Annotated in this window: 113 protein-coding genes, 1 tRNA gene and 3 pseudogenes (1 of these 117 cut by a window edge); 78 read left to right on the plus strand and 39 right to left on the minus strand. The window is 55.6% G+C overall.

Annotated elements, in window-relative coordinates; translation table 11 throughout:
* The 46 genes from ACR0DB_RS14585 to ACR0DB_RS14810 form a co-directional block, all read left to right on the plus strand.
* Window positions 1-207 (plus strand): hypothetical protein (locus tag ACR0DB_RS14585; RefSeq protein WP_480551843.1); only part of this gene is annotated, 207 nt, incomplete at its 5' end.
* A 101-nt stretch (window positions 208-308) separates the two neighbouring features.
* Window positions 309-488: a hypothetical protein gene (locus ACR0DB_RS14590; protein ID WP_480551845.1), complete on the plus strand. Its 180-nt coding sequence runs from the start codon at window positions 309-311 to the stop codon at window positions 486-488.
* A gap of 379 nt (window positions 489-867) precedes the next feature.
* Window positions 868-1,182: a 30S ribosomal protein S10 gene (gene rpsJ / locus ACR0DB_RS14595; protein WP_008756422.1), complete on the plus strand. Its 315-nt coding sequence runs from the start codon at window positions 868-870 to the stop codon at window positions 1,180-1,182.
* 18 nt (window positions 1,183-1,200) lie between these two features.
* The gene (gene rplC / locus ACR0DB_RS14600; protein ID WP_039538255.1) at window positions 1,201-1,926 is read left to right on the plus strand and encodes a 50S ribosomal protein L3; all 726 of its coding nucleotides are present in this window, start codon (window positions 1,201-1,203) and stop codon (window positions 1,924-1,926) included.
* Window positions 1,923-2,540, plus strand: coding sequence for a 50S ribosomal protein L4 (rplD, locus tag ACR0DB_RS14605; protein ID WP_068340788.1), 618 nt, complete (start codon window positions 1,923-1,925; stop codon window positions 2,538-2,540). Before rplC ends, rplD begins: the two co-directional genes overlap by 4 nt.
* Window positions 2,537-2,833, plus strand: a complete 297-nt coding sequence (locus tag ACR0DB_RS14610; RefSeq protein ID WP_008757532.1) for a 50S ribosomal protein L23 — start codon at window positions 2,537-2,539, stop codon at window positions 2,831-2,833. Before rplD ends, ACR0DB_RS14610 begins: the two co-directional genes overlap by 4 nt.
* Window positions 2,830-3,462, plus strand: a complete 633-nt coding sequence (locus ACR0DB_RS14615) for a hypothetical protein (protein ID WP_480551847.1) — start codon at window positions 2,830-2,832, stop codon at window positions 3,460-3,462. Before ACR0DB_RS14610 ends, ACR0DB_RS14615 begins: the two co-directional genes overlap by 4 nt.
* Window positions 3,463-3,705: 243 nt before the next feature.
* Complete coding sequence (locus ACR0DB_RS14620) at window positions 3,706-4,740, plus strand: fatty acid desaturase (RefSeq protein WP_480551849.1); 1,035 nt, start codon at window positions 3,706-3,708, stop codon at window positions 4,738-4,740.
* A 308-nt stretch (window positions 4,741-5,048) separates the two neighbouring features.
* Window positions 5,049-5,891 (plus strand): 50S ribosomal protein L2, encoded by an 843-nt coding sequence (gene rplB, locus ACR0DB_RS14625; protein WP_008757664.1) that lies wholly within the window; start codon window positions 5,049-5,051, stop codon window positions 5,889-5,891.
* 3 nt (window positions 5,892-5,894) lie between these two features.
* Window positions 5,895-6,173 carry a 30S ribosomal protein S19 gene (gene rpsS / locus ACR0DB_RS14630; RefSeq protein ID WP_005980699.1) on the plus strand — a complete coding sequence of 93 codons (279 nt, stop codon included), beginning with the start codon at window positions 5,895-5,897 and terminating at the stop codon, window positions 6,171-6,173.
* A gap of 3 nt (window positions 6,174-6,176) precedes the next feature.
* Window positions 6,177-6,557, plus strand: a complete 381-nt coding sequence (gene rplV, locus ACR0DB_RS14635; protein ID WP_039538267.1) for a 50S ribosomal protein L22 — start codon at window positions 6,177-6,179, stop codon at window positions 6,555-6,557.
* Window positions 6,557-7,267: a 30S ribosomal protein S3 gene (rpsC, locus tag ACR0DB_RS14640; protein WP_008758042.1), complete on the plus strand. Its 711-nt coding sequence runs from the start codon at window positions 6,557-6,559 to the stop codon at window positions 7,265-7,267. Before rplV ends, rpsC begins: the two co-directional genes overlap by 1 nt.
* 12 nt (window positions 7,268-7,279) lie before the next feature.
* The gene (gene rplP / locus ACR0DB_RS14645; protein WP_058283513.1) at window positions 7,280-7,693 is read left to right on the plus strand and encodes a 50S ribosomal protein L16; all 414 of its coding nucleotides are present in this window, start codon (window positions 7,280-7,282) and stop codon (window positions 7,691-7,693) included.
* A gap of 153 nt (window positions 7,694-7,846) precedes the next feature.
* A complete protein-coding gene (locus ACR0DB_RS14650) occupies window positions 7,847-8,395 on the plus strand; it encodes an amino acid synthesis family protein (RefSeq protein ID WP_480551851.1) in 549 nt (182 codons plus the stop codon).
* 40 nt (window positions 8,396-8,435) lie between these two features.
* Window positions 8,436-9,056 carry a 2OG-Fe(II) oxygenase family protein gene (locus ACR0DB_RS14655; protein WP_170773620.1) on the plus strand — a complete coding sequence of 207 codons (621 nt, stop codon included), beginning with the start codon at window positions 8,436-8,438 and terminating at the stop codon, window positions 9,054-9,056.
* A gap of 59 nt (window positions 9,057-9,115) precedes the next feature.
* Window positions 9,116-9,982, plus strand: coding sequence for a glycosyltransferase family 92 protein (locus tag ACR0DB_RS14660; protein ID WP_480551853.1), 867 nt, complete (start codon window positions 9,116-9,118; stop codon window positions 9,980-9,982).
* A 182-nt stretch (window positions 9,983-10,164) separates the two neighbouring features.
* Window positions 10,165-10,371, plus strand: a complete 207-nt coding sequence (gene rpmC, locus ACR0DB_RS14665) for a 50S ribosomal protein L29 (protein WP_010437082.1) — start codon at window positions 10,165-10,167, stop codon at window positions 10,369-10,371.
* A gap of 4 nt (window positions 10,372-10,375) precedes the next feature.
* Window positions 10,376-10,606, plus strand: a complete 231-nt coding sequence (gene rpsQ, locus ACR0DB_RS14670) for a 30S ribosomal protein S17 (RefSeq protein ID WP_152459158.1) — start codon at window positions 10,376-10,378, stop codon at window positions 10,604-10,606.
* Window positions 10,607-10,682: 76 nt separating this feature from the next.
* A complete protein-coding gene (rplN, locus tag ACR0DB_RS14675; protein WP_008757934.1) occupies window positions 10,683-11,051 on the plus strand; it encodes a 50S ribosomal protein L14 in 369 nt (122 codons plus the stop codon).
* 2 nt (window positions 11,052-11,053) lie between these two features.
* Entirely contained in the window at window positions 11,054-11,365 is a 312-nt protein-coding gene (gene rplX / locus ACR0DB_RS14680) for a 50S ribosomal protein L24 (RefSeq protein ID WP_209194631.1), read from the plus strand.
* Complete coding sequence (gene rplE / locus ACR0DB_RS14685) at window positions 11,358-11,918, plus strand: 50S ribosomal protein L5 (protein ID WP_170755578.1); 561 nt, start codon at window positions 11,358-11,360, stop codon at window positions 11,916-11,918. Before rplX ends, rplE begins: the two co-directional genes overlap by 8 nt.
* Window positions 11,919-11,937: 19 nt before the next feature.
* On the plus strand, window positions 11,938-12,243 hold the full coding sequence (gene rpsN / locus ACR0DB_RS14690; protein WP_068340744.1) for a 30S ribosomal protein S14: 306 nt from the start codon (window positions 11,938-11,940) through the stop codon (window positions 12,241-12,243).
* Window positions 12,244-12,256: 13 nt separating this feature from the next.
* Window positions 12,257-12,649 (plus strand): 30S ribosomal protein S8, encoded by a 393-nt coding sequence (rpsH, locus tag ACR0DB_RS14695; RefSeq protein WP_068340741.1) that lies wholly within the window; start codon window positions 12,257-12,259, stop codon window positions 12,647-12,649.
* A gap of 11 nt (window positions 12,650-12,660) precedes the next feature.
* Window positions 12,661-13,194 (plus strand): 50S ribosomal protein L6, encoded by a 534-nt coding sequence (gene rplF / locus ACR0DB_RS14700; RefSeq protein WP_170456135.1) that lies wholly within the window; start codon window positions 12,661-12,663, stop codon window positions 13,192-13,194.
* A gap of 11 nt (window positions 13,195-13,205) precedes the next feature.
* Window positions 13,206-13,565 carry a 50S ribosomal protein L18 gene (gene rplR / locus ACR0DB_RS14705; protein WP_170356678.1) on the plus strand — a complete coding sequence of 120 codons (360 nt, stop codon included), beginning with the start codon at window positions 13,206-13,208 and terminating at the stop codon, window positions 13,563-13,565.
* A gap of 116 nt (window positions 13,566-13,681) precedes the next feature.
* Complete coding sequence (rpsE, locus tag ACR0DB_RS14710; RefSeq protein ID WP_170356677.1) at window positions 13,682-14,245, plus strand: 30S ribosomal protein S5; 564 nt, start codon at window positions 13,682-13,684, stop codon at window positions 14,243-14,245.
* Between the two features lie 13 nt (window positions 14,246-14,258).
* Complete coding sequence (rpmD, locus tag ACR0DB_RS14715) at window positions 14,259-14,447, plus strand: 50S ribosomal protein L30 (protein ID WP_074736195.1); 189 nt, start codon at window positions 14,259-14,261, stop codon at window positions 14,445-14,447.
* 233 nt (window positions 14,448-14,680) lie between these two features.
* Window positions 14,681-15,202, plus strand: coding sequence for a dihydrofolate reductase family protein (locus tag ACR0DB_RS14720; protein ID WP_480551855.1), 522 nt, complete (start codon window positions 14,681-14,683; stop codon window positions 15,200-15,202).
* The gene (locus tag ACR0DB_RS14725; protein ID WP_480551857.1) at window positions 15,199-15,759 is read left to right on the plus strand and encodes a TetR/AcrR family transcriptional regulator; all 561 of its coding nucleotides are present in this window, start codon (window positions 15,199-15,201) and stop codon (window positions 15,757-15,759) included. The genes ACR0DB_RS14720 and ACR0DB_RS14725 overlap by 4 nt, the downstream gene beginning before the upstream one ends.
* Window positions 15,760-16,029: 270 nt before the next feature.
* On the plus strand, window positions 16,030-16,245 hold the full coding sequence (locus ACR0DB_RS14730; RefSeq protein ID WP_170773626.1) for a DUF1127 domain-containing protein: 216 nt from the start codon (window positions 16,030-16,032) through the stop codon (window positions 16,243-16,245).
* Window positions 16,246-16,446: 201 nt separating this feature from the next.
* Entirely contained in the window at window positions 16,447-16,920 is a 474-nt protein-coding gene (gene rplO, locus ACR0DB_RS14735) for a 50S ribosomal protein L15 (protein WP_480505985.1), read from the plus strand.
* Window positions 16,921-17,029: 109 nt separating this feature from the next.
* Window positions 17,030-18,394 (plus strand): preprotein translocase subunit SecY, encoded by a 1,365-nt coding sequence (secY, locus tag ACR0DB_RS14740; protein ID WP_170773630.1) that lies wholly within the window; start codon window positions 17,030-17,032, stop codon window positions 18,392-18,394.
* Window positions 18,391-19,038, plus strand: coding sequence for an adenylate kinase (locus ACR0DB_RS14745; RefSeq protein WP_480505983.1), 648 nt, complete (start codon window positions 18,391-18,393; stop codon window positions 19,036-19,038). Before secY ends, ACR0DB_RS14745 begins: the two co-directional genes overlap by 4 nt.
* A 210-nt stretch (window positions 19,039-19,248) precedes the next feature.
* Window positions 19,249-19,617, plus strand: coding sequence for a 30S ribosomal protein S13 (gene rpsM / locus ACR0DB_RS14750; RefSeq protein ID WP_170456119.1), 369 nt, complete (start codon window positions 19,249-19,251; stop codon window positions 19,615-19,617).
* Window positions 19,618-19,632: 15 nt separating this feature from the next.
* Complete coding sequence (rpsK, locus tag ACR0DB_RS14755) at window positions 19,633-20,022, plus strand: 30S ribosomal protein S11 (RefSeq protein ID WP_170462414.1); 390 nt, start codon at window positions 19,633-19,635, stop codon at window positions 20,020-20,022.
* A gap of 114 nt (window positions 20,023-20,136) precedes the next feature.
* Complete coding sequence (locus ACR0DB_RS14760) at window positions 20,137-21,153, plus strand: DNA-directed RNA polymerase subunit alpha (protein WP_170773634.1); 1,017 nt, start codon at window positions 20,137-20,139, stop codon at window positions 21,151-21,153.
* A gap of 118 nt (window positions 21,154-21,271) precedes the next feature.
* A complete protein-coding gene (gene rplQ, locus ACR0DB_RS14765; RefSeq protein ID WP_039538314.1) occupies window positions 21,272-21,694 on the plus strand; it encodes a 50S ribosomal protein L17 in 423 nt (140 codons plus the stop codon).
* A gap of 130 nt (window positions 21,695-21,824) precedes the next feature.
* Entirely contained in the window at window positions 21,825-23,210 is a 1,386-nt protein-coding gene (locus tag ACR0DB_RS14770) for a trypsin-like peptidase domain-containing protein (protein ID WP_480551859.1), read from the plus strand.
* Entirely contained in the window at window positions 23,207-24,517 is a 1,311-nt protein-coding gene (locus tag ACR0DB_RS14775; protein WP_480551861.1) for a replication-associated recombination protein A, read from the plus strand. The genes ACR0DB_RS14770 and ACR0DB_RS14775 overlap by 4 nt, the downstream gene beginning before the upstream one ends.
* A 95-nt stretch (window positions 24,518-24,612) precedes the next feature.
* The gene (locus ACR0DB_RS14780) at window positions 24,613-25,656 is read left to right on the plus strand and encodes an RluA family pseudouridine synthase (protein WP_480551863.1); all 1,044 of its coding nucleotides are present in this window, start codon (window positions 24,613-24,615) and stop codon (window positions 25,654-25,656) included.
* Complete coding sequence (locus ACR0DB_RS14785; protein ID WP_170773642.1) at window positions 25,653-26,324, plus strand: HAD-IA family hydrolase; 672 nt, start codon at window positions 25,653-25,655, stop codon at window positions 26,322-26,324. The genes ACR0DB_RS14780 and ACR0DB_RS14785 overlap by 4 nt, the downstream gene beginning before the upstream one ends.
* A gap of 4 nt (window positions 26,325-26,328) precedes the next feature.
* Complete coding sequence (locus ACR0DB_RS14790; protein WP_480551865.1) at window positions 26,329-27,036, plus strand: ATP12 family chaperone protein; 708 nt, start codon at window positions 26,329-26,331, stop codon at window positions 27,034-27,036.
* A gap of 207 nt (window positions 27,037-27,243) precedes the next feature.
* Entirely contained in the window at window positions 27,244-28,260 is a 1,017-nt protein-coding gene (locus tag ACR0DB_RS14795) for an amino acid ABC transporter substrate-binding protein (RefSeq protein WP_170773646.1), read from the plus strand.
* Between the two features lie 122 nt (window positions 28,261-28,382).
* Window positions 28,383-29,615, plus strand: a complete 1,233-nt coding sequence (locus ACR0DB_RS14800; RefSeq protein ID WP_170773647.1) for an amino acid ABC transporter permease — start codon at window positions 28,383-28,385, stop codon at window positions 29,613-29,615.
* A 3-nt stretch (window positions 29,616-29,618) separates the two neighbouring features.
* On the plus strand, window positions 29,619-30,917 hold the full coding sequence (locus ACR0DB_RS14805; RefSeq protein ID WP_170790532.1) for an amino acid ABC transporter permease: 1,299 nt from the start codon (window positions 29,619-29,621) through the stop codon (window positions 30,915-30,917).
* Between the two features lie 12 nt (window positions 30,918-30,929).
* Window positions 30,930-31,721, plus strand: coding sequence for an amino acid ABC transporter ATP-binding protein (locus ACR0DB_RS14810; protein WP_353394379.1), 792 nt, complete (start codon window positions 30,930-30,932; stop codon window positions 31,719-31,721).
* A 46-nt stretch (window positions 31,722-31,767) separates the two neighbouring features.
* Here ACR0DB_RS14810 and ACR0DB_RS14815 read toward each other — a convergent pair whose 3' ends face one another.
* From ACR0DB_RS14815 to rpmH, 12 genes are all read right to left on the minus strand, one after another.
* Entirely contained in the window at window positions 31,768-32,265 is a 498-nt protein-coding gene (locus ACR0DB_RS14815; protein ID WP_480551867.1) for a SixA phosphatase family protein, read from the minus strand.
* Window positions 32,262-32,948, minus strand: coding sequence for a ferredoxin (locus ACR0DB_RS14820; RefSeq protein ID WP_480551869.1), 687 nt, complete (start codon window positions 32,946-32,948; stop codon window positions 32,262-32,264). The genes ACR0DB_RS14815 and ACR0DB_RS14820 overlap by 4 nt, the downstream gene beginning before the upstream one ends.
* A 19-nt stretch (window positions 32,949-32,967) precedes the next feature.
* A complete protein-coding gene (gene argB / locus ACR0DB_RS14825) occupies window positions 32,968-33,831 on the minus strand; it encodes an acetylglutamate kinase (protein WP_170787571.1) in 864 nt (287 codons plus the stop codon).
* A 60-nt stretch (window positions 33,832-33,891) separates the two neighbouring features.
* Window positions 33,892-34,545, minus strand: a complete 654-nt coding sequence (gene yihA, locus ACR0DB_RS14830; RefSeq protein ID WP_480551871.1) for a ribosome biogenesis GTP-binding protein YihA/YsxC — start codon at window positions 34,543-34,545, stop codon at window positions 33,892-33,894.
* Window positions 34,542-35,279, minus strand: a complete 738-nt coding sequence (locus ACR0DB_RS14835; RefSeq protein ID WP_480551873.1) for an MOSC domain-containing protein — start codon at window positions 35,277-35,279, stop codon at window positions 34,542-34,544. Before ACR0DB_RS14835 ends, yihA begins: the two co-directional genes overlap by 4 nt.
* The gene (yidC, locus tag ACR0DB_RS14840) at window positions 35,276-37,105 is read right to left on the minus strand and encodes a membrane protein insertase YidC (RefSeq protein ID WP_170773655.1); all 1,830 of its coding nucleotides are present in this window, start codon (window positions 37,103-37,105) and stop codon (window positions 35,276-35,278) included. The genes ACR0DB_RS14835 and yidC overlap by 4 nt, the downstream gene beginning before the upstream one ends.
* A 123-nt stretch (window positions 37,106-37,228) precedes the next feature.
* Complete coding sequence (locus ACR0DB_RS14845; RefSeq protein WP_480551875.1) at window positions 37,229-38,761, minus strand: putative bifunctional diguanylate cyclase/phosphodiesterase; 1,533 nt, start codon at window positions 38,759-38,761, stop codon at window positions 37,229-37,231.
* A gap of 71 nt (window positions 38,762-38,832) precedes the next feature.
* Entirely contained in the window at window positions 38,833-39,726 is an 894-nt protein-coding gene (ttcA, locus tag ACR0DB_RS14850) for a tRNA 2-thiocytidine(32) synthetase TtcA (RefSeq protein WP_480551877.1), read from the minus strand.
* Between the two features lie 44 nt (window positions 39,727-39,770).
* Entirely contained in the window at window positions 39,771-41,387 is a 1,617-nt protein-coding gene (locus tag ACR0DB_RS14855; protein WP_480551879.1) for an acyl-CoA dehydrogenase family protein, read from the minus strand.
* 42 nt (window positions 41,388-41,429) lie between these two features.
* Window positions 41,430-41,666 carry a membrane protein insertion efficiency factor YidD gene (yidD, locus tag ACR0DB_RS14860; RefSeq protein WP_170773663.1) on the minus strand — a complete coding sequence of 79 codons (237 nt, stop codon included), beginning with the start codon at window positions 41,664-41,666 and terminating at the stop codon, window positions 41,430-41,432.
* Window positions 41,663-42,085 carry a ribonuclease P protein component gene (rnpA, locus tag ACR0DB_RS14865; protein ID WP_170773665.1) on the minus strand — a complete coding sequence of 141 codons (423 nt, stop codon included), beginning with the start codon at window positions 42,083-42,085 and terminating at the stop codon, window positions 41,663-41,665. Before rnpA ends, yidD begins: the two co-directional genes overlap by 4 nt.
* A 26-nt stretch (window positions 42,086-42,111) precedes the next feature.
* Entirely contained in the window at window positions 42,112-42,246 is a 135-nt protein-coding gene (gene rpmH / locus ACR0DB_RS14870; protein WP_005980833.1) for a 50S ribosomal protein L34, read from the minus strand.
* A gap of 296 nt (window positions 42,247-42,542) precedes the next feature.
* Here rpmH and ACR0DB_RS14875 point away from each other — a divergent pair, with 296 nt between their 5' ends.
* The 6 genes from ACR0DB_RS14875 to ACR0DB_RS14900 all read left to right on the plus strand — a co-directional run bounded on the left by ACR0DB_RS14875 (window position 42,543) and on the right by ACR0DB_RS14900 (window position 49,565).
* A complete protein-coding gene (locus tag ACR0DB_RS14875; RefSeq protein WP_480551881.1) occupies window positions 42,543-43,274 on the plus strand; it encodes a TVP38/TMEM64 family protein in 732 nt (243 codons plus the stop codon).
* Between the two features lie 4 nt (window positions 43,275-43,278).
* Window positions 43,279-44,697 carry a dihydrolipoyl dehydrogenase family protein gene (locus ACR0DB_RS14880; protein ID WP_480551883.1) on the plus strand — a complete coding sequence of 473 codons (1,419 nt, stop codon included), beginning with the start codon at window positions 43,279-43,281 and terminating at the stop codon, window positions 44,695-44,697.
* Between the two features lie 18 nt (window positions 44,698-44,715).
* Window positions 44,716-46,098: a sensor histidine kinase gene (locus tag ACR0DB_RS14885; protein ID WP_331252682.1), complete on the plus strand. Its 1,383-nt coding sequence runs from the start codon at window positions 44,716-44,718 to the stop codon at window positions 46,096-46,098.
* Between the two features lie 64 nt (window positions 46,099-46,162).
* Window positions 46,163-46,239 (plus strand) — tRNA-Arg (locus ACR0DB_RS14890).
* Window positions 46,240-46,967: 728 nt separating this feature from the next.
* Complete coding sequence (locus ACR0DB_RS14895) at window positions 46,968-48,089, plus strand: adenylate/guanylate cyclase domain-containing protein (protein ID WP_159090076.1); 1,122 nt, start codon at window positions 46,968-46,970, stop codon at window positions 48,087-48,089.
* A gap of 786 nt (window positions 48,090-48,875) precedes the next feature.
* The gene (locus ACR0DB_RS14900) at window positions 48,876-49,565 is read left to right on the plus strand and encodes a DUF6629 family protein (protein WP_171237006.1); all 690 of its coding nucleotides are present in this window, start codon (window positions 48,876-48,878) and stop codon (window positions 49,563-49,565) included.
* 359 nt (window positions 49,566-49,924) lie between these two features.
* Here the strand turns inward: ACR0DB_RS14900 and ACR0DB_RS14905 are convergent, their stop codons facing one another.
* Complete coding sequence (locus tag ACR0DB_RS14905) at window positions 49,925-50,908, minus strand: zinc-dependent alcohol dehydrogenase family protein (protein ID WP_480551885.1); 984 nt, start codon at window positions 50,906-50,908, stop codon at window positions 49,925-49,927.
* A gap of 107 nt (window positions 50,909-51,015) precedes the next feature.
* Window positions 51,016-51,543, minus strand: a complete 528-nt coding sequence (locus ACR0DB_RS14910; RefSeq protein ID WP_480551887.1) for a universal stress protein — start codon at window positions 51,541-51,543, stop codon at window positions 51,016-51,018.
* Window positions 51,544-51,889: 346 nt separating this feature from the next.
* On the opposite strand from ACR0DB_RS14910, the gene ftsH reads away from it, so the two are divergent.
* The 3 genes from ftsH (at window position 51,890) to ACR0DB_RS14925 (ending at window position 56,804) form a co-directional block, all read left to right on the plus strand.
* On the plus strand, window positions 51,890-53,803 hold the full coding sequence (gene ftsH / locus ACR0DB_RS14915; protein ID WP_480551889.1) for an ATP-dependent zinc metalloprotease FtsH: 1,914 nt from the start codon (window positions 51,890-51,892) through the stop codon (window positions 53,801-53,803).
* Window positions 53,804-54,211: 408 nt separating this feature from the next.
* Window positions 54,212-55,756, plus strand: coding sequence for a GH3 family acyl-acid amido synthetase (locus ACR0DB_RS14920; protein ID WP_480551891.1), 1,545 nt, complete (start codon window positions 54,212-54,214; stop codon window positions 55,754-55,756).
* On the plus strand, window positions 55,746-56,804 hold the full coding sequence (locus ACR0DB_RS14925; RefSeq protein ID WP_480551893.1) for a hypothetical protein: 1,059 nt from the start codon (window positions 55,746-55,748) through the stop codon (window positions 56,802-56,804). Before ACR0DB_RS14920 ends, ACR0DB_RS14925 begins: the two co-directional genes overlap by 11 nt.
* Before the next feature lie 4 nt (window positions 56,805-56,808).
* Here the strand turns inward: ACR0DB_RS14925 and ACR0DB_RS14930 are convergent, their stop codons facing one another.
* Together ACR0DB_RS14930 and ACR0DB_RS14935 are read right to left on the minus strand one after the other, a co-directional pair.
* Window positions 56,809-57,591, minus strand: a complete 783-nt coding sequence (locus tag ACR0DB_RS14930; protein ID WP_480551895.1) for an SDR family NAD(P)-dependent oxidoreductase — start codon at window positions 57,589-57,591, stop codon at window positions 56,809-56,811.
* 12 nt (window positions 57,592-57,603) lie between these two features.
* The gene (locus ACR0DB_RS14935; protein ID WP_480551897.1) at window positions 57,604-58,869 is read right to left on the minus strand and encodes an aminotransferase class I/II-fold pyridoxal phosphate-dependent enzyme; all 1,266 of its coding nucleotides are present in this window, start codon (window positions 58,867-58,869) and stop codon (window positions 57,604-57,606) included.
* 133 nt (window positions 58,870-59,002) lie between these two features.
* Between ACR0DB_RS14935 and ACR0DB_RS14940 the strand changes: the two genes are divergently transcribed.
* From ACR0DB_RS14940 to ACR0DB_RS14965, 6 genes and pseudogenes are all read left to right on the plus strand, one after another.
* Complete coding sequence (locus ACR0DB_RS14940) at window positions 59,003-60,787, plus strand: AMP-dependent synthetase/ligase (RefSeq protein WP_480551899.1); 1,785 nt, start codon at window positions 59,003-59,005, stop codon at window positions 60,785-60,787.
* Window positions 60,788-61,061: 274 nt separating this feature from the next.
* Entirely contained in the window at window positions 61,062-61,541 is a 480-nt protein-coding gene (locus ACR0DB_RS14945) for a c-type cytochrome (protein WP_480551901.1), read from the plus strand.
* 43 nt (window positions 61,542-61,584) lie between these two features.
* On the plus strand, window positions 61,585-63,102 hold the full coding sequence (locus tag ACR0DB_RS14950) for a bifunctional aminoglycoside phosphotransferase/ATP-binding protein (protein WP_480551903.1): 1,518 nt from the start codon (window positions 61,585-61,587) through the stop codon (window positions 63,100-63,102).
* 55 nt (window positions 63,103-63,157) lie between these two features.
* A pseudogene (locus ACR0DB_RS14955) lies at window positions 63,158-63,865 on the plus strand (IS6 family transposase).
* A gap of 142 nt (window positions 63,866-64,007) precedes the next feature.
* Window positions 64,008-64,421, plus strand: a complete 414-nt coding sequence (locus ACR0DB_RS14960) for a c-type cytochrome (RefSeq protein WP_480551905.1) — start codon at window positions 64,008-64,010, stop codon at window positions 64,419-64,421.
* A 63-nt stretch (window positions 64,422-64,484) separates the two neighbouring features.
* Window positions 64,485-64,940, plus strand: coding sequence for a thioredoxin domain-containing protein (locus tag ACR0DB_RS14965; RefSeq protein WP_170645024.1), 456 nt, complete (start codon window positions 64,485-64,487; stop codon window positions 64,938-64,940).
* 198 nt (window positions 64,941-65,138) lie between these two features.
* Here the strand turns inward: ACR0DB_RS14965 and ACR0DB_RS14970 are convergent, their stop codons facing one another.
* The 5 genes from ACR0DB_RS14970 to ACR0DB_RS14990 form a co-directional block, all read right to left on the minus strand.
* The gene (locus ACR0DB_RS14970; protein WP_170668788.1) at window positions 65,139-65,984 is read right to left on the minus strand and encodes a universal stress protein; all 846 of its coding nucleotides are present in this window, start codon (window positions 65,982-65,984) and stop codon (window positions 65,139-65,141) included.
* Window positions 65,985-66,234: 250 nt separating this feature from the next.
* Entirely contained in the window at window positions 66,235-66,651 is a 417-nt protein-coding gene (locus tag ACR0DB_RS14975; RefSeq protein ID WP_480551908.1) for an Hsp20/alpha crystallin family protein, read from the minus strand.
* Window positions 66,652-66,945: 294 nt separating this feature from the next.
* The gene (locus tag ACR0DB_RS14980; RefSeq protein WP_475225907.1) at window positions 66,946-68,208 is read right to left on the minus strand and encodes a DUF2254 domain-containing protein; all 1,263 of its coding nucleotides are present in this window, start codon (window positions 68,206-68,208) and stop codon (window positions 66,946-66,948) included.
* A 44-nt stretch (window positions 68,209-68,252) separates the two neighbouring features.
* Window positions 68,253-68,618: a sll1863 family stress response protein gene (locus ACR0DB_RS14985; protein WP_480552062.1), complete on the minus strand. Its 366-nt coding sequence runs from the start codon at window positions 68,616-68,618 to the stop codon at window positions 68,253-68,255.
* Window positions 68,588-69,088 carry a Dps family protein gene (locus ACR0DB_RS14990; RefSeq protein WP_480551910.1) on the minus strand — a complete coding sequence of 167 codons (501 nt, stop codon included), beginning with the start codon at window positions 69,086-69,088 and terminating at the stop codon, window positions 68,588-68,590. The genes ACR0DB_RS14985 and ACR0DB_RS14990 overlap by 31 nt, the downstream gene beginning before the upstream one ends.
* Window positions 69,089-69,298: 210 nt before the next feature.
* Between ACR0DB_RS14990 and ACR0DB_RS14995 the strand changes: the two genes are divergently transcribed.
* From ACR0DB_RS14995 to ACR0DB_RS15005, 3 genes are all read left to right on the plus strand, one after another.
* Window positions 69,299-69,517 carry a hypothetical protein gene (locus tag ACR0DB_RS14995; protein ID WP_152456637.1) on the plus strand — a complete coding sequence of 73 codons (219 nt, stop codon included), beginning with the start codon at window positions 69,299-69,301 and terminating at the stop codon, window positions 69,515-69,517.
* A 970-nt stretch (window positions 69,518-70,487) separates the two neighbouring features.
* Window positions 70,488-71,876: an SLC5/6 family protein gene (locus ACR0DB_RS15000; protein WP_480551913.1), complete on the plus strand. Its 1,389-nt coding sequence runs from the start codon at window positions 70,488-70,490 to the stop codon at window positions 71,874-71,876.
* 423 nt (window positions 71,877-72,299) lie between these two features.
* The gene (locus tag ACR0DB_RS15005; protein ID WP_480551915.1) at window positions 72,300-73,931 is read left to right on the plus strand and encodes a bifunctional aspartate transaminase/aspartate 4-decarboxylase; all 1,632 of its coding nucleotides are present in this window, start codon (window positions 72,300-72,302) and stop codon (window positions 73,929-73,931) included.
* A 99-nt stretch (window positions 73,932-74,030) separates the two neighbouring features.
* On the opposite strand, the gene aspT is transcribed toward ACR0DB_RS15005, so the two are convergent.
* Together aspT and ACR0DB_RS15015 are read right to left on the minus strand one after the other, a co-directional pair.
* Complete coding sequence (gene aspT / locus ACR0DB_RS15010) at window positions 74,031-75,731, minus strand: aspartate-alanine antiporter (protein WP_480551917.1); 1,701 nt, start codon at window positions 75,729-75,731, stop codon at window positions 74,031-74,033.
* A gap of 213 nt (window positions 75,732-75,944) precedes the next feature.
* Window positions 75,945-76,702 (minus strand): annotated as a pseudogene (locus ACR0DB_RS15015) (IS5 family transposase).
* A gap of 237 nt (window positions 76,703-76,939) precedes the next feature.
* On the opposite strand from ACR0DB_RS15015, the gene ACR0DB_RS15020 reads away from it, so the two are divergent.
* The 5 genes from ACR0DB_RS15020 to ACR0DB_RS15040 all read left to right on the plus strand — a co-directional run bounded on the left by ACR0DB_RS15020 (window position 76,940) and on the right by ACR0DB_RS15040 (window position 80,505).
* The gene (locus tag ACR0DB_RS15020; protein WP_480551919.1) at window positions 76,940-77,497 is read left to right on the plus strand and encodes a TetR/AcrR family transcriptional regulator; all 558 of its coding nucleotides are present in this window, start codon (window positions 76,940-76,942) and stop codon (window positions 77,495-77,497) included.
* Window positions 77,494-78,615 (plus strand): mandelate racemase/muconate lactonizing enzyme family protein, encoded by a 1,122-nt coding sequence (locus tag ACR0DB_RS15025; RefSeq protein ID WP_480551921.1) that lies wholly within the window; start codon window positions 77,494-77,496, stop codon window positions 78,613-78,615. The genes ACR0DB_RS15020 and ACR0DB_RS15025 overlap by 4 nt, the downstream gene beginning before the upstream one ends.
* 8 nt (window positions 78,616-78,623) lie before the next feature.
* A complete protein-coding gene (locus ACR0DB_RS15030) occupies window positions 78,624-79,358 on the plus strand; it encodes an SDR family NAD(P)-dependent oxidoreductase (RefSeq protein WP_480551923.1) in 735 nt (244 codons plus the stop codon).
* Window positions 79,355-80,089 carry an SDR family NAD(P)-dependent oxidoreductase gene (locus ACR0DB_RS15035; RefSeq protein ID WP_480551925.1) on the plus strand — a complete coding sequence of 245 codons (735 nt, stop codon included), beginning with the start codon at window positions 79,355-79,357 and terminating at the stop codon, window positions 80,087-80,089. The genes ACR0DB_RS15030 and ACR0DB_RS15035 overlap by 4 nt, the downstream gene beginning before the upstream one ends.
* An 86-nt stretch (window positions 80,090-80,175) precedes the next feature.
* Entirely contained in the window at window positions 80,176-80,505 is a 330-nt protein-coding gene (locus ACR0DB_RS15040; protein WP_480551927.1) for a hypothetical protein, read from the plus strand.
* A gap of 430 nt (window positions 80,506-80,935) precedes the next feature.
* On the opposite strand, the gene ACR0DB_RS15045 is transcribed toward ACR0DB_RS15040, so the two are convergent.
* Window positions 80,936-81,847: a LysR family transcriptional regulator gene (locus tag ACR0DB_RS15045; protein WP_480551929.1), complete on the minus strand. Its 912-nt coding sequence runs from the start codon at window positions 81,845-81,847 to the stop codon at window positions 80,936-80,938.
* Between the two features lie 211 nt (window positions 81,848-82,058).
* On the opposite strand from ACR0DB_RS15045, the gene ACR0DB_RS15050 reads away from it, so the two are divergent.
* Together ACR0DB_RS15050 and ACR0DB_RS15055 are read left to right on the plus strand one after the other, a co-directional pair.
* Window positions 82,059-83,726: a GMC family oxidoreductase gene (locus ACR0DB_RS15050; protein WP_480551931.1), complete on the plus strand. Its 1,668-nt coding sequence runs from the start codon at window positions 82,059-82,061 to the stop codon at window positions 83,724-83,726.
* Window positions 83,727-83,767: 41 nt separating this feature from the next.
* Window positions 83,768-86,278, plus strand: a complete 2,511-nt coding sequence (locus tag ACR0DB_RS15055) for a CoA transferase (protein WP_480551933.1) — start codon at window positions 83,768-83,770, stop codon at window positions 86,276-86,278.
* Window positions 86,279-86,449: 171 nt separating this feature from the next.
* On the opposite strand, the gene ACR0DB_RS15060 is transcribed toward ACR0DB_RS15055, so the two are convergent.
* Window positions 86,450-89,770: an ATP-binding protein gene (locus ACR0DB_RS15060; protein WP_480551935.1), complete on the minus strand. Its 3,321-nt coding sequence runs from the start codon at window positions 89,768-89,770 to the stop codon at window positions 86,450-86,452.
* A gap of 690 nt (window positions 89,771-90,460) precedes the next feature.
* Between ACR0DB_RS15060 and ACR0DB_RS15065 the strand changes: the two genes are divergently transcribed.
* The 3 genes from ACR0DB_RS15065 (at window position 90,461) to ACR0DB_RS15075 (ending at window position 94,358) form a co-directional block, all read left to right on the plus strand.
* Window positions 90,461-92,383 (plus strand): DUF3604 domain-containing protein, encoded by a 1,923-nt coding sequence (locus tag ACR0DB_RS15065; protein ID WP_480551937.1) that lies wholly within the window; start codon window positions 90,461-90,463, stop codon window positions 92,381-92,383.
* A gap of 158 nt (window positions 92,384-92,541) precedes the next feature.
* On the plus strand, window positions 92,542-93,372 hold the full coding sequence (locus ACR0DB_RS15070; RefSeq protein ID WP_480551939.1) for a peptidyl-prolyl cis-trans isomerase: 831 nt from the start codon (window positions 92,542-92,544) through the stop codon (window positions 93,370-93,372).
* A complete protein-coding gene (locus tag ACR0DB_RS15075) occupies window positions 93,369-94,358 on the plus strand; it encodes a HupE/UreJ family protein (RefSeq protein ID WP_480551941.1) in 990 nt (329 codons plus the stop codon). Before ACR0DB_RS15070 ends, ACR0DB_RS15075 begins: the two co-directional genes overlap by 4 nt.
* A gap of 127 nt (window positions 94,359-94,485) precedes the next feature.
* On the opposite strand, the gene ACR0DB_RS15080 is transcribed toward ACR0DB_RS15075, so the two are convergent.
* From ACR0DB_RS15080 to ACR0DB_RS15110, 7 genes are all read right to left on the minus strand, one after another.
* Window positions 94,486-95,997, minus strand: a complete 1,512-nt coding sequence (locus ACR0DB_RS15080; RefSeq protein WP_170773715.1) for a mannitol dehydrogenase family protein — start codon at window positions 95,995-95,997, stop codon at window positions 94,486-94,488.
* On the minus strand, window positions 95,997-96,770 hold the full coding sequence (locus ACR0DB_RS15085) for an L-iditol 2-dehydrogenase (protein ID WP_170773717.1): 774 nt from the start codon (window positions 96,768-96,770) through the stop codon (window positions 95,997-95,999). The genes ACR0DB_RS15080 and ACR0DB_RS15085 overlap by 1 nt, the downstream gene beginning before the upstream one ends.
* Window positions 96,767-97,771, minus strand: a complete 1,005-nt coding sequence (locus ACR0DB_RS15090) for an ABC transporter ATP-binding protein (RefSeq protein ID WP_170773719.1) — start codon at window positions 97,769-97,771, stop codon at window positions 96,767-96,769. The genes ACR0DB_RS15085 and ACR0DB_RS15090 overlap by 4 nt, the downstream gene beginning before the upstream one ends.
* Before the next feature lie 12 nt (window positions 97,772-97,783).
* Window positions 97,784-98,614, minus strand: a complete 831-nt coding sequence (locus ACR0DB_RS15095) for a carbohydrate ABC transporter permease (RefSeq protein WP_170448185.1) — start codon at window positions 98,612-98,614, stop codon at window positions 97,784-97,786.
* Window positions 98,615-98,626: 12 nt separating this feature from the next.
* The gene (locus ACR0DB_RS15100) at window positions 98,627-99,493 is read right to left on the minus strand and encodes a carbohydrate ABC transporter permease (protein ID WP_170787021.1); all 867 of its coding nucleotides are present in this window, start codon (window positions 99,491-99,493) and stop codon (window positions 98,627-98,629) included.
* A 106-nt stretch (window positions 99,494-99,599) separates the two neighbouring features.
* Window positions 99,600-100,901, minus strand: coding sequence for an ABC transporter substrate-binding protein (locus ACR0DB_RS15105; protein WP_480551945.1), 1,302 nt, complete (start codon window positions 100,899-100,901; stop codon window positions 99,600-99,602).
* A gap of 95 nt (window positions 100,902-100,996) precedes the next feature.
* Window positions 100,997-102,022 (minus strand): LacI family DNA-binding transcriptional regulator, encoded by a 1,026-nt coding sequence (locus ACR0DB_RS15110; RefSeq protein WP_170787019.1) that lies wholly within the window; start codon window positions 102,020-102,022, stop codon window positions 100,997-100,999.
* A 121-nt stretch (window positions 102,023-102,143) separates the two neighbouring features.
* Here ACR0DB_RS15110 and xylB point away from each other — a divergent pair, with 121 nt between their 5' ends.
* Entirely contained in the window at window positions 102,144-103,580 is a 1,437-nt protein-coding gene (gene xylB / locus ACR0DB_RS15115) for a xylulokinase (protein WP_480551947.1), read from the plus strand.
* A 140-nt stretch (window positions 103,581-103,720) separates the two neighbouring features.
* On the opposite strand, the pseudogene ACR0DB_RS15120 reads toward xylB, so the two are convergent.
* The 5 genes and pseudogenes from ACR0DB_RS15120 to ACR0DB_RS15140 all read right to left on the minus strand — a co-directional run bounded on the left by ACR0DB_RS15120 (window position 103,721) and on the right by ACR0DB_RS15140 (window position 108,043).
* A pseudogene (locus ACR0DB_RS15120) lies at window positions 103,721-104,227 on the minus strand (trimethylamine methyltransferase family protein).
* A gap of 93 nt (window positions 104,228-104,320) precedes the next feature.
* The gene (locus ACR0DB_RS15125) at window positions 104,321-105,124 is read right to left on the minus strand and encodes an SDR family NAD(P)-dependent oxidoreductase (RefSeq protein WP_480551949.1); all 804 of its coding nucleotides are present in this window, start codon (window positions 105,122-105,124) and stop codon (window positions 104,321-104,323) included.
* A gap of 3 nt (window positions 105,125-105,127) precedes the next feature.
* The gene (locus ACR0DB_RS15130) at window positions 105,128-105,907 is read right to left on the minus strand and encodes an SDR family NAD(P)-dependent oxidoreductase (RefSeq protein WP_480551951.1); all 780 of its coding nucleotides are present in this window, start codon (window positions 105,905-105,907) and stop codon (window positions 105,128-105,130) included.
* Window positions 105,904-106,965 (minus strand): LLM class flavin-dependent oxidoreductase, encoded by a 1,062-nt coding sequence (locus ACR0DB_RS15135; RefSeq protein WP_480551953.1) that lies wholly within the window; start codon window positions 106,963-106,965, stop codon window positions 105,904-105,906. The genes ACR0DB_RS15130 and ACR0DB_RS15135 overlap by 4 nt, the downstream gene beginning before the upstream one ends.
* 103 nt (window positions 106,966-107,068) lie before the next feature.
* The gene (locus tag ACR0DB_RS15140) at window positions 107,069-108,043 is read right to left on the minus strand and encodes a LysR substrate-binding domain-containing protein (RefSeq protein WP_170787007.1); all 975 of its coding nucleotides are present in this window, start codon (window positions 108,041-108,043) and stop codon (window positions 107,069-107,071) included.
* A gap of 101 nt (window positions 108,044-108,144) precedes the next feature.
* Between ACR0DB_RS15140 and ACR0DB_RS15145 the strand changes: the two genes are divergently transcribed.
* On the plus strand, window positions 108,145-108,636 hold the full coding sequence (locus ACR0DB_RS15145) for a flavin reductase family protein (protein WP_480551955.1): 492 nt from the start codon (window positions 108,145-108,147) through the stop codon (window positions 108,634-108,636).
* 362 nt (window positions 108,637-108,998) lie between these two features.
* Here the strand turns inward: ACR0DB_RS15145 and ACR0DB_RS15150 are convergent, their stop codons facing one another.
* Together ACR0DB_RS15150 and ACR0DB_RS15155 are read right to left on the minus strand one after the other, a co-directional pair.
* Window positions 108,999-109,841 (minus strand): SDR family NAD(P)-dependent oxidoreductase, encoded by an 843-nt coding sequence (locus ACR0DB_RS15150; RefSeq protein ID WP_480551957.1) that lies wholly within the window; start codon window positions 109,839-109,841, stop codon window positions 108,999-109,001.
* Window positions 109,842-109,879: 38 nt separating this feature from the next.
* On the minus strand, window positions 109,880-110,692 hold the full coding sequence (locus tag ACR0DB_RS15155) for an SDR family oxidoreductase (protein WP_480551960.1): 813 nt from the start codon (window positions 110,690-110,692) through the stop codon (window positions 109,880-109,882).
* Between the two features lie 231 nt (window positions 110,693-110,923).
* Here ACR0DB_RS15155 and ACR0DB_RS15160 point away from each other — a divergent pair, with 231 nt between their 5' ends.
* Together ACR0DB_RS15160 and ACR0DB_RS15165 are read left to right on the plus strand one after the other, a co-directional pair.
* Complete coding sequence (locus tag ACR0DB_RS15160) at window positions 110,924-111,745, plus strand: AraC family transcriptional regulator (protein ID WP_237218046.1); 822 nt, start codon at window positions 110,924-110,926, stop codon at window positions 111,743-111,745.
* 363 nt (window positions 111,746-112,108) lie between these two features.
* On the plus strand, window positions 112,109-113,791 hold the 5' portion of the coding sequence (locus ACR0DB_RS15165; RefSeq protein ID WP_480551962.1) for an adenylate/guanylate cyclase domain-containing protein. The gene runs 234 nt beyond the window's last position; the window shows 1,683 of its 1,917 coding nt (coding positions 1-1,683); the start codon lies at window positions 112,109-112,111; the stop codon falls past the right edge of the window.

The following is a 113,791-nucleotide window of genomic DNA, read 5'->3' on the forward strand; positions in this document are numbered from 1 at the left end:
GAAGGTGCTGAGATTATTCGTCGAATAATCTCGGTCCTAAATGTTGAATTAAAGAAGGCCGTTCCACAGGGGGCGGCCTTTTTCGTTGTGCCAGGCATTTCCGAGGTGAATCTGAATGTGTTCGAAGGGAGAAAACGCTTAGGAAGGGAGCAAACGCTTAGAATGCCCGCCGTCGCCCAAGAACTGAAACGGATTGAGGCTTCTTAATCCTACGTCCACCTCACGGAAAGACAGGAAACCCACATGTGAAATGAAACAAAAAGTGGGGCGCGTATCTAGCGAACCGCTGCAGTAAGCAGGAGGAAATCATGGTTGGTTTTGAATTCTTGAACTATGGAACGCAAATCCTTCACAGCAAGGATTTGGAGGACATGCGCGCCGCCATACTTGGAGGCGACGATCAGGAAATCGAACGTGATAACAGCGACTTTTGCCGCGAGCGTAAGCGGTTCAAAGTCACGCTTGCGGAGTTGCCTAACAGAGCCTGACGCGTAAACGCGCGGCTAAAATAACTACCGTCAAGCTTCGTGCTAGTCGTTGCGTGGGGTGAAATCTATCAAGTGTCATTTTGGTTTTCTTAGGCTCAATGATTGCCGCGCGCGGGCTGTTTAGCTCATTCGTAGTCCTGCTGCGCACTATCGTTGCGAAATTCAATCTAAAGACTGGTTTTAGCGCCGGCTCGTGTCGCCCTTTTAGGTCCAACAAGGCCAACAAACCCCTTGCCAAACCCCACCAACCCAACTAATACGCGCGAGTTCTCGATAAGAACGTCAAGGCGGGGTGATTCCCGCCTTTTGGGTTCGAAGAGGGTTGGCGATGCGCGTCTGTCCTCCTCTCAACCTCAACGCCTGATAAAAGGCTGTATCTATGCAAAGCCAAAACATCCGTATTCGGCTGAAGGCATTTGACTATCGCGTTCTGGATGCCAGCACGCAAGAGATCGTCAACACTGCCAAGCGGACCGGCGCGAACGTGCGCGGCCCGATCCCGCTGCCGAACAAGATTGAGAAGTTCACGGTTCTCCGTGGCCCTCACGTTGACAAGAAATCCCGCGACCAGTTCGAGATCCGCACGCACAAGCGTCTACTCGACATCGTTGATCCGACCCCCCAGACCGTTGACGCGCTGATGAAGCTCGACCTCGCTGCTGGTGTGGACGTCGAGATCAAGCTGCAGTCGTAAGATCGGAGGGTATAGAATATGCGCTCTGGTATTATCGCAAAAAAAGTTGGCATGACCCGCCTGTTCATGGAAGACGGCAAGCAGATCCCTGTGACCGTTCTTCACCTGGACAACCTGCAAGTCGTTGCACAGCGTACCGCTGACAAAGACGGCTACACCGCCGTTCAGCTGGGCGCCGGTGCTGCCAAGGCAAAACGCACCTCGAAAGCCATGCGCGGCCACTATGCCGCTGCAAAGGTCGAGCCCAAGCGTAAGCTGGCCGAGTTCCGCGTCTCCGAAGATGGCCTGATCGATGTGGGCGCCGAGATTTCGGCAGAACACTTCCTGGAAGGTCAGAAAGTTGACGTTTCGGGTACCTCGATCGGTAAAGGCTTTGCCGGTGCGATGAAGCGTTGGAACTTTGGTGGTCTGCGCGCGTCGCACGGTGTTTCGATCAGCCACCGTTCGCACGGTTCGACCGGTCAGTGTCAGGATCCGGGCAAGGTTTTCAAAGGTAAGAAGATGGCCGGTCACATGGGTGCTGCCCGTGTTACCACCCAGAACCTGGAGGTCGTCAAAACCGACGCCGACCGGAACCTGGTCTTCATCAAAGGCGCCGTTCCCGGACCGAAATCGGGCTGGGTCACCGTCAAGGACGCCGTCAAGAAGAAAGCACCCGAAGGTCTGCCTTTCCCGGCAGCCGTAAAAGGTGCCGCAACTGAAGCACCTGCGGAAGAAGCACCCGCGGAAGGTGGTGAAGCATGAAACTTGATGTAATCAAACTGGACGGCGGCAAAGCCGGCGACATCGAGCTGAACGCCGATCTGTTCGGTCTCGAGCCGCGCGCGGACATCCTGCACCGTGTGGTCCGTTGGCAGCGCAACAACGCGCAGGCCGGTACCCACAAGGTCAAGACCCGCTCGGAAACCAGCTACTCGACCAAGAAGATCTATCGCCAGAAGGGTACCGGTGGCGCACGCCATGGTGACCGTAACGCGCCGATCTTCCGCAAGGGTGGTATCTACAAGGGCCCGACCCCGCGTTCGCACGGCCACGACCTGCCCAAGAAGTTCCGTAAGCTTGGCCTGCGCCACGCTCTGTCGGCCAAAGCCAAAGCAGGTGAACTGGTTGTGATCGAAAACGCCGAAGCCGAAGGCAAGACCGCCGCTCTGGCCAAACAGGTTGCAAACCTGGGCTGGAAACGCGCTCTGGTCATCGACGGCGCGACCGTGAACGAAGGGTTCCTGAAAGCGTCCAAGAACATCGAAGGTCTGGATATCCTGCCGTCGATGGGCGCAAACGTCTATGACATCCTCAAGCGTGACACTCTGGTGCTCACCAAAGCGGCTGTCGAAGCACTGGAGGCTCGTCTGAAATGAGCGCGAAGGCAGAACACTACGACGTGATCCGCAAGCCGATCATCACTGAAAAGTCGACCATGGCGTCCGAAAATGGCGCGGTTGTCTTTGAAGTCGCGATCGACAGCAACAAGCCGCAGATCAAAGAGGCCGTTGAGGCGCTGTTTGGTGTGAAGGTCAAAGCGGTGAACACCACCGTGACCAAAGGCAAGGTCAAGCGGTTCCGCGGCCAGCTGGGCCGTCGGAAAGACGTCAAAAAAGCATATGTGACCCTGGAAGAGGGCAACACCATCGACGTGAGCACCGGTCTTTGATCCGACGCTTACTGCGACTATTTACGGCCTCGGCGGTTCAACCCGCCGGGGCCGATTTCGTTTCGGACCCTGAGACCGTACGTGAGCAGGTGCTGAATCAAATGCGGGCGTTCAGTGCTGAACCCTATTTTCAGATCGCCGATGAAAAGCTGGGGTTGCTGTCGGTGTTCGATGACCTGAAATATGACCGGGCGGATGTGGACATGATCTCTCCGGCGATGCGCAAGCATGTGGTCGGCAAGCTTGGTCCGCTAGGATTCCGCCAGACCTCCGGCACGGTATTGGAGCATGCCGAGGCTGATATGCGCGTGCACATCCCCAAGTTCCACGCCCTCGGCGCTTCGCCCTTCGACATCGCACGCTATACCGAGAAACGCCCGCAGGATTACTGCCTGCTGACGCCCACGCAGGTGGCCTGTCAGTACGTGGATTATTACGCGCTGGACGACGCTGTACAGCGGATCGAGGCGCTGATTGCGAAGCACCCAATCAATCTGCTGAAACTGGCGGATTATCTGGAAGGAAAACCCAAACACCGCGCCTTTCGCGAGGTGCTGGGCCATATCAAGCTCAAGCAGCGGATTGCGGTGGAGTCCGAGCCGCTCTGTAGAAGACGCTCGCTAGGTTGAGGGTTTTCCTGACCCCTCAGAAACACGTCAAAGCTGGAAGTGGATAACGCTCATCGACTTGTCCAGCGGCCCCTTATAGGATCATCTTTGGGGCGAGGAACGAGGCCGGCACACGTGAAGGTCGTTCTTAAGCAGCGACACCGAAATTTGAGCGTGAAATTCTCTAATTTTGAACAATTCACTTGCTATGTCGGGCGGGTAGTCTATCCGGCTTCAAACAAGCAAAAAAGACATGGCAGGCGTATGACCGAAACCTCTCTCTCAACCCGGGCAAACCCCACTACAACCGCTGCGCGGGATTGGGTGTCGACGCTTGCCAAATACCGTGAGCCAAATCAATGGCGCAGTTCCTTTGAACTGAGTGTCAGCATTATTCCATTCTTTGTGCTGTGGGCGCTGTCCTGGATGGCGCTTTCCGTCAGTTATTGGTTGGCGTTTGCGATTGCGGTCTTGAATGCCGCCTTCCTGCTGCGCCTGTTTGCGATCCAGCATGATTGCGGGCACGGGGCGTTCTTCAAGAACCGGACAGTCAGCGACTGGGTTGGACGGGCGATAGGGGTGCTGACCCTGACACCCTATGATGTCTGGCGCCGCACGCATTCTTACCATCACAACAGCTCGGGTAACTTGGACAAACGGGGAATGGGCGATATCCACACGCTGACAGTGGCGGAGTATCAATCCAAGACCCCCATTAACCGGTTCTGGTATCGTGTTTACCGAAATCCCGTCACACTTTTTATTCTTGGCCCCAGCTATCTGTTCTTGTTCCAAAACCGCTTGCCGTTGGGGTTGACTGATAGCGCTCGGTTCTGGGTCAGTGCGATGGGCACCAATGTCGCTATTCTGGCCGCGCTTCTGGCTGTCTACTACTTTGGCGGCCTAATGCCGGTCCTGCTGATCTTTTTGCCCTCAACCCTGATTGCGGCAACTGCCGGAGTGTGGTTGTTTTATGTGCAGCACCAATTCGAAGAAACGCATTGGGATGCGGACGAGGATTGGCAATTGCACGAGGCCGCTCTGCGCGGTAGCTCGCATTATGTCCTGCCGCCCGTGTTGCAGTGGTTCAGCGCCAATATTGGTATCCACCACGTGCACCATCTGTACAGTCGTATTCCTTTCTACCGCCTTACCGAGGTGCTGCGAGATCACGACGAATTGGCAAACAGCAACCAGATGACCATCCGTGAGAGCCTTGCAAACGCGCGGTTGCACCTTTGGGACGAGAAGCATCGCCGCCTGTTGTCCTTCGCTGAGGCGCGCATACTGTATCAGTGAAGTGGCTGACGACTTAGGTTCTAGGACTGTTTGCGCAAAGCAAACTGACCGAGCGACTTTAGGAAATGAAACCCAGGGCAAATGTTTCGGTAGCGTTTTCTTCGGTCTCCATCAGAATCTTTGGCAGCATACTATAGACACCCACCCCCAACACTGCTAAACGCTCCCAATCTTACGGCCTCGGATTCGTTCCGGGGCCTCTGATATTTGTAACCGGGGACCTTCGGGGCCCTATACCCTTGGCACCTACGGGGGCCTATCACATAGCGGGGAAACACCCTGCACTTGCTAAACGGAAGACAGAAAGCATGGCACTCAAGTCGTACAAGCCGACGACGCCGGGCCAGCGCGGGCTGGTGCTGATCGACCGTTCGGAGCTTTGGAAAGGACGTCCGGTCAAGTCTCTCACAGAGGGTTTGACCAAATCGGGCGGCCGGAACAACACCGGACGGATCACTTCACGCCGCCGCGGCGGTGGCGCAAAGCGTCTCTACCGGATCGTTGACTTCAAACGGAACAAATTTGATGTCGCGGCAACCGTCGAGCGGATCGAATATGACCCGAACCGGACCGCATTCATCGCACTGGTAAAATACGAAGACGGCGAGCAGGCGTATATCCTGGCTCCGCAGCGTCTGGCTGTTGGTGACAAAGTCGTGGCATCCGCCAAGGCCGACATCAAGCCGGGCAACGCAATGCCGTTCTCGGGCATGCCCATTGGTACCATCGTCCACAACATCGAGATGAAGCCTGGCAAAGGCGGTCAGATCGCACGTGCGGCTGGTACTTACGCTCAGTTCGTTGGTCGCGATGGCGGCTACGCTCAGATCCGTCTGAGCTCGGGCGAGCTGCGCATGGTCCGTCAGGAATGCATGGCCACCGTTGGTGCCGTGTCCAACCCCGACAACTCGAACCAGAACCTCGGTAAAGCCGGTCGTATGCGCCACAAGGGCGTTCGCCCGTCGGTTCGTGGTGTTGCAATGAACCCGATCGATCACCCGCACGGTGGTGGTGAAGGTCGTACCTCGGGTGGCCGTACGCCGGTTACACCGTGGGGTAAGGACACCAAGGGTAAGCGTACCCGCAACAAGAACAAAGCGTCCCAGAAGCTGATCATCCGCTCGCGGCACGCCAAGAAGAAGGGACGTTAATCCATGTCTCGCTCTGTTTGGAAGGGTCCTTTCGTCGATGCTTACGTGCTGAAAAAAGCCGAAGCAGCGCGCGAGTCGGGCCGCAACGAAGTCATCAAAATCTGGTCGCGTCGTTCCACCATTCTGCCCCAGTTCGTGGGTCTGACCTTTGGTGTGTACAACGGCCAGAAGCATATTCCCGTCAACGTCTCGGAAGACATGATCGGTCAGAAGTTCGGTGAATACTCGCCGACCCGTACCTATTATGGCCACGCCGCAGACAAAAAAGCGAAGCGGAAGTAAGTCATGGGCAAGGAAAAGAACCCCCGCCGCGTGGCTGAAAACGAAGCAATGGCGAAAACCCGCATGCTTCGCACCAGCCCGCAGAAACTGAACCTGGTTGCGCAAATGATCCGCGGCAAGAAAGTTGAGAAGGCTCTGACCGATCTGACTTTCAGCAACAAGCGTGTCGCGCAGGACGTCAAGAAGTGCCTGCAGTCCGCAATCGCCAACGCCGAGAACAACCACAACCTGGACGTTGACGAGCTGATCGTTGCCGAAGCCTGGGTTGGCAAGAACCTGGTCATGAAGCGCGGTCGTCCGCGTGCCCGTGGCCGTTTCGGCAAGATCATGAAGCCGTTCTCGGAGATCACCATCAAGGTGCGTCAAGTTGAGGAGCAAGCCTAATGGGTCATAAAGTAAATCCGATCGGCATGCGCCTGCAGGTCAACCGCACCTGGGACAGCCGCTGGTACGCCGACACCAAGGACTACGGTGATCTTCTGCTGGAAGACCTCAAGATCCGTGAGTTCATCAACAAAGAGTGCAAGCAGGCCGGTGTTGCCCGTGTGATCATCGAACGTCCGCACAAGAAGTGCCGCGTTACGATCCACACTGCACGTCCCGGTGTCATCATCGGCAAGAAAGGTGCAGACATCGAAGTTCTGCGCAAAAAGCTTGCTCGCATGACCGACAGCGAACTGCACCTGAACATCGTCGAAGTGCGCAAGCCCGAGCTTGACGCGCAGCTGGTTGCCGAGTCCATCGCTCAGCAGCTGGAACGCCGTGTTTCGTTCCGTCGCGCCATGAAGCGCTCGGTTCAGAACGCCATGCGCATGGGCGCCCTGGGTATCCGGGTGAACGTCGCGGGTCGTCTGGGCGGCGCCGAAATCGCACGGACCGAGTGGTACCGCGAAGGCCGCGTGCCTCTGCACACTCTGCGTGCCGACATCGATTACGCACATGCCGAAGCGATGACCCCCTACGGGATCATCGGGATCAAGGTCTGGATCTTCAAAGGTGAGATCATGGAGCACGATCCGCAGGCACGTGACCGTAAAGCACAGGAACTCCAGGACGGCCCTGCACCTCGTGGTGCTGGTGGCGGTCGTCGCTAAGGAGGGAAAGATATGCTTCAACCAAAGCGTACTAAATTCCGCAAGATGCACAAAGGCCGGATCAAGGGTCTCGCCAAGGGCGGCTCTGATCTGAACTTTGGCACCTACGGCCTGAAAGCTCTTGAGCCTGAGCGTGTAACTGCACGTCAGATCGAAGCTGCACGTCGTGCCATGACGCGTCACATGAAGCGTCAGGGTCGTGTTTGGATCCGCATCTTCCCCGACACTCCGGTCACGGCTAAGCCGATCGAAGTTCGTATGGGTAAAGGTAAAGGTTCGGTCGACCGCTGGGCATGCAAAGTCAAGCCTGGCCGCGTGATGTTCGAGATCGACGGCGTCAATGACGACATCGCCCGCGAGGCCCTGCGCCTGGCCGCGATGAAGCTGCCGATCAAGACCCGCGTCGTGGTTCGCGAAGACTGGTAAGCGATCCGGGGGCAACCCCGTTCGTGACAAGATTGACCCCCGTCGGGAAACCGACGGGGGTTTTCTGTTGCGCTTGTGAAGTTAAGGGTCGCAAAAACCGTCGATCTCTTCCCACTGCGCCCCTAGGCTAGCAGGTAGAAATGGGAGGGCCCTATGGTTCAGTTGCGCAAAAAAATGTTCGTCAAGGAAATCATAACAACCGATCAGTTGGGCCAGCCCTGCGATCCGATCAGCCGGGTTGCTGCGCTGGCGGTGTTCGCGAACCCTCTGGCTGGGCGGTTCTCGGACGACCTTTCAGAGTTGTTTGAGATTGGTGCGCTTCTTGGCCCGGACCTCGCATCCGAAGCGATATCCCAACTGGACGGTGCGCCGGTATCCTACGGTAAGGCAGCGATCATCGGCGTGAACGGCGATCTTGAACAGGGCGGGGCGGTGATCCACCCCAAACTCGGTGCTCCCATGCGCGCGGCGGCGGGCGGAGGCGAGGCGGTTATCCCCTCGAATGCCAAATTAGGCGCGCCGGGTTGCGCGATTGATCTGCCACTGGGGCACAAAGATAACCCGTGGTCGTTCGACCATTTCGACACTATGACGCTGAACATTCCAGACGCGCCGAAACCGGATGAGATCGTACTGTGCCTCGCCTATGCTGATTGCGGCCGCCCAATTCCCCGCTGTGGCAAAGGACCCGTCAAAAGCTAATCGACTGGCCTTGTAGAAAACACTGCGGTATGCCCGGCCCATGGCACAGATTGAATCACTCTTCGTAACCCGTCTCTACCGCGCGTCTCTTTCCGAGTTCGATCCCAAGATCGACGCTCAGGAATTGGAAAGCTCTTGCCTTGTTATCGCCGAGGATGATGAGGCGGGGCAGGAATGGTGCGAAGAGAACGGCTATCCCGGCTATACCAGTTATGCTTCGCTGACCGACCTGCCGTGGCGGTTCCCGATTTTCGCCGATCTGGTCGCTGCCTTGGATCAGCACGTCGCCGCTTTTGCCAAGGATTTGGAGTTCGATCTGGGTGAGGGCGCGTTGAAGCTGGAAGACCTGTGGATCAACATCCTGCCCGAGGGCGGAATGCATTCCAGCCACCTGCACCCGCACAGCGTAATCTCGGGCACGACCTATGTGGCGATGCCCGAGGGGGCGAGTGCGTTGAAGCTGGAGGATCCCCGCTCGGGTCGCATGATGGCTGCGCCGACGCGCGTTAAAGGCGGGCGGAGGGATTTGCAGCCGTTCATCTATATGAAGCCGCAGGTGGGGGACGTGCTGCTGTGGGAAAGCTGGCTGCGCCACGAGGTGCCGATGAACATGGCCGAGGATGAGCGGATCAGTGTCAGCTTTAACTACAAGTGGGAGTGATGACACTTATCTCAGGCGCGAGCATTTTTCAATAAACATCCAGATTGTACGTGATCAAGATGAGTTCGAGCACAAAACTTCACAAACTCAACAATCTGTATCTTTGGGCCAGGTTCTGGAATCATAGGAGAAAGGTTCGTAGGAATGAGCTTGCCAAGGCTAAAACTCAGAACTCCAACAAGAACCGCCTTTGCGTACTTGGAACAGCAAAAAACGAGGCCTTGAATTTGGCCGAGTGGGTCGAGCACTACGCACAGCAGGGTGCCGACAAAGTATTTCTTATCGATAACGGAAGTACAGACAACTCGATGGAAGTAATTTCGAGCTTCCTAAGTTCTGGTTTCGTAGAAGTTGTCAGTCTCCCCCAAAAACACAAGCAAGTGGCTCATTATTGGAAGGCATTCCAAAAATTTCAGGTTCCGCAGTCGTTTGAGTGGATGTTGGTTGCTGACGTTGATGAGTTTTGGTTCTGCAAAGATGGGGCCAAGCTGGTTGATGCGTTAGAGCAATTTGACGATGTGGACGTTGTTTATGCGAACTGGACGGTCTTTGGTACTTCAGGTCACAAAGAGCATCCCAACAGCTTGAGAAAAAATCTGGTCAAACGAAAACCCGGTTTGAGCCCACACAAATGGCGAAAGTACCTTGTGAGGACGTCAATCCCGAAAAAACTAGGGGATATCGGGGTACACTATGTACGTGGCGCGGATTCATGCCGTACGATCTCTGACAACGAGACCTTCCAGATTAACCATTATCAGTTTCAAAGCCTACATTACTGGAAAAACGTTAAGTTGACTCGGGGAGACGCTGATAAATTCCACCAAGATCACAGTCGAAAACTCCAACATCTCATCGACTTTGATAAACTGTGCACGGAGTTGGACACGCAACTTGCAGATAGACTCCGATCGCTCGAATCGTAAAAGGGCTGGAAGATTGGAGTCTTTCAAACTTCCTCTTGCCTCCCAACCCTCAAACCCTTATACGGCGGCATCTTGCGATCTCCCGGCGTTGTCGGGCGATTCGTATGTCTATCATTCATCCACCAGGTCAAAGGTGACCCGTGTACGGGGCCTTCTGGTGTTTTGAGCAAAGGAAAAAGGCGATGAACGCCCAAGAACTGCGTGACAAGACCCCGGACCAGCTCCGCGAGGAACTGGCCAACCTGAAGAAAGAAAGCTTTAACCTGCGCTTTCAACAGGCAACCGGTCAGCTGGAAAACACTGCTGGTATCAAAGCGGCCCGCCGCAACGCTGCCCGCGTCAAGACCATTCTGAACGAAAAGGCCGCTGCTGCGGCATCGGAGGAGTAATCCTATGCCCAAGCGTATCCTGTCCGGCGTGGTAACCAGCGACGCCAACGAGCAAACCGTAACCGTTTCGGTTGAGCGTCGTTTCAAGCACCCGCTGCTGCACAAAACCGTTCGTAAGTCCAAGAAATACCGGGCTCATGACGAAAAGAACGCCTTCAAGGTCGGTGACACAGTCCGCATCATCGAATGCGCGCCGAAATCGAAGACGAAACGTTGGGAAGTTCTGGAGGCGTAAGCCCCTAGGATTTTCCCATTTGTCGAAACCCTGGGGGATCTAATCAGACCAGCCCCCACAGGTCGGGAGAAACCACATGATCCAGATGCAGACCAATCTGGATGTCGCTGACAACTCCGGCGCACGCCGAGTTCAGTGCATCAAGGTCCTGGGTGGTTCCAAGCGTAAATACGCCTCCGTTGGCGACATCATTGTCGTCTCGGTGAAGGAAGCCATCCCGCGCGGCCGCGTAAAGAAAGGTGACGTCCGTAAGGCCGTCGTCGTACGCACTGCCAAGGAAGTCCGTCGCGAAGACGGCACCGCGATCCGTTTTGATCGCAACGCCGCCGTCATCCTGAACAACAACAACGAGCCAGTCGGTACCCGTATCTTTGGCCCCGTTGTTCGCGAACTGCGTGGCAAGAACTTCATGAAAATCATCTCGCTGGCTCCGGAGGTGCTGTAATCATGGCTGCTAAACTCCGCAAAGGCGACAAGGTCGTCGTGCTGGCCGGCAAGGACAAGGGCAAAGAGGGAACCATTTCCTCGGTTGACCCGAAAGCCGGTAAAGCTGTTGTCGAAGGCATCAACATTGCCATCCGTCACACCCGTCAGTCGCAAACTTCGCAAGGTGGTCGTCTGCCTCAGGCAAACCCGATCGAATTGTCGAACCTGGCGCTTCTGGATGCAAACGGCAAAGCAACCCGCGTTGGCTTCCGCATGGAAGGTGACAAGAAGGTGCGCTTCGCCAAGACCACAGGGGACGTGATCGATGCTTGATTCCGCAACCTACACCCCGCGTCTGAAAGCTCAGTACGTTGAAACCATCCGGGCCGCTCTGAAAGAAGAGTTCGGCTACAAGAACGACATGCAGCTGCCCAAGCTGGAGAAAATCGTTCTGAACATCGGTTGTGGTGCTGAGGCGGTCAAAGACTCGAAGAAAGCGAAAGCTGCTGTCGAAGATCTGACTGCGATTGCTGGTCAAAAGGCCGTTGCAACCAAGGCGAAGAAGTCGATCGCGGGTTTCCGCGTCCGTGAAGACATGCCGCTGGGCGCGAAAGTGACCCTGCGCGGTGACCGGATGTACGAATTCCTAGATCGCCTGATCACCATCGCGCTGCCGCGCGTTCGTGACTTCCGCGGTGTTAAGCCGTCTTTCGATGGTCAGGGCAACTTTGCCATGGGCATGAAAGAGCACATCGTGTTCCCGGAAATCGACTTCGACAAGGTCGACGAGGTCTGGGGCCTGGATATCGTAATTGCCACCACAGCGAAAACCGACGCTGAAGCAAAGAGCCTGTTGAAAGCTTTCAACATGCCCTTCAACGCTTAAGCGCCGCGAGGATTGAGACATGGCTAAAAAAGCAATGATCGAACGCGAAAAGAAGCGCGAACGCCTGGTGGCCAAATATGCCGCAAAGCGTGCCGAGCTGAAAGAAATCGCGAATGACGAGAGCCGCCCGATGGAAGAGCGTTTCAAAGCGCGTCTGAAACTGGCGAAACTGCCGCGCAACAGCTCGGCTACCCGTCTGCACAACCGTTGTCAGCTGACCGGTCGTCCCCACGCTTACTACCGTAAGCTGAAGGTCAGCCGTATCGCGCTGCGCGAGCTGGGTTCTGCTGGTCAGATCCCCGGCATGGTGAAATCGAGCTGGTAAGGGAGACATAAATATGAATGATCCTATCGGCGATATGCTCACCCGTATCCGCAACGCGCAAATGCGCGGCAAGTCCACCGTTTCCACCCCGGCTTCCAAGCTGCGTGGCTGGGTTCTGGACGTGCTGGCGGACGAAGGCTACATCCGTGGTTATGAAAAGACGACCGGTGAAAACGGTCATCCGGCCATCGAAATCAGCCTGAAATACTACGAAGGCACCCCTGTTATTCGCGAACTGAAGCGGGTTTCGAAACCCGGTCGTCGCGTCTACATGGGCGTCAATGACATCCCGCAGGTCCGTCAGGGTCTGGGCGTGTCGATTGTCAGCACTCCGAAAGGTGTGATGTCGGACGCAAACGCTCGCTCCAACAATGTTGGCGGCGAAGTGCTCTGCACCGTCTTCTAAGGAGGTCTGCAATGTCTCGTATTGGTAAAAAACCGGTCGAGCTGCCCAGCGGCGTTACCGCCTCTGTGTCTGGCCAGACCATCGAAGTGAAAGGTCCGAAAGGCACCCGCAGCTTCACCGCCACCGACGACGTTACACTGTCGGTTGAAGACAACGTGGTCAAGATCGACCCCCGTGGCATGTCCAAGCGTGCCCGCCAGCAGTGGGGCATGAGCCGCACCATGGTTGCCAACCTGGTAACTGGTGTGACGACTGGCTTCAAAAAAGAGTTGGAGATCCAGGGTGTTGGTTACCGGGCTCAGATGCAGGGCAACACCCTGAAGCTGAACCTGGGTTACAGCCACGATGTTGATTTCACTGCTCCGGAAGGTGTCACCATCACCGCGCCGAAGCAGACCGAAATCGTTGTGGAAGGTATCGACCAGCAGCAGGTGGGCGAAGTCGCGGCCAAAATCCGCGAATGGCGCCGTCCCGAGCCGTACAAAGGCAAGGGCATCCGCTACAAGGGCGAGTTCATCTTCCGCAAGGAAGGCAAGAAGAAGTAAGGACGCAGACAATGGCAAACAGCAAAAGAACCCTGTTTCTGAAGCGCCGCCTGCGCGTTCGGAACAAACTTCGCAAAGTCAACGCCGGCCGCGTACGCCTGTCGGTTCACCGTTCGAACAAGAACATCAGCGTTCAGCTGATCGACGACGTTCGTGGCGTGACCCTGGCCGCAGCCTCGACCCTGGAAAAAGATCTGGGTGTTGTTGGCAAGAACAATGTCGAAGCGGCCACCAAAGTGGGCGCGGCCATCGCCGAGCGTGCCAAGAAGGCGGGCGTCGAAGAGGCCTATTTCGATCGTGGTGGCTTCCTGTTCCACGGCAAGGTGAAGGCAGTTGCCGACGCCGCGCGTGAAGGTGGTCTGAAGATCTAAGACCTGCGGGCAGCTTGGCGGCTGCCCCGATGATCCGGGGGCCCTGACGTTAGTCGGGGCTCACTTGGATTGAAGAAAACGGCGCCGGATGCGCCACATGAGAAAAGGGATGCCAAATGGCAGAACGTGAAAACCGTCGGGGCCGTGGCCGCGACCGTGAAGAAGCACCGGAATTTGCAGATCGTCTGGTCGCAATCAACCGCGTGTCGAAAACCGTAAAAGGTGGTAAGCGCTTTGGCTTCGCCGCTCTGGTGGTTGTCGGCGATCAGAAAGGCCGCGTCGGCTTTGGCAAAGGTAAAGCGAAAGAAGTACCTGAGGCCATCCGCAAGGCGACTGAGCAAGCCAAGCGTCAGATGATCCGCGTGCAACTGCGCGAAGGTCGTACTCTGCACCACGACATCGAGGGCCGTCACGGCGCTGGTAAAGTGGTTATGCGCACCGCACCTGAAGGTACTGGTATCATCGCCGGTGGTCCGATGCGTGCCGTGTTCGAAATGCTGGGCGTTAAGGATGTTGTGTCCAAGTCGCTGGGCTCGCAGAACCCGTACAACATGATCCGCGCCACCATCAACGGCCTGCAGAAAGAGCAGAGCCCGCGTTCGGTTGCCGCACGTCGTGGCAAAAAAGTTGCTGACATCCTGCCCAAGCGGGACGAAGCACCGGCTGAAGCCGAAGCGTAAGGAGTAGCGTACCATGGCAAAAACCATCGTCGTCAAGCAGATCGGTTCCCCGATCCGCCGCCCCGCCGAACAGCGCGCAACCCTGATCGGTCTGGGCCTGAACAAGATGCACCGCACCCGTGAACTGGAGGATACGCCTTCGGTCCGCGGCATGGTCAACAAGATCCCGCATCTGGTGGAGATCATCGAAGAACGCGGCTAAGCGCTGCATCTGTTAAGAATTGAAAAAGCCCCCGTTGTTATCGGGGGCTTTTTTCGTGCTTCAAAGTTAGTTCGTCCGCTTTGAGCCCCTTTCGACCGATCCTGCCCATTTTACCAATGTCTGCTTTTCCCCACTCGTCGCACTACAAGCTTTACATTCCCAATAGTTTGCCTACATTTTATACAATGTATAATTATTTTCTGGATGAAAGCGCGATGCCCACAGGACACATCATGATGGCGATGACTCTCGACGGATTCGTCGCCAGACCGGACCATTCACTTGACTGGTTATTCAAGCAGTCAACCAATGCCGAAGATCATGGCTTTCAGGAATTTATGGACAGCATCGATGTTTTAGTCATGGGAAGCGGCTCACTCAAAACAGTGCTAGGTTTTGACGAATGGCCTTACGAGAAACCGGTTGTGGTTTTGAGTCGAACCATGACGGAAGAAGACATCCCTCAAAATCTGCATGACAATATCGAGTTCTCGACACTGACACCGGAAGCGCTTTGGGAGGATTTCGAGAAGCGCGGCCTTAAGCGAGTGTATGTTGATGGCGGAGCAATCATCCGCTCGTTTTTGAAAGCAGGATTTGTTCATACCATGAAAATTGGTTTGATCCCCATACTGATCGGAGACGGAATACGGATATTTGGCGATAACGGTCGAGACATCGATTTAGAGCTTGTGTCGTCCAAAGCCCATGCATCCGGCTCCGTAGAATTGAACTACGAAGTCAAAGCCGCATGACAACAAGTTCAGCGGCGGGACGTCCCAAAAAGGCGGAGCAGACCCTCTCTCAGCAGTTGGTCCTGACCACAGCGCTCCAGTTCATAAAGAGCAATGGAACAGAGGCTATGACGTTTCGGGTCTTGGCTGATCTGCTGGATGTAACGCCCATGGCCGTAAAATATCACACAGGCAGCAAGCATGAATTGCTCCTCGCCTTGGTTGAACACGCTTATAAGGGCACGCTGGATGTTTCCTGTGCGGCAACACCAAGAGAGCGCATCAGAAGCGTGCTCACAGAATATTGCTCGCGAGCTCTGACCTATCCGAGTTTGCTTCGGGCAGTTCTGGAAGACATTTCACTGGTGAAAGGCGAACTTGTACGGATCACTGATGAGCTCAGGATCAACACCCAGAAACTGGATAATGGGGATGAAGGAGACGTGTTGCTTCATCTCTTAATTGATTACACCCACGGCTTTGCCTTGTCCGCGTCTGCTGGAGAGGGAAACCCTTTAAGGACCGAAGATTTTCAGCAGGGGCTGGACTGGATTCTGGACCGTCTCCACGACGAATGAAAGATGAGCAATACAATTGGTCAATGGAATGACCGAAAGCATCCATTGGTTTTTGTGCAGCGAAAGTGCGCTTTGTCCCGCAATGTGGACACTCGTCCGATTCAGCGCAACGGGCACAAACTCCTGTATCGCCATTCCCTCAACGCATACCGGATAGACCGAAACATCCGTTGTTAGCGATACCCACCCTCCTTATCTGAGCCCTGTCCCAAACAGGAACGCAAACAGTCACTCGGGGAATTCGCCTCGGGCTTAGAAAGGAAACGAACCATGGCACATACAGCAACATTTACTCGCGAAGGCTTTGGCCTGACCGCCCGCATCACAGCGCTCGTTGCGCGCATCAAAGAGGGTTTTGCCCTGCGCACCGAGTACAATCGCACCTATGCAGAGCTGCAAAGCCTGTCTGATCGGGAACTGAACGACATCGGTGTGCGTCGCTGCGATATCAAAGACATCGCGCGTGAGCACACTTACTGCTCGTAAAACTACCACCACTCACTGATGAAGGGGCGCCAAATCGGCGCCTCTTTTGGTTTTTGGGGGTGTGATACAACAAACCTTGCATCCTGCGGGGCAAAGCTGTAGAGCGCTCCGGTGGATTTGTGTCCACGAGAATCAAAACCAAGAAATGCCGTGTTTGGCCCATCACGCTTCGGGGGTCACATCCGGCTAAGGAGAAGCGATATGAAACTGCACGAATTGCGCGACAATGCTGGCGCCGCCCCGAAACGCACCCGCGTTGGCCGTGGTCCGGGTTCCGGCAAAGGTAAAATGGGTGGCCGTGGTATCAAAGGCCAGAAATCCCGTTCGGGTGTGGCCATCAACGGCTACGAAGGCGGCCAGATGCCGCTGTACCAGCGCCTGCCCAAGCGTGGCTTCAATAAGCCGAACCGCAAGGAATTCGCCGTTATCAACCTGGGTCTGATCCAGAAATTCGTCGACGCCGGCAAGCTGGACGCCAAAGCAGCAATCACCGAGGATGCGCTGGTTGCATCCGGTCTGGTGCGTCGCAAGCTAGACGGTATCCGCGTTCTGGCCAAAGGCGAAATCAGCACCAAAGTGAACCTGGAAGTAACCGGTGCTTCGAAATCTGCCGTTGAGGCAGTTGAGAAAGCGGGCGGTTCACTGACGGTAACAAAAGCCGCTGCGGCAGAGTAAGCGCTTGTGAGCGGGCCAAGACCCGCTTACATAGACCTCAGAGTTTTCCAAGACGCCGCCCGAGCCGGAAAACGGTTCCGGGCGGTGTTTGCATAAGAGAGACCGATTTATGGTATCAGCAGCAGAACAAATGGCAGCCAACACAAGCTGGGCTGCTTTGGGCAAAGCCACCGATCTGCGCAACCGCATCCTGTTCACGCTTGCATTGCTGATCGTCTATCGTCTGGGCACCTTTATTCCGGTTCCGGGCATCGACGGCCAAGCACTGCGCGAGTTCATGGAGCAAGCGGGGCAGGGCATCGGCGGTATGGTTTCGATGTTTACTGGCGGGGCGCTGGGGCGGATGGGGATTTTTGCCCTTGGCATCATGCCCTACATTTCAGCCTCGATCATCGTGCAGCTGCTGACATCCATGGTTCCCGCGCTCGAACAGCTCAAGAAAGAGGGCGAGCAGGGGCGCAAGAAGATCAACCAATATACCCGCTTCGGCACCGTGGCCTTGGCCACCGTTCAGGCTTACGGTCTGGCGGTGTCGCTGGAATCGGGCGATCTGGCGACCGATCCGGGCCTGTTCTTCCGCTTGTCGACCATGATCACGCTGGTTGGTGGTACAATGTTCCTGATGTGGCTGGGTGAGCAGATCACCGCACGCGGCATCGGCAACGGTATCTCTCTGATCATCTTCGTGGGCATCATTGCCGAAGTTCCGGCCGCCTTGGCACAGTTCTTCGCTTCGGGCCGCTCGGGCGCGATCAGCCCTGCTGTGATCATCGGTGTGATCGTGATGGTGATTGCCGTGATTACATTCGTGGTCTTCATGGAACGCGCTTTGCGCAAGATCCATATTCAATACCCGCGTCGTCAGGCCGGTATGAAGATCTATGAGGGCGGCTCGAGCCACCTGCCGGTCAAAGTGAACCCAGCGGGCGTGATCCCGGCGATCTTTGCCAGCTCGCTGCTGCTGCTGCCGGTGACGATCTCGACCTTCTCTTCGGGGGCGACCAACGGGCCGGTCATGTCTTGGCTTCTGGCCAACTTTGGTCCCGGCCAGCCGCTGTATCTGCTGTTCTTCGCTTCGATGATCGTTTTCTTTGCCTATTTCTACACGTTCAACGTGTCGTTCAAACCGGACGATGTGGCGGACAACCTGAAAAAGCAGAACGGTTTTGTGCCGGGCATCCGTCCGGGCAAGAAAACCGCCGAGTATCTAGAATACGTGGTCAACCGCGTACTTGTTCTGGGTTCGGCCTATCTGGCGGCGGTCTGTCTGTTGCCTGAAATTCTTCGGGGCCAGTTTGCCATCCCGTTCTATTTCGGCGGCACCTCGGTTCTGATTATTGTCTCTGTGACCATGGACACGATCCAACAGGTCCAGAGCCACCTGCTGGCGCACCAATACGAAGGGCTGATCGAAAAGTCCCAACTGCGCGGCAAAGGTAAGAAACGTGGCAGGAAGGGACCCGCTCGTCGATGAACATCATTCTTCTCGGCCCCCCGGGGGCAGGCAAAGGAACGCAAGCCCGTCACTTGGTTGAAACCCGTGGCATGGTCCAGCTGAGCACTGGCGACATGCTGCGTGAAGCCAAAGACAGCGGCACTGAAATGGGCAACCGCGTAGCCGAGGTGATGGCTAAGGGCCAGCTTGTGACGGATGAGATCGTGATCGGCCTGATCCGCGAAAAGTTGGAACAAGGCGCTGAAGGCGGGTTCATCTTTGACGGTTTCCCGCGCACTCTGGCCCAAGCCGATGCGTTGGGTGAGCTGCTGGACAGCACCGGCGAGACCTTGGACGCGGTTATCGCGATGGAAGTGAACGACGACGCTCTGGTCGCGCGTATCACGGCTCGGTCAACCTGCGGCGGTTGCGGTGAAGTCTACAACGACATCACTAAACCGATCCCGGCGGACGGCAAATGCTCGAACTGCGGCAAAGAAGGTGACTTCAAACGCCGTGCGGACGACAATGAGGAAAGCCTCAAGACCCGTCTGATGGAGTACTACAAAAAGACCTCAATGCTGATCGGCTATTATCACGCCAAGGGCAACCTGTCCTGGGTTGATGGTCTCGGGGAGATTGACGAGGTTCAGGGCGCGATAGCTGGTGTGTTGGACGCCTGATCGATCCACATTTGAATATGGGCTTGACGGCACTGCCAAAAGCCCATATCGACCCCCATCCCTAAAGGGAATCAAGACTGCGTGAGGGATTCGTCCCAACCGCCCCGACCACCTCGAATAATGCTGGGCCCGCTGGCGACACTGCCAAGGTCAAGCGTTGTGAAAAAAGGTTCTGGAGTTACGGAACCGCAACGAAAAGGAAAGTGACACGTGGCACGTATTGCCGGCGTAAACATCCCGACTGCAAAGCGGGTACCTATCGCCCTCACATATATCACCGGTATCGGCAACACCTCGGCAAAAGCGATCTGCGAAGCCGTGGGCATTGAAGCGACCCGTCGCGTCAACGAACTGTCTGACGCCGAAGTTCTGAAAATCCGCGAGTACATCGACGAAAACTACACTGTCGAAGGTGACCTGCGTCGTGAAGTTCAGATGAACGTCAAACGCCTGATGGACCTGGGCTGCTACCGCGGTCTGCGTCACCGCCGCAACCTGCCGGTTCGCGGTCAGCGTACCCACACCAATGCTCGTACCCGCAAAGGCCCCGCGAAGGCCATTGCTGGTAAGAAGAAATAAGGGAGGGTCTGACCGATGGCACGCGATAAGACTCGCATCAAGCGCAAAGAGCGTAAGAACATCGCATCGGGCGTTGCCCATGTGAACTCGACCTTCAACAACACCAAGATCCTGATCTCGGACGTACAGGGCAACGCCATTTCGTGGTCGTCTGCCGGTACCATGGGCTTCAAAGGCTCGCGGAAATCGACACCTTACGCTGCTCAGATGGCTGCAGAAGATGCGGGCAAGAAGGCGCAGGAACATGGCGTCAAGACGCTGGAAGTCGAAGTTCAAGGCCCTGGTTCGGGTCGTGAATCGGCTCTGCGCGCTCTGGCTGCTGTGGGCTTCAACATCACGTCGATCCGCGACGTGACGCCGATTGCGCACAATGGTTGCCGCCCGCCGAAGCGTCGCCGCGTCTAAGCGATTTTGAATTGAGCTGGGGCTGTGTTTTTGCACGGCCCCAGCACGTCATTTTGAACCTCGGGCGTCTGCACCTTGTTGGTCATGGGGCGCGGACAGGAATGGAGGGATTACATGATCCATAAGAATTGGGCAGAATTGATCAAGCCGACTCAGCTGGACGGCAAGCCGGGCAACGACCCTGCGCGTCAGGCAACGCTGGTTGCTGAACCGCTGGAGCGTGGCTTTGGTCTGACTTTGGGTAACGCGCTGCGCCGCGTTCTAATGAGCTCGCTGCAAGGCGCGGCCATTACCAGCGTTCAGATCGACAACGTATTGCACGAGTTCTCGTCGGTTGCTGGTGTCCGTGAAGACGTCACCGACATCATCCTGAACCTCAAAGGCGTGTCGCTGCGTATGGAAGTCGAAGGTCCCAAGCGCCTGTCGATCAATGCCAAAGGCCCCGCCGTTGTCACCGCAGGCGACATCAGCGAAAGCGCCGGTATCGAGGTTCTGAACCGCGATCACGTCATCTGTCACCTGGATGATGGCGCCGACCTGTTCATGGAACTGACCGTCAACACCGGCAAGGGTTACGTCTCGGCTGAGAAGAACAAGCCCGAAGATGCACCCATCGGCCTGATCCCGATCGACGCGATCTATTCGCCGGTCAAGAAGGTTGCCTATGACGTTCAGCCGACCCGCGAAGGTCAGGTTCTGGACTATGACAAACTGACCCTGAAGATCGAAACCGATGGTTCGATCACTCCCGAAGACGCGTTGGCATTTGCCGCACGTATCCTTCAGGATCAGCTGTCGATCTTTGTCAACTTCGACGAGCCGGAATCGGCCAGCCGCCAAGACGAAGACGATGGTCTGGAGTTTAACCCGCTGCTGCTGAAGAAAGTGGACGAACTGGAACTGTCGGTCCGTTCGGCAAACTGCCTGAAGAACGACAACATCGTCTATATCGGCGACCTGATCCAGAAGACCGAAGCCGAGATGCTGCGCACCCCGAACTTCGGCCGCAAGTCGCTGAACGAGATCAAAGAAGTGCTGTCCGGCATGGGTCTGCACCTCGGCATGGATGTCGAGGATTGGCCGCCCGACAATATCGAAGATCTGGCGAAGAAATTCGAAGACGCGTTCTAAGCGCGTCTTCACAAATGCCCGGAATTCCGGGGACCATATGGGCACTTCCGCCTCAAGGAGAGCCGGTGACACGCATCGCCGGCCAGACAAAGCAAAACGCGAAAGAAGGAACTAGAAAATGCGTCACGCACGTGGTTACCGCCGCCTGAACCGTACTCATGAGCACCGTAAGGCTCTGTTTGCAAACATGGCTGGCTCGCTCATCGAACATGAGCAAATCAAGACAACACTGCCCAAGGCAAAAGAACTGCGCCCGATCATCGAAAAGCTGGTCACTCTGGGCAAGCGCGGCGACCTGCACGCCCGCCGTCAGGCCGCAGCACAGCTGAAAGAAGACAAAGACGTCGCCAAGCTGTTCGAAGTTCTGGGCCCCCGCTACGCCGAGCGTCAGGGCGGTTACGTCCGCATCCTGAAAGCAGGCTTCCGCTATGGCGACATGGCGCCGATGGCGATCATCGAATTCGTTGATCGTGACGTCGACGCCAAAGGCGCAGCCGACAAGGCCCGCGTTGCCGCCGAAGAAGCCGCTGACGAAGAATAAGATCGCGCCGTCTGGCTGATTAGAAACCTCCGCCCCACGTCGGGCGGAGGTTTTTCTTTTGCGGCATCGCTGACTTGCATTCGGCTGCGCAGGTCCGCATATCTGGGGCGATCCAAATCCCGGAGGTCTCATGATCCGCGTCTTTCTGACCCTGATGCTTTTGAGTCTTGCATCCCATAGCCACGCTGAAACCAAAGTGCCGACCTCTCAGGCCGAAATCAGTCTCGGCTTTGCGCCGGTGGTGAAGCAAGCGGCACCGGCGGTAGTGAATATCTATGCCAAGATCGTGCGGGAAGGGCGGGGGAACACTCTGTTTTCGGACCCGTTCTTTCAGGACTTTTTCGGCCGCGGTTTTGCCGAGCCGCGCCCAAGGGTTCAGAACTCGCTGGGGTCGGGGGTGATCCTGACTGCAGACGGGTATGTGGTGTCGAACTTCCACGTTGTCGGCAAGGCAACTGAGATCCGGGTGGTCACGACCGATCGTCGCGAGTATTCCGCGCAGGTGGTGCTGGGCGACAAGGAAAGCGATATCGCCATTCTGCGTTTGGATGAGGCCGAGGCGTTGCCTTATCTGCCTCTGCGCGATTCCGATCAGGTTGAGGTTGGTGAACTGGCGCTGGCAATTGGCAACCCGTTTGGCGTCGGACAAACGGTGTCGTCTGGGATTATCTCGGGGTTGGCGCGTACGGGCACGGCAACCGGTAATGCGCGGGGCTATTTCATCCAGACCGATGCAGCGATCAATCCGGGCAATTCCGGCGGGGCATTGATTGACGTGAACGGTGATCTGATCGGCATCAACACCGCGATCCTGACGCGTTCGGGCGGGTCGAACGGAATCGGCTTTGCGATACCGGCCAATTTGGTTGCGGAATTCCTGCGTCAGGCTCAGGCTGGAAATAACAGTTTCATAAGCCCATGGGCCGGGATGGCGGGCCAGCACATGAGTGCGGACATCGCCGAGTCTCTGGGTCTTGTAATTCCGCAGGGCGTCGTGGTGTCCGATCTGCATCCGCTCAGTCCTTTGGGCGAAGCCGGGTTGCGGGTTGGCGACGTGGTGACGCATGTGGATGGGGACGAGGTGAACTCACCCGCTGAAATGAAGTTTCGCATGTCTGTCGCGGGTGTGGGCGGCAGCTCGGTCCTGACGCTGTTGCGGGGCGAGGTTCGGGAAGAGGTCGAGATCGCCCTGATCAAAGCGCCCGAGGTTCCGCCCTCGGACGATGCAATACTGGACAACCAGACGGTTATGCCAGGGTTGAAAGTAGCGCGGATCAACCCGGCTGTCATTGCACGGATGGGGTTGATCTTGTCGCAGACCGGCGTGGTCGTCACCGATCCGGGGCGCTATGGCGGGCGCTCGGGTCTGCGTGTTGGTGACGTAGTCAACAGCATCAATGGGGTCTCAATTGACCACCCTGATGATGTGGTTCAGGCGCTGACCGATCCGGGGCGCAGATTGCAGCTGGATGTGTCGCGCGGGGGGCGTTCGGTTTCGGTAAGGTTCCGCTTGTGAGTGATCTGTTCGATACCGGCGCGGCGCAACCAGCCCCGTCAGCGCATCGTCCGTTGGCCGACCGTTTGCGCCCCCAAAGCTTGGCGGATGTGATCGGGCAGGAGCAGGTCCTGGGACCGGATGCTCCGTTGGGTGTCATGCTGGCCTCGGGCAGCCTGTCCAGCCTGATCTTTTGGGGGCCGCCGGGCGTGGGCAAAACGACCATTGCACGCCTCTTGGCGCAGGAAACCGACCTTCATTTCGTGCAGATCAGCGCGATTTTCTCTGGTGTTCCCGATTTGCGTAAGGTCTTCGAGGCCGCGAAAATCCGCCACCAGAACGGGCAGGGTACGCTGCTGTTCGTGGATGAGATCCATCGGTTCAACAAGGCCCAGCAGGACGGGTTTTTGCCGTATATGGAAGACGGCACGATCCTGCTGGTGGGGGCGACGACCGAGAACCCCTCGTTCGAGTTGAACGCCGCTGTGCTGAGCCGCGCGCAGGTGTTAGTGCTGGAACGCCTTGATCTGGCCGATCTGGAACGTCTGACCCAGCGTGCCGAAAAGGAACTGGGCACGGCGCTGCCCCTGACCGGCCCCGCACGCGAGGCACTACAGGAAATGGCCGATGGCGACGGGCGGGCGTTGTTGAATCTGATCGAACAAATCGCAGCGTGGAAAGTAGACGCGCCGCTGGACCCGGATGCGCTATCGACCCGTCTGATGCGGCGGGCGGCGAAATACGACAAGTCGGGGGATGAACACTACAACCTAATCTCGGCCCTGCATAAATCGGTGCGCGGGTCGGACCCAGATGCGGCGCTGTACTGGTTCGCGCGGATGCTGAACGGGGGTGAAGACCCGCGCTATTTGGCGCGACGCATCACGCGCATGGCGGTCGAGGATATCGGGCTGGCCGATCCGCAGGCACAGGCGATCTGTCTGCAATCGTGGCAGACCTATGAACGCCTTGGTAGTCCCGAGGGGGAATTGGCGCTGGCGCAGGCGCTGGTCTATCTGGCGCTCGCCCCCAAATCAAACGGGGCCTATGTGGGGTATAAGGCGGCGATGCGGCTGGCCAAGCAGTCGGGCAGTGAACCGCCGCCCAAGCATATCCTGAACGCGCCGACCTCGCTCATGAAGGATCAGGGCTATGGCGCGGGCTATGCCTATGACCATGATACCGAGGATGGGTTTTCCGGCCAGAACTATTTTCCCGACGGGATGGACAGGCCTGAGCTGTATCAACCGGTCGAACGCGGGTTCGAGCGCGAGTTGAAAAAACGGTTGGACTATTTCGCCAAGCTGCGGGCGCAACGCAACGGTTGACTCTGCCGGTAAGGCACGCCACAGACGCGCATGTTTTCAATGGCACTGAATGGCATGCAATCCGCGCGGACCCGCCGCGTGAAGGGGATATCGGTATGAGTGGCGTACAAATGATCACCGTGGCAGAAGGCGATGGCGACCAGCGGATTGACCGTTGGCTGCGCCGTCTATTTCCGCATGTCAGCCAGGGCCGCATCGAAAAGATGTGCCGTAAGGGTGAATTGCGCGTGGATGGCGGACGGGTGAAAGCCGCGACCCGGCTTGAGGCCGGGCAGGTCGTGCGCGTGCCACCTCTGCCCGACGCAGATCACAAACCGGCCGAGGTTAAGCGGCGGATTTCGGATGCCGATGCCAAGATGATCCAGTCCTGCGTGATTTACCGTGATGACCACGTGCTGGCGCTGAACAAACCGCATGGCCTGCCCGTGCAGGGCGGCAGTGGTCAGACGCGGCATGTGGACAGCCTGTCCGAGGCGCTACGCTTTGGCTATGACGAGAACCCGCGCCTTGTGCATCGGTTGGACAAGGACACATCCGGCGTTCTGCTGCTGGCTCGCACGCGCGAGGCCGCCAAGGGCCTGACCGCAGCCTTTCGCCACCGCGATACGCGCAAGATCTATTGGGCCCTGGTCGCCGGTGTGCCGACCCCCTATCTGGGCGAGATCAAGACCGGCCTGGTCAAGGCCGCCGGTCATGGCAAGCACGGCGAGGGCGAGAAAATGATCCCCGTCCATCTGAACGAGGTCAACGACACCCCCGGCGCGAAGCGGGCGCATACGCATTATGCCACGCTCTACCGTGTGGCCGGGCGCGCAGCTTGGGTCGCGATGGAGCCGATCACCGGCCGCACGCATCAGCTGAGGGCGCATATGGCGGCGATTGGTCATCCGATCATCGGTGACGGCAAATATGGCGGCTCGGGTCAGGAAAACCTTGGCGATGGCTGGGGTGCGCAGTTGGGCGGGATCATCAGCAAAAAGCTGCACCTGCATGCGCGGCAGGCCTCGTTCGAACACCCGGTGACGCGCAAGACGATCACCGTGAAGGCCCCCTTGCCGGATCACATGAAACACAGCTGGGACACCTTCGGCTGGACCGAGGATCTGGCCGCCGACGACCCGTTCAAGGAACTGCAATGAGCGCACCCCTGCGTTTGGTGCTGTTCGACGTGGACGGCACTCTGGTCGACAGTCAGGGCAGTATCGTTGCTGCTATGACCGCCAGTTTCAACGCGCTGTCCCTGCCGGTGCCGGAGCGCACGGCGATCCTGTCCATTGTTGGCCTGTCGCTGCCCAAGGCGCTGGCGCAGCTTGCGCCGCAGCATTCGGATGCGGATCAGGCGCGGCTGGTCGAGGAGTATAAACAGGCCTATCACGCGCATCGGCTGGAACAGGGCATGGCGGGATCGCCGCTCTATCCCGGTGCCCGCGAGGTGATTGAAGCGTTGCACGCCATCCCCGAGGTGCTGCTGGGTGTGGCGACCGGCAAATCTCAACGCGGATTGGATGCGCTGATCGAAGGACACGGGTTGCAAGGCTATTTCGTCACGCGGCAGGTGGCAGATCATCACCCTTCAAAACCGCACCCGTCGATGATTGACACCGCGCGAGCCGAGACAGGGGTTGAGGCAATCGATACCGTGATGATCGGCGACACCCGGTTTGACATGGATATGGCCGCTGCTGCCGGTGTGCGCAGCGTCGGCGTCACATGGGGTTACCACGCGCGTCCCGCGCTAGAGGCTGCGACCACCATCATTGAAACATTCGACCAGTTGCCTGGCGCACTGGAGCAAATCTGGACCTGACACGATGAGCGACTGGAAACCGAAACGATTCTGGACCCAAAGCGCAGTGGTTGAGACCGAAGGCGGCTTCACCGTCGAGCTGGATGGCCGCCGGGTCAAAACACCTGCCAAGGCGGGGCTGGTTGTGCCGACACAGGCCATGGCGCAGGAGATTGCCACCGAGTGGGACGCGCAGGAAAAAGAGGTCGACCCGACCACGATGCCCTTCACGCGCTCGGCCAATGCCGCAATCGACAAGGTCCGGCATCAGCACGCCGAGGTTGCAGACATGCTGGCCGACTACGGCGATTCGGACCTTCTGTGCTACCGCGCCACGCACCCGCAAGAGTTGCAGCAACGACAGGCGGATCAGTGGGACCCCGCCCTTGATTGGGCGGCCGAGACGCTCGCCGCGCGCCTGCTGCCGGTCGCCGGGGTTTTGCATCATCCCCAGGACCCGCAAGCCCTGCTGGGCCTGCGCCAACGTGTCCATGATTTCACGGACTTCCAATTGGCCGCCTTCCACGATCTGGTCAGCCTGTCTGGTTCACTGGTGCTTGGATTCGCTGCTACCGCAGATTGGCGCCCTGCCGAGGAGATCTGGCAAGCCTCTCGATTGGACGAGTTGTGGCAAATCGAACAATGGGGTCACGACGACGAGGCCCACGCCGCGTCCGAGGTCAAAAGGGCCGCTTTCCTACACGCCAAGCGGTTCTTTGACCTCTCGGTTTGAGCCCTTATGCCGGAATTTTTGCCGTTACTGCGGACATCTGGAAGATGATCCATCGTTTTCACTGATCCGACCCTTGACGTTTGTTTATGAATGCGACCAAACTCGGGCGCACTAAAGGGGAGACACCTTTGGGGAAACCTTTCTGGTGCCAAAGGTGCCGGACAGAGCCGTCTCTGGAAAGAGGCGGAAAATCAGGAAGAGGTAAAAATGAAAAAATCCGTAATCTTGGGCGTGGCAACCGTTGCCGGCCTGGCTGCAGGCGCAGCGGCAGCGGGGACTGTCGATGATGTCAAAGCGCGCGGTAAGCTGAACTGCGGTGTGACCACCGGTCTGGTTGGCTTTGCCGCACCCGACGCGAATGGCGAATGGCAAGGCTTTGACGTCTCGCTGTGCCGCGCGGTCGCTGCTGCTGTTCTGGGCGATGCGAGCGCCGTAGAATTCGTTCCGACCACTGGCAAGACCCGTTTCACCGCGCTGGCCTCGGGCGAGATCGACATGCTGGCCCGTAACACCACCTGGACCTTTAGCCGCGACGTCGACCTGAAGTTCGAATTCGTGGGCGTGAACTACTATGACGGTCAGGGCTTTATGGTTCCCAAGGCGCTGGGTGTTAGCTCGGCCAAAGAACTGGACGGCGCAACCGTCTGCATCCAGACCGGCACCACGACAGAGCTGAACCTGGCGGACTTCTTCCGCTCGAACAACATCAGCTACGAGCCGGTTCCGATCGAAACCAACGCCGAAGCGCAGCAGCAGTACCTGGCTGGCGCATGTGACGTCTACACCACCGACGCATCGGGCCTGGCCGCAACCCGCGCCACGTTCGAAGATCCGGCGGCGCATGTCCTTCTGCCCGAAATCATCTCGAAAGAGCCTCTGGGCCCGCTGGTCCGTCACGGCGATCACGAGTGGGGCGACGTTGTCCGCTGGACTCTGAACGCGCTGGTCTCGGCTGAAGAGCTGGGCGTGACCTCGGCAAACATCGACGAGATGGCCGCTGGCACCAACAACCCCGAAGTGAACCGTCTGCTCGGCAGCGAAGGCACTCTGGGTGAGATGCTGGGCCTCGACGCTCAGTGGGCGATGCGCGCGATCAAATCGGGCGGCAACTATGGTGAAGTCTTTGCCAAGAACATCGGCGAAGAAACTCCGATCGGTCTGGCACGCGGCCTGAACGCGCAGTGGACCGATGGCGGCCTGCTGTACTCGCCGCCGTTCCGCTAAATCCTAAGGAAAAGGGCGCGGGGGAACCTGCGCCCTTTTCTCATCAAATTGCTGCGGACAGCTCATGAGCGGGGAGAACCCTGCCGGAAAAGAAGAATCCGCAGACTACGGGGATCCAAAATATGTCGACTATGACCGACCCGCCGAAAGCTGACTTTCGGTTGTCTATGCTCATAAACGATACCCGCTATCGCTCGCTGACATTTCAAGTGATCGCGGCCATCGCTATTGCGCTTTCCATTTGGTATCTGGGCAATAACCTGATCCAGAACCTGCGGGCCGCAGGCCTGAACATTTCCTATACTTTTCTGGGCGATCCGTCCGGATACGACATCAACCAGCGTTTGATCGAATATGACAGCCAGTCCTCGCATGGACGTGCGGCTGTTGTGGGCATTCTGAACACTCTGCTGGTGGCGTTTCTTGCGTGTATCACCGCCACTGTCTTTGGAGTGATCGCTGGGGTCTTGCGTCTGTCGAATAACTGGCTCGTCTCAAAGCTAATGGCGGTCTACGTCGAGATCTTCCGGAATATTCCTGTGCTGATCTGGATCATCATCATCTTTACGATCATGACGGCTGTGCTGCCGGGTCCGCGCGCCTTCCGAGGTGACAACCCGACTTCAAGTATGCTGTTTGACTTGTTCGCCTTTACCAACCGCGGCGTTTATATCCCCGGGCCTCATTTCTCTAGCGGTTTTTTCAGTGCAGCTTTTCTGAATTGGTTGCTGGTGATTGCTGTATTGATTGGTTCGTGGTTCGCCTCGCGCGAGGTTGAGAAGCGTGCAACCCTGCAACAGGAACAGACCGGCCAACGACCCAAAACCGGCCTTGTCAAACTGGGTGTCTGGCTAGTGCCCGTCGCGTTGCTGATGGTGCTGATGGGGCTGACTTGGGATGTGCCTGAGCTGAAGGGTTTTAACTTCTCCGGTGGCATCAAGATCGGTGGACCTCTGATCGCACTTTGGTTCGCCTTGTCGATCTATACTGGCGCCTTCATCGCGGAAAACGTGCGCGCGGGTATTCAGGCGATCAGCAAAGGCCAGACTGAGGCTGCTGCTGCGTTGGGCCTGCGCCCCGGTCGGATCATGAATCTTGTGATCCTGCCTCAGGCATTGCGTGTGATTATCCCGCCGTTGATTTCACAGTACTTGAACATCACCAAGAACTCGTCACTGGCGATTGCCGTGGGGTATGCGGATATCACCGCCACTTTGGGGGGGATCACGCTGAACCAGACTGGCCGCGCGATTGAGTGTGTTCTGCTGCTTATGCTGTTCTATCTGACGGCTTCGCTGCTGATCTCGATGGCGATGAACGTCTACAACGCATCCGTCAAGTTGAAGGAGCGCTGAGCCATGGCTGATCAAACAACAAATCCGATCGCTTTTGTGGCTGAAGGCACCATTCCTCCTTCTCCTCCACCAGCGAACCAGACGGGGATCGTCAAATGGCTGCGCGAGAACCTGTTCTCGGGCGTGACCAACACGATCCTGACGCTTTTGTCTTTGATTCTGATCTATGTTCTGCTCAAAAACACGTTGCCGTGGATTCTGAACGGGGTATGGAATGCCAATTCTCTGGCGGAATGCCGTGAAATTCTGGCTGGTAAGACTGGGGCCTGTTTCGCGGTTCTTACAGAACGCTGGCCGCAACTGATCTACGGTTTCAAATACCCTGACGAGGCCTACTGGCGCCCGAATCTGGCATTCGTATTGATGTTGGTGGCTCTGGCACCGGTCCTGTTCTTTGACCTGCCGCGCAAGCTGCTGGTGTTCACGGCGCTCTACCCCTTTATCGCTTTCTGGCTGATCTGGGGCGGCACTATTCTGGTTCCACTCGTGGCATTGGTTGGCTTTATAGCGGCAGGAGCAGTGTTTCAGAAGCTTGGCCGCAACAGCTTCGCTGCAGGGTTCTTCGGCGCGATCGTGGTGGCTCTGATTGTCTGGAATATCGGCGGGGCTCTGATCCCGGAAGATGCCAACGAAGGGGCTATGCTCACGGCAGTTCCAAGTCGTGATCTGGGCGGCTTCATGCTGAACATGATGCTGGGCCTGACCTGCGTGTCACTGTCGGTTCCGCTTGGGATTGCACTTGCACTGGGTCGTCAATCTTCCATGCCGCTGATCAAGTGGGTCTGTGTCATCTTCATCGAATTCATCCGTGGCGTGCCTCTGATCACGCTGCTGTTCGTGGCTTCGGTGATGCTGGCCTATTTCTTCCCGCCTGACAGCACGGTCGACCTGTTCCTGCGCGTTGTGATCATGATCACCATGTTCTCGGCCGCTTATATCGCCGAGGTTATCCGTGGCGGTCTGGCAGCGCTTCCACGTGGACAGTACGAGGCAGCAGATAGTCTAGGCTTGGATTACCCTCAGGCGATGCGCCTGATCATCCTGCCGCAGGCACTGAAGATCTCGATCCCTGGTATCGTGAACGTGGCCGTTGGCCTGTTCAAAGACACCACACTGGTTTCGGTCATCTCGATGTTCGATCTGGTGGGCATGATCCGGGGGCCCATCCTGGCGTCAACCGAATGGAACGGCGTCTATTGGGAGCTTCTGGGCTTTGCCGCGCTTCTGTTTTTCGTCGTCTGTTACGGCATCTCTCAATATTCCCAGTGGCTCGAGCGTCGCCTTGCCACGGACCATCGTTAAGGAGTTCAACACATGTCTGAACTTGCAATTGAACGCGAAATCGACCGCTCGAAAATGCAGGTGAGCGACGAAGTCGCCATCGAAATCAACGGCATGAACAAGTGGTACGGGTCTTTCCACGTGCTGCGCGACATCAATCTGACCGTCAATCAGGGCGAGCGGATCGTGATCGCGGGGCCTTCTGGTTCCGGAAAATCCACCCTGATCCGCTGCCTGAACGCGCTGGAGGAACACCAGCAGGGCACGATCATCGTGGACGGGACCGAGCTGTCGAATGACCTGAAAAACATCGACAAGATCCGGTCCGAGGTTGGTATGGTGTTCCAGCACTTCAACCTGTTCCCGCACCTGACCATTCTGGAAAACTGCACGCTGGCCCCGATCTGGGTGCGCAAGACGCCCAAGAAAGAAGCCGAAGAGCGGGCAATGCATTTCCTGGAAAAGGTGAAAATTCCCGATCAGGCGCTGAAGTATCCCGGCCAATTGTCCGGTGGTCAGCAGCAGCGTGTGGCGATTGCGCGGTCCTTGTGCATGATGCCGCGGATTATGTTGTTCGATGAACCCACTTCGGCGCTGGACCCCGAGATGATCAAAGAGGTGCTCGACACCATGATCGAACTAGCCGAGGAAGGTATGACCATGCTGTGCGTCACGCACGAGATGGGCTTTGCCCGTCAGGTCGCCAACCGTGTGATCTTTATGGACGCAGGCCAGATCGTGGAACAGAACGAACCCGAAGAGTTCTTCAACAACCCGCAAAGCGAACGGACAAAGCTGTTCCTCAGCCAGATTCTGGGCCACTGATCCATTCGAAATTTGGGAAAGGGCGGGGCTTTGGCCTCGCCTTTTTCTATTCCAGCAGTTCGCGCGGAATGGCGAATTCTTGAACGTCCCCGCTGTGCCAGTCTATGTCGGCCCAATCGGTGATGCCAAAGCGGATGATCATTGTGGCGCCTGTGGGATAGTCGTGAAACCGCGCATGATCCGGCGCGCTTCGTACGATACGGCTGGCAAATTCGGCAATACCGGGATTGTGGCCCAGCATCAGCACCGTGGGCTCGGTCGCCCCGGACAATTCGATCAACATCTCTTCGGGCTCCGCCAGATAGAGCGTGCGATGAAAGCAGATTTTTTCCGCTTGCAACCCCATCCGGTCCCAGGTCTCGCGCGTGCGGGCTGAGGTCGAGCTGAGAACCTCGTCCGGGACAAGGTTGTGCTGCTGCAACCATGCACCAACCGCTTGGGCGGACTTCCGGCCTCGTTTGTTCAAAGGACGGTCATGATCGTCAAGCGTTGGGTTGTCCCAACTGGATTTTGCGTGCCGGGTCAGGATCAGCGTCAGGCTCATGACGGGTGAAAGGCCCGCATATGGTGCGCGGATTGTTCCGGGTCGCGGCCTGCACCGGCGCTCAGAGGGCAGGCCAGCCGCGCCTGACAACCGCCGGTCATGCAGGTCTGGCCTTCGATGGTGGACAGGTGGTCATGGCATGCGGCCACGTTGTAGAATTCGCGGCTGTTTAGGGCCTCCACCGGACAGGAAGTCACACAAGGGGCTGGGCAGTTCGTACAGGGAGAGAGATCAGAGACCTCGGGTATGTAAAATTCCTGCTCAAAATGCAGGGCACCCCGATATGAGATCATCATGCCCACGGTATCATGTACCAGCGCGCCGACCGGACTGCTGAACGTGCGGCCCGATTTCAGTGCCCAATCGATGAACGGTGCATAGGGTGGGCCACCAAACGGGAAATGTGCGGTAGCGCCCAAATCCCGCGCCATCTGGCCAATAACACGGGTCGACCATTGGTCCACCGGGTCAGGTTCCTGCCATTCCGGTGCGGCTTTCAGAACGGGCCAGAAGGCTGAGCCTGCGCCCAGTAGAACCAAAGTGCCCCCGTCCAGTCCTTTGGCCTCGCTGATCCGGGGATGCGTTGCGCCCATCACGATCAGGCCTGCCTGATGCGCCACGCGCCCCACCCAGCCATAGCTGATCGCTGTGCGATAGGCTGAGGCTGGTGGAAGTGCGGTCATCTCTTTTTGGCTCTTTGGGTCAGTCAGGGCGGATCAATGACCCGGCGCCATGCTCGGTGAACAGCTCCAGTAGTACCGCGTTTGGCGCGCGCCCGTCCAGAATGACCACCGCCCGCACGCCGCTGTGTAGCGCGTCCAGCGCGGTTTCGGTCTTGGGGATCATGCCGCCCGCAATCGTGCCTTCCAGGGTCATTTCGCGGATCTGGCCGGCTTTCAACTCGGTAACGACCTCTCCGGCGGCATTCTTTACACCCGAGACATCAGTCAGGAGCAGCAAGCGGTCCGCCTTCAGCGCCGAGGCGATTGCACCGGCGGCGGTGTCGCCATTGACGTTGAATGTCTCACCCTCGCGCCCAGCGCCCAACGGCGCGATCACTGGAATCACGTCATGGGCAAACAGATCATGTAGGATTTTCGGGTCCATCTGCGACGGAGAACCTACGAACCCCAATGAAGGGTCTGTCTGCTCGCAGATGATCAGGTTGGCATCCTTGCCTGACAGGCCCACGGCAGTGCCGCCCTGGCCGTTGATCGCCTGCACGATGCGCTTGTTCACGAGACCGGACAAGACCATCTCGACCACTTCCACGGTCGGTTTGTCAGTGACACGCTTGCCGCCGACAAATTCGGACTGGATGTCCAACTTATCCAGCATCGCGTTGATCATCGGACCACCGCCATGGACGATCACCGGGTTCACCCCGACCTGACGCATCAGCACCACGTCGCGGGCAAAGCTTTCCATCGCTTCATCACTGCCCATGGCGTGCCCGCCCAGCTTGATGACGACAATTGCCCCGTCATAGCGTTGCAGATACGGCAAGGCGCTGTTCAAAGTGGCAGCGGTGGCGATCCAGTCCCGGTTCATATCTCGTGTCTTCATGGCTTAGGTCCCTCTGACGTTCCGTGTTAGGGCCTTTGCACGGTGCTGCCAAGAGGCTAGCTATTCCAGATGAGCGATGATCGAACGCAAGGTTGGAATCCCGTCACCCTTTTCGGACGACGTCAGTACGATCTCGGGGAAGGCGGCAGGGTGTTTCGACAGCGCTCCGCGCACTTGTTCCAGCACCTTTTCGCGGTCCTTGGCCTTGACCTTGTCGGCCTTGGTCATCACGCATTGAAAGGTCACGGCGCTGGTGTCCAGCAGCTTCATGATCTCGGCATCGACCGGTTTCACCCCGTGACGCGAGTCGATCAGCACAAAGGCGCGGCGCAGGGTCTGACGCCCGCTCAGGTACTGTTTCAGCAGGCGCTGCCATTTCTCGACCACCTTGACCGGCGCGTTGGCATAGCCATAGCCGGGCAGGTCGACCAGATACAGCTCGGGGCCTTGGGTGAAAAAGTTGATCTCTTGCGTGCGGCCCGGCGTGTTCGAGGCACGCGCCAATCCTTTGGTGCCTGTCAAAGCGTTGATCAGGCTAGATTTGCCCACGTTCGAACGACCCGCGAAACACACCTCGAGCCGGTCGGGTGCGGGCAGGCCGTCCATGGCGACCACGCCTTTGACGAACTCGGATTCGCCCGCAAACAGTTTGCGGCCACGCTCTTGCGCGAACTCATCCGGTGCTTCGGCCAGTGGAAAGGGCAGGGTGGTCATAGCAGTTGAACCTTGTCGCCCGGCTTGACCTCGCCGCCCCGGATCACTTCGGCGTAGACGCCAAAATCCTGATGATCCCATGAGTTCAGGGCTGCCAGTGTGTCGGCGTCGCGCTGCCCGGTATCCGGGTTCGCGGTTGTCGCAAGGCATCGGGTGATCCGTTCACGCACATGCAGAACGGCCCGACCGATCTGAATGTCGCGGCCAAGCCAGTCAAATTCTTCCCACAGGGGCAAGCCGTCGAACCAGATATTGCCGCGCCAGCGAATGGGGGACAGCTCCTGCCCCAGCTTTTGCTCGACCGCGCGATGTGAGGCCATGTTGCACAGGCTGATCGAGGGGAAATCGCTGTCGGTCATGCCGCGCCCGGGCACTCGGACAATCCGGGTCGAGGCCGCGCGCTCTACAGGCATCAACGGTTTGACCCAATCCAGAAAGACATCCTGCTGCGTGTCCGGCTGAAAGCGCAGCTCGGGGCGATCGGGATGGGTGAGGGTGACGATGTCACCGTCGGTCCGGGCCGAGATTGCCATCAGTGACGGTGCCTTGGCCCCGCGACTGAAATTTGGGCACGGCACCCATTCGGACCCATCGGCCTTGGACGCCTCATGCGCGACCGCCCAAACGCGATCCCCGGGCATGGTCTGCCCGGGGTTCAGAGTGACGGTCTGGACGGCCTCGCGGCCATGGCTTTTGATCGGATGCCGCCAGAGGCTGGTTACTTCACCGGTCATTTGTCATCCGCTTTTGGCGTGCGCTTGAAGCCTGATTTGATGTTGCCGAACACATCCGGTGTATAGCCCTGGCTGCGCATGATCAGGTATTGCTGCGTGAAAGTGATCGTGTTGTTTGCAATCCAGTAGACGACCAGACCGCTGGCAAACCCACCCAGCATGAACATGAAGACCCAAGGCATCCAGGCGAAGATCATCGCCTGCGTCGCGTCAGTTGGGGCCGGGTTCAGTTTCTGTTGCAGCCACATCGAGATACCCAGAAGCAATGGCAGGATGCCGATGAAGATCAGCGCCATGAAGCTTTCAGGTTGCGGCGCCGCCCAGGGCAACAAGCCAAACAGGTTCATAATCGAGGTCGGGTCCGGCGCGCTCAGGTCTTGGAAAGGGCCGAACCATGGGGCCTGACGCAGTTCGATGGTGACGAAAATCACCTTATACAGCGAGAAGAAGATCGGGATCTGCAACAGGATTGGCAAACAGCCCGCGGCGGGGTTTACCTTTTCCTTCTTGTACAGCTCCATCATGCCTTGCTGCATCTTCTGGCGGTCGTCGCCTGCGGCCTCTTTCAGGGCCTCCATCTGCGGCTGCAGCTCCTTCATCTTCGCCATCGAGACGTAGGATTTGAACGCCAGCGGGAACAAGATGGCTTTAATGATCAACGTCAGGCCGATTATCGACCAGCCCATGTTGCCAATCAGCGCATTGATGTTGTGCAGCAGCCAGAAGATCGGCTTGGTCAGGAAATAGAACCAGCCCCAGTCGATGCTGTCGATGAACTTCTGAACGCCTTCAGCCTGATATTCGCGAATGGTTTCCCATTCCTTGGCGCCCGCGAACAGACGGGTCGTAACCTCTTCAGTCGCGCCGGGGGCTACAGACAATGTCGGAAGAACGGTTTCGGTTTGGTAAATCTTGCGGCGCGCATCGTATTTGGCGGCGGCTTTGAAGGCCGATCCTTCTTCGGGGATCAGGGTGGTCATCCAGTAGTGATCGGTGAAGCCAACCCAGCCGCCTTCCTTGACCTGAAACACCTCGGCCTGCGCACGTTCATTCGGGTCGATGTCAAAGTCGCGGACATCGCCATAGTCGATCTCGTCCAGCACGCCATCGGCCATGACCATGACGCCCTCGTGCAGGATGAAGAAGTTCTTGAGACCGGGCAGATCGCCATCTTCGCCGATCCCGTGACGGGCTAGGATGCCATAGGGGGCCATGCCCACTTCGGCCTGCGTGTTGTTTTCCACCGATTGGGTAACGTCGAACATATAGTTCTCGTCCACCGAGATGGTCCGGCGGAAGGTCAGGCCGTTGCCATTATCCCATTTCAGAGTGACCGGCGTGTCGACGCCCAACGTCTCACCGCTTTCCAGCGTCCACAGCGTATTGGGCCCCGGAACATCGGTGCCTGCAACACCTGCGCCAGGCGCCCAGCCGTACAACGCATAATAGGCCGATTCCGATCCCACCGGGGACAGTAACTCCACAATCGGTGCGCCTTCTTCGATCGAGACTTTGTAGTCCTTCAGGAATAGCTCATCGATGCGGCCACCTGACAGGGATAGGCTGCCTTCCAGGCGCGGTGTGTCGATCGCAATGCGCGGAGCTTCGGCATCAGGCAGTGTTTCTTCCGCAGCGGCTGTTGCCTCGCCAGTCGTGCCTGCATCCGACGCGCTGGGCGTCTGAACCTCGGTCGCGTCGGTGGCGCTGATCTCGGCCTGATCGGGCAGCGTCGTTTGTTCCGGCGGCGGGAACAGCACGAACCAAACGAGGATCACGAGAAAGCTGAGCGCGGTTGCGAGGATGAGATTCTTGTTCTGATCGTCCATCTGGGACAGCCACCTTAAGCAGTGAAACACACCCGGTGGGTTCAACAGAGTGCAGCCCCAAAGGTCAAGCGGATTCGCCCGTCAAACCGCCGCTGAGTGCGTATTTGTGGTGCAATTTTGCGTTTATGGGCCGGCTTTGCGACCAATCTTGGGCACACCGTTCAGCTTGTTCTGATGGGCCGTGATCCAGTCGAACGTGTTTTCGAAGGGCATTGGCTTGCCAATCCCGAAGCCCTGAACATGGTTGCAGCCCAGCTGAGCCATCAGTGCGTGTTCGCCCGGCGTTTCGACCCCTTCGGCCAGAGTTTCGACGTTCAGCCGCTCGGCCATGGTCAGGATGGCGCTGACCAGCTGCTGCTGGCTGGCATCCCGATCTGCCTTGGCCACAAAAGAGCGGTCGATCTTGATCCGAGAAACATCAAAGCGCTTGATCGACGCGATTGAGGCATGTCCCGTCCCGAAATCATCCAAATCAATGCAGCACCCCAGTTTCGACAGGCTAGTCACGTTGCGGGTAATCACGTCATCGGGTCGGCGCGAGAAGACGGTTTCCAGCACTTCAACGGCCAACCGGTCGGGGGTCAGGTCGTTTTGGTCCAGCTCCCATTTCAGCCGGTCGATCAGCGCTGGGTCGCGCAGCTCATCTGAGGAGAAATTCACGCCGATCCGGGGCACAACGATCCCGGCATTGTCCCATTGACGTATGGCGGCGAAGGCGTGGTGGCGCATGGTTTGGCCAAAACGCTCCATTAGACCCGCCTGTTCGGCAAAAGGCAGAAATACATGCGGGCTCAGCACGCCTTTTTGCGGATGCTCCCAACGTGCCAGCGCTTCGAACCCGGTGACGCGGCCGGTATCCGTCGAAATCTGAGGCTGAAACCAGGGTCGAATCTCGCCACTATCCAGTGCGGCATCAAACTCGCGCCGCAGGTTGGCCCGGATGCGTGAGCGGCGCCGCGTTTCGCTGGAATAGGCGCGGATGGTCGAGGGGCCATTTCTTTGCGCCTCATCCAAAGCGGCTGAGGCAGCATCAATCCACGCCTCAAACCCATCATTCCGGATGCTGGACAACAGGCTGAACCCGATCGAGCAAGACAGGTAAATGCCGGTGCCGTTCAGCACCACGGGTTCTTCAATAGTGGCTTGAATGCGCCCCGACATTTGGATGCAAGCTTCAAGATCAAGATGCTTGGACGGGTTCAGTCCGACGACGATTTTGTCCTCATCCAATCGGGCAGCGATATCATGAGCGCGGATCACCGACAGCACTCGACTGCGGAACTGATCAACCACATGTGCCGTTGCTGCGTTGCCGTGCAGATCCTCGAATTCAGTGTACCCGTCCAATGCCACAATTAGGCAGGCCGAGTCGTCACGCGTGGTGGCGGTGGACCTGAAAAATCCCTCCATCCCTGCGGCAAAGCTGTCGAGCGGGATCAACCCGCTGGGCACGGTTTGGTCGCCGGGTGTTGTGGCCAGCGCGGAAAATGCCGCCAGTAAAAGCGGCAGGGTCAAAGCCACAGTAACCAAAGCCCGCTCTCCCCCCATCCAGAACGCGGCCAGGCTGATCGCAGGGGCAAAGGCCAGCGCGGGCGGGCCGCTGAGGGCGGTGGTCAGAACATTGAGAGCTTTTTCAACCGGGATACGTTTCCACATTGGTGTTCCGGGCCTTTCCCTTGGGCATCGCACGCTTGGGAAAACCGTAGAAAACCATTCTGAGTCAGACGTTAACGCAGACGCGGAATTTCATCCGAATTTTCGTCATTTTTGCCGGGGCGCAACGCAAGGCCTTGAAAATCGAACAATTTCGGGTCCAGCAGATGCGAAGGCCGAGCGTTGGTCAGGGCGCGGAACATCACCTGTCGGCGACCGGGGCTGTTCTTTTCCCACTGATCCAGAATCTGTTTCACTTGCTGGCGCTGTAGCCCGTCCTGACTGCCGCAGAGATCGCAGGGGATAATGGGATAGTTCATCGCGTTGGCAAATTTCTCGCAATCGGCCTCGGCCACATGGGCCAGCGGGCGGTAGACGAACAAGTCGCCCTCTTCATTCACCAGTTTCGGCGGCATCGTGGCCAGACGCCCACCGTGGAAGAGGTTCATGAAAAATGTCTCGAGGATATCGTCGCGGTGATGTCCCAGCACCACGGCCGAGCATCCCTCTTCCCGTGCGATGCGGTACAAGTTGCCCCGGCGCAAGCGCGAGCACAGCGCGCAATAAGTCCGACCTTGCGGAACCTTGTCCATCACGACGGAATAGGTGTCTTGATATTCGATCCGGTGAGGTACGCCCATGCGGTTCAGAAACTCGGGCAGAACGGTGGCCGGAAAGCCGGGTTGACCCTGATCCAGATTGCAGGCCAGCAGATCGACGGGCAGCAAGCCGCGCCATTTCAGCTCATAAAGCACTGCCAGCAGGGTATAGCTGTCCTTGCCGCCTGACAGGCAGACCAACCAGCGTGGAGGCTTGCCATCTTTGTCATGGGTCGACGGGTCCACCATCCCGTATTGCTCGATGGCTTCGCGGGATTGGCGCACGATGCGCTTGCGCAGCTTCTTGAACTCGGTGGTCGAGGGCGCGCCGGCAAAGAGCGGGTGGATATCGTCAGCTTCGTCAAACATGCGCAGCCCCTACAATAGTTGGCGCAACCGGGCAAGGGTGACGCTTAGCCCAGCCGTGCGAGCAAGGCATCTGTGTCTAGCCCCCGGACCGATCCGGGCACCCGACCGCTGTCGCCGGTCAAGCGCGTCGCGATGAACCCATCGGCCACGGCAGGCGGGGCGTGGCGCAACAGCAGTGAGGCCGTCAGCAGCAGAGCGGTGCGTTCCGCAAACCAGCGGGCCTCAGCCTCGGGAGGGAGGTCAGGCCAGCGTCCGATATGATCCCGCAGGGCCGCATCATATCCTCGATCCACGCCTTTTGCGGCGTCTACTTCGGCGCGCAGCACTTCGGCGGCCAAAGGTTCACGCGCCAATGTCCGCAGAATATCAAGGCAGATCACATTGCCGGACCCTTCCCAGATGCCATTCAGGGGTGCTTCGCGGTAGAGCAGGGGCAGGGGCGTATCCTCGACGTACCCCATGCCGCCCAGTATCTCCATCGCTTCGACCACGACCACGGGGCAGCGTTTGTTGTTGAGGAACTTGGCCAGCGCCACGCCGATGCGGGCAAAGGCGCGGTCTTCCGGGGTTTGCCCGTCAAAGGCTTGGGCCACGCGCATCCCAAGGGTCACTGCGCCCTGCCAATCCAGCGCTAGATCGGCCAGCACCACGCGCATCAGGGGTTGGTCGATCAGGCGGCGTTGAAAGGCGCTTCGGTGGCTCACCCAATGATGCGCCTCGGACAGGGCCGCGCGCATCAACCCGGCAGGGGCCATCGCGGTGTCCAGCCGCGTGTGATGCACCATCTCAAGGATCGTGCGAATGCCCGCGCCCTCGTCCCCTAACTGATAGGCCAGAGCGTCGTGATACTCGATCTCGGCCGAGGCGTTGGCGCGGTTGCCCAACTTGTCTTTGAGGCGCATGAGGTGGATGGCGTTGCGTTCGCCCTCTAGCCAGCGTGGCACAAGGAAACAGGTCAGCCCGCCGGGGGCCTGCGCAAGGGTCAGGAAACCGTCAGACATCGGGGCCGAGCAGAACCATTTATGCCCGCGCAACCGCCAATGATCGCCGTCCCGCGTGGCGGTGGTGGTATTGGCGCGGATATCCGATCCACCTTGTTTTTCAGTCATCGCCATACCCAACGTGGCGCTGTGTTTCTGCGCTATGGGCCGGATTGTAGGATCGTAAGTATGCGCGGTCAGTTTCGGCACCCAGAGCTTGGCGATACTGGCGTCGGTGTTCAATGCAGGTACCGCAGCATAGGTCATCGTCAGGGGGCAGCAATGACTGGGCTCGACCTGACTGGCCATATATACCATAGCGGCATGGGTCGTGTGGCCGCCGGGTTCGTCATTCCACGGTAGTGCGGCGTATCCGGCGCTTTGGCTTAGTTGCATCAACTGGTGATAGGCGAGGTGAAAGCGAACCTCGTCCAGCCGTCGCCCACCGCTATCGAACAGGCGCAGGTGCGGCGGGTGCGCATTGGCCGCGCGCGCCGCCTCGTGGATCTCGGGCATTCCCAAAGTTTTGCCATATCGGGCAAGCGGCTCGGAACACCCTTTGGCACGGGTCACACACTCTTGCAGCACAGGGTCCGCAGCCCATAGGTTGATTGGATCGCGATCGGTTGGTTGGTTGGTCACTTCATGGGTTGGCAGGGTATCGCGGGCGGGTGTGGTCATGGGCTGAGTGTTCCGCCCGCAACCCGTCTGGTCAAGCCTGACTTAGCGATGGTCGGACTCATCTGGCACTGGGTCATATCCGGTACCGCCCCACGGATGACATCGGCCAATACGGCGCGCGGTCAGCCAGGCGCCTTTGATGGCCCCGTGCTTTTCTAGCGCTTCAAGCGCATAGGCCGAGCAGGTAGGTTGATAGCGGCAATTATGGCCAACCCAAGGGCTGAAGATCAGGCGATAGGCCTTGACCGGCAGGGCAAAGACGCGCGCCAGCGGGGTCATTTCCGGTCACTATGGATTTTGCGCAGCGCATAGCGCAGATCGCCTAACAGCGCGTCATAGGGGCGGTTCGCCGTCACCTCGGCGCGGCCAATCAGGACATAATCCCAACCGTCGTGGCCATGCACCGGCAGAACGGCGCGTGCGGCCTCGCGCAGACGGCGTTTGGCGCGGTTGCGAGCGACGGCATTGCCCACCTTCTTGGAGCAGGTAAAACCCACGCGAATCCCCGATCCTTCGTCCAGGGTGCGCTTGCGGGCCTGTACCATCATCGACGACGTCCCCTGCCGCCGCGCGCGGGCCGCCTTCAGGAAATCGGATCGCTTCTTGAGGATGATCACAGGTGCAGACACGCAAACGGACGCCGCCGGAGGCTTGCTGGGCTGGACTGAACCATCCTCAGGGGCCTCCGGCGGCGTCATGTTCATAACCTGAAAGGTCGAGCGGCTTACGCGCTCAGCGACTTGCGGCCGCGTGCGCGACGTGCGTTCAGGATTTTGCGGCCGGCCTTGGTGGCCATGCGCGCGCGGAAACCGTGGCGGCGTTTGCGAACCAGGTTCGAAGGCTGATAGGTGCGTTTCATCGCTCCGTCTCCAATCTATAGCGGTCGGGTGCGGCGCAGATTCGCCTTGCCCTAGTGTTCGAAGCCCGTCCTCTACTGGGTGGCGGGGGGTAAGTCAAACCCTTAGGTGGGGGTTTTGCCGCCTTTTGCAACAATTCTGGTATCCCACCGGGACAAACGTTTCAAAATGACAGTGTTGCCCTTTTATTCCGTCACATTCCCTGCGGTCAAGATCAACGCCGCGTGAGGGGCCTGTTGCGCAGGCACTGGACAGCGCATGTTGTGTGCAGATGAAACGCACAAAACCGGACACAGACATGAGCGATACAACACAGGCCCCGCGCAGCGGGCTTGCGCGCCATATTCCCTTGCTGGTGATCCTTGCCGTTGCGGTGGCGGGGTTCTTCACCTTGGGCGATTACCTGACCTTTGAGACCCTGCGCGATAACCGCGAATCCCTGCTGGCATGGCGAGATGCGAATTACTGGGCCATGGCAGGTGCATTCGTGGTGATCTATATCGTGATCGTTGCCTTTTCACTGCCGGGCGCCGCTGTAGCCTCGATGACCGGAGGGTTCCTGTTCGGCTTATTTGCAGGCACCGTGTTCAACGTGTTTGCGGCCACCATTGGCGCATCGGCGATCTTTTTGGCGGCGCGATGGGGGTTGGGCGAATCCCTGACCGCCAAGCTGGAGTCATCCGAAGGGACGGTCAAAAAGCTGAAGGACGGGCTGCGCGAGAATGAAATCTCGGTCCTGTTCCTGTTGCGCCTCGTACCGGTGGTGCCGTTCTTTGTGGCCAATCTGGTGCCAGCACTGGTGGGCGTCAAATTCCGAAATTTCCTGTTCACCACCGCGCTGGGCATCATTCCGGGCGGCATCGTCTACACTTGGATCGGCGTTGGCTTGGGTGGTGTGTTCGACCGGGGCGAAACACCGGATGTGTCCCTGCTGTGGGAGCCGTTTGTAATTGGGCCCATCATCGGTTTGTGTGTGCTGGCGGCATTGCCCATCGTGATCAAAGCTGTGCGCGGCAAAAAGGACACCTGATCTTATGCAAGAATTGAAGACGGATATCCTGGTGATCGGCGCCGGGTCGGGTGGCCTGTCGGTTGCGGCCGGGGCCAGCCAGATGGGCGCAGATGTGATCCTGCTGGAGGGCCACAAGATGGGCGGAGACTGCCTGAACTTTGGCTGCGTGCCCTCGAAGGCGCTGATCGCCAGCGGTAAGGCGGCCTATGGGCAGGCGCATTCATCCGCGCTGGGCGTGGCCGATGTGGCGCCGCAGGTGGACTATGCCGCTGCCAAGGATCACGTGCACGATGTGATCGCTCAGATCGAACCGATGGACAGTCAGGAGCGGTTCGAAGGCTTCGGCGTCAAGGTGATCCGGGAATATGGTCAGTTCGTCTCGCCCACGCAGGTGCAGGCGGGCGATTATCTGATCACCGCGCGGCGGGTGGTGATTGCGACCGGTTCTTCGCCGCTGGTGCCACCGATCCCCGGTCTGGATCAGGTGCCGTACTATACCAACGAGACGATCTTTGACCTGCGCGACAAACCCGAGCATCTGCTGATCATCGGCGGCGGCCCCATCGGGATTGAGATGGCGCAGGCACATATCCGGCTGGGCTGCAAAGTTACCGTGATCGAAGGAATGCAGGCGCTGGGCAAGGACGACACCGAGGCGGCCGAGATCGTGCTGGATTCGTTGCGCACTGAGGGTGTCGAGATTCACGAGCAGACCATGGTCGCACAGATTCGCGGCGCGGACGGCAAGGTCGAGGTTGTGACCGAGACCGGCCAGATTTACTCGGGCTCACACCTGCTGCTGGCCGCTGGGCGCAAAGCAAATACTGACCGGCTGAACCTTGAGGCAGCGGGGATTGAACCCACACGCACCGGTATCAAGGTGGATGACGCGCTGCGCACCACAAACAAAAAGGTCTACGCCATCGGAGACGTGGCGGGCGGCCTGCAATTCACTCATGTAGCGGGCTATCACGCGGGTATCATCATCCGGTCGGCCCTGTTTGGCCTGCCCTCCAAGGCGAAAACCGCGCATATTCCCTGGGCCACCTATACCGACCCCGAATTGGCGCAAGTCGGCCTGACCGAGGCGCAGGCCCGCGCGCAGCATGGCGACAAAGTGGAAATCGCGCGCTTTGACTACCACCACAACGACCGCGCCATATCCGAGCGCAAAACGAAAGGCTTCATTAAGGTCATGGTCGTAAAAGGCCGACCCGTGGGGGCCACAATCGTAGGGCATCAGGCGGGGGAATTGATCAACTTGTGGTCGCTGGCCTTGGCGAATAACCTGAAGATGGGACAGATCGCCGCGATGGTTTCGCCTTATCCGACGATCGGAGAGCTTAACAAACGCGTGGCGGGTGCCTATTTCTCGCCAAGGCTGTTTGAGAATCAGACAGTTAAACGAGTGGTCGGGTTCGTCCAGCGCTGGCTGCCCTGACTGGGAGGAGAGTACAAAGTGAACTCGCTGTCGGGCCGATTTCTGATCCTGACCACGGTCTTCGTCATGTTGGCCGAGATCCTGATCTTTGTCCCGTCGATCGCGCGGTTCCGCGAAGACTTTTTGTTGAACCGGCTAGAGCGCGCCCAGATCGCGTCGCTGGCGCTGTTGGCCGATGACATGCTGGCCGATGATCTCGAGGCCGAGTTGCTGGCCAATGCGGGCGTCTACAACGTTGTTTTGCGTCGCGATGAAGTGCGGCAGCTGATGCTGTCTTCCCCCATCCCTGAACAGATCACCAAAACTTATGACCTGCGCGACGCAACCCCTTGGATATTGATCCGCGATGCGGTCGCGCGTCTGTTCACTCCGGAAAACGAAGTAATCCGTGTGATTGGTGAGCCGGTCAAGGGCGCCGGTCTGTTGATCGAAGTGACCACCGACAGTATGCCTTTGCGCATGGCGATGACCGATTACGGGCTGCGCATTCTCGGGCTGTCTTTCGTGATCTCAATCATCACCGCCTTTTTCCTGTTCCTTGCCGTGCGCGTAGTTCTGGTGAAGCCGATCAAGGGCGTGGTTGGCTACATGCAGCGCTATGCCGGCGCGCCCGAGGACGCGCGCGGGATCATCTCGCCCAATTCCAAGGTGACCGAGCTGCGTGAGGCCGAGGAAGCGTTGCAACAGATGCAGACCGAACTGACCCACGCGCTGAAACAGCGCGAGCGTCTGGCGCAACTGGGCGGGGCGGTGGCCAAGGTCAGCCACGATTTGCGCAATATCCTGACCTCGGCCCAACTTTTCACAGACCGGATTGAATCCAGTGATGATCCTTTGGTCCGTCGCATGGCGCCTAAGCTGGTGAACTCGATCACCCGCGCGGTGTCATTGTGCGAAAGCACGCTGGCCTTTGGCCGGGCCGAGGAACCGGCCCCCACGCTGACGATGGTCCCCATGCGCGCCGTCGCAGACGATGTCGTTGCAAGCGAGCAGTTGGCCGTCGCAGGCGGGTGCGTCGAGATCGTCAACGAACTACCCGAGGATCTGATCGCTCGTGCAGATCCCGAACAGATTTTCCGGGTGATCATGAACCTTGTGCGCAATGCGCGTCAGGCGCTTGTGGCCGCTGGGAAGCCCGGTAGAATCACGATTGCCGGATGTGAATATGAAACGAACTGGTGCATCGAGATACGGGATAACGGACCGGGATTGCCGCCCAAGGCCCGCGAAAACCTGTTCACGCCCTTTCAGGGTGGCGTGCGCAAAGGCGGCTCGGGCCTGGGTCTGGCAATTTCGCAGGAATTGGTGCGCGGTCACGGCGGCGACCTCGTTCTGGCCGAGACGGGCCCGATGGGGTCTACCTTTGAAATCCGCCTGCCGCGGGGCGATGTGACTTTTTAAAATATTTTTGCAGAATCGGCTTGCACGTCCCGAACACGAGGTCTAAACAGCGCCTCACCAACGCGGACCGATAGCTCAGCTGGATAGAGTACTTGACTACGAATCAAGGGGTCGGGGGTTCGAATCCTCCTCGGTCCGCCACTGGTTTTCCTGTAAAAACAAAATCATGAGGCGCATCGACCTCTTGACTATTTTGGGGTGTTGCGCCCTAAGGCAACTCTGAGGCAACTGCGCTGGGTGAAATTCCCTATTTTTCACTACATCTCTCCGGTCCGCTGGGCTGCTGCCGAAGAACTCTCTTCGTACATTTTGATAAGTATCCGAAAACTCGGTTTCACTGTTAGGGAAAAAGCCCTTGAAGTTCTGGGCGTATATCAGGAGGACTTTTCGCGAGAGTGCGCGGTCTGTGCGCGCCCCAAAAACCATACTGTTAGCAGGTTAACTAAAACTGTACTACGGAAGTCGCTAACCGACTGCCTCAACCTGCGCAGCCCAGACCTGCTTCGCCAGAAGCGCGCGTTTCTGGCCTGTCAGGCGACCTTTGTTCCAAGGCGGGCGTTTCGGTGTGATGGCAGTAATTGACATCGATTGTTCTCCATCCTTCCCTCCCTCTCCAGGCAACGACACCATGTCGACTAACTGAGTCTACCAAGGAGCCAAATGGCAGGTTTCATCAGCATACCCGACGTTCGTGAACAGCGCAGTGTATGACCGCAAAGAGCCCAGAGCGGAATTTGAGAACACGGCGGGCAAGCCACCCGAGAGCAGATCGCATTCCTTCAATCTTCCCAAGCAACACTTTCGATTTGGGGTTTCGTGCTATGGTGATACTGCGAGCAGGAGACGTGGATGTGGATGCGGAGGCTCGAATGGCAGAAAATGCGTCGATCACACCAATTGAGAAGCTGGGTCCAGAGTACGAGGAAGCACTTGCGCTATCCGGACTCATTGACGATGTCGAAGACACCACGCCGCTCGAACCACGTAGATACAGGTACACCGAAGGTGAATCTATCTGCAGTGCCGGCGATCCGGCAGAGTGTCTCTGGATTATCGTTAATGGATCTGTCGCCATTAAATTAAATGGACAAACTCTTTTCGTTCGGCGGCGAAACGAAGTGATCGGAGAACAACACTTGGCCGGCAACGGGTATCAACGTGTATACGACCTTGTCGCAAACGAGAGTATTGTCGATGTTTTAGTTATTGATCGGACCAATATAGAGACACACCCAGAAGCGGGTATCATTTGGAGAAACATCGCAAAAATTATCTCGATCAAACTTCGAAGCGCGACTAGGAAGACTGCGTCTCTTAGCCGCCACTTGGCTGACGACACGCGCATTCTACACGCTTACACAAACCAGTACGCCTTAAGTCGCCGAATGCAGTCCGGGAGCGAACAACAAGCCGAATACCTCATCGAGCGGGCTATAATTTGGTTTTCCGACGTGGTCGGATTCAGCAAGTTCACATTGAATACGCCTCCGGAACGCGTCGCCGACATCGTTCAGCGATTTTTCAACGCACAAACGTCCCCCGTCCTAGATCGAGGCGGACACATCGATAAGTTCATCGGTGACGGGTTGATGGCGTTTTGGGTGATGAAGGGCAAAGTCGAAGACGCCTCGTCAATCTGTTCGGATGCTGTTCGTGCCGCTGAACAATCGGTAAAGAACGTCAAGGAGATTAGAATAGGGAACGAGCCTTTGACCCTCAGAATTGGCCTACATATCGGGCTGGTCGTGAGTGGAGATTTCGGTTCTGCAACACGACATCAGTTCACGATGATTGGGACAGAGGTTAACAAAGCAGCGCGGCTTGAACAGATCCATTCCGAAGACATACTGGACGGCCATAGTAAGCTTGGAAGCATCCGTGTCAGCCGAGAGTTCTGGAACGAACTCGACACAGTAAGCCGTAAGAAGTTCTCAAAAAAGTTGACGGCACGGGCGAAAAATATCGGAGTAATGGAACTTTTCACGAACTGATGCTGGCGCTGTAGCACACTAGACGGCCCGAAATAGCTCAAACGTGCGAAGCCCAATGACCGCATCGTCTGCAAGGCAGACGATTAACTAAATCTGTGAAATTACTAAACCGCACTCAAGGCGTGCCTTCCGAAACGAAAATCGCACAGCGTAGCGACTTATGTTAGAATTGGTGATGATATAGCCCGACAAAGTGTCAAAACAGGCCGCTAACCTATGTTCAGCACGCGCGGTATCCTACCAATTGGAGAACTCTATGGTTTGCAATCCCGCCCCGCCGAAAGCCGTCCATGTTCCCGATTTTCATGCGATTGCAACTTGTCCTTTTTGCCGCGAACAGCGGATCGTTTCCTACCACGACCTAAAGATTTCAAGTCGAGCGATTGATGGAACCGCTGAATGGATTTGTGAGCTTTGCAAAGGTATCAAGCGAAAAGCGACGCCCAGCCAACCGCATACTTAGTCGAATGCACTAACGCTACTCAATCAGCTTGAAATACGAGTACCGGCATTCCTTGATACGTCGGAAGAAAACAAAAAGACACTTAACTTTTAACCAACTTCTTCGCAGACCCGGTCGCTGAGATCGTCAACGCTGAACAACCAACATTCCGCTGGTTGGTCCGATTTGATTGGTCCGAATTTACCTGGCAGCACCGGTTCCTAAATGGTTGGCCAGACAACTCACAATGCGCCCTTTAGGCGGCACAACGCAGTACTTCGAAATGAAAAGTGTTCGTTGCTTCAACGACTTCAGCTATGTAAAATGGTGGAGGTGGTTTAAGCATGTGTTTCTCATCACAAGCCAGTTTTGTAGCCGGTGCAGCGATCATTGCCTGCAGTGGTCTTACGATACGTTTGGCGTTGCAAATGGGCGAACGATTTCTTCCGCTAGCCAGCTTTCCACTTTTCTTTGGGATTCAGCAATTGTCCGAAGGCTTCTTGTGGGTGTCCATTGACGACCCGTCGGCGAACCCTTCTTCGGCAGCTGCGTTGACGTTTCTCTTCTTTGCCTATTTATTTTGGCCGTTTTGGGTTCCGCTGTCCGCGGCTTCGATTGAAAGTGACCGGCGTCGCAGGCTCATATTCCAAGGGATTTGCGGAATTGGTTTTTGCCTTGGCTTGTTGCTTTACTTGCCAGTGTTGTTGTCACCAGCAAACCTAGATATTGGCCTAGCTCAACACTCCATTCAATATGAAAACATTGAAACGTTCCCGTCCGAGATAACGAGGAACTTTGCACGTGTTTTTTACGCTTTGGTGATCTGCGTTCCGCTTGTGGGATCGAGCGATAAAGGCTTACGAGGTTTCGGGTATCTAATTGTCGTTTCCGTTGCTTTGGGGTTCTTCTTTGCTTCTCATGCCTTCACGTCAATCTGGTGCTTCGTTGCGGCAGGTTTGTCTGCCTATATCTACTTCGTTCTAAAGTTTCACTACTGGGAGGTAGACGGCTTAGGCGGGCCCGCCAAAGGTTGAGGGACATTTTGAAAAATGCGTTTAAGTGCGGGCACGGGGCTTTCGCAGGTTTAGCGCATGAATAAGCGATTTCCTTTCAACGGCTTCAATATTATCCCCCAGATCACTTGTCTCACCGTGATGCCGTACGTTTGGTTCCCGATATCGCTTCTAAACGTCGAGGTCTTTCTTCAAGAGCTTGGCATCGAACTTTGCAGTGAAACTGTCCGCTTCCGGTAGAACCGTTGTGGAACGATGTTTGCGTTAGAAATCCGGAGAAAATGGGATCAGGAAATGAGCATTGCACGGCAGTTCTCGCTGACTGCTTCGCCTGTTCCGGAACTCAGGCTTTTCACGTCGCACAAATGCAGGCAGAACGTCTAAGGTACAAGCACCGCTGCTCCTTGCAGCTTGCCTTCCCGAAGGTGTTCAAGCGCGTCGTTTGCTTTCTCAAGAGGATAAGGAATTACTTCCGTCCGAACACTTGCAGCTTCAGCAAGAGTAAAAAATTCTCTGCCATCCTGACGCGTAAGGTTTGCGACGGAGGCTATTGATCGCTCTTCCCAAAGATCGGCGTACGGGAAACTTGGAATATCGCTCATGTGGATTCCCCCACAAATAACACGGCCTCCCTTGCGCACAGACTTTAACGAAGCAGGCACCAAAGCTCCGACCGGAGCGAAAACTATTGCGGCATCCAATGGTGATGGTGACGTCTCGGAAGAGCCTCCTGCCCAACTTGCGCCAAGGTTTCGCGCAAAATTTTGCGCGGCTATGTCGCTATCTCGAGTAAAGGCGAAAACTTCAATACCCTGATGTTTCGCAATCTGGCAAAGAATGTGTGCGGCGGCGCCGAAACCATAGATGCCCAGTGTGTGGACCTTGCCTGCGAGTTTTAAACTTCGGTAGCCGATTAAGCCCGCACATAAAAGAGGTGCCAGGGAAACGGGGTCAGCTTTTTCGGACAATGGGAAAACAAACTTGGCATCAGCGACACAGTACTCGGCGTATCCTCCATTGATCGTATAGCCAGTAAACCCGGGATGATCGCACAGATTTTCCCGTCCTTCGAGGCAATAAAAGCAATTCCCACACGTACGCCCGAGCCAGGGCACACCAACGCGCTGCCCTTCTTGGTACCCTTCGACATTGGTCCCCAATCTTTCGATGCAGCCAACGATCTCGTGCCCAGGGATAAGCGGCAGCTTTGGTTCAGAAAGATCGCCGTCAATAACGTGCAAGTCGGTTCGACACACGCCACATGCCAGAACTTTGATAAGCACCTGGTTGGCGGCGGGTTTCGGGGTCGGAACATTTCTGAGTTCCAGTTTTGAGACGGCATTGCCAAAAACCATTGCTCGCATAGTTTTTTTCCTCTGGATCTCGATTGTTGCCGACATTGACGCAGCGCATTGCAGAAATTCTGAATGCGTCGGTACCACAGAATTGTATCCGGTCCGTTTGCTTTATTTTAGCGTACGGTAATCACCGTGCAGTCTGCACGCTGATTGATTTTTTGCGAAACGCTGCCTTGAAAGTTCCGTTGAACCCGGCCCAAGCCGCGGTGGCGCATAACTATTGTGTCTGCACCGATTTCACTGGCCATTTTTAGGATGCCTTCATCGTAATCCCCATTGTGTACCCGTGTCGAAACGCTCTTCGCGCCTGCATCCTTCGCGCGTCGCGCCGCTCCATCAACGATTTTCTCGCCAATCACTGTGATGATACGCTCTCTGTCTGCGCGTGACAGGGGGCCCGAAAATACCGCGTCAATATTGGATGGAATGTCGCCCAAATGAAGCTTCACATCGCTTTTGACTTGCTGAACCAAGTGCTCGACTTCTGTCATGCGGCCTAATTCTTCAATGCGAGCGCCATGTTGAAGAACATGGCCGATAGTCATTGGCACATCCAGTCTGAGCGCTAGGTCTGTAGCGAATTCAACGGCACGATCAGCTGTTTCAGAGCCGTCAGTTGCGACCAAGATATTCGAAATCATGGCTTCCCCTCCGTTTTGAACGGTCAAGACTGACGGGTATCAGAGGAAGATGCATTGATGCAGGTCAATAGACTCAGTGAACTCGAAACTTGCGATTTCCGCCGTTGCCACCCTTTTGACCGAGGTTCGAGTGGTGTTGAAGCCTGGAGGTTTGCTGTGAAAAGCAGTTTGTTCAAACGCATGTAACTTCAGCTAAATCTGCAATTGGTTTTTGCTAAGATAATGCAAAGTCGACTATTATTTGATTGGGCCTTGATCAAGGATGCATAGTCTGTGTGGTTGGTTGAGGGTCTGAGGTTGTGCTGTCTGCGGACGCAAGTACCAGTCTGTTTGAAAGATTTCGCCTATGCCACAAGAGCCACCGAAAGATCCCGGCAATGGGCCAAAATGGCCAGAGTGGATTTATTATGTTGCGCTTGTTGCCACGATGGGAACTTTAATTGTCGCAAGTTTCTTTGCGCCGCCTACCGATCTGACCGCTACGACGATTTCATATAGCGGCGTGAAAGAGATCATTCGTGCGGGACGGGTTCGTTCGGCAGAATTAAGTGATCACAGCATAACGGTTCGCGCTACCTCTGCAGACGGGGACGGTGAGCAAGCTTTCCGGGCCGTTGTTCCAAGCCAGAGCGACCCGGATTTGTTGGCGCTGCTGGAAGATAACGGTGTTGATGTTACTGCGATTGAGCCATCTGGAACCTCGGTCTTCGTCTATCTTATTCCGTGGATATTTATCCTGGCCCTGTATTTCTGGTTTCAAAGACGAATGACGGGCGGGATAACCGGCGGTCCGGGAGGTATTTCTGGTGGTCTACTCAGCGGCCGTTTCTCAAAACCAAACGAAGCTAGAAGAAAGGTAACCTTCGAAGATGTCGCGGGGCAGGATCAAGCCAAGCGCGAAGTAATAGAGTTAGTAGAGTTTTTACGCGACCCAGAGCGTTTTGCCCGTGTCGGCGCTGAGGTCCCACATGGGGTTTTGCTTGTTGGCCCCCCGGGGACGGGCAAAACGCTTCTGGCCAAAGCCCTTGCCGGCGAGGCCGACGTACCATTCTTTTCGACATCTGGTTCAGAGTTTATTGAGATTTTCGTCGGCGTTGGCGCAGGAAGGGTACGTAAACTCTTTGAAGAGGCGCGTAAGGCTGCTCCCTCCATTATTTTTATCGATGAGTTGGACAGCGTCGGACGTACTCGTGGAACAGGGCTTGGCGGTGGTCATGATGAACGGGAGCAGACACTGAACCAGATACTTGCCGAGCTTGATGGATTTAGTGGCCGAGAATCTGTTGTTGTGCTGGCGGCGACCAATCGGCCAGATGTGCTGGACCCAGCCTTACTCCGGCCTGGCCGTTTCGACCGTCATGTAACACTGAACTTGCCTGAGAAAGATGCCCGGCGGGCTATTCTTGACATACATGCAAGAAAACTGCCGCTTGAAGATACTGGCGACCTGGGTTGGATCGCAGCAGGAACGCCGGGGTTCTCGGGAGCTGACCTGAAAAACTTGCTTAATGAGGCCGCAATCGGAGCAGCGCGGCGAAGAGCTGATCTGATTTCTCGCAACGACCTTGATGAAGCGCGTGACAAAGTGATGATGGGGACTGTCCGCACTCTTGCGATTCGACCCGAAGAAAGGCACCGTCTTGCCGTGCACGAGGCTGGCCACACCGCCGTTTGCTATTTCTCGCCAGAAGCTGACCCCTTGTACAAAGTGACGATTATTCCGCGAGGTCACGCACTTGGGGGGACACACTCATTGCCGGAAGCAGAGCGTCATACCCTTAGTGAAACGTTTCTCAGAGATCAGATTGTTGCGTTGCTTGCGGGGCGAGCGGCAGAGCAACTGTTCCTGGGAACGGTCAGTTCCGGCGCTGACGACGACATCCGAAGGGCTACCGAAACCGCCAGACGTATGGTGACAAGGTGGGGGATGACCGAAGAACTCGGCCCAATCGACCTGCGACAAAGCGACGACCACCCATTTCTGGGACGTACAATCGCGCAGCCGACGAACATAGCTGATACAACGGCAGCACAAGTAGACCGGGCGGTTATGAAAATTCTCATTGACGCCGAAGCCAGAGCAATTTCCACTCTCGAAGAGCACAAGCCCGAGGTCGAGACGTTGATTGCAGCGCTTGAAAAAAATGAAACTCTGGACTCCTCGGAAATTAAGGCCTGCCTGGATCCAGAACGTACAATTGAGCAGCCGCAGCAAACTCGGAGTTCGGTGACCAAAATACCGGCGGTTCCGCATAACTGATACCAAGTTTATCAACCACTGTGTTCGCTGGCCACGCGGCAAATGTTCAACTTCTTTGGTTCAGTGCAGACAGCAAAGTCAGGCCAACGGTGCTTGAGCCAAATCAATGTGGCGCGCCACTTGAACAGCTACGGTTCTCAAGTTGGGAGGCCAAAAAGATTTCGATAGAATATGCCGAAATCTGTCCGCGATAGCGCAGGCCGAGACCAACGTATTCGTGGAAAACGGACATTTTGCTGTACAAGGCACCGCGCTATGCGAATTTTACAACGGAGAGTCTAGCCGACAGTCAATGGCAAGTGTGAAACACTGGAGAAGTAATCGTTTTCGCAAATTAACCTTGTGAACTGGGCAGCCTAGGCGATGAACAAACCTCAACCGACACAAGCAATTAGCCGATCCAGTCGCATGATCGACTTCAGCCCATTGGCTCGTCGGTACGCGAAGGCTAGGGTTTGGAGTTTGAATCGACAGAACCCCTCTGTTGTTCAATCGACGCTGTTGACTAGGCTTGTTCGCCGCGCGTCTAAAACGAAGTTCGGACAAGCCCATGGCTTTGACCAAATCTCCAAACTCAGAGACTACCAGCAGCGAGTGCCTATCCGCCAATACGCCGAGTTCTGGCAGGAGTGGTGGCAGGCAAGATACCCCGATCTCATCGACCAAACTTGGCCGGGGCGAATTCCGCATTTTGCATTGACCTCCGGGACAACAACGGGTCGCTCAAAGTACATTCCATATTCGACCGAGATGCGGCGTTCTGCGGCGCGCGGATTTCTAGATCTTTTGTGTCACCACTTTGTTAATCGACCAGGCAGCAGGGTGCTGGGGGGCTCTGTGCTTGGTTTGACCGGCCCAACTGACTTGCAGCACGCCACTCCAGAGGTGGATGTGGGTTCCGTCAGTGCCATCACTGCAGGTGCAATGCCAAACTGGTTTGAGGGTCGAGTGTTGCCAACCCCCGATATTGCCGGGATCGCAGATTGGGAGGAAAAGATCCGCCGTCTGGCACCCCTATCTTTGCAGAGAGATGTGCGTTTTTTGGGTGGTTCACCAAACTGGTTGCTTATCTTTTTGGACGAACTCGCAAAAGATCGGGACACTTCGGGAGTAAAACTAGTCGATTGGTATCCAAACCTAGAGCTTATCGTTCACGGTGGCGTAAATTTCGCTCCGTACCGGCAGCGGTTTGTGGCACTGATGCAGGGAGGCCACGCAGAAACACGGGAGATGTACTCCGCCAGCGAGGGCGTATTTGCCTACGCCGACCGAGGCGACGGGGAGGGTATGCGCCTGCACCTGAATGGTCATGTGTTTTTTGAGTTTATTCCGGCGGAACAGCTCCATTCCAAAAATCCCGAACGGTACTGGGTTGGAAACATTGAAACCGGAGTTGATTACGCCTTGGCAATTTCAACAGCCGCCGGACTGTGGTCGTATATTGTAGGGGATATTGTGCGCTTCTTGGATCTCTCACCACCGCGCTTGTTGGTGGTCGGGCGAGTGGAAAACGGGCTGTCCGTCTTCGGTGAACATCTGATTGAAGCGGAAATCGCGGAGGCAGTAGCTGTGGCCGCATCGAACACAGGACTCTCCGTTGTCGACTATAGCGTGGGCGCAGTTTGCGAAGATCATCGCAATCGCCATCTCTATCTCGTCGAAGTAGAGGGAGAACCTCATCCGAATGCTGCGGAAACATTCGCTTCAAAAGTCGACAAAGTCTTGTGCAGCCGAAATGAAGATTATTACGAGTTACGTGCAAGAGGTCTCGCTCTTACAGCACCAGTGGTGAATTTCGTTTCCTCGGGAGGGTTCCTCAGATGGATGAAATCTCGTCGTGGCTTGGGCGGTCAATATAAGGTTCCCAGGATCGTGACAGATGCCAGTTTGTTCGATGACATGCGCAAGGCGATATTGAGCCAGTCAAACGAAGGTCAAACTCATGACGGTTGAGGTGATTTGGCAAGACCCCAGCTTACTCAGACTGATCACGCGATCGGATGAACCTTCGGCGGCAACTGTTGAATTGCTCGGACATACAGTCTGGGGGAGCCGATCCACGAAATACCGCATTATTGATGTCCCAAATAAGTTGGCTCGGTTGCGTGACCCAAGTTTTTTCGTTTTGTCTGATGCCGGGCAAGAGCTTTGCGTTTTCGTTCTGGATAAGTGTCTGAAATTGTTAGCGGGGAAAAGGTGCCATGGTTTCCACTTTGTAATGGCCTCGACTAGGCCTGATAGACAGCACGAGGGACTTGCAGGGCAGCTGATTGAGCATGTTCGGAATTATTGCACCTCGACCGTCGGTTCACCGGGGTTTGGATTTGCCTATGTCGAAGAAACGACTGAATACTCGCTCCACCTATCGGATCAGATTGGTCATACGGTTGAGGCCAACATGCCTCTGGCTCTTTTTTCGCGGTTTTTTCCGCGCAAGGATCCAAAAGTGGGCATGGTCCATCCCGAGGAAGCAGAACAGGTTTTGGCCGAGTTGGAGCAGGCTTATCAAGACCACGAATTGACCGACTTCCGCTCTTCATTCAAACCGGATGAGTGTTTTGCTGTAAGAGAAGGAGACGCGATAATAGCGCTTGCTCAGGCAGAACTGTTGAGGTGGTCGATCGTCTCGATGCCCGGAATCCAGGGGGCATTTTTTCTTAGGGTTCTCCCATATTTGCCTGGGCTAAATGGCGTTTTCTGTTTGCAGGATCTTAGGGTCGTCAGATTTGGAAATCTGGTCGTGAAAGAGGGACAGGAAGCGGTGTTCTTTAAGCTATTGGAAGCCTGCTTGCATCATTACCAAGCCAAGATTGGCCTGATAATGCTTGATGAACGAAGCGGCGTTTTACGTCGCATTCGAGAATGTGGAAAAATGGGCCTCTTATCTCATGCCATGTCAGGCTCAGCTAAATTGAGGATCGACGTAGTCGGAATGGGCGAGGATATGATCGCGAAGTTGCGAAACCGTCCTGTAATGGTGAGTGCTGGTGACGTCTTCTGATCGGTCACTCGCCAACTATCTTGCGTCCCAGCGAACCGGGTATGATCTTGAAGAACAATGCCACAGCCTTATTGAAAAAACCCGGGATACAGATTGGTTGGTTTTTTTCTACGGCGCGTATCGCCGTAGCCGCGACATCATTCGGCTCGCTCCACATCCACTTTGGGATCGTGACGGATTCTACTGTTCCACCTGCTGCGGCCTGAAATCCCGTGCGTGTGAAGCCGGGGCACACAGCGGTAACGTGCACGCCGCTTGGTTTCATTTCCGCTCGCAATGCGATTGAGAACTGAGCAAGGTACGATTTCAAAGGGTAGTACAGTGTTCCTCCTGCGTGAGGTGGAACAAATGCCGCCAGCGAGGATACGTTTATGATCCGCCCTGATCTTTTTTCCTGCATTGCGGGAGCAATAAGATAGCATAGTCGCACTGGAGCCGCGCCCATCACTTCGATGGTTTCTCGATGCCTGTCCCATTCCACCTCACACAGATTTCCAGGAACGCCGAACCCGGCATTGTTCACAAGGATGTCCACTTGGATGTTTTGCTCAATCAGATAATCGAACAAACTTTGAGGCGTCTGAGGGATAGCAAGGTCTCCAACCCAAACTTGGACGTCTATTCCGTATTTTGATCGCAGTTGTGACGCCAACAATTGTAAGGGATCATTCCGACGTGCGACGATGAGTAAATTGACGCCTTCGGATGCGTATTCTTCCGCAAATGCCCGCCCAATCCCCGAAGATGCTCCTGTAATGAGCGCCGTTCTGTTTTCTAGCGGTTCCAACGTCACGCGCTCCTAAAGGTTCAGGGTCTCACGCATTTCGGAAAGACAACCCAGCAGGAAGTCAATCTGCTCGCGTTCGTGTTGACAGGTCATTACAAACCTGATGCGAGCCTGGCCGAGCGCAACAGCGGGGTAACGAGCATGTGGTGCGACGATACCGCGATGACTAAGCAGGCGGGTAACCTCGGCCGCTTTTAGTTCGTCGCCAATCAAGGTTGGGACAATGTGTGCTTCGCTGCCAAGAGTTTCATACCCACGGGATTCCACTTCACGTCTGAAGTAAAATGCATTCTCAAGCGCTTTTTCGCGTCTCCAGGGCTCGCGTTCAGCAATGTCGATAGCTTCGGTTACCCCGGCTGCGATGGCTGGCGGTAATGGTGCGGAGAAGATGTATGTCCGTGCAGAAATACGCAAAAAGTCGATTACTTCCTGATCCCCGGAAACATATCCACCAACGCCTCCAAAAGCCTTTGTAAATGTACCCATTTGCAAGTCCACGTCGGTTGAAGAGACCCCGTGGTGTTCTAGGCTACCTCGACCATTAGCCCCGAGCATGCCGACCCCGTGTGCGTCATCGATCATCAGCATGGCGTTATGCTCGCGAGCCAAATCAGCCATCGCCGGGATTGGTGCTATGTCTCCATCCATGCTAAACACACCGTCGCTTACGATAAATTTGGATGGCATTTTCGACTCGCCAATTGCCTCAGCGAGGTGTTTCATATTCTTGTGTGGGAACCTGCTGATCTTCGCCTTTGCGAGGCGGACACCGTCTACGACGCTTGCGTGGTTTAGTTCTTCACTAAATACCTCCCAGCCAACGGCGTCATTTTCTCCAAGCTTGTCTTGGCCGGGATGGCCAAGATGGGTCTCGGCCAAAGACTGGAGAAAGTCTACTTTCATAAGCGCTGGGATCACCCCGACGTTAGCCATGTACCCTGCCGCAAAACAAATAGCGTCTGCTTGGCCAACGAATTCGGCTATACGCTGCTCAAGCGCTCTATGAACATCGATGTTCGCTGCCATCTGTCGTGATCCACCGGAACCCAGCCCATAGCGCTCCAGCGCTTTCTGGGCAGTTGCTTTGACATCTGGGTGGTTCGAAAGGCCAAGAAGGTTGTTGGAGCAAAACAGCAGATGATCTCGACCGTCGACCCATATCACAGGCTCGGTCGTCGCGCTGTTTACGATAGGGTTGTTTGGGTACAGCCCTGAGTTTTGCACGAGTTTCGTCAAAGACTTTATTCGTGCGGCTGGTGAAGAAGCAGTTCCTGCCATCAGTCGAACCTTTCTTTCCAAGCCTCGAATTGTCGAGCAACTCAAGACGCACTCCGACAGGTTAACCCGCCCAACGTTGATTGAAATTGATTTGAATCATGGAGGTTTTGAACGCGATCTCAGAAGATGGAACATGTTTGAGAAGTCGCCAACCAGCGGGGTGGATGTAGCGCTGTGCCAGACGATTCCCGAAGCATTCGAAGCAAGGGTCAACGATACGCCCGATAGCCCCGCCTATATTCAATTCGTGAACGGTGCCTGGCAGACACTGACTTGGCGCATGGTGAGTGAACGGGTTGTCAAACGCCGTGCAGCCTTCGCGCAAGCTGATTTGCGCGCCGGGGATCGGATCGGGATTTTCTTACCGAACTGTGTCGATTGGATAGTCACTGATCTGGCGGCCATGAGCGAGGGGTTGGTAACTGTTCCGGTCTACACGCGGGATAGTGTTGCCAATATTTGCCACGTTCTGCGCGACAGCGGTGCAGTTTTATGTGTGACCGACAGCATCGATAGATGGGAAGATTTGGGGTCTGAACGTAAGTCCTTGACCGTATTGAAACAAGTTTGGCTGGTCAGTGGGGAAGGACCGAATAAAGGTCGAGCGATGGTTTGCCCCGACAAAGAGATCGGAAGTTTCAAAGAAGATCGAGGTGAATTTGGTTCGCCAGATGATTTGGCGACACTTATTTACACCTCCGGCACTACGGGGCCTCCTAAGGGTGTGATGCTAACTTACAAAGCGCTCCTCTGGAACGCGGCGACTGTGGGCGAAATCAATCCAATTTCCGAAAAGGACTTATTCCTGTCCGTCCTTCCTTTGGCCCACGCATTCGAGAGAACCCTGGGCTATATCTGTCCCATGCTTGCGAACAGCCCGGTGGCTTTCGCGCGATCCATTCAAGACTTGGCTGAAGACATGCGGGCTCTGCATCCGACCGTCATGCTTGCGGTGCCGAGACTATTCGAGAGAGTCCATGACAAAATGATTTCGGAAGCAGAAGGTTCGGTAATAGCCAGTAGGCTGTTAGCTTGGACAGAGGCAATCGGCTGGCGCCGTCGGCAAGTTGTTGAAAATAAGCTGCCGCCTCCTTCTATTGTGGCTAACCTTTATTGGACCCTGATCGGTAGACGTGTCAGCAGGCGTGTGCACGAAGCTTTCGGGGGGCAAATTAGAATGCTGGTTTGCGGTGGTGCGCCTTTGTCCGCAGATACGTCTCGGTTTTTCGCAGCAATGGAAATCCCGCTGCTTCAGGGGTACGGACTCACAGAGGCTGGACCTGCAGTAACAGGGTCGACAATTGATGATCGTCGCTGTGACAGCGTCGGCTTCACGCTTCCGGGCAGCGAACTAAAAATAGGTGATCGGCAAGAACTGTTGATCCACTCACCGAGCGCTATGATCGGCTACTGGAATAACCCAGACGCGACAAACGATGCCTTCGATCAAGATCATTGGCTTTGTACAGGCGATGCGGCCGAGATAATCGATGAGCGTGTTTATATAAGGGGAAGAATAAAGGACATCCTCGTGCTATCGACCGGGGAAAACGTCAATCCAACGCCTATAGAAGCAGCTCTGGTTGCCGATCCTCTAATTGAACAGGTCTGTGTGTTGGGTGATAGCAAGCCATGGTGCTCGGCGGTTGTCGTTGTAAATGCACCGAAATTCCAAGCTTGGTGCGAAAAGACGGATGTTTCCTTAGCTAACCCAATGTCCGAAGAAGTTCGACGGAATCTGGTTGAATATCTAACAAATAGATTGGAAGATATCCCGCCCTTTGCCCGCATCCGCGACATTGTCATCGAGACTGAACCCTGGGGTCTAGAAAACGGTCTAATCACGCCGACACTAAAGCCCAAGCGAGCTAGAGTTCTAGCAAGGTATGAGAAAGCACTCTCAGATCTTTACCGCTGAATACATATTTCTTGTTGCGCCTAACCACCATTGGCGCATGCGCAATGCAGGGTCTTTTTGTATGCCAGCGGGTGACAAATACGAAAACGGTGTGAACTTTCAAACGAATCCAATACTTGGTCATCTGACCCACATCAAGGAGTTGGACGGGTTTCGAATGCTAAGATTGGATTGTTAAGTGCTTAAGCTGTTTTTCGCTTTTTGCTGCCCGCTCCAATAGCCGTTTCCGAAGTCAACGAAAACAAGTGGAGTTGGCACCCCTAAGGACGCTGACTTGCTTCAAATCTTGAAGGGCAAAAAACTCAATTTTAGTGGGCTTGAGACTATGAAAAAACTGACGGCAGTAATCCTGGTTGGCTCCGTGTTTTATCCGTTTCAGAGTTTGACGGAAACAGTTCCGACACAAGGCGAAAATCTATTCATGGCACACTGCGCCAAATGCCATGGCGTTGATGCACAGGGAAATGGGCCTGCGGCGACAGCCGTGAAAACACAACCTCCGGATTTGACCAAGATTGCCGACCGAAGAAGCGGGGTTTGGCCAATGCTAGAAGTGATGTCGATCTTGGATGGCTATCTAAAAACAACGAACCCACGTGAGGACATGCCCGTTATCGCCGAACTAAGCGAAGGCTCCACGGTCGAATTTGATACGGGAAATGGCTTGGTAGCAGAAGTTCCTGCCAAACTCATCGCGTTGACCGAGTATCTGGAGAGCATTCAATCTCCCAAGCCGCTTAGTTACGTGCCGTGAACACCGAGCCGAAAAAGACTTTTCTTGGTCACCGGAGGCAAAGATGATTGTTGAAGACCAAAGCGAAGTAGTGGCTTTCCTGTCGGACCCAGCCACGTACGGCATCAATAATAAAATCGATGTTATCGAAACACATATTTCAATCGTTTTTCTTGCGGGAAGTCGAGCATACAAGCTGAAGAAGGCGGTCTATTTGCCTTATGCAGACTTCTCAACTTCTGAAATTCGGTCAGAGGCATGCGCAAAGGAGTTGCAACTTAACAAAATCACTTCGCCCGAGATCTATCTCGGCGTGCGGCACATTACTCGAAGTGGCTCAGGGTTGAATTTGGACGGGCAGGGCGAGTTTGTTGACGCAGTTGTTGAGATGGTACGCTTCGATCAAGATGCAATTCTGGACCAAATGGCTGTGCGTGGAGAGCTGACTGCGGACGTGATGAGTGTCCTGGCCAAGACGATCGCCAAAGCTCATCAGTTGGCAAAAAAGGTCCAAGCCAATGGGCGTGAAAATATCGAAGCCGTTCTGGATATTAATCACGCGGGGTTTCAGCAAAGTTCGGTGTTTTCCAAGGCTGAAGTTGACCTAATTGACAGGGCTTTTCACGCGGACTTGAAGCAGAGGGCACCTATCCTCGACAAACGTGCCGCGCGTGGTTGCGTTAGACTGTGCCATGGCGACCTTCATCTTCGAAACATTTGCCTTTTCGACGGTCGCCCAACACTCTTCGACTGTATCGATTTCAATGACCAACTGGCGACTGTTGACGTTCTTTATGATCTCGCCTTCCTAGCTATGGATCTTTGGCACAGGGATTTACGAAAGTTCGCGAACCTCGTCGTAAATCACTATCTAGATATTACAGAGGAAGAAGACGGTTACCCTTGTTTGCCGTTTTTTATTGCTCTTCGAGCAGCGGTCCGAGCGCATGTCCTTGCGACCCAATCCGAAGACCCACACATCGAAGACGCAAACGTCAAGCGGCAAGAAGCCCGCAGTTACTACGAGCTGGCAATATCTCTCTTGTGTGCCTCGAAGCCGCGCCTGGTCGCGATCGGCGGGTTTAGTGGGAGCGGAAAGTCGACTATGTCGAGTGCAATTGCTCCTGCCATCGGATCTGCACCGGGCGCAAGAGTGATAGAAAGTGATAGGACCCGCAAAGCAATGTTCGGGTGCGATCCACACACCAAGTTACCGGATCACGCCTATATGCCTGAGGTTTCGGATAGAGTTTATGGTTCAATGGCGCAGAGAGCCGGCTCACTTTTGAGCGGTGGGAGCGCGGTGGTGGTCGACGCCGTTTACGATCGCCCTGGCCGAAGGGAGGAAGTCGAACAGATCGCGCGGGAAGCTTGTGTTCGCTTCGACGGCATCTGGTTAACCGTGGCGCCGGGAGAACTCAAACGACGCATTCAAACACGGCCTCAATCAGCTTCTGATGCGACTACGCGAGTGCTTGAAAGGCAGTTGCAAAAGCACTTGGGTCCAATTGATTGGAACCATATTAAGACCTCTTGTACGATAGAAGAAACGCGGTTGAAGATTTTGAAAACGCTGGCCTGAAACTGTCAGAAGAGCTTGGGTTGAGGCAGGCAGGGCAGTTGCGTAGCTTTTGCCCATGACCAGACTTGGCTCTTTTAAGTACTATAAAACCAGCCCCGAGATCATCCGCCTTGTGGTGATGTTATACATCCGCTTCCCGCGCTCGCTTCGGAATGTCGAAGATCTGCTGCATGAGCGAGGCATCAACGTTAGCCATGAAACTGTCCGGTACTGGCGGAACAGGATTAGTCCAGTTTTCGCCGCAGAGATCCGCAGAAAACGCGTCCAGCAACTGCGCGCATTCTCAAAATGGAAGTTGCACGTGGACGAGGTTTTCGTGAAGGTGAACGGCAAGCTGCATTATCTTTGGCTGGCCTTCGATAACGAAGGTGAAGTGCTGGAAGCCGTTGTCACCAAACGCCGAAACAAAACTGCAGCTTCAAATTTTCTGAAGAAATTGATGAAGCGACGCGGTTGTGCAGAGGAAATAGTCACAAACCTCTTCGCATCCTACAAGGCGGCGCTCAGAGATTTGGGTGCTCTCGAAAAATAACTAAAGGGCCGTAGGCTCAACAACCGGGTAGAGAATTCGCATCTTCCTCTCCGGCGACGAGAACGCGCCATGCAATGCTTCAGGCGCATGCGAAGTTTGCAGAAATTCGCATCCGTCAACCCCTCTATCCGAAACCACTTCAACTAAGAAAGATCGCCCGCCAGCCGAGACACTTTCAAGCTGACACGTAACGCTGCTCTCGCCGAGTGGCGCGAACTTGGTGCAACTTAAAGGGCAGCTATATTGGCCTAGCTGAGACTGGTTTGAATTTTTCTGACAGCACCTAAGCCGTGATTAGTCAATTGACCGGGATCAAAGTACTGGTTGAAAAGAAACGTTAACTTTGATGCACCGTTTCGGAAAGATCACTCGTATGAAATATTGGTTGCTTATGGTTCCTCTTCTTTTGATGGGAACCACTATAGAAAAAACAACTACCGGAAAAACGCTGTACTTGCAAAACTGCGTGTCTTGTCATGGTGTTGATGGAAAGGGCGATGGGCCTGTGGCTGCGCGTTTGAGCACACAGCCGCCAGACTTGACGAGAATTGCAGCGCGGCGCAACGGGGTGTGGCCCGCTCTTGAGATCATGGAGATACTGAGCGGGTATTCCCGCAACATTCTCCCGCGAGAGGATATGCCGGTTATCGTCGACCTTTTGGACAATGAAATGAGTGAATTCGATAGAGGCAATGGTGAGCCAATCCTAATGCCCACTAAGCTGATCGCGATCGCAAATTACCTTGAGGCACTGCAGGATCCCACTCCAAAGTCTTATCTTCCCTGAAGAAATTTGGAGCTGAGCGAAGGGCTAATTATTGATGAACAGAAGGATAAGGGGGATTAGCATATGAGTTTGAAGCTTGCTTGTCTCGCCTGTGGTCAGGGAAATAGGGTTCCGGAAGGCCGTCTGCGCGCTTCTCCTAAGTGTGGAAAATGTGGTGCCCTGCTCGTGCCCCGGGCTCCCATCGATGTCTCTCTCGACGTTTTACAGAAGGCGGAACGTATCGACGACGTTCCATTGATTGTGGACTTTTGGGCCGCATGGTGTGGTCCTTGCCGCATGATGGCGCCAGAGTTCGCCAACGCCGCTCAGGCGCTCAAAGGTCGCGCGCGCCTCGCCAAGCTCGATACTGAGGCATTTCCGACGGCGGGAGCCCGGTATGGCATCCGCGGCATTCCACTTCTGATTGCCTTCCAAGGTGGCAAAGAAATTGGACGGCGGACTGGCGTGATATCCGCAAGCGACATAGCAGACTGGGTCGGCACAAGCACCGGCACGACACTAGATGGACATGCGCAATGAGCGATGATCCTTGCTAGGTTTTGTCAGAAGCACTTGGCTTGATGCGGAGCAGGGGGCTTTCGTAGCCTCAGCTTATGAATAAAAAGATCGCCATTAAAGTACTACAAAACCAACCACGAAATCATTCGTCTGGCCGTTAACCAGCAGGTTTTCCCGCAGAGTGCTCGTTCAAAAAAAGCGGATCCCGCTGGGGGTTTCTCAGTGGGCGAGGAAGACCGGTAACTTGGTCTGTTCGACCATCGACCGGGTCGTTCCGCCCAAAACAGTCTGGATCATCCGGGCCTGACCGTATGCTCCCATCACGATCAGATCTGAGCCGGCTTCCGCCGCGCGGTCCTGAATAACATCGGCGACGGAGCGTCCACCGCTGGGATACTGTGACAAGGTTACCAAGCATCCATGATGGCTGAGCCATGCGGCTACATCGGTTCCGGGATCCTGCCCGTCACGGTTAACCGTGGTCACAGGGTCGATACATCCTATAATCACCTCGCGCGCGTCCAGCAGATGCGGTAGGGCGGCGTGAACTGCTGCAGACGCCGCCTCGCTGCTGTCCCAGGCGACAAATATGCATTCGGAATTTCGTGCTAGGTTGGCATTGATCCGAAATCCGATCGGTGAGTGGAACAAAACGCCGGATGCCGCTTCGGTCATCAGATCGCGGGTCTCCCGCAGACTTTGAGAAAAGATCGCCTCATCGCTGACACGGGCAAAACGCGCAACGACATGTTTGGTATCCATGCTTGCAGTAAGGACAGCCTCAACCTCCCCCGACGCATTTCTCTGTGCGAGCAGCTGTTCAATTATATCACACCTGAATTTGAGATTAGCTTGCGTGGAGGCTAGGGTCTCCTTCCAATCGTCCGGAATATTCAGCCCGCCATATGGCGGAACCGAGTAGGAATATGCAGGCAAGGCCGGGGCCATATCAAGCATAAGACAAAGCAAATGATGGTCCTCTCTTGCGGCCATTTCCGCAACCTTGCCGATCTCGTGGTCCTCGGTTTTAACATTCATAACAAAAAGTATGGTTCGGCGTTCCATAGGGGTCTCCGTTGAAGTTTGGCGCCAGTCGGAGGCCTTCAACTGTATCATGAATTGTATTTCGGCCACACGCCTTTCGCCGTCGTATAGAATTCTAGCCTGTCAATTCTCCCATGCACTTTGGGAGAGAGGCGCTGAAACGGAAAGCGGCAACATTGCCCGCGTTGTGGTCAAGGCCATATTTTCTTCCAGCGTCTGCTAGCTCACGAAGCAGTCGTCCCACTGAGTGTAACGTTCAAGTTGTATCGCCCTAGGATCTGCGGATCTGCACCTTGGTATCTTCCGACTTTTTCGGTGCGACCTTTAGAATAGTGATGGTCAGCACTCCATCCTTTAAGTGTGCGTCGACACTGCCGGCATCCGCGTCCGGCGGCAGCCGAAAAGACCGACTGAATGAGCCATACTGCCTCTCAGAGAAGAACCATGTCTCACCTTTCTCTTCGCGCTCGGTCTGCTTTTCGCCCTTCAGCGTTACAACACCGTCATGAACACTCAAGTCGATGTCTCCTTCAGCCACCCCTGGCAGTTCGACGCTTATACGGTAAGTGTCTTCCGATCCTAAGGCCTCTGATGCGGGGGCCAACCATTCGGATACACGCGTCCCCGCCTGCCGAAGAGGTTCATAAAGCGAAGGCCAGAAGCCACTGGTGTGAGATTTCTCTACCATTTCCGGGTTCTCCTCTTTGATAGGTTGGAGAGATATTGAGCTGGTCGCCGTTCCACGTCCTTGATGCGGATCAAAAGGGCTTGGCTGCAATGTCCGCAAAGCAGACAATGGAGCCCGATGCAGTGAAGGTCAGCTATGCGGGCAAAGTAGCCGTTTGGTTTCGCCACTCACTGACTACCTTTCGTTGAAATGTAACTAAGACCTTTCGAAGAGCACTTTTCCATAAGTTGGGGGATGGCCCACTCACAAACCACCCCCCAGCCGCACTGGACTGCAATTGTCCAGGACGGTTGACTAAAACCCTTCAATTGCGGTTTCGACCTGGCCACAAAACTTATCAATATCGCGCTCAAGCATATCGCTTTCTCGGGTCTCATCTCTGACCGCAGATAGTTCATCTACAACAGCCAGCAAATCTTCTTCTGGAGCTGCCTCTGCGATGCGCACCAAAGCGCGAATAAGGGCGGCCGTTACGAGGCCATTACCCCGGGCAGCGCGTCTTAGAGCTGGCATAGAGTCGTGAAACAGTGCCTCAGCCGTGATGGACGGGTAAACCACCCGTACGTTTCCGTCATCATCCCGATACACACCCGTGCAGAGCTTTGACGACCACGCTCGAGCCAGAGACGCCGACAGTCGGTCGATGCAGACTATTGCGGTAAACGTGTCGTTGACACCCGGTGACAACGCCCGAAGTGCGATTTCAACGAGAAGATGGACAGAAAAGCGGATATCGCCATTAGGATCTCGCGCGGAGATTAACGGAGCTGCCGCTTGCACCAGATCATTAAGACTTTCGTCACTATCACCATAAACCTTGGCCAAAGTGTCCGATGGAACCATAAAGTCTCCTGGCTGCACATCAAAAACGACGACTGCTCCGGCTTCCTTGGCCGCACTCACTAGACCTTCGGTATTGATCGAATTCACATATCCAGTGCCCGAAGCCAAGACTTGGCGCTTGTCTCCCTCCTCAGGGACTGCCTCTGAAGATGGAGTATCTGCGCTGTTTTCGATTGCGGTGCTGACTTGGCGATCCAAGGCCTCTGAAATCCGCGCCGCCTCCTGATCAATGGTTACGCGCGTCGATACTGTATGAACGAAGAGCAACAGCAAAAGAACTGAGATGATCGAATAGACTATTCCAATCGCAACGGCCAAATTTACGGATGTGTCATCGCGTATCAGCCACAAGATCAACAAGCTGTATAAAAACGTCGCTCCAAGTGAGCCAACTGCAATCTGATTTACCCTGTCTTCGCCAAAACGCTGCAAGAGCCTGGGCCCAATTGATCCGGCTGCTAAGGTGTAGACCAGCAAAACAATGGAATAGACCATGACCAACGCGGACATGGATGCTGCCGAGATTGCGCTTAGTACATCGCTCGCAGTACGATTAGAAACGCTCAGCCAATCGGAAGCGGACCAACCCCAACTCGCGAGCGCTTGCTCCGTCTTGAAGACAATCCCAGCCACCAAAAGCCCTGAAAGACTAATGGCGGCAGGGATAGTTAGGAACCCACGAAAGTACCTCACTAATTCTCTAGGTGTTTGCATTCCTGTCTCCATTTACGACACGAGCTTTGTTCACAAACACAGCTCTACGAGAACCGGTCGGCCGCTTTTTTCAAAGCACTCTGCATATCGCCCCATGCAGCCTCGTAGCCCTTTTTGACATCTTCCCAGGCCTCGTCGCTAGTCGACTTCAAATCATTCAGTTGAGCCTCTGCGTCAGATCTTGCCTTGTAGAGCTTGCTGAGCTGCTCCTCGAGCTCGAGTTTGGCGTCCGCTTCGGCCACCTTCAGCTTGGCTTCGAGAACATCAATCTGGGCATTCCAACTATCCAGTTGCAGCTGTGCCTTTTTCTCGTACCCAACACGTGTCGTCGTTTTTCCTTTCTTCGCAAACCTTGGTTCAAATCGAGGGGAGCCGCCAATTAGGCCGCAACAATTGCCTTGAGCATCCAGACAGCTTCCTCATGCTTCGCCATCCTGGCGTTCATCAGATCCTCTGTAGCTCCATCGCCATAATGGGCTGCGGTCGCGGCAGTCTCACGCAGGTTCCGAGCAATCGCTTCGTTGTCTGCGACCAATTGTTTGATCATGCCCTCTGCATCTTTAACCGTCTCTTCTTCGGTCAGCTTGGCTTGGCTAACCATGTCCGTGAACGAGATCGGTGCCACCTGACCCAACGCACGCACACGCTCGGCCAATTCATCCGCAGCTTCGAACAGGTCGCGATACTGACGCTCTGTTAGTTCATGGATCGGCAGGAATAGCGGGCCCACGACGTTCCAATGTGTGCCTTGTGTTTTCACCATCAGGACCATGGTATCGGCCAGTACTTCCGTCACCGCGTTGGCGATCCAGGCGTTCTTGTCGATGCCTGTGTCGTTGGTTTCTTCCTGAACTTCAGACTTTAAGACTTGCTGTATCATTTTCACTCCGTTTCGTTGCTTGCGGAGTAAACCTAAGAGCGATTCATAAAATTTCAAATAAAATCATATACTTAATTTAGGTATTCGACACATCATGGGGCGCTTCATGATCCTGGGTATCCGGCACAACATGCCAAGATTGATGTAGACACAAAGGCCCATTGCCATACATGCTTGGAGTAACTGACGTAAGCTACTGAGGTCATGCCAGTGTCTGATCAAAATCGACCGCCAAAGCGCACGGAAAAACTGCAACTGATGCTCGACCTCGAAGAGCTTAAAGCCATTGATGATTGGCGGTTCGAGAACAGACTGCCATCCAGAGCGGCCGCCATTAGAGAACTCATCCGCCGCGGTCTGATTTCCAATGAGTTTGAGGAACCACCTACTGATGCGCCTTCCGGTGAGTTTCGTGTTGTGGACGAGTGAAAAGACTATTCGCAGAACATCCCAGCGAAGTCCCAGTAAGGTTCGCTGTATCGCGCGCTCGGTTTTTTTGGATACCGCATAATGCTCGATCTTCTTTCAAAGAAACTGTGTCCGCTTCGGGCTCGAAGAAGACGTTCGCTGCACTTTGTATGAGTGTCTGCTATTCATGTGTTTTACCAGTCGTTCCGTCATGCTCGAACCTGAGGCATTGAAGCGTTGGCTCCAATGTTAAGTGAGGTATATTGGGTGGTATGCACTTTAGATGACAAAATTTTGTATATGTTTAATAGCAATTTACAAAAAATATATGGTTGCTCCTTTCTCCGCAATTGCCTTCCTGTTGAACGTCACATGAACCTGACCCAACCGTCGTAGTTAGACCAGAAAAGCGGTGAGTATTCGGCATCTGAGGGCAACCCAAGTCATATTTTCTTTTGTGAACGAAGTGAGATCCAGGGCTGCAGATCAGTCGCTGTATCTTGTAATTTGTTCGATCATTTGTGTAGTTTGCGATCTGCCAAATTGGGCCCATTCCTGCCATTGGTTATAGCACGCCGACGCTGCGCTGCGGCCCATCAAACCTTCCGTTCGCTAAAGGATCGAAATTCTTAGGCGGCCGAACTCACAGTCCACGGAAAGAGCCCTCATTCGCCGCCGTCGTGCGAATATCAGGTTCCGGGCTAATCATCAGAGCCCGAGCGCCCGTGTAGTCGCTGAACTGCCTGGCGGATATGGCGAAGCGTATCGGGCATCCCAGACTATCTGTAGCAGCATGCAACTTAGTGTTCATGCTGCCTTTGGTTTGCCCGATCATCTGACGCCGCCCGGTTAATATCATGTTGCCAATTCCACAAACACCGCCCTCCAAGAAGTTTGCGACACAACGCCCACAATCAGCTTCACGTTCAATTGAATGGTCGTTGGCGCACTTGCCTGTTAGCTGCGCCACAGATCAACAGCAGGAGAATCCATGCAGGTTTCGGCGATTATTGTTCTATTCGGTGCCGTCATTCTGGCAAGTCTCTGGGCATCGCCTCGGCGTGCTTCGGTTTCGGGCTTCTTTGGTGGGACAACCAACGAAGGAGCCGCGCCAGGCCTTTGGACGTTGGTGCTGAGCCAAGTCACAACTTGGATTTTTGCTCGCTCGCTAATGAATTCTGCCATTCTGGGCTATTTCTACGGCATCGCAGGGGTTTTGGCCTATGCCGCGTATTACGGCTCCTTCCTGACTGGTGGTTTTGTAGTGCAACGGTTGCGCGCGCGGGGTGCACGGTCGGTTCAGGATTGGCTCCGCGACAGTTTCGGAACCATGGGAACAGGGTGCTATAACCTCGTGATTGCTCTCAGACTCTTGTCTGAGGTCTTTGCCAACCTGATCGTGGTCGGTCTGATCTTTAGCGCACTAGCACCTGACAGCGCCAATATCGGCACGTATTCGATCCTTTTGGTCGGGCTATTGGCGCTGGCCTATTCGGCCTGGGGCGGGCTCAGCGCAGCGCTTCGGACGGATGTTCTGCAGATGGCGGTCTTTCTTGTGGTCTTCGCCTTGGCCTTTGTCGCGCTGGTTCTCAGCCCCAACTTTGATCTGGGCGCGGTTTTGACCGCCGAAGGCACTTCGGGCCCGCACAATGGCTGGGTTTTGCTGGTCGTGGCTTTTCTGCAGGTGTTCTCCTATCCCGTGCATGATCCGGTCATGATGGATCGTGGGTTTATTGCGGACAGCGATACAACCCGGAAGAGCTTCTTGCACGCGTTCTGGATTTCCTCGCTTTGCATCGTGGCATTTGGGTTCTTTGGCATTCAGGCGGCACTGGATGGGGCGGCATATCAGGGCGAGCTGATCAGCACCTGGGCGCAATCCCTGCCGGGCTGGGTTTTTATGGCGCTTTTGGTTTCACTCCTGGTGTCGGCGCTCTCGACGCTGGATTCCGCGCTGTCTTCGGCCGCGCGACTGGTGGTTGAGGAACTGCGCCTAGCCCCTCGCACCCTAACCGGTGGGCGCATTGCCATGGCCCTGTTCGCAGTCGTGGGTGCGGCGCTGACGCTCTGGGGTAACCAGACCCTGTTTGATGCCGTCGCGGTCTCGGGTACCGCTTCGATGTTTTTGACGCCGATCCTGCTGGCTGGGCTTATTGGCGGTCGACAGGTGGCGCTCTGGGCGTATCTTGTCAGCTTTACCGCCGCCATGCTTGGTGCGATGGCTTACCTATTCCGCGGGAAGGCTTTTGTGGCGCAGGTCCTAATTGATGGGCACAAATACGAGCAGCTTTTGCAGATTTGTATCTGTGTGTTGGTCGTGGGATGCATCGCTGTCTGGATTGGGTCGCAGCGCGCAGCGGGCAGGGTTGCGGGCGAATAGCTGACCCGCGCGACAGCTTGAACGGCCTATAAGAAACACTCGTCACGCAGCTCTGACGCCGCGGTCGCGCTGCATTGCCGTCGTTCGTGGCATTCGCGCAATCTGGAAATGATCGTACTCGCAGATTGCGGACAAACCTGCGGTTCGCTGAAATCACCTCAACGGTCCCGACCAATGGCTTTCTCGCTTAATCTAGCGAATTGTCCAATTTCATTTGGAATGTCAGTTCCAAGCGCAGAGCTTCAGCACAATTTCTATCATTCTGACTACCTTGTAGAATGTTTACAGCTAAGGCTTCCAATGAAGACAAACAATCCTCCGCTTCTCACCGGCCTCTTCAATTGGTGTTGTTTTAATTGACACATTGCCCTGCATGCGATCCGCTGAACCAGGTCATCTATTTTAACGCAAGGATTTGATGTCATGCCAGAATCGCTCAACCTGCATAAATTTGAAAACCTAAGTCCTTTCCAAATCAAAGACGAACTTATCAAGTTGGCGCAAAAAGAGGCGCGTCAGATGGCTCTGCCATACCTAAATGCCGGTCGAGGTAACCCCAACTGGATCGCTACCAAAGCGCGGGAAGCATTTTTCCTTTTGGGACAGTTCGCCTTGACAGAAGCTCAGCGCCATCGGAATGAGCCGGAGGTTGGTCTGGCTGGGATGCCGCAAGGGCCAGGATGCTATGACAGGCTAAAGACGTATTGCGCCAAATCGGTCGAAGGAAACGGCCCTCCTGGTGCGGATACTTTGGTGGCCACAGTTGATTTTGCGATTGAGAAATTTGGATTTACGCCTGACGATTTTGTGCTCGAGTTGACCGACGGTATTGTCGGCGACCATTACCCGATGCCCGACCGTTGCATGGAACACAACGAAATTATTGTCCACGAATACATTATGTGGGCGATGTGCGCGGGGCACCGACCGGATGCGAAGTTCGATATCTACGCGGTTGAGGGCGGAACCGCAGCGATGTGTTACATCTTCAAAGCGCTCAAGAACCAGCGATTGCTGAATGCCGGTGACACCATTGCGTTGGGTACACCGATTTTCACGCCCTATCTGGAAATGCCCGTCCTTGAAGACTATGGGCTAAATACAGTGGATGTCTCTTCGAAACAAGAGGACCACTTTCAACTGAACGACGAAGACTTCGAAATTCTGTCCGACCCGAAGGTCAAAGCACTCTTTCTGGTCAACCCGGGCAATCCGTCTTCCGTCGCTATCAGCCCAGAGGTCTCGGCGCGGCTCGTCGAGTTCGTAAAGACCCGCCGCCCGGACCTGATCATTTTGACTGACGATGTTTACGGGACCTTCGTTCCAAACTTTCAGTCGATCTTGGGGCATCTGCCCGAGAACACCATCGGGGTTTATTCCTACTCCAAGTATTTTGGGTGCACCGGGTGGCGTCTGGGCGCGATTTTGGTGGCCGAGAACAACATCTTCGACAAGATGATTGCGGATGCTCCGGATGAAACCAAGGCCATCGTCAACGCACGCTACGAAACGTTGACGCCTGATCCATCCTCGTTCAAGTTCATCGACAGGATCGTCGCCGACAGCCGCGATGTTGCGCTGAACCACACTGCAGGTCTATCGCTGCCGCAACAGGTGATGATGACCTTGTTTTCACTCGTCGAGCTTATGGACGAAGAGAAGGCCTATCAGAAATTCTGCTGGGGTATTCTGAAACATCGCTTTGACGAGCTGGTCGAAGGGATGGGCATTGAAGTTCCCGATAACCCGCTGTTCGACAAATACTACGGTATTATCGACTTCGAATTCTGGCTTCGCAAATACGTCGGTGAAGAGGTCGTCGAGTGGATCAAGGAGAATGTGCACCCGTTGGATATATCCTTCAAACTGGCTCAGGACCACGGGATCGTGTTGCTGAATGGATCGGGCTTTGACGCGCCTAACTGGTCGGCGCGGGTATCGTTTGCCAATTTGGATGATAGTGCCTACCGCCAGATCGGAAGAGCGGTGCGCGCAGTGGCCACTGGCTACGTGCAGGCCTACCGTGCCTCGAAAGGACTGCCTTTGCATGGTTGAGGTCTAGCTGCAGCGCAGAGCAACGGTTCAGCATGATGACTGGTAATCATGCTGATCTCACCCTTCCAAGCCAGGACTCTGATTGTTGTGCGGTCTGACTTACGGAACAAAAGCCACAACCAAAGGCCCCCAGAGTGTCAGGAAAATATTGGCCACGGCATAGGTCATGGTGAAGGCTGGCGTTGGTGTCGAGTTCCCGGCTTTTTCCAAGAGTGTCGCAAAACCGGGATTACCCGAGCGTGATCCGGTCACAACCGCACAGGCCTCAACCGGGTTCTTGATACGCAAGGCAAAATAGTTGATCGGGAACTGCACGATCATGGGCATCAATGTAACCACAACGCCTAAAAGCAGAAGCGTGATCCCATATTCCTGAATCGCCTCCAGTGCGGGTTTGCCTGCATTTAGGCCAACCACACCAACAAACACGGCCAAACCGAAACTCTGAAGGAAATTCGCGGCCCCACGGTTAACACCGCCGATCTTGGGTTGCCGGATGCGCAAATAGCCGATGATCAATCCTGTAACCAGGCAACCGAGGCCGGACCCCAAAGCCACCTTCGTTCCTGCGATGACAAAGCTGATCTCTCCGATAAGATAGCCGATAGCCACACCGATCCCCAATGCAATGAAATTGGTGACCGAGGCCGATGGCGGCACATAGCCCGCAACTTTGGCAACTCGGTTCAGGTCGTCCTTGTGACCAACAATACTGATCTCGTCACCTGCGTGGATCTCCGTGTTGTGCAGGACGGGGACATCATGGCCCATGCGAGTGATCTTTGAGATATGAACACCGCGCCTTTGATCTGCCGTCAGAGCCTCGCGCAGCTCCACCAAGGTTTTGCTGGTCAGTTTACGGTTGGTGACCACGACGTTGCGACGTTCCTCCACAACGGTCAGTTCAGGGGGATACTCTCCGATTTCACCACTGGCGCTCCCCTCGAACTGGGTCAAAGTCGTGACGAGGCCGGAGACGACCACAACGTCTCCGGCGTTGATTATCGTTTCAGGAGTCGGATCCACAGGAGCGCCATCGTGGAGCAACCGTTCGACGATCAGATCACCATCATAGCCATTTTCGATGTCCTTGACGGATTTTCCGGCAATGCTTGCATCGGCATCTACCTGATAGGCGCGGGCGTCGAACCGATTCATGGGAAGGAACTCACCTTCCTCTAGTTTGGGACCACCGCCGCCAAGTTTCTGAGCCAGCTTAATCGCTTCTTGCCGCAGATCGACACGCATGATGATGGGAATGATGCTAACTGCCAATATCGGGCCGATTGAGCCGAAGATGTAAGTAACCGAGTATCCTACAGCGATGTTGGTTTTCAGCTTTTCCGCCTCATCAGCGGCGAGCCCAAGCAGATCGATGGCGTTTCCAGCGGTGCCAATGATTGCAGATTGTGTCAGACCGCCAGCAGCCAGTCCTGCGGCCAGCCCTTTGTCCAAGCCCGCCAACCGAGCAACAACGATAACAAAAAACAACCCCCAGACGGTCATCATAAACGCGGCCAATAGCTTGGTCAGCGCAGTTCGGTTCAAGGCCGCAAAAAATTGAGGCCCCCCATTGTAACCGACCATAAATATGAAGAGGGAAAAGAATACATTCTGAACATCGGTACTAAGATTGATGCCGCCGATCTGGCCTATAAAGACCGCCACCAACAACGTGCCAGCAATGCCTCCTAATTCGAACTTGCCGACCCGAAACTTTCCAACGCCATATCCCAGGCCCAGACAAAGAAACAGAGCCATGATCGGGAAGGCGCGAAGTTGTTCTGTAATCAATTCCATTTTGAAATCTCCAGAGTCCAAACGCTGGTCGTTTCCCCTAAAGATACAGAGCCTTACTGTATTGAAAACAAAAAATTTAAACACCCGAGGTCGTGCGGTCGTTTCGAAACTACTTGGAACAAACTCTTTTAAAGGGCAGGTGAACGTGGAACCCAATAGCCGTTTTTGGAATGCAGGTCACACCATACACTCTTCGTCTTTTAGGGTCAGGACTCATAGCCAGTATATGGCGAGCGCTGCGAGTGCGACGGCGGACAAGAAGATCTTGGGGCACCTGTCGTAGCGGGTTGCCACACGCCGCCAATCCTTCAACATTCCGAACATGATCTCGATCCGGTTGCGCCGTTTGTATCGACGCCTGTCGTACTTTACCGGTTTCTTCCGCTGCTTCCGGCCAGGGATACAGGCTCGTTTCCCTTTGTCTTTCAACGCTTCCCGGAACCAATCGGCGTCATAGCCGCGATCCCCGAGCAGCCAATCGACATCCGGCAAGCTGCACAGCAATGCCCGTGCTCCGATGTAATCGCTGATTTGCCCAGCTGTGACGAACAGGTTGAGCGGACGTCCCCGGCTATCGCAGATGGCGTGCAGCTTGGTGTTCATGCCGCCTTTGGTGCGGCCAATCAGACGTCCACGCCCCCCTTTTTGACGCCCAAGCTGGTCGCTGTGCGGTTGGCCTACAGGTAGGTGGCGTCGATCATCACTGTCTTCTCTTCGCCGTGTTCGGCAGCCAGACCGACCATCATCCAGGCGAAGATGCCCTTGTCGCTCCACCGCTTCCAACGGTTATAGAAGGTCTTGTGTGGGCCATAGGCCGAAGGTGCGTCACGCCACCTCAACCAATTGCGATTGATGAAGATAATGCCGCTCAACACACGTCGATCGTCAACACGTGGCTTGCCGTGGGACTTAGGGAAGAGGGGCTCAAGACGCGCCATCTGCGCATCTGTGAGCCAGAAAAGATCAGACATGGTCACCGCTCGTTTTTCGAACCGTGACTCATGCACCAACGCGGAAATCAATGGGTCCTGACCCTAAGACGCACCAGGTAGAACGGTCTCTCTGCGATGAAATGGGAACGTGCTGTAGATGCGTCTCAGAAAATGTCGATTTTTAGACCAGAGCAACCAAGCTGCCAAATAAAACGTCGCGAACCGGCGCGCGCATGACGTTTTTTTAGGCGGATGGTAGAGCGAACGTTCTACACTATGTTTATGATTGGAACCAAACAAAAGATAGCTCGTGCCCTTCACCAACAATTCTCGGAGTTGGGTTTCGCGGGCCTAGGGGTCGAGGCATTGCGTGCAGGTGCAGATGTTTCGATCCGCACGCTCTATAAGCATTTCCCGAGCCGTGAAGAGATGATTGTTGGCGCGTTGGAGCATCGCGACGCTGCATATTTCGAGTGGCTTGCGGGTGGTCCGAAACAGGGCATTGACCATGTATTGTACCCGCTTGTGCGACTGGGTGACTGGTTGAGTGATGTATCAAACACTGGGTGTCTATTTTTGAATGCACTGGCGGAGCACCCCAACAGCGCGCCGATCTCCGATCTGGTTAAGGCGCACAAGCTCAAATTGGCGAATGAGTTTGAGCTCCGCTTAGAACGTTTTGCTCCAGACCAGAACACGCGCCACGCAGCCGAAACCTTGTTTCTTTTGCACGAAGGTTTGACTGACGTGGCCCGCTTAAGGGGTCCTGCTGCGGCCACCCAATCTGCGCTTCTTGCAGCCCGCAAAGTGCTGGAAACCGAAGGCATCACATGAGTCACGGTCCTAAAATCGAAGAGATCCATATCTATCAGCACAATCTGCCGGTAAAGAATGGACCCTATACGATGGCCAATGCCGAAGTTTGGGCGCTGGACACAACACTGGTGAAGATTGTAGCGACCGATGGGACAGAAGGGTGGGGAGAGACCTGCCCGGTAGGCCCCACCTATGCCGAAGCGCATGCGCTTGGCGCACGCGCGGCTTTGATACATATGGCACAAGATTTGATCGGTATGCCGCTCTGGCCATTGGTGTTGCAACGAAAGATGCACAGCCTGCTCAATGGCCATAACTATGCAAAAGCGGCAATTGACATCGCAGCGCACGACCTGTTGGGCAAGTTGCTTGGGATAAGAGTGGCAGACTTCCTCGGGGGTGCTGTGACGGAACGCGTACCCTCTTACTATGCGACAGGTGTGGGTGCTCCGGATGAGATCGCCCGGCTCGCTGCGGATAAACGCGATGAGGGCTATCCGCGCCTTCAGGTGAAGGTTGGTGGGCGTCCGGTCGAGCTGGATATCGAAACGATCCGGAAAGTGTGGGAGCAGATCAAGAACTCAGGAATGCGTCTTGCGGTTGACGGCAATCGAGGTTGGACAACGCGCGATGCACTGCGCGTGAGCCGCGAATGCCCTGACATTCCGTTCATTATGGAACAGCCCTGCAACACGGTTGAAGACTTGCAAAAGATCCGCCGGCAAGTCACCCACGCCATCTACATGGATGAAAGCAGCGTTGACTTGAATACCGTGATCAGCGCAGCGGGGGCCGGCCTAGTAGACGGGTTCGGAATGAAGGTCACGCGCATCGGAGGACTGACCAACATGCGCAGCTTCCGAGATATCTGCGAAGCCCGCAACCTGCCGCATACCTGCGACGATGCCTGGGGCGGCGACATTATCGCGGCGGCTTGTGTCCATGTTGCAGCAACTGTGCACCCCGACCTTTGCGAAGGAGCATGGGTGGCCGCACCTTACATCGACGGACACTATGACCCCGAAAACGGTATTCGCATCGAAAGCGGGTTTATATCGCTACCCGAAGGTCCGGGTCTCGGCGTTACCCCAAGTCCCGAGATATTTGGTGATCCTGTTGCCAGCTTCCAAGCGTGAGGATGGATATGAGATTTGAAGGCAAAAAAGCACTGGTCACAGGCGCAGCTGGTGGGATCGGGGCGTCTATCGTTTCCAACTTGCGGGCCGAAGGGGCGTTGGTGGCCGCGGCGGATCGAAATGTTGATGGCATTGATGCTGACGCTCACCTGCCGGGTGATCTGTCGCAGGCTGACTATGCAGATACCCTCCCTCAGGCTGCTAATCTTGCGCTCGGCGGCCTGGACATCGTAGTCAACAACGCAGGCGTTATTACACGCGGTGCCGTGACAGAGACGACAGACGCAGATTGGGATCTCTCGATCACGGTTAACGTCGAAGCTCCCTTTCGCATTTGTCGGGCAGCAATCCCGATTATGGCCAATGATGGCGGTGGGGCGATCGTAAACACAGCTTCGTGTTGGGGTGGAAAAGCTCCAGGCCCGAACCACGCGCTATATTGTATGACCAAGGCGGCAATCGCATCTTTGACCCAATGCATGGGAATGGACCACGCGCATCAGGGCATTCGGATCAACGCGGTGTGCCCAAATGAAGTGAACACGCCTATGCTGCGTAGCGGCTTTGAAAAGCGCGGTTATGACCCCAGCACTGCCGTGGCTGAACTAGGGACAACTGTACCTATCGGCCGGATAGCTGAACCCCAGGACATTGCGGATGTCGTTTTGTTTTTGGCTTCTGACGCAGCGCGTTACATGTGCGGCGCACTTGTTGAGGTGAATGGTGGAAAGCCAGTCTCATGAGGCGATTTGAAGGGAAAGTCGCACTGGTCACCGGTGGTCGATCTGGCATCGGCCTCGCCATTGCAGAACGGCTGCGGCAGGAAGGCGCGCGTGTATTCACGGCGCAACGTCAAACCGATGAGGTCTTTGAAGGCATTGTCGCGGACCTGAGCGATCCGCAGCTGCCCACCGAGGTCGTCAAGACAGTGGTTGGGCGTGCCGGTCAACTGGACGTGCTCGTTAACAATGCCGGTATGATGCAGGAGGCCAAAATCGAAGACACGAGCATTGAGGATTGGCAACGTAGCCTGGCATTGAATCTAACGGCTCCGTTCTTGATGATCCGGGCCGCGCTCCCCCATTTGCGCAAGACACGCGGGAGCATTGTCAACACTGGGTCGATTGAAGGTTTGGGATCCAATCCTAGTCACGCGGCCTATTGTGCCGCAAAAGCGGGCCTGCACGGCCTGACTAGGTCTGTCGCTGTGGATCACGGAGAGGAAGGGGTCCGATGCAACGCTGTAGCACCCGGATGGATCGACACGGAACTCAACGAAGACTTCGTGAATTCGATGCCAGAGCCTGATGCGTTCCGACGTAAGATCGGCGGCATACATCCGGTTAACCGAACCGGGCGACCCGACGAAGTGGCCGCACTGGTAGCATTTCTGGCGTCAAGTGAAGCCAGTTTTGTAACAGGGCAGGTCTACACGATCGACGGTGGTAGAATGAGTAAACTCAGCCTGCCTTAAGGCTTGCTGAGCCCGATTATGTCGCACCATTTGGGCTGAATGATGAGCAAACCCGCGAAGACTTTGTCGGATCAGGCGTCAATCCGATGGCCGGAGAATCCTATGACTACTACGGGCGTGATGGTGTCAAAGGCCCGGTCGCGGTTCCGACCTACACCAACATGCATATCGGAGATCAGGGCATGCAGTCGCTGATCTCCATCGGCGAAGCCTATGCCGACAAAATCGTGCAGCCGTCACTGACCATCTACAGCAAAACGGCTTTCACCGCGCCTTGTTCAACCCAGTTTGTTAAGAAGCTGACAAATGAACACGAGGAACTGGCCTTTGATGAATTCAGCCACGTGGACTTCTACTACAAACCTGAAGCTGTAAAGGCGTCGACTGACGCGGTCGCTGAGTTCTTCGGCAGATAAACTGTAAAGGCAGAGGCCCTTTCGCGACCGCTGCCTTTTCGATTGATGAGTTGCGGGATCGCTTGAACGGTCCCGCAGAAATCTCATCGTCATCCCATGCGGTTGCAAAAAACCTCGATCATCGTTTCGGGATTTTCCGCGAAGAAGTTGCAACCATTGAAGTGACGCGTGTTGCTGTTTTCAATCCCGCGTAACCTCAAGTTATAAAATAGAATATTTTGGTTTTCACGTCGACCGATGGCGCCAAGCGACAGCTTTGAAATGATATCTATGGACGCAGTTTTCGCGCAAACAAAGCCGTTCGCTTGGTCTTCGCCGTAGCTCGACCAGCTTGGGATTAATCATTTGCCCGGTTCCAGCCCGCACCATGTTCACAAGGAATGTGAAAGTGGCGTCCATTGACACATCAGGCTCCGTCCGCTTGGTGCGATCACCAGGACCGATTTAGTAGGTCGAATGTTGCGGCGATCATCGGGTTATCTTTGCGCCGTTCTAGCGTCACAAAGCACAGGCACGCAGGAACTGAAACAGAATTACAGACGGCAAGTCCAAAGGATTGTTTTTGATGGAGCGCGATGGAATCGCGGCAGAGGCTCAGGCCAATCCCGGATCTCACCATTTCAAGCATCGAAGCTTCTTGATCCACCAATGCGACCACGTTCGGGCGGCTGGCCTGATCTTCGAAAATCTTGGCCAGCAGGCGATGGTGGACAGAGGCTTCGGGAGTGCCAATCCAAGGCAAGGCTGCAAGCGAAGGCCAGTCGGACTCTTCCACCTGCTTCTGCCAGCCAGCTGGCCCGATCACGCGATACATAAAATCGGCCAGCTTTATGGCGTGCACAGGATCACCGCCGTCCGACCCAATACTGGAAAGGTCATCGGGTCCACACAGGTAGAACCCGGCATCGACGCGACCCCGTCTGAGCCATGTCAGGATGTCCCCGCTGACCCCGTGTACCAGCTCGGTTTCGACATCAGGATGCTCTGATCGCAGATGCGCCAACATACGGCCCAAGCGAATGAACTCCGGATCGACGATCGTGCCGATCGTCAGTTTTCCACTCAAACGACCAATACGCTGGCGGGCACTGCGTTGGAAATCACTGACTGCATCGAGGACTTGTTGCGCCTTTGCCAAAACCGCAGCGCCGTCATGGGTGATCTGCAACCCAGTTGCGGTTCGGTTGAACAGCGTCAGTCCAGTCTCTTCGCTAAGACGCTTGATCTGATGGCTGATGGCCGGCTGGGTAAGGTTCAACACTTCGGCTGCGCGGGAAACGCTGCCTTCACGGGCCACCGTTACAAAGGCCAGAATGGTGTTAGTATTCGAAATCCGGTCCATATAAAATTTACTAATATGGCATTGTGCGAATTGTCATTAGATTTTTGTGTACCTCTCGCGCAGAGATCAGTGAAGCCAATGATGCGGGGCCAGGTGAACAGCCTCCCGAATTTCGGAGGTAAATGAAAGGGTCGCGTACAAGAAAATCGGAATCCATTTCCTTTCCGGTGCGCATAAGGCGAAGCAACGACTGAATAGGTGGACGACACGGATGTCTGACGGCGCAAACAGGTTCGACTATATCGTGATTGGTGGCGGATCGGCGGGGTGCCTGATGGCCAACAGGCTGAGCGCCGACACCAAGAACCGAGTTTTGCTGCTTGAGGCGGGTAAGGCCGATACCTATCCTTGGATACACATCCCTGTTGGCTATCTCTACTGCATCGGCAACCCGCGCGCGGACTGGATGTACAAAACCGAACCAGCCAAGGGGCTGAACGGTCGCAGCCTGCTGTATCCGCGCGGAAAGACGCTGGGTGGATGCTCTTCGATCAACGGGATGATCTATATGCGGGGTCAGGCCCGCGACTATGACAATTGGGCCAAGCTCACCGGTGAAGAGGCCTGGAGTTGGGACAACTCGCTGGACGACTTTAAGGCTCATGAGAACCACTACAAGTTAGACGATGGCGCCGACCCGAGCACTGGTGACAACAGCCGGTTTTCCGACCTGCACGGGCATGGTGGCGAATGGCGGGTCGAAAAACAGCGGCTGCGCTGGGATGTTCTGGACAGTTTTGCTGATGCCGCCGTTGAGAACGGCATTCCCAAGACGGATGATTTCAACACGGGCGACAATGCCGGGGTGGGCTATTTCGACGTCAACCAGCGCTCGGGCTGGCGCTGGAACACGTCCAAGGCGTTTCTGCGCCCGGCCAAGTCACGCCCAAATCTGACGATCTGGACCGAGGCGCAGGTCGAGAAACTGACCTTTGAGAAAGGCAAAGACACCGCGTTGCGTTGCACCGGCGCGGTTGTCCACCACAAAGGGCAGCCCGTTACGGTCCAAGCCTCAAAAGAGTTGGTTCTGTCGGCGGGTGCCGTGAACTCTCCGCAAATCCTGCAACTGTCTGGAATAGGCCCAGCGGCGCTTCTCAAAGAGCACGGGATAGACGTAGCAATGGATGCGCCCTTCGTTGGTGAGAACCTGCAGGACCACCTGCAAATACGAGCGGTATACAAGGTAAAGGGCACTCGGACGCTGAACACCTTGGCCAATTCTCTGGTAGGCAAAGCCAAGATCGGTTTGGAATATGTGCTGAAGCGGTCTGGCCCGATGAGCATGTCGCCCAGCCAACTGGGGGCTTTCACTCGATCCGATCCTCAGCGCCCTCATGCCAACCTCGAATATCATGTCCAGCCGCTGAGCCTTGAAGCCTTTGGCGAAGACCTACATGACTTCCCGGCTATTACCGTCAGTGTATGTAACCTGAATCCGACCAGTCGCGGGCATGTCCGTATTGCGTCTTCGGATTTCCGTCAGCCACCTCAGATTTCACCCAACTATCTTGATACAGACGAAGACCGCATAGTTGCCGCCCAAAGCCTGCGGCAGGTGCGCGAAATCATGGCTCAGCCCGCGATGGAAGCTTACGAGCCGGAAGAATTCAAACCGGGTATCCAATATCAAACCGACGAGGAACTTGCCCGGTTGGCAGGCGACATCGCCAGCACGATCTTTCACCCTGTCGGCACGATCAAAATGGGGCGCGAGGATGATGAAACCGCCGTTCTTGACCCGCATCTACGCATGAAGGGGGTGGCTGGTCTGCGTGTGGTTGATGCCTCGGTCATGCCAGAGATTACCAGCGGTAACACCAATTCGCCCACTATCATGATCGCAGAAAAAGCCGCGGGCTGGATGCTGGCGGGTCAATAAGACCTGTCAGCATCCGGACGTAAAAGTTTCCCGGAGGATCCATGCGCAATTCGTTTTCCAATCTTCCGCTGACCGGTGTGAAGGTCGTCGATTTCGGCCAGTATATCGCGGGCCCTGCCGTCGCAATGTTGCTGGGCGATTTGGGGGCAACCGTGGTGCATATTGATCCGCCCAGCGGTCCGATGTGGGACAGCCCGGCAAATGCTGCACTGAACCGGAACAAGGTGATCGTTAATTTGGCCCTCAAGACGCCAGAGGGGTTGGAGAGAGCCAAAACGCTCTGCGCCGAGGCCGATATTATCGTCGAGAACTTCCGCCCGGGTAAACTGGCCGCGCTTGGAATGGACTTTGCCGCGATGCGCGAAGAAAGGCCCGAATTGATCACAATCTCGATCCCCGGTTTTGCATCGAATGACGAAGAACGGCGCGAACTTCGGGCCTACGAAAGCATCGTCGCGGCAAGTTCGGGCGTATTTACCGACATGGGGCTAAACCGAGTGCTAATGGGGCTGAACCCGTCATTTTCTCCCCTGCCACTTGCCTCGGCTTATGCCTCGCAGATCGCCGCGTCGGCTACGGTATTGGCTTTGCAATCACGGCAGGTAACAGGTCTTGGCGACCAGATCGAAGTTCCGCTGGCAGCCGCTGTGATGGAGGGGCTCTGTTACAACTCGATCAAGGTAGAAAACATGCCCGAGCGCTATCTGACTCAGCGCGAGGTCGAGATTGAACGTCGGCGTATCGAAGGTCTGCCGATGAACGTTGCATATGAAGATCTGCAGGAATTGTTGGACCCGTTCTTCCGCAGTTACATGTGTAAGGACGGGCGCATGTTCTACGTCGTCTGCCCCAGCCATAAGAACCACGCCCGTCGCTGTCTGGAAGTACTCGGCATTTATGACGAGTTGGTTGCTGACGGGCTGACGTCGGAAGAAGACACATACAAACCTTGGTCGGAATGGTCGCACGACACTTCACTTGGGGTCTATCCGATGCCCAAGTTCTGGGCCGATAAAATTGCGGCGCGTATGAAAGAGGTCTTTATGACCCGCACATCGCACGAATGGAAAAAAATGTTCGGCCGGGGCCTGATCCCCGGAGCGCCGCAGCGCTGGCTGCAGGAATGGATTCATGACGAATACGCCGAGACTTCGGGTCTGATGATCGACGTTCACGACCCGATTTATGGTGATATGACGCAACCCGGTCCGGTGGTCTGGATGGAAGAGAGCGGCGAAGAAGCTTTGCAGCCGGAGCCCCGTCGATGGGTCGATTTCGACGAAGCGCTGAAAATATTGAAGAAACACCGCACCGAGATCCCAGACCCTTCTGAAGAAACCGCGAAAGTAGGGTGGTTAACCGGCGTACGGGTTCTGGACCTATGCAATGTGATCGCGGGCCCACATTCGGCCAGTTATCTGGCGCGGTTCGGGGCCGAGGTGATCAAGCTCGACCCATCCGTGCCGATGTATGACAGTTGGAACACCGTCATCTATGGCATGTCCCAGATGCGCGGCAAGCGCTCCATTCTAGCAGACATCACCTCGCATCACGGACGCCGGGTTTTTGAGGACCTTGTGAAATCCGTCGACGTTATCGTTTGGAACGCACCGGACAATCAGATCAAGAAAATGGGTCTTGATGCTGACAACCTGCGCAAACTCAACCCGGATGCGTTGTTCTGCAAACTCGATTGTTTCAGCGGCGTGCGCCGGGGCACGCGTACTGACTACATCGGCTATGATGACTTGGTTCAGGCGACAACCGGTATCATGCTGCGCTTTGGTGGTGCTATGGACCGACCAGAGGAACACGCCCATGTCGGCACGATCGACGTTATGTGCGGATTTGGTGGCGCACTTGGTGTGGCCGCAGCACTCTATCAGAAATACCGCTTCGGTCGGATTGGGCGCGGTCGCACCTCGCTCAATGCCAATAGCGGTCTTCTGCAAATCCCTTTTGCTTTTGATTACAAGGGCCGAGGTCTTTTCGAAGAACCGTCGGGGCCCGAGGCAAATGGCTATGATGCGCTGACACGGTTCTATAGTACTGCATCGGGGCGCTATGTGCTGCTCAGTGCCTACGAAGCGGATCTGCCGCGGTTCCGAAAAGTCGAGGGCTTAGAGGATCTGCCTGATCTGCCAGAAGAAGACCGTGCCGCCTATCTTGCGACTGCATTCCAAACCCTTCCTGCGTCGGATTGGGTGGAAAAACTGCAATCGGCTGATATCGGCGTGGCAATCTGCGAAAACCTCGACGCTTTGCGCGCGCGGAATTCACGCGAGGCGGATGGTACACCGGGCACTGAAAATGGCAGCTACTCTTTCTCGATTTACCCCGACCACCCCAGCGGTCATGAGGTAACACAACTTGATCCCTACGCAGTGCGCCCAACCCGTGCAAAGGTATTTGCAGTCGAGCCATCCGAGAAGTTTGGCACTTCAACCCGTATGATCCTCGGTGAACTCGGTTATGTGGAGAAGGCCATCGAAGTGATGATCAAATCTGGCGATGTTGCAGAGTCGTGGAGTGAGGAATATTTGCCAAGCTAAGCTAATGGCAAGGTCGCTTATAGCAGGGCACAGGGGCAAACTTGCTTTTTGCGATTGGCGGCTCTGCGATGACATAGAGTGCAGCCAATTTTGCGACCGTTGCAGCGTGCATTTCTTCCGAAAGAGCTTCGCAAGCGATAGAGCCGCGCAATGCCCAGGAAAACAAGAAACTTAGTTTGCGGGTCGTTGATCAAGGAGCTTGATTGCTTCAATCACATCGATCGTACACTCGCCTCCTGCAATCCCATCTAAAGCAGTGCGAAGATCAGATATCGCCCTATGCGCCTGTCCAAACAGCTTGCATTGTTTTGCGAAATCTAGGGATGTTCGAAGTTCAAGCATCTTCGCTTTCTGTTCTCTTGCAGTACCTAGTGCCTCAAGAAATTCTTTTTCGGCCAGTTCATTTTCGCAACGTGCGAGCGCGTAGACTCGATCTGTCTCAGATCGGGCCCATCCTTCATTTGTGTACTGCTGTTGTTCACGAGCCTGAGCCAGAAAATTTAGGGCCCTATCTCGGTCACCTATGTTCAATGTGAGTTCCGCCAAAAGTGTCAGAAAGAATGGTTTGTAGTTTCCCGCACCACTCTCCCACCACGCTATCGACGCTTCGTGTAACGCATCGATTGATTCTTGGTTTGGCGAAACATTGGCTTTCACCCAGCTTCGCCACAAGGTCGCAGTCAAAGACATGAATGTGAATGAGTGCTTGGCTGACAGCTCGTCAAGCTGTTTTGCGATCTCCAGCACTTTTTCGGGTTCACGGCGCAACAGATGAAGCATGCATAGATAGGTCAGAGACTGCGCGATACTGTGAGCATGCTCCAGCTCTTTTGCACCCGAAACCGCCAGCATTTGCACCTCAAGTGCTGTGTCTGGATCCCCGCGCATCCACATTGCCAAGCTTAGGAAACACGACGTAATCGCCGCATGGTCGGATCCATAGATGTAAGCCAGATGTGCATCACGTTCCCGGCTGTAGAGTTCGAGTGCTTTGCTTAAATGCTCGTATGCGGGCTCCAGATCGCCAATATGAAACAGTACTGCGCCCATTGCGCGATGCGCCACCATCTGATGCTGCGTCTCACGAGTCGAGGTCGACAGATCCAGCAATTGCGCCGCGACGTTCCTGGCCAAATCATACTCGGCGCGCACCAAATGGAAGGAATACAAACCATTCAGAACTGGAAATAGCTGCTCTGTTTCTTCAACGCGTTCACACAAGTCGCGTATTCTTTCGTAAACAGAACCGGTTTCGTCGGCGGCTATTCCGGCGGTCGTTCGTAAGACACCGGCCTTGAGAACCTGAACCTCAATTTCCTTGCGGTCCCGCTCGATACTTTGATCCATTTCGCCAAGCTGCTCAATCGCCAGGGACAATTGCGTGCCTGCTTCAATGTTAGCAGACCGCTGGACTGCTCGCTGACCTGCAAGATAACGATAGTCCACAGCCTCCTTACACATGCCTGCCATGGTGTAGTGATGAGCCAGAATTTCCGGGCTTGCATCACCCGTATGAGCCGACTTTTCTTTCAAATATTGCGCGACACGAGAGTGCAGAACCCGACGTTCCCGCTTAAGAAGGCTGTTGTAAGCGGTATCACGAATAAGGGCGTGACAGTAGCTGAAGGTTTCGAAACCCTCTGAACGAGACGCTGTTACTATGCCAGCCTCGACCAAAAGCTCCAGCCCTGCGCGCAACGCACCATCGCTTACGTTCGCCACTTTTGAGATCAATTGATAAGTAAACTGAGGGCCTATTACAGCGCCAATCTGGGCGACCTCTTTGGCAGAGCTCAGGCGATCAAGGCGTGCCATCAATGCATCATGTAACGTACTGGGCACCGAGTTTGCCGGCGATGCCCCGCCCATCGTGTAGGTGTCTCTTCCCCTGGTCAGGACGCCAGATTCAAGGAGATCTTTCGTCACCTCCTCAACGTATAGGGGCACGCCGTTGGATCTTGCCGCGACCACGTCATACATCTCATCAGCGACCATCTCGCCTTTGGCGACTTCGTCAACAATGCTCTTTACTTGTCGAAAGTTTAGCTGCTTCAAATCAACCTTCGTAAGGTTCGATTGCAGTGTCCAACCTGGATCGAACTCGAGCCGGAATGTCATGACGACCAGCACCGGAAGGTTGCGAATTCGGTCCACCATCCGATCAAGCAGCAATTTGGTTGTTGGATCAATCCAGTGGGCATCTTCCAAAAGGAAGAGAACTGGAGGACCGTCAGCCTCTGACGCAAGATTATCCAGAAACAATTCCAGCGACTGTTCCATGATCTGCTGCGGTGTCAGATCTAAAGGTCCCAAATGATCTTCAAACGGAACAGACAAAAGGGATCCTGCCAACTTCAAAGCATCGTCCGATTGATCGCTCAACACGCCGCGGATTTTTTCAAGCTTAACGTGATTTGGCTCGTCCGCGCGAAGATCAGCTGCATTCTCAAGTTGGCGAATGATGGGGTGCAGGGAAGTCGCAAAATGATATGGAGAACACTGATATCGCATTTGCTTGTGGGGCAAGTCCGAGATGTTCTGCCGAAATTCTTCTACCAGACGCGACTTGCCAATTCCCGGCTCACCTGACACCAACACAACCTGACCCTGGCGATCACCGGCCAAAGCCCAATTGTCGTTCAGCGCCTCCAATTCCGCGGTGCGACCGACCAAGGGCTTGAGCAAAATATTGTCGATCGCCATAAATCGGCTGACTGTTTCCCGCTCCCCGGTTACTTGCCAGGCTTCGACTTCCTTAGCAAAACCCTTGAGTTTAAACGCACCGCGCAGAACGTATTTAAAAGCATCACCCGCCAGCTGATGAGTGGTTGGGGCGATGATCATCGTACCTGGATCCGCCATCGCTTGAAGACGCGCGGCCAGATTGGGTGCCTCACCCATCGCCGTTCCGTCTTCAAACATCTTTTCGCCGCGCAGATCGCCGACCACAACCAACCCGGTTGCTATCCCAATCCGAACGTTGAGTTTCGCGTGGGTGCGAACATCTGGCATCTCATCAATGATGCGCAGACCGGCACGAATAGCGCGCTCCGGGTCGTCTTCATGGGCGTGGGGAAACCCAAAGAAAACCATAATCCCGTCGCCATAGTAGCTGGCAATATGGCCATCAAATGCTGCAACGGCCGCAGCACAGGTTTCCTTGAAAAGTCGAAGAACATCAGCCAAATCTTCCGGGTCGACGCTTTGCGCTATTTCCGTTGAACCGACAAGATCGATAAACATTACAGTAAGTTGTCGCCGCTCAGCCACGATCTCGGCGCTGTTGCTATTGCTGGGCGGGCGCTGCCCCATTTCCATGCTGGCGCGAACGGCTTTCAGAAAACGCCTTCTCGGCCCCAAGGGAAGTCCGATGGTAATAAGGTCTTCGTCAGTTAGTTCAGACAGGTCGCAAAGTTCAATTTCATGTTCGGCAAAAGCGGCGGCATACTTGGACAAACCATGTTTATTTAGCCAAGACGCTGTTTCGGACATCAATTGGTATTGCTTGCGTTAGGAGCAGGATCTCTGAATGCGCACTGCCAGCAAGCATCTCCTTGTTAACTTAACCCGTCAAATGACCGGTGGCTCATTTGTCCAACAGTATGATCAGTTTCTTGTTTAGTGAAGACTACCGTTTTGTAAGAGGTCAAGGGCTTCATTGGCTCTCTTGACGTGTTACTGGATGCAAAGTCGGATCCAAGCGAGCCGCTTCATCTGGTCCCAATGTGGTCGATGATTTGGAACTCTACCTATGCCATCGCACCAACGAAGGAACTCTTCTCCCTTAAATTGCGGCCAATTAAGGTCGTTTATCATGCAATGTCGTGCTTCGATTGCCGCTCAATCACGTGACAGTCGATTCTCAGGTAAATTCCAAATTGTCAGTACGAATCTTCCACGCGCGTTAAGAACGAGATGACTGTCCAATCTCTTTGAGGAAATCGACCAGCAACCTTCAATTTATATAGACTGGTAGGGTAAAGACCTTAGTTTTTTGGTAAAGCGTCATTTGAACGATGTTGCAAATGGGGTCTTTGGCCTGTCTCATTCCTAGCACCGTCACAACGAAACAAGAATCTTTCCGAAGAACAAAATCAATATGATATAAAGAAATGCGAATATTAGTCCGATGCGGCGTAAATCACCAACGCTGCCGGGTACAAATTGATTTGGGAGGTCACAATGTTTCGTATGCTTCTAAGCTTAACAGCTCTAGGATTGACGCCGGTTAGTGTCCTTGCAGACGCTGTCCCAAGTCAGGAGGCTGCCGAGGGCTTGTTCTCGGAGCAACCCTATTCTCCCTATGCCAACAGATCCTTCCCGGAACGCCCCTTGTGGGGGGACACTCACCTTCACACGGGACTTTCATTGGACGCCGGAGCCTTTGGAAACACTCTGCTGCCGGACGAAGCCTGGCGCTTTGCCAAAGGTGAGCAAGTCATTTCTTCGACGGGCCAGCCTGTCAGACTGGCCCGGCCTTTGGATTGGATGGTTCTTACGGACCACACGGACTTGATGGGATTTGCACCTGATCTGCAGGCAGGCAAACCCGGTGTTCTCGCCGATCCAAAAGGATTGGAGTGGTACAATGGTTACAAAGCGGGTGGAGAAGAAGCTGGCAAGGCTGCGTTCGACATTATTACCAACTTCTCACAGATGACTCTGCCGGAAGTTTTACTTGAATCATACAGTCCGGGCGCTGATGCCTTTGCCTTTACTTGGGAAAATATCGTTCTGGCGGCAGAACGACACAACGACCCTGGCAATTTCACCGCTTTCATTGGGTTCGAGTGGACCTCGGTTCCGAAAGGTTTCAACCTGCACCGGAACGTTATGCTGCGCGATGGGCCTATCAGGGCGCTTCAAATGGTGCCACCGGTCACGCAACCCCCTTATGGTGATACCGATCCAAAGGCGCTTTATGCTTGGCTTGAAGAGTATCAACAAAAAACTGGTGGGCGCGCGGTTGCATTCGCTCATAATGGCAACTTGTCAAATGGATGGATGTTCCCAACCGAAGACACCTATCACGGTGGAAAGGTTGACGAAGAATACGTCGCTGCCCGCGCTAAATGGGAGCCGCACTACGAGGTCACTCAGATCAAGGGCGACGGCGAAGCGCATCCCTTCCTGAGCCCTGACGATGAATTTGCAGACTACGAAAACTGGGATGTCGGCAATCTCGATATCTCGGAACTCAAAACCGACGACATGCTGGCTGGCGAGTACGCCCGCGAGGCATTGAAGCGCGGCTTGATGTTGGAAGAAAAGTTCGGCGTGAACCCCTATAAGTTCGGCATGGGAGGCGCGACGGACAGCCATACATCTCTGGCGACCGCCGAAGAAGATAACTTCTTCGGAAAATCCGTCAGCGTCGAGCCTTCGGCCACAAGGATCAAGCATCCTTTCATCGCCAATGATCTTGGCGAAATTCCCGGCGACCTCCTTGTCGCGTCCGGCTACACGGCCGTTTGGGCGACTGAAAATACGCGTGCGGCGATTTTCGATGCGTTCAAGCGGCGCGAAACCTACGCAACCACGGGGCCACGGATTGGTCTGCGCTTCTTTGGTGGATGGGATTTCAATGACGCCGATGTTGAAACCCGGTTCATTGCAAATGTTGGCTACACGAAGGGCGTTCCAATGGGTTCCGACATGCGCCCTAATGAGGGCGACGGAGCACCCTCATTCCTGATCGCTGCATTACGCGACCCGGTTGGGGCCAATCTGGATCGTGTGCAGGTGATTAAGGGATGGCTGGACTCCGAAGGTGCTTTGCAGGAGAAGGTCTACGATGTGGCATGGTCGGACGATCGAGTTGCTGATCAAAACGGCAAAATCCCTGCGGTTGGCAACACGGTGGATACCGAAACCGCAAGTTGGACCAACACAATCGGGACCGCCGAACTTGTAACCGTTTGGTCTGATCCTGATTTCGATCCAAATGCGCGCGCATTCTACTACGTACGTGCGCTCGAAATCCCGACGCCACGTTGGATACTGTACGACAAATTGAGGTTTGGTGCCGAGCTACCAGAGGATGCGGTGCTTACGCATCAGGAACGCGCGTACTCTTCGCCGATTTGGTATACACCGGCAGAGTGACGTTTCTTCGCACGCGTTTGAAGAATGAGGCAGCAACCTTTGCCGCGTTGCTCTCACCTGAGCTGCAAAACGTCGTGGGCTACGATTCCTTGGAAAATTTAACTGACTGAAGCCAGCATAAAACATATCGCCGGATGGCGTTTCACGCAGGAGCCTTCATGCGAATAGTGAAAGAACCTCTATTCCATTTCTTCTTGATCGGAGCTGCCATATTCATTTGGTTTCACATTGTTTCTCCGAATGACGAGTTGATCGCAGATCCAGAGGCCATAGCAATAAGCGAAAGCGATGCCGCGCGGTTAGCTGAACAGTTCGCAGCCAGGTGGAAACGTCGGCCCAGCAATGCCGAGCTTCAGGCTTTGGTCGATGCATCCATCCGCGAAGAGGTTCTGGTTAGGGAAGCGAGAAAGCTTGGTCTGGATCGCGGGGATAGCGTGATCAGATCGCGCCTGAGCCAAAAGATGGATTTTTTGACCGAAGCCATGGCCACGTCAGTTGTACCTGCAGACAAAGATCTAGAAGTTTTCCTCCAGCAAAATGCGGACCGCTACGCGACACCAAAAAAGATTGCCTTCACTCAGGTTTTTCTTGGTGAAAAGCCAAGTGACGCCGACATCGAAAGGGCATTGTCCGCGTTGCGAGCGGAACAAGAGGTATCCGACTTGGACCGCGCGACATTGCTGCCTGCGTCGATGCCGCTGACCGCGACGCGGGTCATCGACTCCGTCTTCGGAACCGGGTTCTCCGATGGTTTCGTCAATCTCGAAGAAGGTCGATGGGTGGGGCCAATCCAATCAGGCTACGGGGTCCACCTGGTACAGCTGCTGAAGATCGAGCCAAGCCGGATACCTCCATTGCCAGATATCTACGATGAAGTGCTGCGGGATTGGCGCCGCGTCATGAGCGAAGATCTGGCGCAGGCGCAGTATGAGGCTCTTGCCGACAATTATGAGATCATTGCACCCGATTTCACAGGTCAGGCCAAATGAAATTCATACTTGGCCTATTGTATGCTCTGCTGTTTGCCTGGTCTGCCGGCAATGCAGCCGCACATGCGCTTGATCCGGGATATCTAGAAATTCGTCAAATCTCACCGGATGCCTGGAGTGTTCATTGGCGTAAGCCAGACGTGAACGGTCAGCCAATGGCGATCGACGTGGTGCTGCCGGATAGCTGTACGCCTGCCAGCGGACCTGATCCAATGTCCGATGGGCGAGCATGGGTTTCTAGCTGGATTGTGGAGTGCCGCGCGGATGTCACGGGTCAATCCATTACAATCGAAGGGCTGGATACCCAAAAAAACGATGTATTGTTCCGCTGGCATCCCCTTCAGGCCGAGTCTGCTACACTCCGTTTCACCTCAGATATTACCGCCCAGAGAATACCCTCTGAACAGACAGCATGGTCTGTTTTCATCGCGTATTTTCAGTTGGGTTTTGAACATATTCTGGAAGGCTGGGACCATCTGTTATTTGTCTTCGCGCTGTTTATTCTAGTCCGCGATCCCTGGAGGCTGGTGGGAGCCGTAACAGCCTTTACGCTTGCCCATTCAATTACACTGGCATTGGCAACACTCGGAGTTTTAAATGTTCCCGGGCCACCGGTCGAAGCCGTTATCGCGCTTTCCATCGTTTTTTTGGCGATGGAGATTGTAAAGGGCGGCGAAGGTCGGTTCCGACTTTCAAAACAGAAACCCTGGATCGTATGTTTCGGGTTTGGGCTTTTGCATGGGCTTGGATTTGCAGGCGCTTTGGCCGAGATAGGGCTTCCCTCTAACGACATTCCTGAAGCCTTGCTTGCATTCAACCTTGGCGTCGAGGCCGGACAACTAAGTTTTGTCGGGGCTTTGGCTGTTCTGGTTTTGGTTTGGCGGCTCACAGCACTTCCGATCAGCCAAACCGCAACGCTTGTTACCGCTTATGGCATTGGTTCAGTGTCGATGTATTGGCTCATTGAACGAGTTAGTGGTTTTTAGATCGTGATGATGTTCCAAAGTTCGCTGTACCAGTATCGTTCGTTAGATTCTGTGTTGGAGAGGACAATGCCGTTCTAAGTGCGAAGATGAAGTTGCGCCGCGGCTGCTTGATTGGAGTTGTGGGAAGCTAATGGGATAAAGAGTTGTGAGAGACAAATTCGGCTAGAACCGCTTTGCTCCCATTTTTCCAGATCTCGTTTAACCACCGAGCAAAAGCAGCCACAAACTGCGTGTTATGGTCAAAATCGCCACAATACAGGTCCTGTTCAAGCCAAAGTCCGGGATCAATTTTGGCCGCCAGCGCCGTTTTTCTCAGATTTTCCCAAACAGGATCGTTAGGGGCGATTTCTGAGCCATCCTCGCGAACCCCTGCGCACATTCTGCACCAAAAAGCTTCTGCTAGAGCAAGCCCGTTTATGGAAGAGCCTGAAGCAATTGCATCGCGTATCGAGGGCAGCACAAACCCAGGGTGTCGCGCTGATCCGTCGAACGCGACCCGGCGCGTTGTGTCGTGAATTGCAGTGTTCTCAAACCGACGTTCAACCAACCCAAGGTACTCTTGCGGGGTCGTTCCAGGAACAGCGTCAACATGGGGTAGAATTTCTTCGATTTGGACTTTTTCAAAAAAAGCCAATATGTCAGGGTCTTGCATACAAGCAGAAATTGTCGGGACGTTTAGTATCTCTCCAACATTGGCGAGCAGTTGGTGGCCTCCGTTCAATATGCGCAGCTTCTGTGCCTCATATCCGTGAACATCCTCGGTTAAGGTGGCTCCAACTTGTTCAAGTGATGGTCGTCCGGCACAGAAGTTATCCTCGATGACCCATTGGCGAAAGTTCTCGTGTGAAACCGGGGCGCGGTCATCAATACCAAATGCGTTGCATTGTGAAATCACCTGATCACTCGTTGCTGGCACGATGCAATCCACCATCGAATTGGGAAATGCGCCGTTCCGGTCGATCCAATCGGCAAGATCAGGGTCCGACAGGCGCGCTAACCCAACGATACAGTTTCGAAGGATAGTGCCGTTGCCCTGCAGGTTATCACAGCTTAGCGCGGTGAAGGGGGTCAAGCCATTTGCACGACGTATCCCGAGCGCTGCAACAATGGCGCCGAAAGCGGTGCGGGGGTGATTTGGGTTTGCCGCATCGTGGAGAATATCATCGTGATCCGTGTCGAAAGCGCCGGTGTTGGCATCCAGAAAATAGCCGCCCTCAGTTACAGTTAAAGATACAATTCGGATAGACGGATCAGCCATCCCGCGGATCAATGCAGCGTTGCCAGCCTCAATCGGTAGATAGTCGATCATCGGGCCTATGACCTCTGCGGATATTCCTTGTGGATCCAGCTCAATCAACGTGGTCAGGCAATCTTGCGCCAGCAACTTCTGGCGCATCCCGGCGTCATAGCTGCGTACTCCTGCTCCTATAATGGCCCAATCGCGGGCCTGGTCCTGCTGCATAAGCTTATGAATGTACCAAGCCTGATGAGCGCGGTGGAAATTTCCAAGGCCGATGTGAACGATACCGGGCGTCAAGTCCGAGGGTTGATAAGCAGGGGTTCTGACGGTTGCTGGCAAGTCTGCCAGCCTGTCTCGCCGCAGCTGGATCGGAGGGGTTGCGTGTGCCACAGGGTTCATCAGCTCATCCAATTTCCGCCATCGACATTATAGGTTTGTGCAACGATGTATTTTGCCTCGTCAGAGGCGAGAAACACGGCCATGCCGGTCAGGTCTTCGGCCCGGCCCATGCGACCATAGGGTACGCCAGCGGCCACTTCGCGTTTCTTCTGTCCGAGGGGTTTTCCTTCGTGTCTGGCAAAGAACGCATCTACACCGTCCCAGTGTTCGCCATCCACCACACCCGGAGCTATCGCGTTTACATTTATCCCATGTGGGATCAGGTTCAGGCCTGCAGACTGGGTCAAGGATATGATCGCGGCCTTGCTGGCGCAGTACACGGCAACCAGAGACTCTCCACGCCGCCCAGCTTGCGATGCCATGTTGATGATCCGACCTTTAGTACCATGGGCGATCATATGGCGGGCGACGGCCTGCATGGTGAACAAGGCACCGGCAACGTTGATGTCGAAGACACGCTCATAGTCGGCACGATCAATTTCAACAATCGGCGCGGCAGTGAAGATCGCTGCGTTGTTGATCAATATGTCGATCGGCCCGAAATGTGCCGTCGTGCGGGCGATGGCGTTGTCGATGCTCGGCTGGTTTGTCACGTCCATTTCCACGGCAAGAGCAGATGCGCCGATCTCAGTCGCGGCTTGTTGCGCGCGCTGGATGCCGATATCGGCTATGGCGACACGGGCTCCCTCCGCAACATAGGCCTTTGCAAAGGCCAGCCCTATGCCGCGCGCGGCCCCAGTAATCAGGGCGGTTTTACCAGCCAGACGTGTCATCCGATCCGCAAGCCTTTCGCGTCGAACCGGTGGATCACATCAGCGCGCGGTGTCAGGTGAACGCGGTCGCCATGGCGGAAACCCACCTCGCCATCCGCGCGGACAGTGATTGTGTCGGCCAGCCCGGTTTCGTGGACATGGAAAAATGTATCCGAGCCCAGATGTTCAGAAACGCTCACCACCCCGGACCAGTCCCCTTCGGTGTCTGAGACTGTGATATGTTCAGGCCTTATTCCGATGGTCTGAGCACCGTATTTCGCGGCCTCTTCGCCCTCGATGAAGTTCATTTTGGGGGAGCCAATGAAACCCGCAACGAACAGGTTTCGAGGTGTCCGGTATAATTCCAGCGGACTGCCGACCTGTTCGATTACTCCGGCCTGAAGGACGACGATCTTGTCGGCCATCGTCATGGCTTCGACCTGATCATGGGTCACGTAGATCATGGTGGTCGCGAGGCGTTCGTGTAATTCGCTGATCTCTAGCCGCATGCCGACCCGCAGCGCCGCGTCGAGGTTCGACAAAGGTTCGTCGAACAGAAATGCCGCTGGTTCGCGCACAATCGCGCGCCCGATGGCAACCCGCTGGCGTTGGCCGCCCGATAGTTGTCCTGGACGGCGGTCCAGATAATCGGTCAGGTTCAGGACGCTTGCCGCGCCTTCGACGCGCTTGTCGATCTCGGCCTGATCCAGTTTCGCCATACGAAGGGGAAAGGCGATGTTCTTGCGCACGGTCATATGGGGATACAGAGCATAGGACTGAAACACCATCGCCAGCCCTCGTTTCGCGGGCGGGACATCGGTGGCGTCCGCGCCGTCAATGTCGATAGAGCCCGAGGTGATATCCTCCAACCCTGCGATCAGACGTAGTAGGGTGGATTTGCCGCAACCCGACGGGCCGACGAAGACAGTGAACTCGCCATCTTCGATGGTCAGGTCCAGTGGCGGAATGACCTGCACGTCGCCGAAGCTTTTGGTCACGGACTTGAGTTGGATGCGTCCCATGATTGCTTTTCCCTATTTCACAGCGCCGAAGGTCAGGCCGCGGACAAGTTGTTTTTGGCTAAACCAGCCAAGGATCAGAATTGGCGCGATGGCCATGGTCGAGGCAGCGCTAAGCTTGGCAAAGAACAGGCCCTCGGGGCTGGAATAGCTGGCAATGAAGGCCGTCAGCGGGGCCGCGTCGACAGCGGTCAGGTTGAGGGTCCAGAATGCCTCGTTCCAGGCCAGGATAAAGTTCAGCAAAACGGTTGAGGCGATACCGGGGATGGCCATGGGGGTCAGGACGTAGAGGATTTCCTCTTTCAGCGTTGCGCCGTCCATCCGCGCGGCCTCCAGGATTTCGCCGGGGATTTCGCGGAAATAGGTGTAAAGCATCCAGACGATGATGGGCAGGTTGATCAGCATCAGGACAACCACCAGCCCTCCGCGTGTGTCCAGCAGGCCCAGACGGATAAACAGCAGGTAAATCGGATAGAGCACGCCAACGGCAGGTAACATCTTGGTGGACAGCATCCACAGCAGAATGTCCTTGGTGCGCTTGGACGGCACAAAGGCCATTGCCCATGCGGCGGGCACCGCGATGATGACACCCAGAACAGTCGAGCCTCCGGCGATAATGACCGAATTCCACAAGAACCGCATATAGTCCGAGCGTTCCTGCACGATGGCGTAGTTTTCCAACGTCCAGTTGAAGTTCAAAAACAGCGGTGGGCTGGCGATCGCCTGTGCCTCGGTCTTGAAGCTGGTCAGGATGGTCCAGAGGATCGGGAAAAAGATCAGCAGACCAACGGCCCAGGCCAAGGCGGTATTGAGCGATTTGCGGCGGGTTGTGACAGCGCGGGCCATGGTCTTACCTCCTCACGCGTCCAGGTTCTTGCCGACGATGCGCATCAGGAAGATGGCAACGATGTTGGCTAAGATGATTGCGTAGACACCTCCGGCTGATCCGAGGCCGACATTCTGGCTTTCCAACACGCGCTGGAAGATCAGGTAGGTGAGTGTACGGGTGCCGAACGCGCCGCCGGTGGTCACGAAGATCTCGGCGAAGATCGACAAAAGAAAGATTGTCTGGATCAGGATTACAATGGTGATCGCGCGGCTCAGATGCGGCAGAATGATGTGGTAGAAGCGCTTCAGGACGGGGGCACCATCCATCTCGGCCGCTTCCAACTGCTCACTATCCAGCGACTGGATCGCTGTCAGCAGGATTAGGGTTGCAAAGGGCAGCCACTGCCAAGACACGATCATGATGATCGAAGTCATCGACGCCTCGGACAGCCACGAGATCGGCTCGGCCCCGAAAAAGCGCCACAAATGGGCCAACAGGCCGTTCACCGGGTCCATGAACATGTTCTTCCAGACTAGCGCAGACACTGTGGGCATGACGAAGAAGGGCGCGATCACCAGAATGCGGACAACACCTTGCCCCCACATCGGCTGATCTAGCAGCATCGCCAGCAGAATGCCTAGGACGACGGTGATAACCAGCACCCCCCCGACGATCACAAGGGTGGCTTGAACGGCTGGCCAGAAAGAGCTGGACGATACGAACCGGATGTAGTTGTCGAACCCGACCCAGCCCAGATCCCCACCGCGCAGCGGCAGGTATTTCTTGAAAGAAAAGTACAGCGTCATCGTCAGCGGCACCAGCATCCAGCCAAGCAGCAGGACCACTGCGGGTGCCATCATCAGGCGAGCAACGGATCGGGAATGTTGAGTAGCCATAACGCAAACCCTCTCTGTTCAGGCGTAACCCAGCCTGCGAGAAAAACGCGAGTTGTGGAAGGGGGGAGCGGGGGGCAGATTACTGCCCGCCCGCGGGGAGAAAACCTCAGTACCCTGCGGCTTCCATTTCTTCGGCGGTGAAGGCCTGCGCTTTGGCAAGGGCTTCTTCAACCGTTTGCTGTCCGGCATAGACTGCCGAGAACTCTTGGCTGACCTGGGTCGCGATGCCTGCAAATTCCGGGATGGCAGCGAACTGGATGCCAACATACGGAACCGGCTTGACCGTGGGGTTGTTCGGATCAGCGGACAGGATCGAGTCCAGCGTCATCTTGGCAAAGGGAACCTTCTGGTATTCCGGGTTCTCATACAAAGAGGTGCGCGCACCAGGCGGAACATTCGCCCAACCTTCGTTTTCGGCAACTAGCTCAATATAGTCTTTCGACGTTGCCCATTCGATGAACTGTTTGGCCGCGTCTTCCTGCTGTGTACCAGCCGGAATGGCCAGTGCCCACGCCCAAAGCCAATTGGAGCGTTTCCCCAGTCCGGTATCGGGGGCCAGTGCAAATCCAACGCTATCCGCCACGGTCGAGTCAGTGGGGTTGGTCACAAATGACGCCGCAACGGTGGCGTCGATCCACATGCCGCATTTGCCCTGCTGGAACAGCGACAAGTTCTCGTTAAAGCCGTTGGTGGCATAGCCTGCAGGGCCAGATTCCGACATCATTTCAACGTAGAAGTTCAGCGTATCGGCCCATTCTGGCTGGTCGAACTGAGGCTTCCAGTCTTCGTCAAACCAGCGCGCGCCAAATGAGTTGGACATCGCAGTGATGAACGCGCCGCCTTCACCCCAACCGGCTTTGCCGCGCAGGCAGATACCGTTAATGTCAGCGTCACGGTCGGTCATGGCCGCCGCGGCCTCTTTGATGAATTGCCAGCTTGGCGCTTCGGGCATTTCCATGCCTGCTTTTTCCATCAGGTCGGTGCGATACATGATCATCGAGCTTTCGCCATAGAACGGTGCCGCATAGAGCGTTCCTTCATGGCTCAGACCACCCGACATCGCGGGCAGGATGTCACCGACATCATAGTCTTCGGACAGACCATCCAGCGGAATCAGCCAGCCGTTCGCACCCCAGATCGGGGTCTCGTACATACCGATCGTCATGATGTCGAACTGACCACCCTTGGTGGTGATGTCGGTGGTCACGCGCTGGCGCAAAACGTTCTCTTCCAGCGTCACCCATTCGACTTCAACGCCCGTCGCTTCGGTGAATTTGTCGGTATAACCCTGCATCCGGATCATGTCGCCGTTGTTCACGGTTGCGATCGTTATGGATTGTGCGTGGGCCGCTGCCGTTGCGACGAATGTTAGCGCAGTCGCCGCACGAAGTGCGTGTTTCAAGTACATCCCTGTCCTCCCTGAGCTTGGATGCTGTGCAGAGAGCCTAGTTCAGGATTTGTCGCGCCGTCAATAAAAACTTTACGCGCGTTAATTTTAGATCGTCATGCAGATTCCCTCAGCACCAATCGCGCAGGGAAGAGAGTTTCTGTTCGGCTCTCGAATTTCCCACCGTTTTCAATGAGTTCGAAAAGTGTTTCAACACTTCGCGCGGCCACATTGTCATAGTCATGCGCGGCGGTCGTCAGTGACGGGCAGGTGAATTTTGCAAACGGATGATCGTCGTTCGACGCCACCCGCAGTGTACAATCGTCTTTCCTACCAACGCGAATCCCCTGTTCGAAACACGCCGCCAGAAAGCCGATGGCCAATCGGTCATTGCTACACAGAACTGAATCCGTGCGCAGCTTGCGTTCATCCAAAGCCTTGAGCGCACCCTTTCGGCCAATCTCTTCAAAGGCCCAACCTGTGCCTTCGATTTTGATCACATGCGGCTCAAAACCCAGCCGATCCATTACGTCGACATAAGCCTTGCGTCGCTTGTTGGCATTGGGGTTCGCAGGTGTCCGCATTTCGAAAAACGAAGGCGGCTCGCCGGTGCGAGTCATGTATTCTACGGTCTGAGACACAAAGCTGAAATTATCGGACCCGATAAACGCTGCGCCCAATCCATCGAGGTTACTGTCGAACAGAACCGTTGGCACACTGGCGCAGAATTTCTCAATAGCGGACTTGTCTGAGATACGTCCCAAAGGCGCCAACAAAACGCCCGCGGGTTTCAAGGATTGTAAGCCGTCCAGGATTTCGTTTTCCAGTTTTTGTTCGCCATGAGAGCTGAACAGAAACGGGCGGTACCCGGCTGCGATACAGCTTTGTTCTAGATACCGCGCGATTTCAGCGAAAAACGGATCGGCCAGGTAGGGCACGACGATGCCAATATTCTTGGTCAGCTTGCGGTTCTGGTTCACAGCATAGATGTTCGGGCGATAGTCGAACTGTTCCAGCGCTTCTTCTATGCGTGCCCGTGTAGTTGGGCGAACGCTGTCTGGGTCGTGAAAGTACTTGGACACCGTGGGGCGCGAGATCCCGCTGAGGGCTGCGAACTCTTCCATATTCTTTATCTTGGTCATGCCAGTCTGCCTGCGGATCTCGGCCGCCTTGATCTTATCCTATTTTTACATATTCTTTGCGCGCGCTAAAAAGATCAATAGCAAGACAAGTTCCGGACTTTTGTGCAGGTAAGGGGTTTGAATGTATCTCGGGATCGATATCGGTACGTCAGCGGTCAAGCTTGTCTGCGCGGATTCCAGTCGAATCCTTGCTACGTCTTCGGTGAGTATAAAGACCTCCTCTCCTAAACCCGGTTGGTCAGAGCAGCACCCGGATCTTTGGTGGCAGGCGACACGCGACGCCTTAAGCCAACTTTCTGGGGAAGTCACACTGTCGGAGGTGAAGTCCATCGGGTTGTCAGGTCAGATGCACGGGGCCGTTTTACTGAACCGCTATCTGCGCCCAATCCGCCCGGCAATCCTTTGGAACGACAGCAGGGCCGCGCGGGAATGCGGCGAACTGCGACAGGCCTTGCCGCAGATTGGTCAAATCTCTGGGGTCCTCCCTTTGCCGGGCTTCACCGCGCCCAAGATTACATGGCTAAAACAGCATGAGCCAAAGCACTATGCCCAACTGGCTCACATCCTGCTGCCCAAGGACTACATCGGTTTACGGCTGCATGGCGAATTGGGAACTGATACGTCCGATGCCGCCGGGACAATGTGGCTCGATCAGGCGTCGCGTGGCTGGCACGCCGGTATCGCCGAAACCACAGATGTAGCTTTGGATTGGCTGCCGCAGCTATTCGATGGTCATAGTGTGGTTGGGACTGTGACCCCACAAGGGGCGACTGAGACCGGCTTGAAACCCGGCACGCCAGTCGTTGCGGGAGGTGGAGATGCAGCAACCGGGGCGGTGTCTTTGGGCGCCACCGAACCGGGCCGGGGATTTGTCTCTTTGGGGACTTCTGGACAGCTGTTTGTGGCAGATCGAAGCTACAAGCCAAACCCTGAACGCTATGTGCATGCTTTTGCGCACACACTGCCCGACCGATGGTACCAAATGGCGGCGATGCTGAACGGCGCGCGACCAATTTCCTGGATAGGTGGCCAATTGCGGCTTTCCGAAGCCGAAGTTGTCGCGCTTGCCGAAACGGTCAGTGGGGACCGTGTGCCAATTTTTCTGCCTTATCTGACGGGAGAACGCAGCCCTCTCGGCGATCCGCATATCCGAGCCTGTTTCTTTGGCCTGGAGGATTCCACAACACGCGCAGACATCTGCCGTTCCGTGGTGGAGGCAATTGCTTTCTGCTTTGCCGATGCGGCGCAGAGCTTCGGTGACACTATAGAAGAATTGCCGGAGCTCGCAGCGATAGGAGGAGGCAGCAAATCAGATCTGCTGTTGAGACTGATCGCGACGGTGACCGGAAAGCCAATTGTGCGATCGACCGGAGCAGATTCCGGTCCGGCTTATGGTGCGGCTCGGTTGGCAGCTTGTGGTAATGGAGCTTTGGACACAGCTGATCTTGCGCTTCAGCCACCAACATCGGACAGGTTCGAGCCCGCAGATATGCCACTATTGTTCGAGCGGTTGGCGCGGTTTCGGAAGCTTTATCAGGCAGTCAGTTTGGCGGAATAGGAGCCGTGTACTGTCACCAAAAACTCGGCTAACTGCCTGCGCTGCGGTGGGCTCGTTGCGATATCATCGAACAAGAAACGCATCAATGCGCAGGTAACTGATGTTCTCATTCCCGACGCGCAACATAGGCATCCAGTTCTTCACAAACGACGCCGTCCAAATAAGGCGCTGCGAAAAAGATCCAATGTAAAACGGTCGCTGAGATCGCGCGCAACTGGTCCGACCCGCCGCATGGGCTGAAGCGCCTCATCGAACCGGTCTACTGATGTCCCGTCCGCATGTCGCGCCATCAACTGGTTTTGTGCGTCCTTGGCGATGAACTTGCCATCGCAGATGGCCAGCCGACCCGTATCCCTGCCTCCGGAATGCAGCACCAGGTTTGGCCCCGAGACGCAAAGGTTGTAGCCGTTTCATAGCCCGATTGCGCGTCAAAAGGACTTCGGGGACACATGGTTAGAAGAGGTTCGCCAAGGCACGTCGAGTTTGCATGCAGGCTGACCGATTGCTGTCGTGATCAAAGCGACCTCGGGGATGCCTGTCATTAGTGTGCTGGATTTTTTCGAGATCGAGTCGGTATATTGCCCATACATCGCAGAGGTTCCGAAGCGGTAGCGCTGAAGATAGGCGATCGCGTCAGGGTCCAGCACTTCCAGCGGTTTCAAACACGCATGCAGCCGGCGCAAGGCGTGTCTGCACTGCTTTCTGGTTCAATACCCGTGTGGCGCGCCTTGATCGTCCCTCTACACGCGGCATGAAACGCCGCCGTCGACGGTAATTTCAGTGCCGGTGATATAGGACGCATCATCACTGGCCAGAAACACGGCGGCGTTGGCCACATCCCACGGGGTGCCCACTCGGCCCAGCGGGATGCGTGCTGCGCGCTGCTTGTCCAGCGCATCCCAGTCAATTGCCTCGGGGTCTTCCGCATTCTGTTCGGTGATATCGCGCGCCATTGGTGTGTCGATAAAGCCCGGCAGAATCGCGTTTGCGCGGATTCCATGTGGTGCCACTTCTGCTGCCAGATTGCGGGTGAAGGAAATGATCGACCCTTTGGTGGCATTATAGCCAATATAGGGCGTGCCCAGATAACGCAGCCCGGCGATCGAGGAAATGTTGGTCACAACTCCCCCCTTGCGATCAACAAAATGAGGCAGAACATGCTTTGTTGGCAGAAAGACCGCCTTCATGTTCACATGCACCAGCATGTCCCAATCCTCGACTGTGCTGTCCATGGCGCCGCCGGTTTTCAGGATTCCGACATTGTTTTGCAAAATGTCGATCTGGCCGAATTCGGACAGGCATTGAGTAATTGATGATTGAACCTGATCTTCCTGCGTGACATCGGCGGCCAGCGCAACGGCGCGGCCCCCTTCGGCACGGATCAGTTTGCAGGTTTCTTCAGCCGCGGCCAGATGCAAATCCAGGGCACAGATCCGTGCGCCTTCCTGCGCGAGACGAATGGCGGTGGCTTTGCCGTTGCCCATGCCACCCTTCATGGATCCCGCACCCGTCACCAGGGCGACTTTTCCTTCCAACCGTTTCATCAGTCATCCCTCATTGGATTGCAAAAAGGCATTCATACCGCCGTCAACGGCGATCAATTGCCCGTTGATGTAAGAGGCGGCCTCGGACATCAGAAAAGCCACAGGTGCCGCGATTTCCGCTGGATTCGCCCACCGCGCTGCTGGTGTCCGGTTTTCAATTCGGCGCACGAAACCTTCGTCGCTCAGGATTTTACGGTTCATCTCGGTCAGGACATAGCCGGGTGCGATGGCGTTGGCGCAGATGCCGTCCGTACCGAAATCCGCCGCTAGCGACCGAGTCAAACCTGCGACGGCCGCTTTGGACGAGGCATAATTGCCGACCCCCGGTCGCGGATGTGTGGCGGCAATGGACGAGATCGAAACGATCCGCCCTCGCTGAGGCCCTTGATTGGCACGCATCACTCGGCCCGCTTCGCGCGCCAGCACAAAGGGTGCAAAGACATGCAGATCATAGATCGAGCGGTAGTCATCAACCGTGTGGTCCAGTACGTGCCCGTGATTGGTGATCCCGGCATTGTTGATCAGACCCCAGATCAGGCCGATACCCTGCACCCAATCGGTGCAGGCGTCGAAATCGGTTAGGTCAAAAGCGGCCGTTCGCACAGTTGCTCCTTCCGCGCGCAAGCCGTCCGCTGTGGCCTCGAGGGCCTCGGCGTTGATGTCTTGCAGGCACAGTGGCGCACCTTGTGCGGCGCAGGCCTGTGCCATCGCCGCACCCAATCCGCGTGCTGCTCCGGTGATCAGAATGGTTTTGCCAGCCAGCGAGAAATTCGGCCCGCTCATGAGGCGAGGGCCGCCTTATCCGCCGCAAGCGCGGTATTCACCGCAGGCATGACCTGATCGCAGAACACCTCAAGCGAGCGCAGGGTGTTGGCAAAGGGGATCGAAGCAATCTGCATGAAGACGCTTAGATGCGTGATGCCAAACTCGCGCGCTTCGGCCACGATACGTTGCGTGACGTCTTCGGCATCGCCAATGATGGCGCGCTGCAGAACCGTGTCGGTATCCGGTTCGTTGTCGAAGGGCACGATCTTGAGGTCCGCGCCCTCCATCAGCGGTTCCGCGCGGCGCATGTTGTTGGCCATGCGGGCATGGATCAGCACCTGCTCGGCTGCCGCACGGGCATCGTCTTTGTCCTGAGCGACATAGATATAGCGCTGCACCGCAAAGGGGAAATCATCCCCCGTCAGGCCGTTCTCGATGCGCGTTTCCTTGTACAACCGCCGCGCAGTGCCCACGATCGCGTTTGGTCCGATGGCCGGCGTGGTCAGCGTTTCGGCCCCGTAGTCGATCATCTTCTGGCGCATCTCTGGTGCGTTTCCGACGGCAAAGGTGCGGATACGGTCCTGAACCGGAGCGATGGACAGGGCCGCGTCGCTGATCTGAATGTGGTCGCCCTGAAAGTCGATCACGCCGCCATAGACGCCCTGTTCGATGCAATCCCAGATTTCCAGCCCGCGCATCAGACGGTCGTCGATAACGAATCCGAATTTCTTAAATTCGCGGGGCTGATAGCCAGTGCCCAGACCTAGAACCAGACGGCCCTCGGTCAGTTGATCTGCTAGGCAGATATCTTCGACCAAACGCAAGGGTTCGTAGAAAGGCATCACCACCACCGCAGGGCCGACCTTGATCCGTTTGGTGTGGGCGGCCATGTTCGCGGCTGTCATCAGCGGCGAGGGTGAGATGCAATAGTTCGACAGGTGATGTTCGGCGAACCAGGCGACGTCAAAGCTTGCCTCATCCACCATTTTCGTCATGTTGCGCATCTGGTTGAACACATCCGCATGCGACGAGCCATCAACAGGCTTGGTCATCAGGTTGAACAACGAAAATTCCATGTCGTTGGGGCTCCGGTCTGGCTGCATCACTTGGTCTGTGCAGTTTGTCGGAAAGCTGGCAAAGCACCAAATGTTGAATCCTTTACCAGTGGCAAAGAATTTCTTATGGAGATTGTGCCTCCTTCCGCAACCAAGTCAGAAAGGCCTGAACGCGCGGTTGTTCTACCCGCCGTTCGGGGCAGATAAAGTGGTAGGAATACGGCCCCTTGACCGGTTCGAATGGCAATTGCACCAAAGCCCCCGAGACCAGCAGATGCCGGGCAATCACATCGCGCACAACGCCAATGCCTTGACTATAGAGAATGGCGTTCACCGTGGCACTGCTGTCGCCGAAAAAGGCCCCCCGTTCGAACGCCGCAGGATCACCGCCATTTTTCTCGATCACAGCGCGCCACTCGCTGTAATTTGTGTCGTGCAGAAAGGGGCGATCCGCCAGCGCATTGATGTCCGACATGTCGCGCAACGTTTCGGCCGTTTGCGCAGAGGCCACAAGTATGTGCTTCTCGCCGAATAGGCGTTCCTCGTACCCGTCCTCGTACCCGCCTGGCCCCCAACGAATGGCGACATCTGCATCCTCTTGGCCAAAGCCTGTCTTTGCCACGGTCGACAGAGTGATCAAATCGACCGTAGGGTTGGCCGTCACAAACCGGTGCGCCCGCGCGGCAAACCATGTCGACGCAAACGAGGGCAGCAGACTAACCGTCAGCGTCGTCCGCCCAGCGTCCGGGGCCAGGTTCTGTACGCTTTCACCCAGCGTATTTAGGATCTCGGCCACGTCCTCGGCAAATTGTTCACCTTGTTCGGTCAGCAGGATCATGTTGTTGCGGCGACGGAAGAGTTTGACGCCTAGACGATGCTCCAACAGCTTGACCTGTTGGCTGACAGCCGGTTGTGTCAGGTTCAGTTCCGCTGCGGCCAGCGTAAAGCTCTGCAGCCGCGCGGCGGCTTCGAATGCGATCAGGGTCTGCAACGGTGGCAGCGGGCGACGCATTCGATTGCTGTCAAAGCCAACTGGTTCCAGTTTCGACAAAGCACCGGGGCGAAGATGATCCAGTTTGTTTCGAAGGGCGCGTCGCATCACAGGCCTGCATAAGTTTTTGTTAGGCAAAGCTTAAGCAATTCGTTCTTGTATTCAAGGCGGTCGCCGCCACAGAAATGCCTGAGACCGACGGAGGCGACATGCTGGACCCTACTGAATTTACATCCGCAATGCGCAAGGCGGTGACGCCTGTGTCAATTGTCACTACCAGCGGCGAGCACGGCCCGCATGGCGCGACGGTCAGCGCAGCCTGCTCCCTGACGGCAGCACCACCTGCAGTGCTGATCTGCATCAACAAGAAAAGCCGCATTCTGGGCATGATTGAGGAACACGGGATCTTTTGCGTGAACTATGTCGCGCCTCAGCATGACATGCTGGCGCTTGCGTTCGCCGGTGCCCCCGACCTTACGGATCAGCGTAGTTTTACCTCTGAACATTGGACGATTGACCAACGGACGAGCCTGCCGGTCCTGTCAAATGCTGCCGCAATCTTCACATGCCTGCATATTCAGACAGTCTCATTCGGCACGCACCGCATTCTGATCGGCAAGGTCGAACGCGCCGAAAGCTCTGAGACTAAACCGCTGGCGTATTGGAATGGCGATTTTCGTGAGCTGACCTATCCCAAATAGACCGGCGACCGAAGGAATTGGAGGTTATGCCTGTTCAATTCTGTGCAATCCTTTGCGTTGTGGTCAATGTCCGCAATGCGGGCAACGCCCGCAGCGTTGAGGTACTCTGGCGAATGACCGAAATGGGCCGATCCTTGATCCTAAGGGGCAGAGTTATCTTGGCCATTGCTATAAACCCTTCAGGCCAGCAACGATCCCAAAGTAATTGATACTGTGGTTTGTACGAGTGTCCGACCACATCCCCCGGTTTTGTCCGATCAGATTCAAGTTTCGGTGTGGAGCCTGTCAGATACACAACGGTCTTACTCGCCCCATCCACCAGCACCCTCGGTGTATTTATCACCGCATCTTGTCTAGTTTGACTATTCCGAGACCTCGTGCGTCGAAAAGGCATCCGCGTAGTCGGGATGCCAGCGTGAAAGAGCCGGGCGATTGTTGATGATATCGCCCATGGCCCATTCAACCCGTTTGCGGTCGCGTTCTTCTGACACATCGTTGTCAGGGCAGAGGATATAGAAGTCCCCGTCCGACATGCGCCTCAGCAGATAGTCAACGGCCTCTTCGCTTGTCCAGGCTGCGGCAGGTTTTTCCGGCATAAACTTTTCAATCATACCGGTATAGGTAAATCCCGGCACAAACAGATGGGCGGTGATATCCGCTTCGGCCTGCCGCAAGTCATGCGCAAGCATTTCTGTCATGACCTTCACAGCAGCTTTGCTGGTATTGTAAGCGGGGTTTCCGGGTGGTGTGGTGATGCCCTGTTTTGACCCAGTGTTTATCACTACTGCCGGACGCGCCGCCTTAATCATACGCGGCAGAAAAGCATGGACACCGTTCATGACGCCAAAAAGATTGACCTCAAACAATTTGCGCCAGTTTTCCGCGTTTTCCCAACTGCCGGACGGCACTGCGATACCGGCATTGTTCATCAGGATAGCCACCTCACCGAGCGCAAAGACCTGATCTGCCAAGGCATTCACAGCTTTGGCGTCGCTAACATCCGTCGGAACCGCCTGAACAATTGCAGACGCCCCAGCCTGATCGCGCAATTCTGCCTCAGCTCTGTCCAAGACCTCGCCTGCCAGATCGACCAGCACAACCCCCAAGCCGTCTTGAATAAATCGTTGGGCCGCGGCCTTGCCGACACCGCTTGCGGCCCCGGTTACAACGGCCAGGCCACCTTTTTCGATTGCTTTTCGGTACATGGAGCATCCCTTTTTTCTGCGAATGACTAAAGGGTTCTTCAGGGCGCCATCTTTTGCTTAAGGCCAGCAATGAACGTCTCGTCATCCTGTTGTTTCCGCGCGTTCAGCAGTTCTTCGGCATCGGGTCCTGCGCGAAAACGCAGGCGGTTTCCGGTCTCGTTGGCCGCATCCCAAATGACTTGCGCGACCGTTTCTGGTTCAGAAGGGCTCGCGGCCAGTTTGCCAAAAAGACGCCCCATGGCTTCGGCCATAGGCGCGTAGTCCGGCAGGTTCTCATCCATCGCAAAATCGAATGAGCTGCCGCCGAAGTTCGTCCGTATCATGCCCGGTTGGACAATACGGACTCGAATGCCGAGGGGTTCTAATTCGTAATGCAGCGCCTCAGACAGCCCTTCTACTGCGAACTTTGTACCATGATAGAGCGCGCCAAGCGGAAATGTAATCTGTCCTCCGATGGACGAGATATTTATGACCGTGCCTGACCGGTTCTGACGGAAATGAGGCAGAACCGCTTTGGTCACTTCCATCAACCCAAGCACGTTGGTGTCAAACTGACGTCGGATGCGATCCATCGAAAAGGCCTCTAGTGCACCGTAGGCGCCGTAACCCGCATTGTTCAACAAAACATCAATCTGGCCAAACCGTTCGATGCCATCGCGAACGGCCGTTGCAATTGAGCCCGCATCCGTCACATCCAGTTGGGTCAGATGCACGTTTTCCAAAGCCCTAAGATCGGTGCTGCCTGCAGGGTTGCGCATGGTGGCGACGACATTCCAACCATTCGCTTGGAAATGTCGGGCGGTTGCTGCGCCAATACCGGATGACGCCCCGGTGATCAGAATGGTTTTCACATTGTTGCTCCGCAAGTTTATAAGCATACAATAGTCACAAAAAAAGAGGATGTATCTTTCTATATCTTCCAATTTTCTTGCCTAATTATCCACAAGTAAGCGTTTTCAGTAATAGTCATTTTTATTCCGTGCTAGCGATGAGGGCAACGACTGGAGGCATTCATGAGACCTCATACACTATTGGACTATGTTCGGGATCTGCTTGACCACGCGGGCGTCGCGCAGGGTGTCTTGACACATAAGGAAAGCGGGGCGGTTTTTCTCACCCATCCTTCGACCACTCAACATGACGCAAATGTCTACCGCCCGCTGTTGTGCGCGGTTTTACAAGGCGCCAAAGAGGTTGGGACCAGTACCAGAACGCTCTCCGTACAGGCAGGGCAGTCGCTGATCGTCAGCAACGCACTGCCGGTTGTCTCAAGGATTACCGAGGCCACACCCGAACGTCCCTACGTTGCGCTCGTGTTCCCCCTTGATCTGGATCTCGTGCGCGGTCTGGCATCCTCACTGCCTCAATCTTCTAGTAAACGCGTGTCGGATCCATTTTCGATCTGCCTGGCTGACACCGATGATGACATGAAAAGCGCCCTGTTGCGGTATTTTCAGCAGTGCGAAACCGAAGAGACGCGTCACATGCTGTCACCGATCACGGCTAGGGAAATCCATGCCCGCCTGCTGATCGGGCAACATGGCGGCACGCTTCAAAAACTGGTGTGGCACGAAAACACGTCCAGCAGGATTCTCGCGGCGACACACGAAATCCGGTCAGATCTGGCCAATCCTCTTGTTGTCGGAGAGCTTGCCGGGCGTGTGGGTATGAGCAGTTCGGCCTTCTTCGAGCAGTTCAAGGCGGTAACGGGAACATCACCGCTACAATACCAGAAAGACCTGCGTCTGCTTCATGCCCGCAATGAGCTTCAATCTACCGGAGCAAAGATATCAGAGATTGCCTACGGGGTTGGATATGAAAGCCCGGCTCAATTCTCAAGGGAATATGCCCGCAAGTTCGGGCGCTCTCCAAGACAAGATCGGGTTTTCGAAACTGTTCAATAGCCCTGCAGGAAAAACGCAAACGCCAAGCCATGTAACGAGCCAAACTTTTCGGGCCGGTCAATTTCCGAGAGCGGTCGTTTTAGTTACCGGCGAATTGGCAAGTTGTCCGCAATTCGGTCATTGGCTGATATTGCGCGCGCAGCATGCGGTTGGTTTGCTAGGCCGCGCGCATTATGGGGTCTATGGAGTGAAGGTCTGATTTGGACGGAAAGCTGACATTTGCTGCGTCTGCTAAGAGTAGGGGCCGTTGAGGTGAAGCGAACACTTAGTCTGAACCATGACAGCCAAATTGGTTAGACTATCAGTAGGGCATCCACTGTCGAGATTTCGCGACATCCGTTAAACTGCGAGCAGGAGGGTCCTATGCAGCGCCGACTCGCCGCGATCATGGCTGCCGATGTCGTTGGGTATTCGTCGTTGATGGGCAGCGACGAAACAGGGGTATTGTCCGCTCTCAAGACGTTGCGCATAGAGATTTTTGATCCCGCAATTGCGAGACATCACGGGCGTCTCGTCAAGTTGATGGGGGATGGTGCTCTTGTCGAATTTGCTTCGGTTGTCGATGCCGTTAACTGTGGTGTCGAGATCCAGCGGGCAATGGCTGAGGCTGCTCCTGGCCTCGCCAACGGGTCGCTATTGCAACTTCGGATCGGGATAAACCTTGGTGATGTCATGATCGCTGATGGAGACCTGTATGGTGACGGGGTGAATGTTGCCTCTCGCATTGAAGGTCTGGCGGATCCAGGGGGCGTCGCAGTTTCTGAGAGTGTCGCGCAGCAGGCAATGGCAAAGGTAGATGCCGAGTTTGAGGATCTCGGCCCCAAAACCCTAAAGAACATCGCTGAACCGGTTCGGGTTTTTCGCGTCATGCTTGACGGAGCACCCGCCTCTGAACAGCGATCCAACAAACTTCCGTTGATGACCGGTGCATCGGTGTTGGTTTGTCTGGGCGTTGCAAGCTTGATTGCGTGGTGGATCAGCTTTGATCACGAGCCGTCCGATGCCATGACCTTTGATGAAGCCGCTCTGTTGTCAGAGCCAACAGGTCCGACCGTTGCGGTTCTGCCGTTTCAAAACCTTAGCAATACGGACGCCCGCGATTTGTTGGCTGTTGGCATTGGCGAAGACATCATCGTTGAGCTGGGGAGCTACCAGGACCTCAATGTATTGTCCCGCCAATCCACCCATTCTGTTGGGCCGGCCGAAAGTGACCCGAGCAGCATCCGGCAGAAATTCGGCGCGGACTATGTGCTGGAGGGTTCCGTCCGGCAGGTTGCAGATCGTCTGCGCGTGACGGCAAGACTGATAGACACAACTTCGGGGCATCAGGTCTGGTCTGGGGCGTATGATGAAAGTCTTACGACTTCAAACATTTTAGACGTTCAACTGAGCATCACCGAAAAAGTTGCCTCTGCTCTGGGTGACGCAGGCGGGGCGATCAAGCGCATTCACGCAGGTCATGCGCGTGCGAAACCTCCGGAACTTCTCTCGTCTTATGAATGTTCCTTGCTGCGCGTTGGCTTTCTGAACCGACGAGATATGCAAGAGCGCGTCCGGGGCTGTATTGTGCGGGTTGTCGAGGACGAACCCGAGTATTGGCGCGGGTGGGCGCAATTGGCCGAGGCACTGCTGACCGATGTGAAGCTTTTTACCGGGCTTTATCCAGGGGCACAGGACCAGAAAATCCAACGCGCGGAAGAGGCCGCGCGGAACGCGGTGTCGCTGAACCCGTATTCTGCGCGCGCTCATTTCCTTCTGGCGCTTGTGCTTCAGATTCAGCGCGATCTTGACGGGTTCTTCTCGTCCGCCGAAACAGCACTGGCGTTGGGAACCGATCGTTATCTGCAAGGGCAAATCGGCTATGAATTCATATGGTCCGGTCGTCTGGATTTGGGGGCTGCGCTTGTCGAAAATGCAATCGCGCTAGACCCAAATGCAGCAGACCCAAACTGGTATCAGGCGCTGGCCGAGTATCATTTCCTGAACGGAGATTACGAAACAGCGCTGAAGACCTATCGCAAGGGTGCACAGCCGGACGTTTGGTGG

This window comes from Ruegeria sp. AB6, assembly GCF_056542685.1.

Coding starts and splice junctions, on each gene's coding strand:
- ACR0DB_RS14590 (WP_480551845.1), top strand. CDS start 309: ATGGTTGGTTTTGAATTCTTGAACTATGGAACGCAAATCCTTCACAGC.
- rpsJ (WP_008756422.1), top strand. CDS start 868: ATGCAAAGCCAAAACATCCGTATTCGGCTGAAGGCATTTGACTATCGC.
- rplC (WP_039538255.1), top strand. CDS start 1,201: ATGCGCTCTGGTATTATCGCAAAAAAAGTTGGCATGACCCGCCTGTTC.
- rplD (WP_068340788.1), top strand. CDS start 1,923: ATGAAACTTGATGTAATCAAACTGGACGGCGGCAAAGCCGGCGACATC.
- ACR0DB_RS14610 (WP_008757532.1), top strand. CDS start 2,537: ATGAGCGCGAAGGCAGAACACTACGACGTGATCCGCAAGCCGATCATC.
- ACR0DB_RS14620 (WP_480551849.1), top strand. CDS start 3,706: ATGACCGAAACCTCTCTCTCAACCCGGGCAAACCCCACTACAACCGCT.
- rplB (WP_008757664.1), top strand. CDS start 5,049: ATGGCACTCAAGTCGTACAAGCCGACGACGCCGGGCCAGCGCGGGCTG.
- rpsS (WP_005980699.1), top strand. CDS start 5,895: ATGTCTCGCTCTGTTTGGAAGGGTCCTTTCGTCGATGCTTACGTGCTG.
- rplV (WP_039538267.1), top strand. CDS start 6,177: ATGGGCAAGGAAAAGAACCCCCGCCGCGTGGCTGAAAACGAAGCAATG.
- rpsC (WP_008758042.1), top strand. CDS start 6,557: ATGGGTCATAAAGTAAATCCGATCGGCATGCGCCTGCAGGTCAACCGC.
- rplP (WP_058283513.1), top strand. CDS start 7,280: ATGCTTCAACCAAAGCGTACTAAATTCCGCAAGATGCACAAAGGCCGG.
- ACR0DB_RS14650 (WP_480551851.1), top strand. CDS start 7,847: ATGGTTCAGTTGCGCAAAAAAATGTTCGTCAAGGAAATCATAACAACC.
- ACR0DB_RS14655 (WP_170773620.1), top strand. CDS start 8,436: ATGGCACAGATTGAATCACTCTTCGTAACCCGTCTCTACCGCGCGTCT.
- ACR0DB_RS14660 (WP_480551853.1), top strand. CDS start 9,116: ATGAGTTCGAGCACAAAACTTCACAAACTCAACAATCTGTATCTTTGG.
- rpmC (WP_010437082.1), top strand. CDS start 10,165: ATGAACGCCCAAGAACTGCGTGACAAGACCCCGGACCAGCTCCGCGAG.
- rpsQ (WP_152459158.1), top strand. CDS start 10,376: ATGCCCAAGCGTATCCTGTCCGGCGTGGTAACCAGCGACGCCAACGAG.
- rplN (WP_008757934.1), top strand. CDS start 10,683: ATGATCCAGATGCAGACCAATCTGGATGTCGCTGACAACTCCGGCGCA.
- rplX (WP_209194631.1), top strand. CDS start 11,054: ATGGCTGCTAAACTCCGCAAAGGCGACAAGGTCGTCGTGCTGGCCGGC.
- rplE (WP_170755578.1), top strand. CDS start 11,358: ATGCTTGATTCCGCAACCTACACCCCGCGTCTGAAAGCTCAGTACGTT.
- rpsN (WP_068340744.1), top strand. CDS start 11,938: ATGGCTAAAAAAGCAATGATCGAACGCGAAAAGAAGCGCGAACGCCTG.
- rpsH (WP_068340741.1), top strand. CDS start 12,257: ATGAATGATCCTATCGGCGATATGCTCACCCGTATCCGCAACGCGCAA.
- rplF (WP_170456135.1), top strand. CDS start 12,661: ATGTCTCGTATTGGTAAAAAACCGGTCGAGCTGCCCAGCGGCGTTACC.
- rplR (WP_170356678.1), top strand. CDS start 13,206: ATGGCAAACAGCAAAAGAACCCTGTTTCTGAAGCGCCGCCTGCGCGTT.
- rpsE (WP_170356677.1), top strand. CDS start 13,682: ATGGCAGAACGTGAAAACCGTCGGGGCCGTGGCCGCGACCGTGAAGAA.
- rpmD (WP_074736195.1), top strand. CDS start 14,259: ATGGCAAAAACCATCGTCGTCAAGCAGATCGGTTCCCCGATCCGCCGC.
- ACR0DB_RS14720 (WP_480551855.1), top strand. CDS start 14,681: ATGATGGCGATGACTCTCGACGGATTCGTCGCCAGACCGGACCATTCA.
- ACR0DB_RS14725 (WP_480551857.1), top strand. CDS start 15,199: ATGACAACAAGTTCAGCGGCGGGACGTCCCAAAAAGGCGGAGCAGACC.
- ACR0DB_RS14730 (WP_170773626.1), top strand. CDS start 16,030: ATGGCACATACAGCAACATTTACTCGCGAAGGCTTTGGCCTGACCGCC.
- rplO (WP_480505985.1), top strand. CDS start 16,447: ATGAAACTGCACGAATTGCGCGACAATGCTGGCGCCGCCCCGAAACGC.
- secY (WP_170773630.1), top strand. CDS start 17,030: ATGGTATCAGCAGCAGAACAAATGGCAGCCAACACAAGCTGGGCTGCT.
- ACR0DB_RS14745 (WP_480505983.1), top strand. CDS start 18,391: ATGAACATCATTCTTCTCGGCCCCCCGGGGGCAGGCAAAGGAACGCAA.
- rpsK (WP_170462414.1), top strand. CDS start 19,633: ATGGCACGCGATAAGACTCGCATCAAGCGCAAAGAGCGTAAGAACATC.
- ACR0DB_RS14760 (WP_170773634.1), top strand. CDS start 20,137: ATGATCCATAAGAATTGGGCAGAATTGATCAAGCCGACTCAGCTGGAC.
- rplQ (WP_039538314.1), top strand. CDS start 21,272: ATGCGTCACGCACGTGGTTACCGCCGCCTGAACCGTACTCATGAGCAC.
- ACR0DB_RS14770 (WP_480551859.1), top strand. CDS start 21,825: ATGATCCGCGTCTTTCTGACCCTGATGCTTTTGAGTCTTGCATCCCAT.
- ACR0DB_RS14780 (WP_480551863.1), top strand. CDS start 24,613: ATGAGTGGCGTACAAATGATCACCGTGGCAGAAGGCGATGGCGACCAG.
- ACR0DB_RS14785 (WP_170773642.1), top strand. CDS start 25,653: ATGAGCGCACCCCTGCGTTTGGTGCTGTTCGACGTGGACGGCACTCTG.
- ACR0DB_RS14790 (WP_480551865.1), top strand. CDS start 26,329: ATGAGCGACTGGAAACCGAAACGATTCTGGACCCAAAGCGCAGTGGTT.
- ACR0DB_RS14795 (WP_170773646.1), top strand. CDS start 27,244: ATGAAAAAATCCGTAATCTTGGGCGTGGCAACCGTTGCCGGCCTGGCT.
- ACR0DB_RS14800 (WP_170773647.1), top strand. CDS start 28,383: ATGTCGACTATGACCGACCCGCCGAAAGCTGACTTTCGGTTGTCTATG.
- ACR0DB_RS14805 (WP_170790532.1), top strand. CDS start 29,619: ATGGCTGATCAAACAACAAATCCGATCGCTTTTGTGGCTGAAGGCACC.
- ACR0DB_RS14810 (WP_353394379.1), top strand. CDS start 30,930: ATGTCTGAACTTGCAATTGAACGCGAAATCGACCGCTCGAAAATGCAG.
- ACR0DB_RS14815 (WP_480551867.1), bottom strand. CDS start 32,265: ATGAGCCTGACGCTGATCCTGACCCGGCACGCAAAATCCAGTTGGGAC.
- ACR0DB_RS14820 (WP_480551869.1), bottom strand. CDS start 32,948: ATGACCGCACTTCCACCAGCCTCAGCCTATCGCACAGCGATCAGCTAT.
- argB (WP_170787571.1), bottom strand. CDS start 33,831: ATGAAGACACGAGATATGAACCGGGACTGGATCGCCACCGCTGCCACT.
- yihA (WP_480551871.1), bottom strand. CDS start 34,545: ATGACCACCCTGCCCTTTCCACTGGCCGAAGCACCGGATGAGTTCGCG.
- ACR0DB_RS14835 (WP_480551873.1), bottom strand. CDS start 35,279: ATGACCGGTGAAGTAACCAGCCTCTGGCGGCATCCGATCAAAAGCCAT.
- yidC (WP_170773655.1), bottom strand. CDS start 37,105: ATGGACGATCAGAACAAGAATCTCATCCTCGCAACCGCGCTCAGCTTT.
- ACR0DB_RS14845 (WP_480551875.1), bottom strand. CDS start 38,761: ATGTGGAAACGTATCCCGGTTGAAAAAGCTCTCAATGTTCTGACCACC.
- ttcA (WP_480551877.1), bottom strand. CDS start 39,726: ATGTTTGACGAAGCTGACGATATCCACCCGCTCTTTGCCGGCGCGCCC.
- ACR0DB_RS14855 (WP_480551879.1), bottom strand. CDS start 41,387: ATGACCACACCCGCCCGCGATACCCTGCCAACCCATGAAGTGACCAAC.
- yidD (WP_170773663.1), bottom strand. CDS start 41,666: ATGACCCCGCTGGCGCGCGTCTTTGCCCTGCCGGTCAAGGCCTATCGC.
- rnpA (WP_170773665.1), bottom strand. CDS start 42,085: ATGACGCCGCCGGAGGCCCCTGAGGATGGTTCAGTCCAGCCCAGCAAG.
- rpmH (WP_005980833.1), bottom strand. CDS start 42,246: ATGAAACGCACCTATCAGCCTTCGAACCTGGTTCGCAAACGCCGCCAC.
- ACR0DB_RS14875 (WP_480551881.1), top strand. CDS start 42,543: ATGAGCGATACAACACAGGCCCCGCGCAGCGGGCTTGCGCGCCATATT.
- ACR0DB_RS14880 (WP_480551883.1), top strand. CDS start 43,279: ATGCAAGAATTGAAGACGGATATCCTGGTGATCGGCGCCGGGTCGGGT.
- ACR0DB_RS14895 (WP_159090076.1), top strand. CDS start 46,968: ATGGCAGAAAATGCGTCGATCACACCAATTGAGAAGCTGGGTCCAGAG.
- ACR0DB_RS14900 (WP_171237006.1), top strand. CDS start 48,876: ATGTGTTTCTCATCACAAGCCAGTTTTGTAGCCGGTGCAGCGATCATT.
- ACR0DB_RS14905 (WP_480551885.1), bottom strand. CDS start 50,908: ATGCGAGCAATGGTTTTTGGCAATGCCGTCTCAAAACTGGAACTCAGA.
- ACR0DB_RS14910 (WP_480551887.1), bottom strand. CDS start 51,543: ATGATTTCGAATATCTTGGTCGCAACTGACGGCTCTGAAACAGCTGAT.
- ftsH (WP_480551889.1), top strand. CDS start 51,890: ATGCCACAAGAGCCACCGAAAGATCCCGGCAATGGGCCAAAATGGCCA.
- ACR0DB_RS14920 (WP_480551891.1), top strand. CDS start 54,212: ATGATCGACTTCAGCCCATTGGCTCGTCGGTACGCGAAGGCTAGGGTT.
- ACR0DB_RS14925 (WP_480551893.1), top strand. CDS start 55,746: ATGACGGTTGAGGTGATTTGGCAAGACCCCAGCTTACTCAGACTGATC.
- ACR0DB_RS14935 (WP_480551897.1), bottom strand. CDS start 58,869: ATGGCAGGAACTGCTTCTTCACCAGCCGCACGAATAAAGTCTTTGACG.
- ACR0DB_RS14940 (WP_480551899.1), top strand. CDS start 59,003: ATGTTTGAGAAGTCGCCAACCAGCGGGGTGGATGTAGCGCTGTGCCAG.
- ACR0DB_RS14950 (WP_480551903.1), top strand. CDS start 61,585: ATGATTGTTGAAGACCAAAGCGAAGTAGTGGCTTTCCTGTCGGACCCA.
- ACR0DB_RS14960 (WP_480551905.1), top strand. CDS start 64,008: ATGAAATATTGGTTGCTTATGGTTCCTCTTCTTTTGATGGGAACCACT.
- ACR0DB_RS14965 (WP_170645024.1), top strand. CDS start 64,485: ATGAGTTTGAAGCTTGCTTGTCTCGCCTGTGGTCAGGGAAATAGGGTT.
- ACR0DB_RS14970 (WP_170668788.1), bottom strand. CDS start 65,984: ATGGAACGCCGAACCATACTTTTTGTTATGAATGTTAAAACCGAGGAC.
- ACR0DB_RS14975 (WP_480551908.1), bottom strand. CDS start 66,651: ATGGTAGAGAAATCTCACACCAGTGGCTTCTGGCCTTCGCTTTATGAA.
- ACR0DB_RS14980 (WP_475225907.1), bottom strand. CDS start 68,208: ATGCAAACACCTAGAGAATTAGTGAGGTACTTTCGTGGGTTCCTAACT.
- ACR0DB_RS14990 (WP_480551910.1), bottom strand. CDS start 69,088: ATGATACAGCAAGTCTTAAAGTCTGAAGTTCAGGAAGAAACCAACGAC.
- ACR0DB_RS15000 (WP_480551913.1), top strand. CDS start 70,488: ATGCAGGTTTCGGCGATTATTGTTCTATTCGGTGCCGTCATTCTGGCA.
- ACR0DB_RS15005 (WP_480551915.1), top strand. CDS start 72,300: ATGCCAGAATCGCTCAACCTGCATAAATTTGAAAACCTAAGTCCTTTC.
- aspT (WP_480551917.1), bottom strand. CDS start 75,731: ATGGAATTGATTACAGAACAACTTCGCGCCTTCCCGATCATGGCTCTG.
- ACR0DB_RS15020 (WP_480551919.1), top strand. CDS start 76,940: ATGTTTATGATTGGAACCAAACAAAAGATAGCTCGTGCCCTTCACCAA.
- ACR0DB_RS15025 (WP_480551921.1), top strand. CDS start 77,494: ATGAGTCACGGTCCTAAAATCGAAGAGATCCATATCTATCAGCACAAT.
- ACR0DB_RS15030 (WP_480551923.1), top strand. CDS start 78,624: ATGAGATTTGAAGGCAAAAAAGCACTGGTCACAGGCGCAGCTGGTGGG.
- ACR0DB_RS15035 (WP_480551925.1), top strand. CDS start 79,355: ATGAGGCGATTTGAAGGGAAAGTCGCACTGGTCACCGGTGGTCGATCT.
- ACR0DB_RS15040 (WP_480551927.1), top strand. CDS start 80,176: ATGGCCGGAGAATCCTATGACTACTACGGGCGTGATGGTGTCAAAGGC.
- ACR0DB_RS15045 (WP_480551929.1), bottom strand. CDS start 81,847: ATGGACCGGATTTCGAATACTAACACCATTCTGGCCTTTGTAACGGTG.
- ACR0DB_RS15050 (WP_480551931.1), top strand. CDS start 82,059: ATGTCTGACGGCGCAAACAGGTTCGACTATATCGTGATTGGTGGCGGA.
- ACR0DB_RS15055 (WP_480551933.1), top strand. CDS start 83,768: ATGCGCAATTCGTTTTCCAATCTTCCGCTGACCGGTGTGAAGGTCGTC.
- ACR0DB_RS15060 (WP_480551935.1), bottom strand. CDS start 89,770: ATGTCCGAAACAGCGTCTTGGCTAAATAAACATGGTTTGTCCAAGTAT.
- ACR0DB_RS15065 (WP_480551937.1), top strand. CDS start 90,461: ATGTTTCGTATGCTTCTAAGCTTAACAGCTCTAGGATTGACGCCGGTT.
- ACR0DB_RS15070 (WP_480551939.1), top strand. CDS start 92,542: ATGCGAATAGTGAAAGAACCTCTATTCCATTTCTTCTTGATCGGAGCT.
- ACR0DB_RS15075 (WP_480551941.1), top strand. CDS start 93,369: ATGAAATTCATACTTGGCCTATTGTATGCTCTGCTGTTTGCCTGGTCT.
- ACR0DB_RS15080 (WP_170773715.1), bottom strand. CDS start 95,997: ATGAACCCTGTGGCACACGCAACCCCTCCGATCCAGCTGCGGCGAGAC.
- ACR0DB_RS15085 (WP_170773717.1), bottom strand. CDS start 96,770: ATGACACGTCTGGCTGGTAAAACCGCCCTGATTACTGGGGCCGCGCGC.
- ACR0DB_RS15090 (WP_170773719.1), bottom strand. CDS start 97,771: ATGGGACGCATCCAACTCAAGTCCGTGACCAAAAGCTTCGGCGACGTG.
- ACR0DB_RS15095 (WP_170448185.1), bottom strand. CDS start 98,614: ATGGCCCGCGCTGTCACAACCCGCCGCAAATCGCTCAATACCGCCTTG.
- ACR0DB_RS15100 (WP_170787021.1), bottom strand. CDS start 99,493: ATGGCTACTCAACATTCCCGATCCGTTGCTCGCCTGATGATGGCACCC.
- ACR0DB_RS15105 (WP_480551945.1), bottom strand. CDS start 100,901: ATGTACTTGAAACACGCACTTCGTGCGGCGACTGCGCTAACATTCGTC.
- ACR0DB_RS15110 (WP_170787019.1), bottom strand. CDS start 102,022: ATGACCAAGATAAAGAATATGGAAGAGTTCGCAGCCCTCAGCGGGATC.
- xylB (WP_480551947.1), top strand. CDS start 102,144: ATGTATCTCGGGATCGATATCGGTACGTCAGCGGTCAAGCTTGTCTGC.
- ACR0DB_RS15125 (WP_480551949.1), bottom strand. CDS start 105,124: ATGAAACGGTTGGAAGGAAAAGTCGCCCTGGTGACGGGTGCGGGATCC.
- ACR0DB_RS15130 (WP_480551951.1), bottom strand. CDS start 105,907: ATGAGCGGGCCGAATTTCTCGCTGGCTGGCAAAACCATTCTGATCACC.
- ACR0DB_RS15135 (WP_480551953.1), bottom strand. CDS start 106,965: ATGGAATTTTCGTTGTTCAACCTGATGACCAAGCCTGTTGATGGCTCG.
- ACR0DB_RS15140 (WP_170787007.1), bottom strand. CDS start 108,043: ATGCGACGCGCCCTTCGAAACAAACTGGATCATCTTCGCCCCGGTGCT.
- ACR0DB_RS15145 (WP_480551955.1), top strand. CDS start 108,145: ATGCTGGACCCTACTGAATTTACATCCGCAATGCGCAAGGCGGTGACG.
- ACR0DB_RS15150 (WP_480551957.1), bottom strand. CDS start 109,841: ATGTACCGAAAAGCAATCGAAAAAGGTGGCCTGGCCGTTGTAACCGGG.